At 64.5% G+C, this 115,343-nt stretch carries 97 protein-coding genes, 2 tRNA genes, 1 pseudogene and 1 riboswitch; of the genes and pseudogenes, 54 read left to right on the forward strand and 46 right to left on the reverse strand.

Annotated elements, in window-relative coordinates:
* Positions 1-147: pseudogene (locus tag BLR94_RS28040) on the reverse strand (channel protein TolC); the annotation flags it as partial.
* Positions 148-298: 151 nt separating this feature from the next.
* Positions 299-405: riboswitch (TPP riboswitch) on the forward strand.
* 216 nt (positions 406-621) lie between these two features.
* Here BLR94_RS28040 and thiC point away from each other — a divergent pair.
* On the forward strand, positions 622-2,505 hold the full coding sequence (gene thiC / locus BLR94_RS20650; RefSeq protein ID WP_084308905.1) for a phosphomethylpyrimidine synthase ThiC: 1,884 nt from the start codon (positions 622-624) through the stop codon (positions 2,503-2,505).
* A gap of 46 nt (positions 2,506-2,551) precedes the next feature.
* On the opposite strand, the gene BLR94_RS20655 is transcribed toward thiC, so the two are convergent.
* Positions 2,552-3,310: a DUF3298 and DUF4163 domain-containing protein gene (locus BLR94_RS20655; RefSeq protein ID WP_084308906.1), complete on the reverse strand. Its 759-nt coding sequence runs from the start codon at positions 3,308-3,310 to the stop codon at positions 2,552-2,554.
* Positions 3,311-3,479: 169 nt separating this feature from the next.
* Between BLR94_RS20655 and BLR94_RS20660 the strand changes: the two genes are divergently transcribed.
* From BLR94_RS20660 to BLR94_RS20700, 9 genes are all read left to right on the forward strand, one after another.
* Positions 3,480-4,097: an NUDIX domain-containing protein gene (locus BLR94_RS20660; RefSeq protein WP_084308904.1), complete on the forward strand. Its 618-nt coding sequence runs from the start codon at positions 3,480-3,482 to the stop codon at positions 4,095-4,097.
* Positions 4,088-4,540 (forward strand): DUF1249 domain-containing protein, encoded by a 453-nt coding sequence (locus tag BLR94_RS20665; RefSeq protein ID WP_084308903.1) that lies wholly within the window; start codon positions 4,088-4,090, stop codon positions 4,538-4,540. Before BLR94_RS20660 ends, BLR94_RS20665 begins: the two co-directional genes overlap by 10 nt.
* 114 nt (positions 4,541-4,654) lie before the next feature.
* Complete coding sequence (gene cpdA, locus BLR94_RS20670; protein WP_084308902.1) at positions 4,655-5,473, forward strand: 3',5'-cyclic-AMP phosphodiesterase; 819 nt, start codon at positions 4,655-4,657, stop codon at positions 5,471-5,473.
* Positions 5,474-5,556: 83 nt separating this feature from the next.
* Positions 5,557-6,138, forward strand: coding sequence for a YqiA/YcfP family alpha/beta fold hydrolase (locus BLR94_RS20675; RefSeq protein ID WP_084308901.1), 582 nt, complete (start codon positions 5,557-5,559; stop codon positions 6,136-6,138).
* Between the two features lie 45 nt (positions 6,139-6,183).
* Complete coding sequence (gene parE, locus BLR94_RS20680; RefSeq protein ID WP_084308900.1) at positions 6,184-8,082, forward strand: DNA topoisomerase IV subunit B; 1,899 nt, start codon at positions 6,184-6,186, stop codon at positions 8,080-8,082.
* On the forward strand, positions 8,082-9,065 hold the full coding sequence (locus BLR94_RS20685) for an esterase-like activity of phytase family protein (protein ID WP_084308899.1): 984 nt from the start codon (positions 8,082-8,084) through the stop codon (positions 9,063-9,065). The genes parE and BLR94_RS20685 overlap by 1 nt, the downstream gene beginning before the upstream one ends.
* The gene (locus BLR94_RS20690) at positions 9,062-9,586 is read left to right on the forward strand and encodes a retropepsin-like aspartic protease family protein (protein WP_084308898.1); all 525 of its coding nucleotides are present in this window, start codon (positions 9,062-9,064) and stop codon (positions 9,584-9,586) included. Before BLR94_RS20685 ends, BLR94_RS20690 begins: the two co-directional genes overlap by 4 nt.
* Positions 9,587-9,593: 7 nt before the next feature.
* Positions 9,594-11,849, forward strand: a complete 2,256-nt coding sequence (gene parC / locus BLR94_RS20695; RefSeq protein WP_084308897.1) for a DNA topoisomerase IV subunit A — start codon at positions 9,594-9,596, stop codon at positions 11,847-11,849.
* A gap of 259 nt (positions 11,850-12,108) precedes the next feature.
* A complete protein-coding gene (locus BLR94_RS20700) occupies positions 12,109-12,813 on the forward strand; it encodes a PqiC family protein (RefSeq protein ID WP_084308896.1) in 705 nt (234 codons plus the stop codon).
* Between the two features lie 27 nt (positions 12,814-12,840).
* Here the strand turns inward: BLR94_RS20700 and BLR94_RS20705 are convergent, their stop codons facing one another.
* Positions 12,841-13,776 carry a LysR family transcriptional regulator gene (locus BLR94_RS20705; protein WP_084308895.1) on the reverse strand — a complete coding sequence of 312 codons (936 nt, stop codon included), beginning with the start codon at positions 13,774-13,776 and terminating at the stop codon, positions 12,841-12,843.
* A 144-nt stretch (positions 13,777-13,920) separates the two neighbouring features.
* Between BLR94_RS20705 and BLR94_RS20710 the strand changes: the two genes are divergently transcribed.
* Together BLR94_RS20710 and sstT are read left to right on the forward strand one after the other, a co-directional pair.
* Positions 13,921-15,309: an L-serine ammonia-lyase gene (locus BLR94_RS20710; protein WP_084308894.1), complete on the forward strand. Its 1,389-nt coding sequence runs from the start codon at positions 13,921-13,923 to the stop codon at positions 15,307-15,309.
* A 249-nt stretch (positions 15,310-15,558) separates the two neighbouring features.
* On the forward strand, positions 15,559-16,821 hold the full coding sequence (gene sstT / locus BLR94_RS20715) for a serine/threonine transporter SstT (RefSeq protein ID WP_084308893.1): 1,263 nt from the start codon (positions 15,559-15,561) through the stop codon (positions 16,819-16,821).
* 65 nt (positions 16,822-16,886) lie between these two features.
* Here the strand turns inward: sstT and BLR94_RS20720 are convergent, their stop codons facing one another.
* The 8 genes from BLR94_RS20720 to BLR94_RS20755 form a co-directional block, all read right to left on the reverse strand.
* Positions 16,887-18,071 carry a BaiN/RdsA family NAD(P)/FAD-dependent oxidoreductase gene (locus tag BLR94_RS20720; protein ID WP_084308892.1) on the reverse strand — a complete coding sequence of 395 codons (1,185 nt, stop codon included), beginning with the start codon at positions 18,069-18,071 and terminating at the stop codon, positions 16,887-16,889.
* A gap of 97 nt (positions 18,072-18,168) precedes the next feature.
* Positions 18,169-19,401: a Zn-dependent hydrolase gene (locus BLR94_RS20725; protein ID WP_084308891.1), complete on the reverse strand. Its 1,233-nt coding sequence runs from the start codon at positions 19,399-19,401 to the stop codon at positions 18,169-18,171.
* The gene (locus tag BLR94_RS20730) at positions 19,394-19,885 is read right to left on the reverse strand and encodes an L-2-amino-thiazoline-4-carboxylic acid hydrolase (protein ID WP_084308890.1); all 492 of its coding nucleotides are present in this window, start codon (positions 19,883-19,885) and stop codon (positions 19,394-19,396) included. Before BLR94_RS20730 ends, BLR94_RS20725 begins: the two co-directional genes overlap by 8 nt.
* A gap of 36 nt (positions 19,886-19,921) precedes the next feature.
* Positions 19,922-21,076, reverse strand: coding sequence for a branched-chain amino acid ABC transporter substrate-binding protein (locus BLR94_RS20735; protein WP_084308889.1), 1,155 nt, complete (start codon positions 21,074-21,076; stop codon positions 19,922-19,924).
* Between the two features lie 22 nt (positions 21,077-21,098).
* Positions 21,099-21,815 carry an ABC transporter ATP-binding protein gene (locus tag BLR94_RS20740; protein WP_084308888.1) on the reverse strand — a complete coding sequence of 239 codons (717 nt, stop codon included), beginning with the start codon at positions 21,813-21,815 and terminating at the stop codon, positions 21,099-21,101.
* Positions 21,808-22,581 (reverse strand): ABC transporter ATP-binding protein, encoded by a 774-nt coding sequence (locus BLR94_RS20745; protein ID WP_084308887.1) that lies wholly within the window; start codon positions 22,579-22,581, stop codon positions 21,808-21,810. Before BLR94_RS20745 ends, BLR94_RS20740 begins: the two co-directional genes overlap by 8 nt.
* Positions 22,578-23,684 (reverse strand): branched-chain amino acid ABC transporter permease, encoded by a 1,107-nt coding sequence (locus BLR94_RS20750; protein ID WP_084308886.1) that lies wholly within the window; start codon positions 23,682-23,684, stop codon positions 22,578-22,580. Before BLR94_RS20750 ends, BLR94_RS20745 begins: the two co-directional genes overlap by 4 nt.
* Positions 23,681-24,613, reverse strand: coding sequence for a branched-chain amino acid ABC transporter permease (locus BLR94_RS20755; protein WP_084308885.1), 933 nt, complete (start codon positions 24,611-24,613; stop codon positions 23,681-23,683). Before BLR94_RS20755 ends, BLR94_RS20750 begins: the two co-directional genes overlap by 4 nt.
* Before the next feature lie 169 nt (positions 24,614-24,782).
* Here BLR94_RS20755 and BLR94_RS20760 point away from each other — a divergent pair, with 169 nt between their 5' ends.
* Positions 24,783-25,679 (forward strand): LysR substrate-binding domain-containing protein, encoded by an 897-nt coding sequence (locus BLR94_RS20760; protein ID WP_084308884.1) that lies wholly within the window; start codon positions 24,783-24,785, stop codon positions 25,677-25,679.
* 16 nt (positions 25,680-25,695) lie between these two features.
* Here BLR94_RS20760 and BLR94_RS20765 read toward each other — a convergent pair whose 3' ends face one another.
* From BLR94_RS20765 to mdtD, 3 genes are all read right to left on the reverse strand, one after another.
* Complete coding sequence (locus tag BLR94_RS20765) at positions 25,696-26,928, reverse strand: diguanylate cyclase domain-containing protein (protein WP_084308883.1); 1,233 nt, start codon at positions 26,926-26,928, stop codon at positions 25,696-25,698.
* Between the two features lie 20 nt (positions 26,929-26,948).
* Positions 26,949-28,328, reverse strand: coding sequence for an ATP-dependent RNA helicase DbpA (dbpA, locus tag BLR94_RS20770; RefSeq protein WP_084308882.1), 1,380 nt, complete (start codon positions 28,326-28,328; stop codon positions 26,949-26,951).
* A gap of 140 nt (positions 28,329-28,468) precedes the next feature.
* Entirely contained in the window at positions 28,469-29,896 is a 1,428-nt protein-coding gene (gene mdtD / locus BLR94_RS20775; RefSeq protein ID WP_084308881.1) for a multidrug transporter subunit MdtD, read from the reverse strand.
* Positions 29,897-30,026: 130 nt separating this feature from the next.
* On the opposite strand from mdtD, the gene BLR94_RS20780 reads away from it, so the two are divergent.
* Positions 30,027-30,491 (forward strand): REP-associated tyrosine transposase, encoded by a 465-nt coding sequence (locus BLR94_RS20780; protein WP_084308880.1) that lies wholly within the window; start codon positions 30,027-30,029, stop codon positions 30,489-30,491.
* A 183-nt stretch (positions 30,492-30,674) separates the two neighbouring features.
* Here the strand turns inward: BLR94_RS20780 and betA are convergent, their stop codons facing one another.
* From betA to BLR94_RS20805, 5 genes are all read right to left on the reverse strand, one after another.
* Entirely contained in the window at positions 30,675-32,384 is a 1,710-nt protein-coding gene (gene betA, locus BLR94_RS20785; RefSeq protein WP_090423752.1) for a choline dehydrogenase, read from the reverse strand.
* Between the two features lie 119 nt (positions 32,385-32,503).
* Entirely contained in the window at positions 32,504-33,976 is a 1,473-nt protein-coding gene (gene betB, locus BLR94_RS20790; RefSeq protein ID WP_084308426.1) for a betaine-aldehyde dehydrogenase, read from the reverse strand.
* Positions 33,977-34,271: 295 nt separating this feature from the next.
* Entirely contained in the window at positions 34,272-34,874 is a 603-nt protein-coding gene (betI, locus tag BLR94_RS20795) for a transcriptional regulator BetI (RefSeq protein WP_084308425.1), read from the reverse strand.
* Between the two features lie 59 nt (positions 34,875-34,933).
* On the reverse strand, positions 34,934-35,626 hold the full coding sequence (locus BLR94_RS20800; protein ID WP_084308424.1) for a response regulator: 693 nt from the start codon (positions 35,624-35,626) through the stop codon (positions 34,934-34,936).
* The gene (locus tag BLR94_RS20805) at positions 35,619-37,577 is read right to left on the reverse strand and encodes an ATP-binding protein (RefSeq protein WP_244158241.1); all 1,959 of its coding nucleotides are present in this window, start codon (positions 37,575-37,577) and stop codon (positions 35,619-35,621) included. Before BLR94_RS20805 ends, BLR94_RS20800 begins: the two co-directional genes overlap by 8 nt.
* A 134-nt stretch (positions 37,578-37,711) precedes the next feature.
* On the opposite strand from BLR94_RS20805, the gene BLR94_RS20810 reads away from it, so the two are divergent.
* Positions 37,712-39,589: a potassium transporter Kup gene (locus BLR94_RS20810; protein WP_167359790.1), complete on the forward strand. Its 1,878-nt coding sequence runs from the start codon at positions 37,712-37,714 to the stop codon at positions 39,587-39,589.
* 249 nt (positions 39,590-39,838) lie between these two features.
* Here BLR94_RS20810 and BLR94_RS20815 read toward each other — a convergent pair whose 3' ends face one another.
* Positions 39,839-40,471, reverse strand: a complete 633-nt coding sequence (locus BLR94_RS20815; RefSeq protein WP_084308422.1) for a class I SAM-dependent methyltransferase — start codon at positions 40,469-40,471, stop codon at positions 39,839-39,841.
* 114 nt (positions 40,472-40,585) lie between these two features.
* On the opposite strand from BLR94_RS20815, the gene BLR94_RS20820 reads away from it, so the two are divergent.
* The 11 genes from BLR94_RS20820 (at position 40,586) to BLR94_RS20870 (ending at position 51,673) form a co-directional block, all read left to right on the forward strand.
* Positions 40,586-42,943: a DNA polymerase II gene (locus BLR94_RS20820; protein WP_084308421.1), complete on the forward strand. Its 2,358-nt coding sequence runs from the start codon at positions 40,586-40,588 to the stop codon at positions 42,941-42,943.
* Between the two features lie 255 nt (positions 42,944-43,198).
* Entirely contained in the window at positions 43,199-44,518 is a 1,320-nt protein-coding gene (locus BLR94_RS20825; protein ID WP_084308420.1) for an OprD family porin, read from the forward strand.
* Between the two features lie 287 nt (positions 44,519-44,805).
* On the forward strand, positions 44,806-45,450 hold the full coding sequence (locus BLR94_RS20830) for a DMP19 family protein (protein WP_167359791.1): 645 nt from the start codon (positions 44,806-44,808) through the stop codon (positions 45,448-45,450).
* 65 nt (positions 45,451-45,515) lie between these two features.
* Positions 45,516-46,067 carry a sugar O-acetyltransferase gene (locus tag BLR94_RS20835; protein ID WP_084308418.1) on the forward strand — a complete coding sequence of 184 codons (552 nt, stop codon included), beginning with the start codon at positions 45,516-45,518 and terminating at the stop codon, positions 46,065-46,067.
* A 153-nt stretch (positions 46,068-46,220) separates the two neighbouring features.
* Positions 46,221-46,859 (forward strand): peroxiredoxin, encoded by a 639-nt coding sequence (locus tag BLR94_RS20840; protein ID WP_084308417.1) that lies wholly within the window; start codon positions 46,221-46,223, stop codon positions 46,857-46,859.
* A gap of 9 nt (positions 46,860-46,868) precedes the next feature.
* Entirely contained in the window at positions 46,869-47,456 is a 588-nt protein-coding gene (ssuE, locus tag BLR94_RS20845) for an NADPH-dependent FMN reductase (RefSeq protein ID WP_084308416.1), read from the forward strand.
* 107 nt (positions 47,457-47,563) lie between these two features.
* On the forward strand, positions 47,564-48,553 hold the full coding sequence (locus tag BLR94_RS20850) for a sulfonate ABC transporter substrate-binding protein (RefSeq protein WP_084308415.1): 990 nt from the start codon (positions 47,564-47,566) through the stop codon (positions 48,551-48,553).
* 58 nt (positions 48,554-48,611) lie between these two features.
* Positions 48,612-49,760 carry an FMNH2-dependent alkanesulfonate monooxygenase gene (ssuD, locus tag BLR94_RS20855; RefSeq protein ID WP_084308414.1) on the forward strand — a complete coding sequence of 383 codons (1,149 nt, stop codon included), beginning with the start codon at positions 48,612-48,614 and terminating at the stop codon, positions 49,758-49,760.
* Between the two features lie 54 nt (positions 49,761-49,814).
* The gene (gene ssuC / locus BLR94_RS20860) at positions 49,815-50,609 is read left to right on the forward strand and encodes an aliphatic sulfonate ABC transporter permease SsuC (protein ID WP_084308413.1); all 795 of its coding nucleotides are present in this window, start codon (positions 49,815-49,817) and stop codon (positions 50,607-50,609) included.
* The gene (gene ssuB / locus BLR94_RS20865) at positions 50,606-51,406 is read left to right on the forward strand and encodes an aliphatic sulfonates ABC transporter ATP-binding protein (RefSeq protein ID WP_084308412.1); all 801 of its coding nucleotides are present in this window, start codon (positions 50,606-50,608) and stop codon (positions 51,404-51,406) included. The genes ssuC and ssuB overlap by 4 nt, the downstream gene beginning before the upstream one ends.
* A gap of 51 nt (positions 51,407-51,457) precedes the next feature.
* Positions 51,458-51,673 (forward strand): TOBE domain-containing protein, encoded by a 216-nt coding sequence (locus BLR94_RS20870; protein WP_013793202.1) that lies wholly within the window; start codon positions 51,458-51,460, stop codon positions 51,671-51,673.
* A 263-nt stretch (positions 51,674-51,936) separates the two neighbouring features.
* Here the strand turns inward: BLR94_RS20870 and BLR94_RS20875 are convergent, their stop codons facing one another.
* Complete coding sequence (locus BLR94_RS20875; RefSeq protein ID WP_084308411.1) at positions 51,937-53,463, reverse strand: AhpA/YtjB family protein; 1,527 nt, start codon at positions 53,461-53,463, stop codon at positions 51,937-51,939.
* Positions 53,464-53,642: 179 nt separating this feature from the next.
* Here BLR94_RS20875 and serB point away from each other — a divergent pair, with 179 nt between their 5' ends.
* A complete protein-coding gene (gene serB, locus BLR94_RS20880; RefSeq protein ID WP_084308410.1) occupies positions 53,643-54,854 on the forward strand; it encodes a phosphoserine phosphatase SerB in 1,212 nt (403 codons plus the stop codon).
* A 36-nt stretch (positions 54,855-54,890) separates the two neighbouring features.
* Here serB and BLR94_RS20885 read toward each other — a convergent pair whose 3' ends face one another.
* From BLR94_RS20885 to BLR94_RS20905, 5 genes are all read right to left on the reverse strand, one after another.
* The gene (locus tag BLR94_RS20885) at positions 54,891-56,954 is read right to left on the reverse strand and encodes an EAL domain-containing response regulator (RefSeq protein WP_084308409.1); all 2,064 of its coding nucleotides are present in this window, start codon (positions 56,952-56,954) and stop codon (positions 54,891-54,893) included.
* A gap of 57 nt (positions 56,955-57,011) precedes the next feature.
* Positions 57,012-58,814, reverse strand: a complete 1,803-nt coding sequence (locus tag BLR94_RS20890) for a molecular chaperone (RefSeq protein WP_084308408.1) — start codon at positions 58,812-58,814, stop codon at positions 57,012-57,014.
* Between the two features lie 130 nt (positions 58,815-58,944).
* Positions 58,945-59,796, reverse strand: coding sequence for an archaetidylserine decarboxylase (asd, locus tag BLR94_RS20895; protein ID WP_084308407.1), 852 nt, complete (start codon positions 59,794-59,796; stop codon positions 58,945-58,947).
* 64 nt (positions 59,797-59,860) lie between these two features.
* Complete coding sequence (locus BLR94_RS20900) at positions 59,861-60,676, reverse strand: rhodanese-like domain-containing protein (RefSeq protein WP_084308406.1); 816 nt, start codon at positions 60,674-60,676, stop codon at positions 59,861-59,863.
* Positions 60,677-60,743: 67 nt separating this feature from the next.
* Positions 60,744-62,255, reverse strand: a complete 1,512-nt coding sequence (locus tag BLR94_RS20905; protein WP_084308405.1) for an HDOD domain-containing protein — start codon at positions 62,253-62,255, stop codon at positions 60,744-60,746.
* Positions 62,256-62,377: 122 nt separating this feature from the next.
* Between BLR94_RS20905 and motA the strand changes: the two genes are divergently transcribed.
* Both motA and motB read left to right on the forward strand, forming a co-directional pair.
* Entirely contained in the window at positions 62,378-63,229 is an 852-nt protein-coding gene (gene motA, locus BLR94_RS20910; protein ID WP_084308404.1) for a flagellar motor stator protein MotA, read from the forward strand.
* Positions 63,230-63,234: 5 nt separating this feature from the next.
* Positions 63,235-64,260: a flagellar motor protein MotB gene (motB, locus tag BLR94_RS20915; protein WP_084308403.1), complete on the forward strand. Its 1,026-nt coding sequence runs from the start codon at positions 63,235-63,237 to the stop codon at positions 64,258-64,260.
* An 82-nt stretch (positions 64,261-64,342) separates the two neighbouring features.
* Here motB and rsgA read toward each other — a convergent pair whose 3' ends face one another.
* On the reverse strand, positions 64,343-65,374 hold the full coding sequence (gene rsgA, locus BLR94_RS20920; RefSeq protein WP_084308402.1) for a small ribosomal subunit biogenesis GTPase RsgA: 1,032 nt from the start codon (positions 65,372-65,374) through the stop codon (positions 64,343-64,345).
* Between the two features lie 120 nt (positions 65,375-65,494).
* Here rsgA and BLR94_RS20925 point away from each other — a divergent pair, with 120 nt between their 5' ends.
* Positions 65,495-66,310: a class I SAM-dependent methyltransferase gene (locus tag BLR94_RS20925; RefSeq protein ID WP_084308430.1), complete on the forward strand. Its 816-nt coding sequence runs from the start codon at positions 65,495-65,497 to the stop codon at positions 66,308-66,310.
* Positions 66,311-66,408: 98 nt separating this feature from the next.
* Complete coding sequence (gene orn / locus BLR94_RS20930; protein WP_084308401.1) at positions 66,409-66,951, forward strand: oligoribonuclease; 543 nt, start codon at positions 66,409-66,411, stop codon at positions 66,949-66,951.
* A gap of 111 nt (positions 66,952-67,062) precedes the next feature.
* Here orn and queG read toward each other — a convergent pair whose 3' ends face one another.
* Positions 67,063-68,130, reverse strand: a complete 1,068-nt coding sequence (gene queG / locus BLR94_RS20935; RefSeq protein WP_084308400.1) for a tRNA epoxyqueuosine(34) reductase QueG — start codon at positions 68,128-68,130, stop codon at positions 67,063-67,065.
* A gap of 58 nt (positions 68,131-68,188) precedes the next feature.
* On the opposite strand from queG, the gene BLR94_RS20940 reads away from it, so the two are divergent.
* From BLR94_RS20940 to BLR94_RS20995, 12 genes are all read left to right on the forward strand, one after another.
* Positions 68,189-69,688 carry an NAD(P)H-hydrate dehydratase gene (locus tag BLR94_RS20940; RefSeq protein ID WP_084308399.1) on the forward strand — a complete coding sequence of 500 codons (1,500 nt, stop codon included), beginning with the start codon at positions 68,189-68,191 and terminating at the stop codon, positions 69,686-69,688.
* A complete protein-coding gene (gene tsaE / locus BLR94_RS20945; RefSeq protein ID WP_084308398.1) occupies positions 69,676-70,143 on the forward strand; it encodes a tRNA (adenosine(37)-N6)-threonylcarbamoyltransferase complex ATPase subunit type 1 TsaE in 468 nt (155 codons plus the stop codon). The genes BLR94_RS20940 and tsaE overlap by 13 nt, the downstream gene beginning before the upstream one ends.
* A gap of 8 nt (positions 70,144-70,151) precedes the next feature.
* Positions 70,152-71,582, forward strand: a complete 1,431-nt coding sequence (locus tag BLR94_RS20950; protein WP_208601358.1) for an N-acetylmuramoyl-L-alanine amidase — start codon at positions 70,152-70,154, stop codon at positions 71,580-71,582.
* The gene (gene mutL, locus BLR94_RS20955) at positions 71,579-73,453 is read left to right on the forward strand and encodes a DNA mismatch repair endonuclease MutL (protein ID WP_084308396.1); all 1,875 of its coding nucleotides are present in this window, start codon (positions 71,579-71,581) and stop codon (positions 73,451-73,453) included. Before BLR94_RS20950 ends, mutL begins: the two co-directional genes overlap by 4 nt.
* 70 nt (positions 73,454-73,523) lie before the next feature.
* Complete coding sequence (miaA, locus tag BLR94_RS20960; protein ID WP_084308395.1) at positions 73,524-74,480, forward strand: tRNA (adenosine(37)-N6)-dimethylallyltransferase MiaA; 957 nt, start codon at positions 73,524-73,526, stop codon at positions 74,478-74,480.
* A gap of 123 nt (positions 74,481-74,603) precedes the next feature.
* Entirely contained in the window at positions 74,604-74,864 is a 261-nt protein-coding gene (gene hfq / locus BLR94_RS20965) for an RNA chaperone Hfq (RefSeq protein WP_042554464.1), read from the forward strand.
* A gap of 14 nt (positions 74,865-74,878) precedes the next feature.
* Positions 74,879-76,180 (forward strand): ribosome rescue GTPase HflX, encoded by a 1,302-nt coding sequence (hflX, locus tag BLR94_RS20970; protein ID WP_084308394.1) that lies wholly within the window; start codon positions 74,879-74,881, stop codon positions 76,178-76,180.
* A gap of 97 nt (positions 76,181-76,277) precedes the next feature.
* A complete protein-coding gene (hflK, locus tag BLR94_RS20975) occupies positions 76,278-77,462 on the forward strand; it encodes an FtsH protease activity modulator HflK (RefSeq protein WP_084308393.1) in 1,185 nt (394 codons plus the stop codon).
* Positions 77,462-78,331: a protease modulator HflC gene (hflC, locus tag BLR94_RS20980; RefSeq protein WP_084308392.1), complete on the forward strand. Its 870-nt coding sequence runs from the start codon at positions 77,462-77,464 to the stop codon at positions 78,329-78,331. Before hflK ends, hflC begins: the two co-directional genes overlap by 1 nt.
* 346 nt (positions 78,332-78,677) lie before the next feature.
* Positions 78,678-79,862 carry an ATP phosphoribosyltransferase regulatory subunit gene (locus tag BLR94_RS20985; RefSeq protein WP_084308391.1) on the forward strand — a complete coding sequence of 395 codons (1,185 nt, stop codon included), beginning with the start codon at positions 78,678-78,680 and terminating at the stop codon, positions 79,860-79,862.
* A 79-nt stretch (positions 79,863-79,941) separates the two neighbouring features.
* Complete coding sequence (locus BLR94_RS20990) at positions 79,942-81,234, forward strand: adenylosuccinate synthase (protein ID WP_084308390.1); 1,293 nt, start codon at positions 79,942-79,944, stop codon at positions 81,232-81,234.
* A 187-nt stretch (positions 81,235-81,421) separates the two neighbouring features.
* Entirely contained in the window at positions 81,422-83,356 is a 1,935-nt protein-coding gene (locus BLR94_RS20995; RefSeq protein WP_084308389.1) for a methyl-accepting chemotaxis protein, read from the forward strand.
* A gap of 357 nt (positions 83,357-83,713) precedes the next feature.
* On the opposite strand, the gene BLR94_RS21000 is transcribed toward BLR94_RS20995, so the two are convergent.
* Together BLR94_RS21000 and BLR94_RS21005 are read right to left on the reverse strand one after the other, a co-directional pair.
* A tRNA-Leu gene (locus BLR94_RS21000) sits at positions 83,714-83,800 on the reverse strand.
* 83 nt (positions 83,801-83,883) lie between these two features.
* Positions 83,884-83,970: transfer RNA gene (locus BLR94_RS21005), tRNA-Leu, on the reverse strand.
* A gap of 202 nt (positions 83,971-84,172) precedes the next feature.
* Here BLR94_RS21005 and rnr point away from each other — a divergent pair.
* The 7 genes from rnr (at position 84,173) to dnaB (ending at position 91,192) form a co-directional block, all read left to right on the forward strand.
* Positions 84,173-86,653 (forward strand): ribonuclease R, encoded by a 2,481-nt coding sequence (gene rnr, locus BLR94_RS21010; protein WP_084308388.1) that lies wholly within the window; start codon positions 84,173-84,175, stop codon positions 86,651-86,653.
* Positions 86,650-87,399, forward strand: a complete 750-nt coding sequence (gene rlmB / locus BLR94_RS21015) for a 23S rRNA (guanosine(2251)-2'-O)-methyltransferase RlmB (protein WP_084308387.1) — start codon at positions 86,650-86,652, stop codon at positions 87,397-87,399. The genes rnr and rlmB overlap by 4 nt, the downstream gene beginning before the upstream one ends.
* Positions 87,400-87,602: 203 nt before the next feature.
* Positions 87,603-88,025: a 30S ribosomal protein S6 gene (gene rpsF / locus BLR94_RS21020; protein ID WP_042553836.1), complete on the forward strand. Its 423-nt coding sequence runs from the start codon at positions 87,603-87,605 to the stop codon at positions 88,023-88,025.
* A gap of 28 nt (positions 88,026-88,053) precedes the next feature.
* Positions 88,054-88,284 carry a 30S ribosomal protein S18 gene (gene rpsR / locus BLR94_RS21025; RefSeq protein WP_003246847.1) on the forward strand — a complete coding sequence of 77 codons (231 nt, stop codon included), beginning with the start codon at positions 88,054-88,056 and terminating at the stop codon, positions 88,282-88,284.
* Between the two features lie 36 nt (positions 88,285-88,320).
* Positions 88,321-89,214, forward strand: a complete 894-nt coding sequence (locus BLR94_RS21030; RefSeq protein WP_084308386.1) for a YybS family protein — start codon at positions 88,321-88,323, stop codon at positions 89,212-89,214.
* Between the two features lie 21 nt (positions 89,215-89,235).
* Positions 89,236-89,682 carry a 50S ribosomal protein L9 gene (rplI, locus tag BLR94_RS21035; RefSeq protein WP_084308385.1) on the forward strand — a complete coding sequence of 149 codons (447 nt, stop codon included), beginning with the start codon at positions 89,236-89,238 and terminating at the stop codon, positions 89,680-89,682.
* A 115-nt stretch (positions 89,683-89,797) separates the two neighbouring features.
* On the forward strand, positions 89,798-91,192 hold the full coding sequence (gene dnaB, locus BLR94_RS21040; protein ID WP_084308384.1) for a replicative DNA helicase: 1,395 nt from the start codon (positions 89,798-89,800) through the stop codon (positions 91,190-91,192).
* A 5-nt stretch (positions 91,193-91,197) separates the two neighbouring features.
* On the opposite strand, the gene BLR94_RS21045 is transcribed toward dnaB, so the two are convergent.
* Positions 91,198-93,015, reverse strand: a complete 1,818-nt coding sequence (locus BLR94_RS21045) for a diguanylate cyclase (RefSeq protein ID WP_084308429.1) — start codon at positions 93,013-93,015, stop codon at positions 91,198-91,200.
* Positions 93,016-93,263: 248 nt separating this feature from the next.
* On the opposite strand from BLR94_RS21045, the gene BLR94_RS21050 reads away from it, so the two are divergent.
* On the forward strand, positions 93,264-95,591 hold the full coding sequence (locus BLR94_RS21050; protein WP_084308383.1) for a YgiQ family radical SAM protein: 2,328 nt from the start codon (positions 93,264-93,266) through the stop codon (positions 95,589-95,591).
* 141 nt (positions 95,592-95,732) lie between these two features.
* Here BLR94_RS21050 and BLR94_RS21055 read toward each other — a convergent pair whose 3' ends face one another.
* The 5 genes from BLR94_RS21055 to BLR94_RS21075 form a co-directional block, all read right to left on the reverse strand.
* Positions 95,733-96,458, reverse strand: a complete 726-nt coding sequence (locus BLR94_RS21055) for a class I SAM-dependent methyltransferase (protein WP_084308382.1) — start codon at positions 96,456-96,458, stop codon at positions 95,733-95,735.
* Between the two features lie 70 nt (positions 96,459-96,528).
* Entirely contained in the window at positions 96,529-97,794 is a 1,266-nt protein-coding gene (locus tag BLR94_RS21060; RefSeq protein WP_084308381.1) for an Hsp70 family protein, read from the reverse strand.
* 67 nt (positions 97,795-97,861) lie between these two features.
* The gene (locus BLR94_RS21065) at positions 97,862-98,815 is read right to left on the reverse strand and encodes a lysylphosphatidylglycerol synthase transmembrane domain-containing protein (RefSeq protein ID WP_084308380.1); all 954 of its coding nucleotides are present in this window, start codon (positions 98,813-98,815) and stop codon (positions 97,862-97,864) included.
* 213 nt (positions 98,816-99,028) lie between these two features.
* Positions 99,029-99,469 carry a YqaA family protein gene (locus BLR94_RS21070; protein ID WP_084308379.1) on the reverse strand — a complete coding sequence of 147 codons (441 nt, stop codon included), beginning with the start codon at positions 99,467-99,469 and terminating at the stop codon, positions 99,029-99,031.
* A gap of 12 nt (positions 99,470-99,481) precedes the next feature.
* Complete coding sequence (locus tag BLR94_RS21075; protein WP_084308378.1) at positions 99,482-100,210, reverse strand: VC0807 family protein; 729 nt, start codon at positions 100,208-100,210, stop codon at positions 99,482-99,484.
* Between the two features lie 362 nt (positions 100,211-100,572).
* Between BLR94_RS21075 and BLR94_RS21080 the strand changes: the two genes are divergently transcribed.
* The 3 genes from BLR94_RS21080 (at position 100,573) to BLR94_RS21090 (ending at position 103,052) form a co-directional block, all read left to right on the forward strand.
* Entirely contained in the window at positions 100,573-101,442 is an 870-nt protein-coding gene (locus tag BLR94_RS21080) for a substrate-binding periplasmic protein (protein WP_244158242.1), read from the forward strand.
* A gap of 190 nt (positions 101,443-101,632) precedes the next feature.
* Entirely contained in the window at positions 101,633-102,496 is an 864-nt protein-coding gene (locus BLR94_RS21085; protein ID WP_084308427.1) for an isocitrate lyase/PEP mutase family protein, read from the forward strand.
* A 289-nt stretch (positions 102,497-102,785) separates the two neighbouring features.
* Positions 102,786-103,052, forward strand: a complete 267-nt coding sequence (locus BLR94_RS21090; RefSeq protein ID WP_084308377.1) for a DksA/TraR family C4-type zinc finger protein — start codon at positions 102,786-102,788, stop codon at positions 103,050-103,052.
* Here BLR94_RS21090 and BLR94_RS21095 read toward each other — a convergent pair.
* The 10 genes from BLR94_RS21095 to uca all read right to left on the reverse strand — a co-directional run bounded on the left by BLR94_RS21095 (position 103,015) and on the right by uca (position 115,298).
* Positions 103,015-103,569: a GNAT family N-acetyltransferase gene (locus tag BLR94_RS21095; protein ID WP_084308376.1), complete on the reverse strand. Its 555-nt coding sequence runs from the start codon at positions 103,567-103,569 to the stop codon at positions 103,015-103,017. The genes BLR94_RS21090 and BLR94_RS21095 overlap by 38 nt on opposite strands.
* Positions 103,566-104,084 carry a GNAT family N-acetyltransferase gene (locus BLR94_RS21100; RefSeq protein ID WP_084308375.1) on the reverse strand — a complete coding sequence of 173 codons (519 nt, stop codon included), beginning with the start codon at positions 104,082-104,084 and terminating at the stop codon, positions 103,566-103,568. The genes BLR94_RS21095 and BLR94_RS21100 overlap by 4 nt, the downstream gene beginning before the upstream one ends.
* Positions 104,085-104,131: 47 nt before the next feature.
* Complete coding sequence (locus BLR94_RS21105) at positions 104,132-104,893, reverse strand: SDR family NAD(P)-dependent oxidoreductase (RefSeq protein ID WP_084308374.1); 762 nt, start codon at positions 104,891-104,893, stop codon at positions 104,132-104,134.
* A 216-nt stretch (positions 104,894-105,109) separates the two neighbouring features.
* Entirely contained in the window at positions 105,110-105,808 is a 699-nt protein-coding gene (gene urtE, locus BLR94_RS21110) for an urea ABC transporter ATP-binding subunit UrtE (protein ID WP_084308373.1), read from the reverse strand.
* Between the two features lie 123 nt (positions 105,809-105,931).
* Positions 105,932-106,771, reverse strand: a complete 840-nt coding sequence (urtD, locus tag BLR94_RS21115) for an urea ABC transporter ATP-binding protein UrtD (protein WP_084308372.1) — start codon at positions 106,769-106,771, stop codon at positions 105,932-105,934.
* Entirely contained in the window at positions 106,768-107,856 is a 1,089-nt protein-coding gene (gene urtC, locus BLR94_RS21120; protein ID WP_084308371.1) for an urea ABC transporter permease subunit UrtC, read from the reverse strand. The genes urtD and urtC overlap by 4 nt, the downstream gene beginning before the upstream one ends.
* Positions 107,857-107,983: 127 nt before the next feature.
* Positions 107,984-109,555, reverse strand: a complete 1,572-nt coding sequence (gene urtB, locus BLR94_RS21125; protein ID WP_084308370.1) for an urea ABC transporter permease subunit UrtB — start codon at positions 109,553-109,555, stop codon at positions 107,984-107,986.
* Between the two features lie 68 nt (positions 109,556-109,623).
* The gene (gene urtA, locus BLR94_RS21130) at positions 109,624-110,889 is read right to left on the reverse strand and encodes an urea ABC transporter substrate-binding protein (RefSeq protein ID WP_084308369.1); all 1,266 of its coding nucleotides are present in this window, start codon (positions 110,887-110,889) and stop codon (positions 109,624-109,626) included.
* A 58-nt stretch (positions 110,890-110,947) separates the two neighbouring features.
* A complete protein-coding gene (locus BLR94_RS21135; protein ID WP_084308368.1) occupies positions 110,948-111,670 on the reverse strand; it encodes a GntR family transcriptional regulator in 723 nt (240 codons plus the stop codon).
* Position 111,671: 1 nt separating this feature from the next.
* Positions 111,672-115,298, reverse strand: coding sequence for an urea carboxylase (gene uca, locus BLR94_RS21140; protein ID WP_084308367.1), 3,627 nt, complete (start codon positions 115,296-115,298; stop codon positions 111,672-111,674).
* Between the last annotated feature and the right edge of the window lie 45 nt (positions 115,299-115,343).

Consider the following 115,343-nt stretch of genomic DNA (forward strand, 5'->3'; position numbering starts at 1 on the left):
GGCGGCGGCCAGGTCGGCATTGTTGGCAGCGGCCTGCTGATACACCGACATCAGGTCGGTGCGTACCGACAGCGGGGCCGGATCTGCCCAGGCCGTGGCGGTTGAGGCAGCGGTCACGGCAACGGCCAGGGAGAGTCTGCGCAGCATGTCAGCGAATCCTAGAGTGGGCAGTAGTCGGCGAGACTAAGCCCGGCCATCGGGGTGGTCAAGGCGCGCGGTGATGGGCAGGCAGGCGTCACTATCCGACCTGCGGGTCCTGCCGGCGTTGCTGCGGCGGGCAGCTGTCAGTAGACTGGCCGAGTTCTTGTCGGGGTGCCTCGAATCGGAGGCTGAGATCGGATAGTTCCGGATCCCGTTGAACCTGATCAGGTTAAGGCCTGCGTAGGGAACAAGAGGTATCCACCTCTACAGATCGTTTGAAAACGTGTGCGATGGCACGCGGATAGTTTTCAGCGACCTGCATGGTGGAAACCCCCGCACCGCGTTCGCGGTGCGCCCGCGCCCTGGCTGTTCGAGCATGCCGGCGCTCTCACGAATCCTGCATGTTCAAACAGCTTTGGCGTGGTGTTGCTTCATCACGTCCATCAGGTTCGCTCCGACATCAAGCCGAGGAGCCAACCGATGAGCGTCAAACAACAACAGAACCTCAGTGAGTCCGCCCAGGTCGACCAGCAGTCGATCCAGCCCTTTCCCCGTTCGCAGAAAATCTACGTCCAGGGCACGCGAGCGGACATTCGCGTGCCGATGCGCGAAATCAGCCTGGATGTCACACCCACTGACTTCGGTGGCGAGATCAATGCCCCGGTCACCGTCTACGACACCTCCGGCCCCTATACCGACCCGAGCGTCACCATTGACGTGCGCAAGGGCCTTGCCGACGTGCGCAGCGCCTGGATCGAGGATCGTGGCGATACCGAGCGCCTCGATGGCCTGTCCTCGGAGTTCGGCCAGCGCCGTCTGGCCGATGCCGAGCTGACCAAGATGCGCTTCGCCCATGTGCGCAACCCGCGCCGCGCCAAGCCCGGCAAGAACGTCAGCCAGATGCATTACGCGCGACAGGGCATCATCACGCCGGAGATGGAATACATCGCCATCCGCGAGAATATGAAGCTCGCCGAGCACCGCGCGGCCGGGCTGCTCAAGGAGCAGCATGCCGGCAACAGTTTCGGCGCCAGCATTCCCAGGGAAATCACCGCCGAGTTCGTTCGTGACGAAGTGGCCCGTGGCCGCGCCATCATTCCCGCGAACATCAACCACACCGAACTGGAACCGATGATCATCGGTCGCAACTTCCTGGTGAAGATCAACGGCAACATCGGCAACTCGGCGCTGGGATCGAGCATCGAGGAAGAAGTCGCCAAGCTGACCTGGGGCATTCGCTGGGGGTCGGATACGGTGATGGATCTGTCCACCGGCAAGCATATCCACGAAACCCGCGAATGGATCATCCGCAACTCGCCGGTGCCGATCGGTACCGTGCCGATCTACCAGGCGCTGGAGAAGGTGGGCGGCGTGGCCGAAGACCTGACCTGGGAGCTGTTCCGCGACACCCTGATCGAACAGGCCGAGCAGGGCGTCGACTACTTCACCATTCACGCCGGTGTGCTGTTGCGCTATGTGCCGCTGACCGCCAAGCGGGTTACCGGCATCGTCAGTCGCGGCGGTTCGATCATGGCCAAGTGGTGCCTGGCCCACCACAAGGAGAATTTCCTCTACACCCACTTCGAGGACATCTGCGAAATCATGAAGGCCTACGACGTGTCCTTCTCCCTGGGTGACGGCCTGCGCCCGGGCTCCATCGCCGATGCCAATGACGCCGCGCAATTCGGCGAGCTGGAAACCCTTGGCGAGCTGACCAAGATTGCCTGGAAGCACGATGTGCAGTGCATGATCGAAGGCCCGGGCCACGTGCCGATGCAACTGATCAAGGAGAACATGGACAAGCAGCTCGAATGCTGCGACGAGGCGCCGTTCTATACCCTGGGTCCGCTGACCACCGATATCGCGCCAGGCTACGACCACATCACCAGTGGCATCGGTGCGGCGATGATCGGCTGGTTCGGCTGCGCCATGCTCTGCTACGTCACCCCCAAGGAGCATCTGGGGCTGCCCAACAAGGATGACGTGAAGACCGGCATCATCACCTACAAGATCGCCGCCCATGCGGCCGACCTGGCGAAGGGGCACCCGGGGGCGCAGATCCGCGACAACGCGCTGAGCAAGGCGCGCTTCGAATTCCGCTGGGAAGATCAGTTCAATCTCGGCCTGGACCCGGATACCGCGCGCGCGTTCCACGACGAGACCCTGCCGAAGGACTCGGCCAAGGTCGCTCACTTCTGCTCCATGTGCGGGCCGAAGTTCTGCTCGATGAAAATCACGCAGGAAGTGCGCGAGTACGCCAAGGTCAACGGTCTGTCCGACGACAGCAAGGCGGTCGAGGCCGGCTTCAAGGAACAGGCCGAGCGCTTCAAGGAAGAGGGTTCGGTGATCTACCGGCAGGTGTGACGCTCAGCCGGGTGATCGGCAAGGTTGCCGCTCACCCGGCCTTCTCTCAGCGTGCTGCGGCGCCGGGCATGTAGGCCGGGCGCAGGATGCCCTGCAGTTGGCTGTAGGGAATCTTGATCTCCGGGTGGCCGTCGGCGTAGGGCGCCAGGCGGGCGACATCGTACTTGAGCATCAGCGCATCGGGGTTGAGGGCGATGTTCGGCGTGCGCTCGAAGGGCCAGCTCTGGCGGTACTCGGCGTCGTCGCCATGCCCCTGGGCGATCAGCCAGGCCTGGTGGGCACGCTGGGCGATCTGCCAGAACGCCGCTTCCTCGCCGGGGACGATGAAGTCCTGCAGGCTCAGCACCTTGTCCAGCTCACGGTCATAGTTCAGGTAGGTGCGCCCTGGCACCCCATGGGCGCCACCGATGAAGTGGTAGCTCGACAGTTCGATGACCACCAGACGGTCATGCTGACTGATTACCTTGTCCTGCAGATAGCTGACCCAGCCAGGCTTCCCATTGGCGAGAAACTCACGCTCATGATCGGCCAGCGAGTGCGGTCGATTGCCGGTGGCGGCGTTCACCAGGTCAAGCAGGGTCGACTCGATGCGCGCGTTGAGCTGGGGCCGGTCGCTCAGGCGCTGCAGGTCGATATTGACCAGCGGACAGTCCTGGGCTGCGCAGCCGGGTGTCTTGTGTTCCCAGCGCGTTTGGCTGCTGGCGAGAGCTGCAGGGGTTTGCGGGCCGGACAGGCTCTGGCAGGCAGCGAGCAGCAGGCCCAGGCTGAGGAGGGCGCCGAGGCGGGCAGGGATGGATGGTTTCATGCAGGAAAAGCCATTGGCGAAGGACGGGCGTTCGACTGCCTGGTGGCAGGGGAGTTCGCGATTATTCGCCAATCCGGGTGGATCGGCCAGGCTTTCGATGCGTCGCTTGCGGGAGAGGCGCAACAGCCCCTAGGATGGGTTCAATACGCACGCAACCAGAGAACAGCAGATGACCGAGACCTTTACCCCCGGCCCGGATGCGGTGGAAATCATCGAACGTGAGGAGTGCTTCCGCGGTTTCTACCGTCTGGATCGCTTTCACCTGCGCCACCAGCAGTTTTCCGGCGAGATGGGGCCAGTGCTCCGCCGTGAACTGTTCATCCGGCACGATGCCGTGTGCGTGCTGCCCTACGATGCGGTGACCGACAGCGTGGTGCTGGTCGAACAGTTCCGGGTCGGCGCCATGCACAAGGCGGCCAACCCCTGGTTGGTCGAGCTGGTGGCCGGGTTGATCGACAAGAACGAGGAGCCCGACGAGGTGGCGCTGCGCGAGGCCGAGGAAGAAGCCGGGCTGACGCTGACCTCGCTCTGGCCGATAACCCGCTATTTCCCGTCGCCGGGCGGCTCCGACGAATTCGTCCACCTGTTCCTCGGTCGCTGCGACAGCGCCGGTGTGGGCGGCATACACGGCCTCGAAGAAGAGGGCGAAGACATTCGCGTGCAGGTCTGGCCCGTCGAGGATGCCTTGCAGGCGGTCAGGGATGGGCAGATCAACAACGCGGCGAGCATTATCGCCTTGCAGTGGCTGGCGCTGAACCGCGCCGAGGTAAGGGGCCTATGGGGGTAAATCTGCTGCGCGAGCGCTACCGGGTCGATCTGATCGAACTGCAGGCTGCTTGCGAGGCCAATTACGCGCGGCTGATGCGCCTGCTGCCCGGCATGCGTGATGCGCAGGGCGCGCGACGTGTGGCGCTCAGTCAAGGTGAGCGGCAACTTGGCGTGCTGGCGCTGGAAGTGGTGGAGACCTGTCCGTATACCTCTACGGTACAGGTGCGCCAGGAGCACAGTCTGCCCTGGCTGCCGGTGCCACAGCTGGAAGTGCGCGTCTATCACGACGCGCGCATGGCCGAGGTCACCGGTGCGCAGAGTGCGCGACGCTTTCGCGGCATCTATCCTTATCCCAATGCCGCCATGCACCAGCCGGACGAGAAAACCCAGCTCAATGTGTTTCTCGGGGAATGGCTGAGCCATTGCCTGGCATGCGGGCATGAAACCGAGCCGATGCTCTAGGCTGGCTATTTGCCACGATAATGCTTCGGATTCTGTGAACCAGTCCCCGTTCGCAGGTTTACCCGGCTACATCGCGATTCCATAATTTACGGATCCCATTCAAGGAGAAGCACCTTGTCGAGTGCGTCCGTATCCATCCCCGCCGATTCGTCGGTCCTGCTGGTGCAACTCACCGACAGCCACCTGTTCGCCGATGCAGGGGGCAGGCTGTTGGGCATGGAGACCGCCGACAGCCTGCGTCGGGTGGTCGACCTGGTGCGCCGGGAGCAGCCGGCCGTCGACATGATCCTGGCGACCGGCGACCTGTCCCAGGACGGCAGCCCGGCATCCTACGCGCGCTTTCTCGAACTGAGTGCCGCGCTGAATGCATCGGCCCGCTGGATTCCCGGCAACCATGACGACGTGCTGGCGATGAAAGCGGCTTGCGTGGGCACCGATCTGCTCGAGCCCGTGGTGGATTTCGGCCACTGGCGGCTGATCATGCTCGACTCGTCGATCCCGGGCGCGGTGCCCGGTTACCTCCAGGAACCGCAACTGGCGCTACTCGAGCGGGCCTTGAGCGAGGCGCCTGATCGTCATCATCTGATCTGTCTGCACCATCATCCGGTGGACATCGGTTGCCAGTGGATGGCGCCGATCGGCTTGCGCAATCCCGAGGCGCTGTTCACCGTGCTGGATCGTTTTCCACAGACACGAGCGATTCTCTGGGGTCACGTCCATCAAGCCATCGACGAGACGCGCGGCACGCTGCGGCTGCTCGCTTCGCCGTCGACCTGTGTGCAGTTCGCCCCCGGCAGCGAGGACTTCCAGGTTGACCGCACCGCTCCCGGCTACCGCTGGCTGCGCCTGCATGACGACGGACGCCTGGAAACCGGCGTGTCGCGGGTCAGTGGCATGGTTTTCGAGCCCGACTACAGCGTGGGCGGCTACTAGCGTCAGTGGCCCCCGGTACCCGCCGTGCGCAGACCCTGCACGAGTGCTTGCGGCGGGTAGGTCGGCACTAGTAGCCTCGCGTCATGACTACCAGCATTCTTTATATCCACGGGCTCAACAGCGCGCCGGCCTCCACCAAGGCCAGCCAGTTGAGCGCTGCGATGACCGCCATGGGGCGGCAGGCGCAACTGCGCGTTCCGGCCTTGCACCACCATCCACGCCAGGCCATCGCCCAGCTCGAGGCGCTGATTGCCGAGCTTGGTCGCCCCGTGCTGGTCGGCAGCTCCCTGGGCGGCTACTATGCGACCCACCTGGCCGAACGGCATGGCCTCAAGGCGCTGTTGATCAACCCGGCGGTGTGCCCACACCGGCTGTTCGACGGCTACCTCGGCCCGCAGCGCAACCATTACAGTGGCGAAACCTGGGACCTGACTGCCGATCACGTGGCGGCATTGGCGGAACTCGAGACACCGCTGCCAACGGACGCCGCCCGCTATCAGGTATGGCTGCAGACTGGCGATGAAACCCTCGATTACCGGCATGCCCAGGCGTTCTACCGGCATTGCGCGCTGCGCATCGACGCCGGCGGCGACCATGGTTTCCAGGGATTCGCCGAGCGCCTGCCCAGGCTGTTCGCTTTCGCCGGCGTAGCGCCCGTGTCCTGACCGGTCGCGCCCGCCCCCCGTTCAATCAGAGCATTTCAGAGACCTATGGCCCAGCAAAACGCCTACAACGCAGATGCCATCGAAGTCCTTTCCGGCCTTGATCCGGTGCGCAAGCGACCGGGGATGTACACCGATACCAGCCGCCCCAACCACCTGGCTCAGGAAGTCATCGACAACAGTGTCGACGAAGCCCTGGCAGGCCACGCCACTGCCATCCAGGTGATCCTCCACGAGGACAACTCCCTGGAAGTGAGCGACGACGGCCGCGGCATGCCGGTGGACATTCACCCGGAAGAGGGCGTGCCTGGCGTCGAGCTGATCCTTACCAAGCTGCACGCCGGCGGCAAGTTCTCCAACAAGAACTACCAGTTCTCCGGCGGCCTGCATGGTGTGGGCATCTCGGTGGTCAACGCCTTGTCCACCCGGGTCGAGGTGCGGGTCAAGCGCGATGGCAACGAGTATTCCATGGCGTTCGCCGACGGCTTCAAGTCCAGCGACCTGGAAGTGATCGGTACGGTTGGCAAGCGCAACACCGGCACCAGCGTGCATTTCTGGCCGGATGGCAAGTATTTCGATTCGCACAAGTTTTCGGTCAGTCGCCTCAAGCACGTGCTCAAGGCCAAGGCCGTACTGTGCCCAGGCCTGGCGGTGAGCTTCCATGACAAGGCCAGCGGTGAGCGGGTCGAATGGCTCTTCCAGGATGGCCTGCGCTCCTACCTGGTCGACGCGGTCAGCGAGTACGAACGGCTGCCCAACGAACCCTTCTGCGGTAGCCTGGCCGGCAACAAGGAAGCGGTGGACTGGGCCTTGTTGTGGCTGCCGGAAGGCGGTGACTCGGTGCAGGAAAGCTACGTCAACCTGATCCCCACCGCCCAGGGCGGAACTCACGTCAACGGGTTGCGCCAGGGCCTGCTGGACGCCATGCGCGAATTCTGCGAGTTCCGCAACCTGCTGCCCCGCGGGGTCAAGCTGGCCCCTGAGGATATCTGGGAGCGGATCGCTTTCGTCCTGTCGATGAAAATGCAGGACGCCCAGTTCTCCGGGCAGACCAAGGAGCGCCTGTCTTCCCGCGAGGCGGCTGCGTTCGTCTCCGGTGTGGTCAAGGATGCTTTCAGCCTGTGGCTCAACGCTCATCCGGAGTTAGGCCAGCAGTTGGCCGAACTGGCCATCAGCAATGCCAGTCGCCGCCTCAAGGCGGGCAAGAGGGTCGAGCGCAAGAAGATCACCCAGGGCCCGGCGCTGCCCGGCAAGCTGGCCGATTGCGCTGGCCAGAATCCGCTGCGTTGCGAGCTGTTCCTGGTCGAGGGGGATTCTGCCGGCGGCTCCGCCAAACAGGCGCGGGACAAGGAGTTCCAGGCGATCCTGCCGCTGCGCGGCAAGATCCTCAATACCTGGGAAGTGGATGGTGGCGAGGTGCTGGCCAGCCAGGAAGTGCACAACATCGCCGTGGCGGTCGGCCTCGATCCCGGCTCCAGCGATCTGAGCCAGTTGCGTTACGGCAAGATCTGCATCCTCGCCGACGCCGACTCCGACGGCCTGCACATCGCCACGCTGCTCTGCGCGCTGTTCGTGCAGCATTTCCGGCCTTTGGTGGACGCGGGGCATGTGTACGTGGCCATGCCGCCTCTTTACCGCATCGACCTCGGCAAGGAAATCTACTACGCCCTGGATGAGCCCGAGCGCGACGGCATTCTCGACCGCCTGGTGGCCGAGAAGAAACGCGGTAAACCGCAGGTCACCCGCTTCAAGGGCCTTGGCGAAATGAACCCGCCGCAACTGCGCGAGACCACCATGGACCCCAACACCCGGCGCCTGGTGCAGCTCACCCTCGAGGACTACGACGGGACTCGCGAGGTGATGGACATGCTGCTGGCGAAGAAGCGTGCCGGCGACCGCAAATCCTGGCTGGAGTCCAAGGGTAACCTGGCGGAGGTGCTGCTCTGATGCGGCGACTGCTCGGCGCCGTGCTGTTTTCGGCTCTGACGCCGGTGCTGGCCGATACCCCACTCGAGGAACTCACGCTGCTCAGCGAACACCCGGTCGCCGGCATGGAATCGGGCAATCTGTCCGGCCTGGCCTGGTGCGGCGACGCGCTGTGGGCGGTATCCGACCGTGACGACGATCGCCTCTACCGCCTCGACTCGTCCGCGCGCATCTGGCAGGCCGAGGCCGAACGTTTCGTGGCGCCGCCAGCGCCAGTGATGCCGCTGCCCTGGGGCCTGCGCATGCGTGCCTGGGTGTCCGGGCTGGTGCGCGGTGGCCATCTGGACTTCGAGGGTATCGCCTGCGACGCCAAGGGCAATCGCTACCTGATCAGCGAAAGCCATGCTGCGGTACTGCAGGTGCCACCCGCCGCCGATGCGCAGTGGCTGGCATTGCCCGAGGGCATGGTGCGCCAGGCACGGGCCAGCGGCATGCTGCTGCATTTCAACTCGCAGTTCGAGGGTATCGCCGTCGATCCGGCTGGCGAGCGCCTGTGGCTGGCCGCCGAGAAAGAGCGGCGTGGGCTGGTGGTGGTGCATCACCGTCGTGCCACCTGGCGCTGCGAAGGCGGCTGCGTGTTGCTCAGCGAGGGCGGCGAGGAGGCCTCGCCCAACGCGCTGGGCGGCGTGTCCGCGCCGGTGGATTTCTCCGCCCTGGCCTTTCACCAGGAGAAGCTCTTCACCCTGGAGCGTCAGGCCCATCGCATCTGCCGCCGCGCCGCAGACACCGGTGACGTCGAGCGGTGCTGGTCGTTCGCCGCGCAGGCACTCACCGCTGAGCGTCGCTATCCGGTGAACTATGGGGTGGCCGAGGCGCTGTCGGTGGACGCGCAGGGCGCCTGGATCGGTGTCGACAATGGTGGCCACGCCCGTGCGGACGGCGAGCGCCGCCCGCTGGTCTGGCGTTTCGCGGCGCCTGCCGGTGGCTGGGAGGCGGCGCGGTGAGCGAGCAGGCTGTCGGCCGTCGTGCCGGCCGGGTGATGCTGGTGCTGGCCTGGGGCGCCGGGCTGCTGCTGGCCACGCATTTCTTCGGCAAATGGGAAGATGGCAAGAGCCATCCCAACCGCCAGCCGCAGTCGGTTCATGGCAGCGACTATGTCGAGGTGCGCCTGGCCAGCAGCCAGGGTGGGCATTATCTGGTCGATGGACTGATCAACGATGACCCGGTGACCTTTCTGCTCGATACCGGTGCTACCCAGGTCGCGATACCCAGCCAGGTGGCCCGCCGCCTGGGCCTGCAATCTGGCGCGCCGGTGCAGATCAGCACCGCCAATGGCCGTGCCACGGCGCATCGCACGCGTCTGGCGCGTTTGCAGCTTGGCGATATCGTCCTGCAAGACGTGTCCGCGCTCATCGCCCCGGGCATGGATGGCGACGAAATCCTGCTGGGCATGAGCGCCTTGAAACAACTTGAATTCAGTCAGCGCGACGGCACCCTGATGCTGCGCCAATCAACCTTGCAATGAGGCACGCATGAGCGAAACCCTCGATCTGAGCCTGGACGGTGTCGAACGCCGCTCCCTTGCCGACTTTACCGAGCAGGCTTATCTCAACTATTCGATGTACGTGATCATGGATCGCGCGCTGCCGCACATCGGCGACGGCCTCAAGCCCGTGCAGCGTCGTATCGTCTATGCCATGAGCGAACTGGGCCTGGATGCCGATTCCAAGCACAAGAAATCCGCGCGTACCGTCGGCGACGTGCTCGGCAAGTTCCACCCCCACGGCGACTCGGCCTGCTACGAGGCCATGGTGCTGATGGCGCAGCCGTTCAGCTACCGCTACACCCTGGTCGATGGCCAGGGCAACTGGGGTGCGCCGGACGATCCCAAGTCGTTCGCCGCCATGCGCTACACCGAGGCGCGGCTGTCCCGCTATTCCGAAGTGCTGCTGAGCGAACTCGGCCAGGGCACGGTGGACTGGGTGCCGAATTTCGACGGCACGCTGAACGAGCCGGCGACCCTGCCGGCACGCTTGCCCAACCTGTTGCTCAACGGCACCACCGGTATCGCCGTGGGCATGGCCACCGATGTGCCGCCGCACAACCTGCGTGAGGTCGCGGCCGCCTGCGTGCGCCTGCTCGACGAGCCCAAGGCAACGGTGGAGCAACTCTGCGAGCACGTGCTCGGCCCGGATTACCCGACCGAGGCAGAGGTCATCACCCCGCGAGCCGATCTGCTGAAGATCTACCAGACCGGTCGTGGCTCGATACGCATGCGCGCGGTGTACAGCGTCGAGGACGGTGACATCGTGATCACCTCGCTGCCCCATCAGGTGTCTGGCGCCAAGGTGCTGGAGCAGATCGCCGCGATGATGCAGGCCAAGCCATCGAAGGCGCCGCAGATCGCCGATTTGCGCGACGAGTCCGACCACGAGAACCCCTGCCGCATCGTGATCATCCCCACCGGCAGCCGGGTCGATCACGACGCGCTGATGCAGCACCTGTTCGCCAGCACCGATCTGGAGTCCAGCTACCGGGTCAACACCAACGTCATCGGCCTCGACGGCAAGCCGCAGGTCAAGGATCTGCGCACCCTGTTGGTCGAGTGGCTGCAGTACCGCGTCGGTACCGTGCGCCGTCGCCTGCAGTTTCGCCTGGACAAGGTCGAACATCGCATGCACCTGCTGGAGGGCCGCTTGATCGCCTTCCTCAACCTCGATGAAGTGATTCACATCATTCGTACCGAGGATCAGCCCAAACCGGTGCTGATGGAGCGCTTCGGCCTCACCGAGATACAGGCCGAATACATCCTCGAAACTCGCCTGCGGCAACTCGCCCGCCTGGAAGAGATGCAGATCCGCGGCGAGCAGGACGCGCTGAGCAAGGAACGCGACAAGCTGCTGGCGCTGCTGGGCAGCGAGACCAAGCTGAAGAAGCTGGTGCGCAAGGAAATCATCGAAGACGCCGAGAAGTACGGCGATGATCGCCGTTCGCCGATCGTCGAGCGTGCCGAGGCCAAAGCGTTGTCCGAGCACGATCTGCTGCCGAACGAGAAGATCACCGTGGTGCTCTCGGAAAAAGGCTGGGTGCGCTCGGCCAAGGGGCACGAAATCGATGCCACCGGCCTCTCCTACAAGGCGGGCGATGGCTTCAAGAGCGCAGCGCCGGGACGCTCCAACCAGTACGCGGTGTTCATCGACTCCACGGGACGTAGCTATTCGCTTGCCGCTCACACCTTGCCGTCGGCCCGTGGCCAGGGTGAACCGCTGACCGGTCGCCTGACGCCGCCGCCGGGTGCCAGCTTCGAATGCGTGCTGTTGCCCGATGATGAGGCGTTGTACGTGATCGCCTCGGACGCCGGCTACGGTTTCGTGGTCAAGGGTGAAGACCTGCAGGCCAAGAACAAGGCTGGCAAGGCCCTGCTCAGCCTGCCCAACGGCGCGCGGGTGGTGGCGCCGAGGCCGTTGGCCAACCGCCAGGAGGACTGGCTGGCGGCCGTCACCACCGAGGGGCGCCTGCTGCTGTTCAAGGTCGTCGACCTGCCGCAACTGGGCAAGGGCAAAGGTAACAAGATCATCGGCATCCCGGGTGAGCGTGTCGCCAGTCGCGAAGAATACCTCACCGGCCTGGCCGTGCTGCCCCAGGGCGCTACCCTTGTATTGCAGGCTGGCAAGCGTACGCTGTCCCTCAAGGCCGACGACCTCGAGCATTACAAGGGCGAACGTGGCCGACGCGGCAATAAATTGCCACGCGGATTTCAGCGTGTCGATGCGTTGCTGGTCGAATAGGGCATGCTGGCCAATGGCCTGCCACTGGAGTTGCGGGCCGGTTTGACGGATGATACGGCCTTTCATGGGCCTGCCTGGCGGCGGGCTCTATGCCATTTTTTCGGGTCAAGGCGTTCGATGGCAGGCGCATTGCATAGGGACAGGGATTATTGGGTACCCCGCCGGGCGTTTGCCGACGTGGTGATTTACCTATTTTTTGTTTTTTGACCCTTTACCTGTAGCCACGGTCGCTGGCGATACTGCCAGCTGGAATACATTGATGATTGTTAAGCGGCTTCCTCTCACGCTTCTCCTGGCTGGTCTGCTGACGCTGACCGGCTGTTCGCATTTCATGCCGGTCTCGCTCTATCAGCTCGATGGCGGTCAGAGTGCCGCCAAAACCGCCGACAAGAACGGGATGAGCGTATTGCTGGGCCCCATTACCGTGGCGGATTACCTGCAGCGCGAAGCGCTCCTGCAGCGCCAGGCCGATGGCAGCCTGAGTCCCGCTGGCGGTGCCCGCTGGGCGGGCAGCCTGGCCACCGATCTGGACCGTCAGGTATTGCGCCAGCTGTCCAGCCGGATCAACAGCCAGCGCCTGGTGCTCGCCTCCGACAACCCGGGGTTCAAGGCTCAGGTGCAGGTGCTGTTGTCCGTGACCCGCCTGGACTCCGGCCCGCGTCAGCCGGCCGTGCTCGAGGCGCAATGGCGGCTGGTGGGGCGCGATGGGCAGTTGCTCGATACCCGGCTTGTGCATCTGGAAGAGCGGCACAAGGGGCCTGTCGCCGATCAGGTGCGGGCCCAGAGCGCCGTGGTGCAGAAACTGGTCGAGCAATTGGCGAGCGCGGTGAAGAGCCACGGCAATGCCCCGATCGCTGCCGAGGAACCACGCAAGAAAGCCCCGGTTCCGGCCGCGCGCCAGCAACCACCGAAAATGCCGGTGGCCGAGCCGATCCGTATCGATGCGGAAGTGTTCCGCTTCTGACCCTGGCTAGCCAGGCTGCGCCCGGTGCTATCGCGGCACCGCGTCCTGCCCTGACGCAGGGGCAGCCCCCAGCAGTTGCGCCGTGCGTATCGCCTCATCGAGGAATACGGTGACAGCGGGATGCTTGCGTTCACCCTTGCGGTAGGCGAGCAGTATCTTGCGCTGGATGGCCGGTGCGAGTCTTACGGCCGTGACGTTTTCCAGCGGGCGCACCAGGCGCAGACCCGAGACCACCGAAATCGAGTTGCCCGACGCGACCATCGCCGCGACCATCTCGAACCCGGCGCAATGCGCGTTGATACGCGGCGCGAAGCCGGAGCGGCGACACAGATTGCCGATGAACTCGCCGAACGAGCTGTTGGTGGAGTCCAGTGCCCAGGCCTCCTCCTGCAGGTCGGCGATGGTCAGGGTGCTGCGCGATGCCAGCGTGTGGCTCGTCGGCAGCAGCACGTGCAGGCGATCTTCGGTCAGTGGAATCAGCTCGTAGTGTTCCTGGCGCGACTTTGCCGCGCCGGCCAGGTCGTCGATCACGGCGACATCGATCTGCCAGGCACTCAGGGCGCTGAGGCTCTCCTGCGGTTCCAGATCCGCCACCACCACGTCCAGGCGCGGATAGGCCTGGCGCAGGTTGCGTACGATGGGCGCGACCAGCGCCACCGCGATCGAAGGAAAGGCTGCCACGCGCAGCTCTCCGGCAATTTCGCTGCGCATCTGCGCCAGTTCCGAGCGGGCCTCGTCGAGAATCACCAGAATCCGTTCGACGTGCGCCACCAGTCGACTACCTGCCGGCGTCAGCACCACGCCGCGGCCACGCCGCTCGATCAATGCCACATCGGCCTCGCGTTCCAGCTGGGTGATCTGCTGGGAAACCGCCGAGGGCGTCAGGTGCAGAAACTCGGCGGTGGCCGCCATGGTGCCGCAGCGGGCGAGCTCGCGAAGGGTGCGTAAGCGGATGAGATCCATGAGCGGAATTCTATAGGTAAGATTTTCTAATCAATGGGGTAAGAATAAATCAGTATACATAATGAAAGTGGGGTCTTAGATTTTTCTCACCGACGGGTGCATGACCGGGCGCCTGTCTCCACCTCATAAAAGAAAAATACCGCCATGGCCGTTAGCGTATTCGATCTGTTCAAGGTGGGCATCGGCCCATCGAGCTCGCACACCGTCGGGCCGATGCGTGCCGCGGCGCTGTTCACCCACGCCCTGGAAAACCAGGGGCATATGCCCAGTGTCGTGCGGGTGGTGGCCGAGCTGTATGGCTCGCTGGGTGCTACCGGCAAAGGCCATGGCAGCGACAAGGCGGTATTGCTCGGCTTGAGTGGGTATGAGCCGGATACTGTCGATGTCGAGCAGGTTGCAAGCTATATCGAGGCCATTCGTAGCGAGAAGCGTATCGTTTTGCCTGGTGGGCATTCGGTCGCATTCAACGAAAAGACCGATCTGAAGATGATTCGCAAGGCGCTGCCGCTGCATGCCAACGGCCTGCGCTTCGCAGCGTTCGACGCGGCCGGGCTGCAGGTGCACGAGGCTACCTATTACTCGGTGGGTGGTGGCTTCGTGGTCAGCGAGGCGATCCTCGCCGACGGCTCCAAGCACAAGGTCATCGCCCCGGATGCCACCGCATTGCCATTGCCGTTTCGCAGCGGCGCCGACCTGCTGCGCCTGACCCGCGAATACGGGATCGGCATTGCCGAAGTGATGCGCCGCAATGAGCGCCACTGGCGCAGTGATGAAGAGATCGACAGCGGTCTGCTGTCGATCTGGCGCGTGATGCAAGCCTGTGTCGAACGCGGCTGTCGCACCGAAGGCATCCTGCCTGGCGGGTTCAAGGTACGCCGCCGCGCCGCCATCCTGGCGCGCAAGCTGGGTGGCTTTCAGCGAAGCTACACGGAAGATCCGCTGCGCATGCTCGACTGGGTCAACCTCTGGGCCCTGGCGGTGAACGAGGAGAATGCGGCCGGTGGCCGCGTCGTCACCGCACCCACCAATGGCGCGGCGGGCATCATCCCCGCGGTACTGCATTACTACGCCAACGCCATTTCCGGCGCCAGTGAGCGCGGCATCATCGATTTTCTGCTGACCGCCGGTGCGATCGGCATCCTGTACAAGGAAAACGCCTCGATCAGCGGCGCCGAAGTGGGCTGTCAGGGGGAGGTCGGCGTGGCCTGCTCGATGGCTTCCGGCGCGTTGTGTGCGGTACTCGGTGGCACGCCGGAGCAGGTCGAGAACGCCGCCGAGATCGGCATGGAGCATCATCTGGGCCTGACCTGCGACCCGGTCGGCGGCCTGGTGCAGATTCCCTGCATCGAGCGCAACGCCATTGCCTCGGTGAAGGCCATCAATGCCGCGCGTATGGCGCTGTACGGCGATGGTTCGCACCATGTGAGCCTGGACAAGGTGATCAAGACCATGCGCGAAACCGGTGCCGACATGCTGACCAAATACAAGGAAACCGCACGCGGCGGCCTGGCCGTGAACATTATCGAGTGCTGAGCCGCTCACCTGCCGAACCCGCGTGATGCGTGGCCTCTAGGGCTGCCATCACGCATCGATCGTCCATAACAATAACAACTGAGACCTCCCTGCATGTCCCCGCAAAGCATCTAGATGGCGCTGATCCCATTCCCCTCCCTTATAATCGCGTGATGTCTTGGGGTGACCTGCCCGGTTGGCGTGGCTCGTGCCCCTGCTGACCTGTCCCCCAATGCCATCAAGCCTAGAATTCTGGACAGCGTCTATTACATGAATACTCTAAAACGCATCGCCTCCGCCTATTCCAATACCAGCCTGGTGCTACGCATCTTCATCGGTCTGGTGCTGGGCATTCTGCTCGCTTATTTCTCGCCAGATGCCGCGCTCAAGGTCGGCTTGCTGGGTGAACTGTTCATCCTCGCCCTCAAGGCGGTCGCGCCGGTACTGGTGCTGGTACTGGTGATTTCCTCCCTGGCAGCCCATCAGAGTGGCCAGCCCACGCACATTCGTCCGGTGCTGATGATGTACCTGATCAGTACCTTCAGCGCAGCGGCCCTGGCGGTGTGCGCCAGCTTTCTGTTTCCCACCCTGCTGTCGCTGGACATCAGCTCGGCCGAGGGCAATCCGCCCGGCAGCATCATCGATGTCTTGCACAACCTGCTGACCAGCATCTTCGTCGGCCCGGTGCAGGCGCTGAACACCTCCAACTACATCGCCATCCTGGCCTGGGCCGTGGCGCTGGGCATCTTCCTGCGGCATACCGCGCCGAGCACGCGCACCATGCTGCATGACGTTTCCAACGCCTTCACCCAGGTGGTGCGGTTCGTCATCAATCAGGCGCCGATCGGTATCTTCGGTCTGGTCGCCAGCACCCTGGCCGACTCCGGCTTCGAGGCGCTGTATGGCTATGCCCGCCTGCTGATGGTGATGGTCGGCTGCATGCTGATCGTGACCCTGGTGATCAACCCGCTGCTCGCCTACATCAAGATGCGCCGCAACCCCTATCCGCTGCTGTTCACGGTACTGCGCGAGAGCGCTGTGACGGCCTTCTTCACGCGCAGCTCGGCGGCCAACATTCCGGTCAACCTGCGTCTGTGCGAGAAGCTCAAGCTGGACAAGGACACCTACTCGATCACCATCCCGCTGGGTGCCACCATCAACATGGCCGGTGCGGCGATCACCATTTCCGTGATGGCCCTGGCGACCACCCATACCCTGGGCATCAACGTCGATCTGCCCACGGCGCTGCTGCTCTGCGTGGTGTCGTCCCTGGCAGCGGCGGGCGTTTCCGGGGTGGCTGGCGGCTCGCTGCTGCTGATTCCGATGGCCACCAGCCTGTTCGGCATCGACACCGAAATCGCCATGCAGGTGGTGGCGATCGGCTTCGTCATCGGCGTGGTGCAGGACTCCTTCGAGACCGCCCTGAACTCGCACACCGACGTGGTCTTCACCGCAGCCGTATCCTATGCCGGTGAAGAGCGCGGTGTTGCCGAACAGGCCACCCGCATCGATGCCCAGGCATCCCGTAGCTGATTGGCCGTGGGATGAAAGACGCGCCTCAGGGCGCGTGTTTTCCGGGCCGAAGGTGGGTTGCGCGGCTACACGTACTGCGCCGCCGCATAGCCCGACGCCCAGGCCCACTGGAAGTTGAAGCCGCCCAGGTGCCCGGTGACATCCAGCACCTCGCCGACGAAATACAGCCCCGGTGACTTCAGCGACTCCATGGTCTTGGACGACACCTCCTTGGTGTCGATGCCGCCAAGCGTGACCTCCGCCGTGCGGTAGCCCTCGGTGCCCGCCGGCACCAGTTGCCAGTCCGCCAGGCGCTCGGCGATGGCCTTGAGCTCGGCCGGGGTGTACTGCTTCAGCGGTTTGGAAGCGAACCAGTGCTCCGCCAGCAGGCCGGCCATTTTCTTGGTGAAGCGTTCGCTCAGCAGGGTTTTCAGCTCGCTGTTGGGACGCTCGCGCTGTTGTGCCTGCAACCACTCCGGCAGGTCGACGTGCGGCAGCAGGTCGATGCTCAGGGTGTCGCCGGGTTGCCAGTAGGAGGAAATCTGCAGGATCGCCGGGCCGCTGAGGCCGCGGTGGGTGAAGAGGATGTTTTCCACGAAGCTCTGGCCGTTGCAACTGACCCGGCAATCCTCCACCGAGGTGCCGGACAGCTCGCTGCACAGCAGCTTGAGCTGCGGATCGGTCAGGGTGAAGGGCACCAGGCCTGCCCGGGTCGGCAGCAGCGCATGGCCGAACTGGCGGGCCACCTGGTAACCGAAGCCGCTGGCGCCGAGGGTAGGGATCGACAGCCCGCCGGTGGCGATCACCAGCGACTCGCAGCTCACGGGGCCGAGGCTGGTGCTCAGGCGATAGCCGTTTTCGCCGCGCTCGATGGCGTTCACCGAGGTATCCAGGCGCAGGTCGACGCCAGCCTGCTCGCATTCTTCCAGCAGCATGCCGAGGATGTCGCTGGACTTGTGGTCGCAGAACAGCTGGCCGAGTTTCTTCTCGTGGTAGGGCACGCCGTGCTTGGCCACCAGGGCGATGAAATCCCACTGGGTGAAGCGTGCCAGCGCGGACTTGCAGAAATGCGGGTTGTGCGACAGGAAGTTGGCCGGCTCGCAGTACAGGTTGGTGAAATTGCAGCGTCCGCCGCCGGACATCAGGATCTTCTTGCCGGCCTTGTTGGCGTGGTCGAGCAACAGTACGCGGCGCCCGCGGGCGGCGGCGGTCATGGCGCACATCAGCCCGGCGGCGCCGGCACCGATGATGATGACGTGGGGTGTGAGCACGGGGCGATCCTGTTGGCTGCGGGCGGAGCGCGGAGATTCTACCCCAGGGGTTGTCGAGGTTTCACCGTGCCTGGCGCGCTGCAACCTCGACGGCTCCTCAGTCGGCCTTGGCGAGCATGGCGTGCAGCAGCACGTTGGCGCCGGCCTCGGCCCAGTGCGGGTGGATGTGCTCGGCTTCGTTGTGGCTGAGCCCGTCGACGCAGGGCACGAAGACCATCGCGGTGGGCGCCACGCGGCTGAGGTAGCAGGCGTCGTGGCCGGCACCGGAGATCATCTCGCGCTGGCTGTAGCCGAGTGCCATGGCAGCCTGGCGCACGCTGTCGGCACAGGTTTCGTCGAAGGCGATCGGCGCGTACTGGAAGATGCGCTCCAGGCGGTGGCCGAGCCCTGTGGCCTCGGCGACCCGCGCCACCTCGAGGTGCAGGCGCTGTTCCAGCTCTCCCAGCACCCGTTCCTCGGGATGGCGGAACTCGACGCTGAAGAACACCCGCCCCGGCACCACGTTGCGCGAATTGGGCTGGATCTGCGCCATGCCGACGGTGGCGCGCCCCTCGGCCCCCTGGGCATGGCCCAGGGCGTTGACCGCCTCGACCACCCGGGCGAAGCCGAGCAGGGCATCGCGGCGCAGGTGCATCGGTGTGGTGCCGGCGTGGGCGCTGCGCCCGGTCAGTTCGACCTCGTACCAGCGCTGGCCCTGGGCGCCGCTGACCACGCCGATGTCGATACCCTCGGCCTCGAGGATCGGCCCCTGCTCGATGTGCAGTTCGAAGGCCGCATGGATCGCCTGGCCACCCACCGCCTCGCGACCGGCATAGCCGATGGCCTGCAGCGCCTGGCCGATACTGATGCCTGAGGCGTCCTCGCGGGAGAGGCCGTAGTCGAGGTCGAACACCCCGGCATGCACACCCGAGGCGATCATCGCCGGGGCGAAGCGCGAGCCTTCCTCGTTGGTCCAGTTGACCACCTCGAACGGCCGCCGGGTGCGGATGCCGTGGTCGTCCAGGGTGCGCAGCACTTCCAGGCCGGCGAGCACGCCGTAGATGCCGTCGAACTTGCCGCCCAGGGGCTGGGAATCGCCATGGGAGCCGGTGAGCACCGGGGCCAGGCTGTCGTCCAGGCCGGCGCGGCGGGCGAAGATATTGCCCATGGCATCGATGCGGATGCTGCAGCCGGCCGCCCGTGCCCAGTGCACGAACAGGTCGCGTCCCTGGCGATCCTCCTCGCTGAGGGCCAGGCGGCTGACACCGCCGCCGGCGGTCGCGCCGATGCGCGCCATCTGCATCAGCGAATCCCACAGGCGCTGGCCGTCGATACGCAGGGCTTCACTCATGGTCCGGCTCCCCCTGCCTGCGGTAGCGGAAGTCGCAGTGCGAGGCGCCGCCCATGATGGTCTGGCTGCGCCGCAGTTCGACCTCGGGCGCGTAACCCTGGATGAACACTTCGTCGCGGTTGCAGGAAAGCAGATGGCCGATCTCGCCCAGGCCCATCTCCTGGTACATTTCGGCGTAGCGACAGCGCGTGACGTCATAGTCGTAGCGCTGCGCGTCGCTGGCGATCACCTGTACCTGCAGCGCGTCGTCCTTCTCCCAGAGCGCCTGCAGGGCGACGAAGCTCTGCAGGTCGGCGCCGCCCGGCTCGCGTGCGGCGAATTCGCGCGCGGCCTGCAACGCCGCGCCGCTTACCGCTTCGCCAATCACCGCGGCGGCCTTGGCGCTGCCGAAATCGCGCCGCAGTATCTGGTAGATGGGTTTGATGATTTCCGCTTCGATCCGCCGTCGGGCGAGGATGCCCAGTTCACCGTCATGCTTGCTCATCTTCACCTCCTGCAGGCCGGCAGCCGCCGGCACGGGTCATGGTTGCGCGCCGCCGACCACGTTGACCGGCTGCCACTGGTTGGCCTTCACCTGGTAGACGGTGAACGACGGGTTGCGCAGGTTGCCCTCGGCGTCGAAGGCGATGCGGCCGGTGACGCCTTGGTAATCGATGTCGCGCAGCGCCGGCAGGTATTTCGCCGGGTCCGCCGAGCCCGCTTTCTCGATGGCCGCGACCAGCACCCCGACACCGTCGTAGGCGAACGGCGCGTGCAGTTCGATGGGGGTCTTGTAGCGTGCCTGGTAGGCCTGTTCGAACGCGGCGCCACCGGGCATCTGCGCCACCGGCAGGCCGGGCTCCAGAGCGGTGACGCCCTCGCCATCGCGCTGCGCCAGTTTCAGGAAGGTCTGGCTGACGAAGCCACCGGCGCCCATCAGCGGCGCCTTGATGCCAAGTTGTTTGATGCGCCGCGCCAGCGGTGCGGCTTGAGCATCCACGCCACCGAAGAAGATCAGGTCGGCGTTCTTGCCGCGGATGTTGGTGAGTACCGCGCTGAAGTCGACGGTCTTGTCGTCGACATATTCGCGGGCGACGATCTGCCCGCCGCCGGCCTCGATGCGCTTGGCGAACTGCTCGGCCAGGCCCTGGCCGAAGGCGGTGCGGTCGTCGATCACGGCAATGCGCCGGGCTTTCAGGTCGTCCAGGGCGTACTGTCCGGCGTAGCGGCCGCCGTCGTCGTCATGGCCCATCACCCGGAAGCTGGTAGCGAAGCCTTGCTGGGTATACGCGTGGCCGGTGGCGACCGGCGCCACCTGGGCGATGCCGGCATCGTGGTAGACACGGGCGGCGGGGATGCTGGTACCGGTGTTCCAGTGGCCGACCACGCCAGCCACGCCCTCGTCGACCAGGCGCTGGGCGACGGCCACGGCAGTGCGTGGGTCGGACTGGTCGTCCTCGGACACCAGCTTGAAGGTAACGGTCTCGCCGTCGAACTGGATCTTTCGGGCGTTGGCGTCGGCGATCGCCAGTTGCGCGCCGTTCTCCAGGTCCTTGCCGATGCGTGCGGAAGGCCCGGTGAGCGGACCGGCGAGGCCGATCAGCACGGTTTGCTCGGCCTGGGCAAGGCCGGCGGCGAGGCTGCCCAGGGCGGTGACGATAAGGGTGACGCGTTTCAGGACTGGCGGTCTGGACATGCTGGCAGGTCTCTGTGGGGGGTTATTCGCCCAGGTACGCGGCGCGTACCTGGGGGTTGTCGAGCAGCGCCGGGGCGGTGCCCTCGAGGCTGATCAGGCCGCTGTCGAGCACGTAGCCGCGGTCGCTGGCGAGCAGCGCCAGACGCGCGTTCTGCTCCACCAGCAGCAGGGTCATGCCATCGCGGCAGACGTCGTCGATGAGCTGGAAGATGCGCTCCACCATCAGCGGCGCCAGGCCCATGGAGGGCTCGTCGAGCAACAGCAGGCGCGGTCGCGAGAGCAGGGCGCGGGCCAGGGCGAGCATCTGCTGCTCGCCGCCGGAGAGCAGTCCGGCCGGTTGCTGCAGGCGTTCGCGCAGGCGCGGGAAGTGCGCCAGCAATTGTTCGATCTCGTCGCTCACCCGGGCCCTGTCGCGGCGCAGGTAGGCGCCGGCCTGCAGGTTGTCGAGCACGCTCATGCGGGCGAAGATGCCGCGGCCCTCCGGGACCATGGCGATGCCCAGGCGCAACAGCTGGTGCGCCGGCATGCCGAGGATGGACTGGCCAGCGAAGCGCAGCTCGCCGGCGCTGGCCGGCAGCAGGCCGGTAATGGCCTTGAGGCTGGTGGTCTTGCCAGCGCCGTTGGCGCCGATCAGCGTGACCCGCTCGCCCTCGGCGACGTTCAGGTCGATGCCCTTGACCGCCTGGATCGCGCCATAGCGAACCTCCAGGCCTCGGATACTCAGCAAGGCTTCAGGCATCGGCATGGGCTCCCAGGTAGGCCTGGACGACGGCCGGGTGCCGGCGCACCTGTTCGGGCGATCCCTCGGCGATGATCCGACCGTAGTCGAGCACGCTGAGTTGGTCGCACACGCCCATCACCAGCTTCACGTCGTGTTCGATCAGCAGCAGGGTGTGGCCGTCGTCGCGAATCTTTTCCAGCAGCCCGCGCAGTTGCAGCTTCTCGCTGGCGTTCATGCCGGCGGCCGGCTCGTCCAGCGCCAGCAGCCGCGGTTCGCTGGCCAGTGCGCGGGCGATCTCCAGGCGTCGCTGGTGGCCGTAGGAGAGCGAGTCGGCACGCTGCCCGGCGATGGCGCCGATGCCCACGTAGTCGAGCAGGGCCCGGGCGCGCTCGCGGGTCTCGCGCTCCTCGTCGCGAGCCCGCCGGTGGCGACTCAGGGCCGCCCACAGGCCGTTGTGGGTGCGGGCGTGGCGGCCGACCATGACGTTCTCCAACGCGCTCATGGCATTGAACAGGCGGATGTTCTGGAAGGTGCGGGCGATACCGGCCTGGGCCACGCGGTGCACGGCGCTGGGCGAATAGGCCGCGCCATCGAGGCTGAAGCGGCCGGCATCGGGGCGGTACAGGCCGGTCATGACATTGAACAGGGTGGTCTTGCCGGCGCCGTTCGGGCCGATCAGGCCATGCACGTGGCCGGGCTGGATGCTCAGGCTGACGTTGTCCAGCGCCATCACCCCGCCGAAGCGCTTGGCGACGCCACTGAGGTGCAGCAGCGGCTGGTTCATCGGCCACCTCGCGGCGCCGGCCACAGGCCTGCGGGGCGGTACAGCATGGCGAGGATCAGGGCCAGGCCGTAGAGCAGTTGGCGGACGATTTCCGGATCGGCGAGGACCGCGCCGAACAGCTGCTGTTGCAGCGGGCCAAGGCTGCTGCGCAACAGTTCCGGCAGCGCCGCCAGCAGCACGCAGCCGAGGATCACGCCGGGCACATGGCCCATGCCGCCGAGCACCACCATCGCCAGGACCACGATGGACTCGTTGAGGGTGAAGGATTCCGGCGAGACGAAGCCCTGGAACGAGGCGAACAGGGCGCCGCCCAGGCCACCGCAGGCGGCGCCGATGGCGAACGCCAGCAGTTTCAGGCGGCGCGTGTCGATGCCCATGGCCCGGGCGGCATCCTCGTCTTCGCGGATCGCCACCCAGGCGCGGCCGATGCGTGAATGCTGCAGGCGGATGCAGGCCAGCAGGATCAGCACCACCAGGGCCGCGAACAGGTAGTAGTAGAGGTACACCGAGGGTATCCGCAGGCCGAGGATCTCCTGGCTGCGGGCGAGGTTCAGGCCCAGCAGCTGCACCGGCTCGATGGAGGAAATGCCCTTGGCGCCATTGGTGATGTTCAGCGGCTGGTCGAGGTTGCGCATGAAGATGCGGATGATCTCGCCGAACCCCAGGGTGACGATCGCCAGGTAGTCGCCGCGCAGGCGCAGGGTGGGTGCCCCGAGCAGGATGCCGAAGCCGGCGGCGAGCAGCGCGGCCAGTGGCAGGACCAGCCAGAACGGCGTGTGCAGGCCGCCGGGCAGCAGCGCCGCGAGGGCCGGGAAATGGCTGGTCAGGTGCGGCGAGGAGAGCAGCGCGGCCAGGTAGGCGCCCACCGCGTAGAAGGCGATGAAGCCCAGGTCGAGCAGGCCGGCGTAGCCGACCACGATGTTCAGGCCCAGCGCCAGCATGATGTACAGCAGGGCGAAGTCCAGCACCCTGACCCAGTAGTTGCCGCCGGCCTGGCCGACCAGCCAGGGCGCCAGCAGCAGGGCTACGGCGAACAGCACCAGGCCCAGGCGTGCGCGGCGGGCATCGGCCAGTGACGAGAGGTTGGCGGACGAGGCGTTCATGCGCGTGTGGCCAGGCGTTCGCCGAGCAGCCCGGAGGGGCGTAGCACCAGCACCGCGATGAGGACGATGAAGGCGAACACGTCCTGATAGTTGCTGCCGAATGTGCCGCCGCTCAGGGCGCCCAGGTAGCCGGTGCCGAGGGCTTCGATCAGGCCCAGCAGGAGGCCGCCGAGCATGGCCCCCTTGAGGTTGCCGATACCGCCCAGTACCGCTGCGGTGAAGGCCTTGATGCCCGGCAGGAAGCCCATGTAGAAGTTGGCGCTGCCCACGTTGCTGGCCAGCATGATGCCCGCCAGCGCGGCCAGGGCGCCGCCGATGGCGAAGGTCAGTACGATGACCCGGTTGGGGTCGATGCCCATCAGGCTGGCGACCTGCGGATTCTCCGCGACCGCACGCATGGCGCGGCCCAGGCGGGTGCGTTCGATCAGTAGCAGGAGGCCGAGCATCAGCGCCAGGGCGATGGCGATGGTGCTCAGTGCGGTGACATGGGTGATGGCGCCATGGGCCAGTTCGATGGGCTCCAGGGGCAGGAGCTGGGGAAACATCTGCGGATTGCGCGACCAGATCAACATGGCCAGCGTCTGCAGCAGCAACGACACGCCGATGCCGCTGATCAGCGGTGCCAGGCGCGGGGCGCTGCGCAGACGCCGGTAGGCCAGGCGTTCGACCAGGATGCCGAGCACGGCGCACAGGCCCATGGCGATGAGTGTGGCGATCGCCAGGGTCAGCAGCGGGGCCAGGCCGGGCAGGCTCGCCTGCAGCAGCGAGATGGTCGACAGACCGACCAGTGCGCCGACCATCAACAGGTCGCCGTGGGCGAAGTTGATGATGCGCAGGATGCCGTAGACCATGGTGTAACCTAGGGCGATCAGGGCATACAGGCTGCCGAGCAGGAGCCCGTTGAGCAGTTGTTGGAGCAGGGTATCCATGGGCGATCGGCCAGCCTCGGACAGCGGTGGGTCAGGGCGGTGATGGTGTTCATTTATTCTATTTTTATCAAATATCCTTATTTCATAACCTTATTACCGTGCCGGATTCGGCTTTTTAGCCAGTATTTAGGCAATTTTTCTCAAAATTACGTGTGAATTTATTCAATACATGAAAAATATAGAATTATTGGAGGTCGATCCGCCCCTGCGCGCCGTGCGTACCTTCGAGGCCTTCGCCCGGCAAGGTGGGGTAACGGCGGCGGCGCGTGAGCTGGCGATCTCACCCTCGGCGGTGAGCCACCAGCTGCGCATCCTCGAAGATTTCCTGCAGCAGCCGCTGACCCTGCGCCAGGGGCGCAACCTGATCCTCAGCGAGCAGGGCCGCGAGTACTACCGGTCGATCCGTTCGGCGTTCGCGGTGCTGCGCAGCGCCACCGAGCACGTGCGCGAGCAGTCGGCGCTGCGCCAGGTGACCATCAGCCTGATCCCGCTGTTCGGCGTCGGCCTGTTCATTCCGCGCCTGCCGGCGTTTCTCGACGAGCACCCGGGAGTCGAGGTGAACGTCACCTACGCCAACCACCGCAGTTACCCGAGCGACGCCGCCGACCTGTCGATCCGCTTCGGCACCGGGCACTGGCCGGGCTACCGCAGCGAACGCCTGCTGTCCGGGGCGATGGCGGCCTATTGCAGCCGCGACTATCTCGCCCGCCACGGCCCGCTCTCGACCGCCGAGGATTTGAGCGGGCTGCAGTTGTTGCATGACGAAGAGCGGGGAGGCTGGGGGCAATGGCTGCAGGCAGCCGGCGTGCGCCAGGCGGCGCGCCATGACGGGCTGCTCTTCGAGGACGGCCTGCTGACCCTGCATGCGGCCCTGGCCGGCCTCGGGGTGGCCCTGCTGCGTGAGCCCCTGGTGCGTGCGCATGTTGCCAGTGGCCAATTGGTACGTCTGTTCGAGCAGGCCCTGGACGACGGTCGCGACTACTACCTGTGCTGCCGCACCGATGGCGAGCTGTCGCGCGAATGCCTCGGCCTGTATGCCTGGCTCAAGGGGCACATGGGCGGATGACGGGGACCGCTGGCGATCACCGGCAGGTTCGTCCCCGCCCCTGGCGCTTGGCCTGATAAAGCTGCTGGTCGGCCTGGTGCAGGAAGCTTTCCAGGTCATCCGCTGCGCCATGGCAGACGCCCGCGCTGAATGACAGCGGCGGTGCGCCAGCGGCGTACTTGAGGTGTCCGCACCGCTCACGCAATTGGTCGAGGGCCAGGCTCAGGGATTCGGCGTCCTGTTGGCTGACCAAGGCGAACTCCTCGCCGCCCAGGCGACCAAGCAGGGCATCCGGGAACGCAGCGCCCAAGGCGCGGGTGAAGGCGATCAATGCGGCATCGCCACTGGCGTGCCCATGGTTGTCGTTGATCTGCTTGAAGAAGTCCATGTCGAGCATCGCCACGCTCAGCCCCTGGCCGCGGCGCTGGGCCTGCTGAAACAACTGGCTGCCCTGTTCGTAGAACGCCCGGCGGTTGTTCAGCCCGGTCAGCGCGTCGAATTGCGCCGCCTGCTTCAGCGCGCGCATCAAGTCCCGGCGTTCCAGGCTGGATATCACCCGGCAGTTCAGTTCTTCCGGGCAAAAGGGTTTGCGCAGGAAGTCGTCGGCACCGTGCTTGATGAACATGGCGCTGAGCGATCCCTTGGTGTCGGCGGACAGGCCGAGGATGATCAGCTCGTGGCGTTTCATCTTCTGGCGCAGCAGCTTGACCAGCTCGAAGCCACTGATACCGGGCATGCTGTGGTCGACCACCAGCAGGTCGATATCCGCTCGCTCCTGGAGGATGCGCAGGGCCTCTTCGCCGTCGCGGGCGTCGATGATCTGGTAGCGATGCGGCGCCAGCACGTGGCGGATGAAGTGACGCGTGGCCTCGGAGTCTTCGGCGACGAGAATATTCACCTGGCTATTGCGCTCCAGGCGGTGCAACAGGCGGAAGGCGTACTCGTAGGAATGCTGACTTTCCTTGAGCACGTAATCGACCACGCCCTTGAGCAACAGCTCGTCGCGGCGTTTTTCGTTGTACGAACCGCTGAGCACGATGCACGGCAAGGCGTAGCGCATGACCAGGTCGACGCTTTCGCCATCCGGCGCGTCCGGCAGGTGCAGATCGACGATGGCAGCGAAGAACAGCTCCGCCGAGGTCTCCAGCATCACCTCGGCTTCAGCCAGAGAGGCGCAGAACAGCGGTTGCAGATCTGTTTCCTGGCGGAACAGGTGGTCGAGGATTTTCAGCACCAGCGGGCTGTCCTCGATGACCAGAATCGTGCGCACGGAACCCCCTGTAGCCGCCCTTACAGTGTACGTATACGCAACGAGCGGCCCTTGATCTTGCCTTCGCTGAGGCGTTTGAGCGCCTGCCTGGCGACATCTCGCTGCACGGCGACATAGGCCTGGAAGTCGAAGATGGCGATCTTGCCAACCTGGGCGCCAGGGATCCCGGCCTCGCCGGTGAGGGCGCCGAGGATGTCGCCGGGGCGCAGCTTGTCCTTGCGCCCTGCACCGATGCACAGGGTGATCATCGGCGGTTGCAGTGGCTCGCCGGCGCGGGCCTTGAGGCTGCCGAGCGGGTGCCAGGTCAGCGGGCTTTTCTGCAGGGCCTCGATGGCCTGGGCGCGATGGGCCTCTGGGGGGGCGACCAGGCTGACGGCGATGCCTTTCTCGCCGGCGCGGCCGGTACGGCCGACACGGTGGATGTGGATCTCGGCATCACGTGCCAGTTCGACGTTGATCACCATGTCCAGGGCATCGATGTCCAGGCCGCGGGCGGCCACATCGGTAGCCACCAGCACCGACAGACTGCGGTTGGCGAACATCGCCAGCACCTGGTCGCGGTCGCGCTGCTCCAGGTCACCGTGCAGGGCCGCGGCGGAGATGCCTGCTGTGCGCAGGTGGTCGACCACCTCCTGGCACTGCTGCTTGGTGAAGCAAAAGGCCACGCTCGATTGCGGGCGGAAACTGGCCAGAACATCGACCACGGCCTGCATGCGCTGCTCCGGGGCGATTTCGTAGAAGCGCTGTTCGATCTGGCTGTCGTCGTGCAAGGCCTCGGCCTTGACCTGTTGCGGGTTGCGCATGAAGGCCGCGGACAACTGCTTGATACCGGCCGGGTAGGTGGCCGAGAACAGCAGGGTCTGGCGGCGCTCCGGGGTCTGCCCGATGATCTCGGCGATGCTGTCGTAGAAGCCCATGTCGAGCATGCGGTCGGCTTCGTCGAGCACCAGGGTATTGAGGCCGTCCAGCTTCAGGGTGCCCTTGGCCAGGTGCTGCTGCACCCGGCCCGGGGTGCCGACGATGATCTGTGCGCCGTGCTCCAGCGATCCGATCTGCGGGCCGAAAGGTACGCCACCGCAGAGGGTGAGGATCTTGATGTTGTCTTCGCCCCGCGCCAGACGGCGCAGTTCCTTGGCGACCTGGTCGGCCAGCTCGCGGGTCGGGCACAGCACCAGTGCCTGGCAGCCGAAGTAGCGTGGGTTGAGCGGCGCCAGCAGGCCGATGCCGAAGGCCGCGGTCTTGCCACTGCCGGTCTTGGCCTGGGCGATCAGATCCAGGCCCTTGAGCATGACGGGCAGGCTCTGCGCCTGGATCGGCGTCATTTGCGCGTAACCGAGGGAGTCGAGGTTGGCCAGCATGGCGGGCGACAGGGCAAGCGAGGAAAAAGCGGTGGCGGTCACGGTTCGGGCCTGGCAGGAGCATTCGGTTAGGCCGGGCAGTGTAACAGGACGGCGGTGAACCGCTTGCAACGATGAGCGACAAGCCCCCCGCTCGGGCGGCGCCTGGTTATCACTGCGCTCACCCGAGCCACTGTCGGGCCCTAGTCGTCCACCTCGACCTTGACGTGCCGGGCGCTGCGTCCGCTTTCGCGGGACAGCTGCAGAAAGATCGCCGCCGCCAGCATCGACAGCAGACCGACGCACAGGTAGGTGGCCTGGAAAGCGCCGAGCACGCCATCGGCCGCGTCCTGGTTGTCCAGGCTGAAACCTCCGAGCAGAGCGGCGGCGGCAGCGATACCCATGCTCATCGACAGTTGCACCACTACCGATAGCAGGCCGTTGCCGCTGCTGGCGTCACTGTCGTGGAGATCGATCAGGGTCACGGTATTCATGGCGGTGAACTGCAGGGAGTTGATGGCACCGATCAGGCTCAACTGGATGGCCAGTTGCACGTGGGAGGTCTGGCCGTCGACCAGGGCCATGCTGGCGATCAGCAGGCCGAGCAGCAGGGTGTTACTGGTCAGGATGCGACGGTAGCCAAGGCGATCGATCAGCGGTTTGGCCAGGGGTTTCATGGCCATGGCGGCCAGGGCCAGGGGGATCATGCTCATGCCGGCCTGGGCCGGCGAGTAACCCAGTCCCAGTTGCAGCAGCAGCGGGGTGAGGAACGGCAGGGCACCACTGCCCAGGCGGGCGAAGATATTACCGAGAATGCCCACGGCAAAACTGCGGGTATGGAACAGGCTGGGCGGGAACAGGGCGTTGGCCGTGCGCCCGGCGCGCAACCAGTAGGCGGCCAGGCAGGCCAGGCCGCCCAGCAACAGCAGCATCACCCGCACATGGGGCAGGTGCAGTTCGCCGAGGCCTTCGAGCGACAGGGTGATCAGCAGCATGGCGGCGCCGAAGAGCAGGAAGCCGGCGAGGTCGAAACGGCTGTGGCCGGGGCCGCGCAAGTCCGGCATGAAGCGCAACGCGGCCCAGCAGCCAAGGGCACCGACCGGCAGGTTGAGCAGGAAGATCCAGTGCCAGCTGGTGTACTCCACCAGCCAGCCGCCGAGGGTCGGGCCGATCAGCGGGCCGAGCAGGCCGGGCAGGGTGATGAAACTCATGATCCGCACCAGCTCGCTGCGCGGGTAGGCGCGCAGCACCACCAGGCGGCCCACGGGCATCATCAGCGCGCCACCGAGGCCCTGGATGATGCGCGCGAGCACCAGCATGTTCAGCGACTGCGAGACCGCGCAGAGCAGCGAGCCGAGGCTGAACAGCAGGATGGCGCCGAAGAAGATGTGCCGCGTGCCGAAACGATCCGCCAGCCAGCCCGAGGCCGGGATCAGCAGGGCCACGGTGAGCATGTAGGCGATGACCACCGACTGCATGCGCAGGGGGTCTTCGGCCAGGTCGGCGGCCATGCTCGGCAGGGCGGTATTGAGGATGGTGCCGTCCAGCGTCTGCATGAAGAAGGCGATGGCGACGATCCAGGGCAACAGGCGGGCGGTACGGGCGTCGAGTCGTGGGGGCGTAGTCTGCATCGTGCGTCCTGCAACGGTCGGTGTGAGGAAGAGTGCGCATTATCGCCGCAGTTGCGTCTTCGACGTCTTTATCGCGAATTTATTCGCGATGATCTAGGGTTGATAATTCGTCAAACAAGGAGGCAATGGAATGCCTGAAGATCTTTATCCCCATGCCCGGAATTTGCGTATCGGGCGCTTTTCCGAGGTTGGGCGCAGTTATCTGATAACCCTGGTGACCTACCATCGTCGCCCGATCTTTCTGGATTTCACCACGTCACGTCTGCTGATCCGGCAGATGCGTCATTGCACCGCTGACGGGCTGGCCAGTTCGCTGGCCTGGGTGATCATGCCGGATCATCTGCATTGGCTGGTCACGCTGCAACATGGTGGCCTGGCGCGCCTGGTCAAGCGTCTGAAGGCGCGCAGCGCTCTGCTCATCAATCGGCATCACACCCTGCGAGGACGCGTTTGGCAGCCGGGGTATCACGATCGGGCAGTTAGCCGTGAAGACGATGCGCGCGCGATGGCGAGATACATCGTGGCCAATCCCCTCAGGGCTGGACTGGTGAAGCGGATCGCAGACTACCCGCATTGGGACGCCGCGTGGCTGTAGGTCGTACGATAGCACCGGTTTTTACCAGTCCTGCAAGAGCGGATTCATCCGCGAAATTTCTGCGATGCCATCGCGGATGCATCCGCTCGTACGTGGGCCCAGTCGCGGCGTGAGGGATCATGCAGCCAATCAATTCGCTTGCGTGTCGTTCTGAAACCAGGCGAATCCATTTGACTGCAACGCTTACCCGGCCGAGCGCATCTGCTCGATGCCGCGTGCCGGTACGCCGCGCACCGGCGCGCCATTGGCCACGTAGTAGGGGGCCGTGCTGCGTGGCAGTGCCTCGTGGCCGCGAATGCGGTCGGCGATCTTCTCGGCGATCATGATGGTGGTGGCGTTGAGGTTGCCGGTGATGATCTCCGGCATGATCGACGCGTCCACCACGCGCAACCCCTGTACGCCATGCACGCGGCCCTGACCATCGACAACCGCCATGGGGTCTTCGCCCATCCTGCACGAGCAGGACGGATGGAAGGCCGTTTCCGCGTGTTCGCGGATGAAGGCATCCAGCTCGGCATCGCTCTGCACCTGGGCACCGGGGCTCAGTTCACGGCCGCGGTACGCATCGAGGGCCGGCTGGTTGATGATTTCCCGGGTCAGGCGAATGCCGTCGCGGAACTCCTGCCAATCCTGCTCATGGGACATGTAGTTGAACAGGATGCTGGGGTGTTGGCGCGGATCCTTCGACTTCAACTGCACGCGACCACGGCTTGGCGAGCGCATCGAGCCCACATGGGCCTGGAAGCCGTGCTCTTTCACTGCATTGCTGCCGTTGTAATTGATCGCCACCGGCAGGAAGTGGTACTGCAGGTTCGGCCACTCGAACGCTTCCCGCGAGCGGATGAAACCGCCGGCCTCGAACTGGTTGCTGGCACCGATGCCATCGCCGGCCAGCAGCCATTTTGCGCCGATCCCGGGCTGGTTGAGCATCTTCAGGGCCGGGTACAACGACACCGGCTGGGTGCAGGCGTACTGCACGTACACCTCCAGGTGATCCTGCAGGTTGGCGCCCACGCCCGGTAGTTCGTGTACCACCTCGATGTCCAGGCTGCGCAGCAACTCGCCGGGGCCGACGCCGGAGCGTTGCAGGATCTGCGGCGAGGCGATCGCGCCTGCGCACAGCATTACCTCGCGGCGCGCCGTGGCGATGATCGGCGTATTGCCGTTGCCCTGCAGGTAGGCAACGCCATTGGCGCGCTTGCCGTCGAACAGGATGCGGTCGGTGGTCGCGTGGGTGACGATGGTCAGGTTGTCGCGCTCGCGGGCCTGGTCCAGGTAACCCCGGGCCGTGCTGGCCCGGCGGCCCTCCGGCGTCACCGTGCGATCCATCGGGCCGAAGCCTTCCTGCTGGTAACCGTTGAGGTCATCGGTACGCGGGTAGCCGGCTTGCACACCGGCCTCGACCAGGGCGTGGAACAGCTCGTTGTTGCCGGCCTTGGGTGTGGTGACGCTGACCGGCCCGCTGTCGCCGTGATAATCGTTGGCACCGCTGTCACGGGTTTCCGCCTTGCGGAAATACGGCAGGCAGTCCAGATAGCTCCAGTCTTCGAGACCGGGCTGCTTGGCCCAGTTGTCGAAATCCATGGCGTTGCCGCGGATGTAGCACATGCCGTTGATCAGCGACGAACCGCCCAGGCCCTTGCCACGCCCGCATTCCATACGACGGTTGTCCATGTACGGCTCGGGGTCGGTTTCGTAGGCCCAGTTGTAGCGCCGGCCCTGCAGCGGAAAGGCCAGGGCGGCAGGCATCTGGGTACGGAAGTCGAGACGATAATCCGGACCGCCGGCTTCCAGCAGCAGGACGCTGACGCTGGCGTCTTCGCTCAGCCGGGTCGCCAGCACGTTGCCGGCCGAGCCGGCTCCGATGATGATGTAATCGAATTCTTGGGACATGGTGGCCTCCTGGTAGGTGGCTGAGCCTTGGGCCAAGCGGATCGCAGGCCCGTGTCCGGCTCATGCAACAGGTTTGCAGCGCTGCCGGGACGCCGGTTGGCGCCGCCTGGCAAACGCAGTCAGAACACCGAGGCGTAATCGCCCAGCTCGACCTGCACGGATTTGATTCGGGTGTAATGGGCCAGGGTGGTCAGGCCGTTCTCGCGGCCGACGCCGGATTGCTTGTAGCCGCCCACCGGCATTTCTGCGGCGGATTCGCCCCAGGTGTTGATCCAGCAGATGCCCGCTTCCAGCTGGTGGATGACCCGGTGCGCGCGATTCAGGTCGCGGGTGACGATGCCGGCGGCCAGGCCGTAGTCGGTGTCGTTGGCGCGGCGGATGACTTCCTCTTCGCTGTCGTAGACGAGGATGCTCATCACCGGGCCGAAGATTTCCTCGCGCACGATGGTCATGTCGTCACGGCAATCGGTGAACACGGTCGGTGCCACGTAGGCACCATTGGCATATTCACCCGTGGTCACCCGCTCGCCGCCGATCAGCAGACGGGCACCTTGCTGGCGGCCCGACTCGATGTAGCCGAGCACGCGCTCCATGTGGGCGAAGCTGACCAGCGGGCCGAAGTTGGTGCTGTCATCCTGCGGGCTGCCGAGACGAATGCGCTTGACCCGTTCCAGCACCTTGCTCTCGAAACGTGCCTGCAGCGCGCGCGGTACGAACACCCGGGTACCGTTGGTGCACACCTGGCCGGAACTGTAGAAGTTGGCCATCAGCGCAATGTCGGCGGCACGGTCCAGATCCGCGTCTTCGAAAATGATCAGTGGCGACTTGCCGCCCAGCTCCATGGTCACTTCCTTGAGCGAGGAGCTGGAGGCACTGGCCATGACCTTTTTGCCGGTGACCGTACCGCCGGTGAAGGAAATCTTCTCGATCCGCGGATGCTCGGTGAGCCACTGGCCCACTTCACTGCCGCTGCCGGTCAGCACGTTGAACACGCCATCGGGGAGGCCCGCCTCGCTGTAGATTTCGGCCAGCTTGAGGGTGGTCAGCGAAGTGACTTCGCTGGGCTTGAAGATCATCGCGTTGCCAGCGGCGAGGGCTGGAGCGGATTTCCACAGGGCGATCTGGATCGGGTAGTTCCAGGCACCGATACCGGCGACCACGCCCAGGGGTTCACGGCGGGTGTAGACGAAGCTGGTGTCGCGCAGCGGGATCTGCTCGCCTTCGATGGCCGGGATCAGGCCCGCGTAGTACTCGAGCACATCGGCGCCGGTGACGATATCCACGAAGCGGGTCTCGCTCAGCGGTTTGCCGGTGTCGAGGGTTTCCAGCTCGGCCAGCGCATCGTTGCGCTCGCGCAGGATATCCACCGCGCGGCGCAGGATGCGTGAACGCTGCATGGCGGTCATCGCGGCCCAGACTTTCTGGCCCTGCTCGGCGCTGACCACGGCGCGTTCGACATCGTCCTGGCTGGCGCGCTGGATAGTCGCCAGCACCTCGCCGTTGGCGGGGTTGATGCTTTGCAAGGTAGCGCCGCTGCTTGAGTCGACGTACTGGCCACCTATGTAGAGCTTCTGGTCTGCGAATCGAGCCATGGGGGCGTTCTCCTGATCGGGCCAGGCACGGTGCATGGCCTGGCGGATGGATCGGCGTGATCGAGGTGAAAAGACATGTCCGCCGATTTGGTTAAAAAACAGCCTACTTTATTTTTATTGATCGTTCAATCAATAAAAATCCGGGGCGAGGAGGCGTAAGCCAGATCCGACCAGTCGGTGCTTTTTCAGGAGGAATCATTCGGTGCGTCGCCGACGCGCAGGAAGCAGCATGTGCCGCTATCGAGCGCCTTGGTAGGAGTCGGCTTGCCTGCCAGGCAGGTGGTTGTTGGGGCGATCAGGCAGGCGTGGTGTCGGCCTTGGCCAGTTGCAGGTCGAGGTAGTCATAGGCGATCTGCGCCGCCTGGCGGGTATCGAAGTTTTCTCCGGACAGCGCGCCGCGCAGCCACAGACCGTCGATCAGTGCGGCCATGCCCCGGGCGGCAGCGCGTGCCTGTGGCTGTGGCAGGGCGCGGCGGAACTGCCCGCACAGGTTGGAATACAGGCGCTGGTCGTTGACCCGTTGCAGGCGGCGCAGCGAGGGGTGATGCATGCTGCTGGCCCAGAACGCCAGCCAGGTTTTCATCGCCGGCCCGCTGACCTGCGTCTCGTCGAAGTTGCCGTCGATGATCGCGCGCAGGCGAGCCTGCGGGGTGTCCTCGCGCAGCAGTCGGTAGCGCGCGTGGACGGCTTCGCTGAGCGCCTGCATGAGGTGGCGCATGGTCGCTTCGAGCAAGCCGTTCTTGTCGCGGAAATAATGGCTGATGATGCCGTTCGAGACGCCGGCGAGGCGGGCGATATAGGCGATGCTGGCATCGCTCATGCCCACCTGGTCGACCGCTTCGAGGGTCGCTGCGATCAGTTGCGAACGGCGGATCGGCTGCATTCCGACCTTGGGCATCGTGTTCTCCGCTGGGGGCTGTGGCGGCAGTCTACCAGAGGCGTCCCCGCGCCGGCCGTTCAGCCATCCTGTTCCACCAGGCGGTAGCCGACCCCGGCTTCAGTGGCGATCAGCCGCGGCGCGGCCGGGTCGTCGCCGAGTTTCTGCCGCAGGTGGGCGATGACGATGCGCAGGTAATGACTGTGCGCGACATGGCTCGGCCCCCAGATATCGCGAAGCAGCTGTTGCTGGGTGACGACCATGCCAGGGTGCCGGGCGAGCGTCTCCAGCACCGCGTACTCCTTGCGCGTCAGGCCGACGTCCTGGTCGTCCAGGGTGACCCGGCGAAAGGCGAAGTCGACCCGCAGCGGACCACTGACCAATGCTGCCGATGGCCTTTCGGCCGAGGGACGATTGCGCAGCAGGGCGCGCACACGGGCAAGAAACTCCTGCACGCCGAAGGGTTTGCTGACGTAGTCGTTGGCGCCCTGGTCGAGCGCCATGACCTTGTCCTTTTCCCCGGCGCGGACCGAAAGCACCAGCACTGGCACGCTCGACCACTCGCGCAGTCGAGCCAGCACCTGCTGGCCGTCCAGATCGGGCAGGCCGAGGTCGAGCACCACCAGGTCCGGTTGCTCCAGCGCCGCCAGGCGCAGGGCCGCTTCGCCGCTGTCGGCTTCGATGACCCGGTAGTTCTGCGCCTGCAGGCCGATGCGCAAGAACTTGCGGATCGCCGCCTCGTCGTCGACCAGCAGGATGCTCGCTTCACTCATGGGTGCTGGCCTCGGGGTCGGATGGTTCGTCGTCGGGTGCCTGCGACAGCGGCAGATGCAGGGTCAGCGTACTGCCGTGGCCGACGACCGAGGCAACGCTCGCCTTGCCGCCGTGAGCCGTGAGCATGCCCTGGCAGATCGCCAGGCCCAGGCCGGTACCGCCACCACCACGATCACCCCGGGCAGCGGTGTAGAACATGTCGAAGATGTGCGTTTGCTCGTCCTCGGGAATTCCCGGGCCCTGGTCGCTCACGGCGATGCTCAGCCAGTCGCCGTCGCTGCGCACGCGAATGGTGATAGCGCCGCCAGGCGGCGAGAAACGCGCGGCGTTTTCCAGCACGTTGATCAGCGCCTGCTCGATCAGCGCGCCCTGGATCCACAGCAGCGGCGTGTCGGCGGGTATGTCGTGGCTGACCTGCAGGGGCTGCAGCACCGGCTGCAAGCGTTGCAGGGCGGCGGCGACCAGGTCGTCGGCGCTCACCCAGTCGCGTTCCAGGCGCAGGGCACCATGGCCAAGGCGCGTCATGTCCAGCAGGTTCTGGATATAGCGATCCAGGCGCGCGGCCTCGGTGCCGGTGTCCTGCAGCAATTCGTCGCGAACCCCCGTATCCAGGCTGTCGGCGAACAGTTGCAGGGTTTCGATATTGCCGCGCATGGCGGTTAACGGCGTCCGCAAGTCGTGGGATACCGAGGCCAGCAGGGCATTGCGCAACCGCTCCGTCTCATGGTGCAGGCGTGAGCGGGCCAGTGCTTCGGCGATTTTCACCCGGGCCAGGGCGTTGCTCAGAAGCGGCAGCAGCGCGTTGATCAGGCGTCGCTGATCAAGGGGCGGCGCGTCGCCCTGCCCGGTACGCACGCCCAGCAGCGCCAGGGGCTGGTCGATCTCCAGCAGCGGCCACCACCACCAGTGCGGGCGCGCCAGGCTATGGCTGTCGTAACCGCGGGGCTGGCCGGTTCGCCAGGCGTGTTCGGCACTGATTCGCTCCAGTTCGCTGAGGTCGACCGGGCTGCCGTCCAGTGCCTGCCAGCGCCCCCGTTCGTCCAGGCTCAGCAGGCACAGTTGCCCGGGGGCACTGTCCAGTTGGCGGGCCATGGCCTGCAGCAGATCGCCGTGATCCCGGGCGTTGCTCAGGCGCTCGGCGAACAGCAGCAATTGTCGGGTCTGTTTCTGTGCCTGCTGCAGGTCCCGGTACTGCCCGCGCTGACGAGCGGCGAGGTTGCCGGTGAGCAGGGCCATCAGCATGAAGAACCCGAGGGTCAGAATGTCCTGCTCGCGGTGAATCATCACCGACCAGGTCGGCGGCAGGAAATAGAAACCGTAGGCCACGAACGACAGCACCGCGCACAGCAGTGCCGGTCCGGTGCTGCTGCGCACCGCCACCAGCAGCACGGCGGCGAGAAATATCAGGGAAATGTTCGGCAGGTCGAGCCAGCGCGAGGCGCCCAGGGCCAGCAACGCGCCGACCAGTGCAGCGCTGATCGCCAGCAGGTAGTCGGACAGCGGCGCGTCTGGCCTGGGTGCACGGGCATCGGTGGGCCTGCCGGGCAGGTTGAGGACGCCAATTTCGAAGCCGTCGCCCTTGCGCAGCAACGACCTGGCCAACGAGCGCCGCGCGGCGCCGCTGCACCACAGGCCCGCTGCCTGCCGGGCGTGGGCGAAGTCGATGAGCAGGGCGGCGCGATCATCGCCGGGCAGTTGTACGTAGTGCCCACCCAGTTGTTCACATAGGTGCTCCGGCGTGCGCAGCCGTTGATGGCGTGCGCTGTCGCCCACTGCCACGGCGATCCATGGCCGGCCACGCTGACGTGCCAGCTCGGCAACGTGGACGAGCAGGGCGTCCTCGTTCGCCTGGCCATTCAGGCAGGCCAGCAGCGGTCCCTGTGGATAACGCAACGTGGAAGGTGCAGCGGTAGGCATGGTTATTTCCAGGTCCTCGGCTATGGTGATCATGGCCCGCTGCAAGGTTGGCGTAAAGAACGGCGAGCGGGCGTAAAAATGCCGTAAAAATTCGTCAGGCGGCGCTGCCGGCCGACGCGTGGCGGCGTATATCTGAGGCCGTCTGCAGTCTCCAGAGAAAATCGAACGTGAGTACCACCACTACCCGCACGTCACCCATCGCGTTGCTGATCGGCGCGGTCGGTATCGTTTATGGCGATATCGGCACCAGTCCGTTGTACAGCCTGAAGGAAATCTTCTCGCCGCATTATGGGGTCGGTCTGTCCCAGGCCAGCGTGCTGGGCATCCTGTCGCTGATCTTCTGGTCACTGACCCTGGTGGTCACGGTCAAGTACGTGATGTTCATCCTGCGCGCCGACAACGGCGGCGAGGGCGGCATCATGGCGCTGACCGCCCTGGCTCAGCGCGCCGCGGCCAGCCACCCGCGGCTGCGCACGGTGCTGATCATGCTCGGCCTGTTCGGTGCCGCCTTGTTCTATGGCGACAGCATGCTCACGCCAGCGGTCTCGGTGCTGTCTGCCGTGGAGGGCGTCGGCCTGGTGGTCGACGGCATCGATCACTGGGTGGTGCCGGTGGCGCTGCTGATCCTGGTGCCGCTGTTCCTGCTGCAGCGGCATGGCACGGCGCGTATCGGCTACCTGTTCGGCCCGGTGATGGTGATCTGGTTCGTGGTGCTCGGTGCGCTGGGCGTACATGGCATCGTGCAGCGGCCGGAAGTGCTGCTGTCGCTCAATCCCTACTGGGCCTTGCAGTTCTTCATCGCCAACCCGCTGCTCGGGGTCACGGTCATGGGCGCGGTGGTGCTGACCATCACCGGCGCGGAGGCCCTGTATGCCGATCTCGGCCACTTCGGCCGTCGGCCCATCGTGCATGCCTGGCTGTTCCTCGCCTTCCCCGGTCTGATGCTCAACTACCTCGGGCAGGGCGCGGTGCTGCTCAGCGACCCCGAGGCGGTGCGCAACCCCTTCTACCTGCTGGCGCCGTCCTGGGCACTGATTCCGTTGATCGGGTTGTCGACCCTGGCCACCATCATCGCCTCCCAGGCGGTGATCACCGGCGCCTTCTCGGTAACCCGCCAGGCGATCCAGCTCGGCTACGTGCCGCGCATGCAGATCCTGCACACCTCCAGTGCCGAACAGGGGCAAATCTACATCCCGCTGATCAACGGCTGCCTGCTGATCGGTGTGGTGCTGCTGGTGCTCGGCTTCCAGTCGTCCAGCGGCCTGGCTGGCGCCTATGGCGTGGCGGTGACGGGCACCATGCTGTGCACCACGCTGCTGGTGTCGGCGGTGATCCTGCTGCTGTGGCGCTGGCCGAAAGTCCTCGCCGTACCGCTGCTGGCGCTGTTCCTGCTGGTCGACGGGCTGTTCTTCGCCGCCAACGTGCCGAAGATCCTGGGCGGCGGCGCGGTGCCGATGATCGTCGGCATCCTGCTGTTCGGCCTGATGACCACCTGGAAGCGCGGTCGCCAGCTGGTGCTCGAACGCCTCGACGAACACGCCCTGGTGTTGCGCGACTTCATCGCCAGCATCGCCCTGCAGCCGCCGCACCGGGTCGCCGGCACCGCAGTGTTCCTGACCAGCCGGGTCGACGTGGTGCCCCACGCGCTGCTGCACAACCTGTTGCACAACCAGGTGTTGCACGAGCGGGTGATGATGCTCACCGTGCTTTACGAGGACCGTCCGCGGGTACCCTTGGCGGAGCGCTTCGAGCTCGATGCCTACGAGCAGGGTTTCTACCGTGTGCGCCTGCGCTTCGGCTTCCTCGAGGCGCCGGACATTCCCCGAGCACTGGCGCAACTGAGCGAGCGAGGGCTGGATTGCCCGCCAATGCGCACTACCTATTTCCTCAGCCGGGAGACGGTGATTCCTTCCGAGCGCATCGGCATGGCGATGTGGCGTGAGCGACTGTTCGCCGTGCTGCAGAAGAACGCCGGCAGCTCCCTGAGCTTCTTCCGCCTGCCGGTGAACCGGGTGATCGAGCTGGGCACGCAGGTGGAGATCTAGACCGTGAAAAGGCGGAAGCAGACGTAGGGTGGATCGGGGCGCGTAGCTGACGCTCTTTTCATCCACCATCGCGATCGTAGAGCGGTGGACGGATCGGGCCGCGTAGGTGAAGCGTCGGCTACGCGCCCCGGTCCATCCTACACATGACCGCTATCGCCTTTTTGCAGCTGTAGGGTGGGCCGGGCGGCGATCCGCTTCAGCCCACCAGACTACGAACGGCGGCTTTCGCCCCTTTTAGCAGTCACCGAGTCAGGCATCGCCGCGACGCCATACGCTGGCCAACCAAGGCTGCTGGTCGCGTGGCAGGCCAGCCGGGCGGTAGTAATGCTCCAGCTCGTCGAAGCCGGCGGCCGTGAGCAGCTGGCGCCAGCTTTCCAGGTCATGCCAGGCGCCGTAGCGTTCGCCGCTCCAGCCTTCCCGGTTGTCGCCCCTCGGGTTGGAGCTGAACAGCACGCCGCCCGGTTTCAGGCAGGCATGCAGTTCCCTGAGCACCCGGGGCAGCTCCTGGCTCGGAATATGGAAGAGCACGGCGTTGGCGAAGATGCCGTCGAAGCGTGCGGGCGGCAGATCCAGGGCCAGGAAGTCCTGCTGCCAGACCTCGCAGCCGCTGTCGGCGCGAGCCATGGCGACGAACTGCGGGCAGCCGTCCAGCCCGACCGGGCGGTGGCCGAGGGCCGCGAAGCTGCGCAGGTCGCGGCCGGGGCCACAGCCGAAGTCGAGGATGCTCAGGGGCGCGGTCGTGTCGATGTGGCGCAGCAGTGCGTCGATGTTCTGGCTGACGTCATGGTCGCGGGTGCCTTCGCGAAACCCTGCGGCGCTGGCCTGGTAATGGGCCAGTGTGCGCGTGGTGATGTGTCGCAGCTGATCGGGGTCGAGTGGCATGAGACGCCTCCGCAGAACGTGGGTGCCCATTTAACCGCATTGTGCAGGTTTGGCGCGGGCGGGCCGTGACGAGGCGCGATAACATCGCACCCTGAACGGCATTCGAGGTGACAGGTGGATCTACAGCAGGGCTTCGTCCTGACCCGGCACTGGCGCGACACGCCGGCCGGCACCCTGGTGGAATTCTGGCTGTCCACCGAGGGTGGCCCGCGTCTCGTGCGCCTGCCGCCGCAGACCTCGGTGGCCTTCATTCCCGTCGCGCAGCGTGCGCGTGCCGAGGCCGTGCTGGGCACGGAAACGGACATCGAACTGCGTCCGCTGCAACTGCGCGATTTCCGGCAGCGGCCGGTGCTCGGCCTTTACTGCCGCCAGCAGCGCCCGTTGATCCAGCTCGAACAGACCCTGCGCCAGGCCGGTGTGGATGTCTACGAGGCCGATGTTCGCCCGCCCGAGCGCTACCTGATGGAACGTTTCATCACCGCCCCCGTGCTGTTCGGCGGTACGCCGACGGACGAAGGCGTGCTGGTCGATGTGCAGTTGAAGCCGGCACCGGACTATCGCCCGCAGCTCAAACTGGTTTCCCTGGATATCGAAACCACTGCGCGCGGCGAACTGTACTCCATCGCCCTGGAAGGCTGTGGCCAGCGCCAGGTGTACATGCTCGGGCCGCCGAACCGTGACGGCGAAGTCGATTTCGACCTCGCCTACTTGGACAGCCGCGCCGCCTTGCTGGAGGCGCTCAATGGCTGGCTGGAACGCTTCGATCCGGACGCCATCATCGGCTGGAACGTGGTGCAGTTCGACCTGCGCGTGCTGCACGAGCACGCCCAGCGCCTGCACGTACCGCTGCGCCTCGGCCGTGGCGGCGAAGTGCTGAACTGGCGTGAGCATGGTTCCAAGCAGCATTTCTTCGCCAGTGCGCCGGGCCGGCTGATCATCGATGGCATCGAGGCGCTGCGCTCGGCCACCTGGAGCTTTCCGTCCTTCAGCCTGGAAAGCGTCGCCCAGCAATTGCTTGGCGAGGGCAAGGCGATCGACAACCCTTACCAGCGCATGGACGAGATCAACCGCCTGTTCGCCGAGGACAAGCCGGCCCTGGCCCGCTACAACCTCAAGGACTGCGAGCTGGTGACGCGCATCTTCGCCAAGACCGAGCTGCTCACCTTCCTCCTCGAGCGGGCCACGGTCACCGGCCTGCCGGTGGACCGCAGCGGTGGTTCGGTGGCCGCTTTCAGCCACCTGTACATGCCGCTGATGCATCGCCAGGGCTTCGTGGCGCCCAACCAGGGCGAGCGTCCGCCCGAAGCCAGCCCGGGCGGCTTCGTCATGGATTCGCGGCCAGGGCTGTACGAGTCGGTGCTGGTGCTGGATTACAAGAGCCTCTATCCGTCGCTGATCCGCACCTTTCTGATCGACCCGGTGGGCTTGGTCGAGGGTCTGCGGCAGCCAGACGACGAGCACTCGATTCCCGGTTTCCGTGGCGCGCGTTTTTCGCGCACCCGGCATTGCCTGCCGGCGATCGTCGAACGCGTGTGGCAGGGGCGGGAGGCGGCGAAGCGGGCTGGCAACGCGCCGTTGTCCCAGGCGCTGAAAATCATCATGAACGCCTTCTACGGCGTGCTGGGCTCCAGTGGTTGTCGCTTCTTCGACACGCGCCTGGCCTCCTCCATCACCCTGCGCGGCCATGACGTGATGCGCCGCACCCGCGAGTTGATCGAGGCCGAGGGGCACGCGGTGATCTATGGCGATACCGACTCCACCTTCGTCTGGTTGCGCAGCGCCCATGCCGAGGAGGACGCCGAGCGCATCGGTCGCAGCCTGGTGCAGCGGGTCAATGCCTGGTGGAGCGAGCACCTGCAGGCCGAGTTCGGCTTGCAGAGTGCCCTGGAACTGCAATTCGAAACCCACTTCAGCCGCTTCCTGATGCCGACCATCCGCGGTATGGAGGAGGGCAGCAAGAAGCGCTATGCCGGGCTGATCCGCCGGGCCGATGGCCGCGAGGAAATGGTCTTCAAGGGGCTGGAAACCGTGCGCAGCGATTGGTCGCCGCTGGCCCGGCAATTCCAGCAGGAGCTGTACCTGCGCATCTTCAAGCGTCAGCCCTACCAGGATTACGTGCGCGACTACGTGCGCGGCACTCTGGCCGGCGAGTTCGATGAGCGGCTGGTGTACCGCAAGCGTCTGCGCCGCAGGCTCGATGACTATCAGCGCAACGTGCCACCCCACGTGCGCGCTGCGCGCCTGGCCGATGCCCACAACGATGAGCAGGGGCGCCCGCGGCAGTACCAGAGTGGCGGCTGGATCAGTTACGTGATGAGCGTGGCCGGACCCGAGCCTCTCGAGCTACGCCGTGCTCCCATCGACTACGGCCATTATCTGACCCGGCAGTTGCAGCCGGTGGCCGATGCCATCCTGCCCTTCGTGGATGACGACTTCAGTGCATTGATCGGTGGCCAACTGGAACTGTTCTGAGCGCCCCTCGATGGCCGCTCTTTCTGCAGGCTTTCTGCTTGCGCCACGTGACCCGTGCCAGAGCCGTGCGTCGAACAAAGCGCATCGCCGACGGAAACATCGTCACACCAGGTGCATATTCGAAAAAGTAATTTATTAGTAATTATTGATTCTTTTTTGTTTTATCTGCCTTGGCTTAGCCTTGCATCTGCCAATAACTAGCGCTTATCGAGCCTGGCCCTGCCAGCTCGCGATCCATGCCCCGGAGCATCACCCATGAGAAAATCCACCCTGGCCCTGGCCGTCACCCTCGCCACACTGGCGCAACAGGCCGGTGCCGCCGGTTTTATCGAAGACAGCACGGCCAAACTCGACCTGCGCAATTTCTACATCGACCGTAATACCAAGAACACCGCCAACAACAACGGAGAGGCGAGCGAGTGGGGCCAGGGCTTCATCTTCAATTACCAGTCCGGCTTCACCCAGGGCACCGTGGGCGTTGGCGTCGACGTGATCGGCCTGTACGGCCTGCGCCTGGATTCGGGCGGCAGCAACACCAAAGCCGGCCGTGATCGCACCCCGGGCCAGCTGTTCCCACTGGAAACCGACGGCAGCGCTGTTGACGATTACAGCAAGGCTGGCGCCACCGCCAAGTTCCGCCTCTCCAAAACCGAGCTGCGTGTTGGCACCTTGCAGCCCAAGCTGCCAGTCGTGACCTTCAACGACGGGCGCCTGCTGCCGCAACTGTTCGATGGCGGGCAGATCACCTCCAAGGAAATCGACGGCCTAACCCTGACCGCGGGCCAGCTGGAACACAGCAAGACCCGTTCTTCCACCGATGATGTCGGTCTGAAGATCGGCGGTGCCGGGGCAGCTGCCGATACCAACAAGTTCTACTTCGCCGGCGGTGACTACCAGATCAGCAAAGATCTCACCGCCCAGTACTACTACGGCAACCTCGAAGACTTCTACAAGCAGCACTTCCTCGGCCTGGTGCACAACCTGGCGCTGCCGGCCGGCAACCTGAAGACCGACCTGCGTTATTTCGACAGCAGTTCAGACGGCAAGAACGGCAGCGCCGCCGGCCGGGCCGATGGTTACGTCAGCAGCGGTTACTGGAATGCCGCCGATACCAAGAATGGTGAGGTCGACAATCGTGTCTGGAGCGCGCTGTTCACCTACAGCCTGAGCGGCCACTCGCTGAGCGCGGGCTACCAGCAAGTGTCGGGCAATAGCGATTTTCCATTTCTCAACCAGGGCGATGGCTCCTCCTCCTACCTGATCACCGACCGGCAGATCGGCAAGTTCGCCAGCGCTGGCGAGCGCACCTGGCTGGCCGAGTACGGCTACGACTTCGGCACCCTGGGCGTGCCGGGCCTGAAGGCGCTGGTCACCTACCTCAAGGGCGACAACATCGACGCGGCGGATGGCGATCACAAGGAATGGGAGCGTGATTTCCGCCTGGACTACACCGTCCAGCAGGGCTCCCTCAAGGGGCTGGGCTTCTCCTGGCGTAATGCTTCTCAGCGTGGCAATGACACGACCGATCTGGACGAGAACCGCTTGATCGTCAGCTACAGCCTGCCACTGCTGTAACCCTTTCTGGCGGGGCCAAGCATGGCTTGCCCCGTCCTTTTTATTCCTCGTGGTGGAATCATTGCCGGGCGTCAGCCCGGTTTTTTTTGCCTGCCGTCCCGGCGGCCACCCGGCAGGCCGTCGGCGCGGGCGATGCCATAAATGGCTCCTGGCCATTTTTCGTCTCTGCCAGCCAAGCGGCGGCCCTCGCCAGCGATATCGACGATCGCCTTCTCGAGTTTTTCCGGTGTTCAGCGGCGCCGAGCTCTGGCATGGTCGGTACCGACCCTCACTTCCAGGCTTGGCTCATGCCCTATCACCGTTATCCCGAACTCGCCTTTCTGAAGATCGACCACTTGAGTTTCGATGAGCAGAATGTGTTCTTTCACCTGCGCAATGGCCAGGCGTTCTCCCTGACCCAGGGTGGCTATCTACGACTCGACAGCCTGTCACCCGCGCAGCGCCAGGACTATCGCCTGGAAAACCTTGGCTTCACCGCCAGCTGGCGCCATCTGGGGGGCAGTTGCTGGGACTCCCCGGAGCTGGTCTGGGGCGATTTGCAGGACCAGGCATTGCGCCGCCTGGACGAAGCCGCTTGGGATCTCGAGGCGATCGATCTGCGCAATCGCCATCTGGTGGCGCTGTGGCGTCTGCAGGCCGACTACTACAATGGTGGCCTGCTGCAGGTTTTCGCCAACTGGGGCGTGCCGACCTTCGAGTACGCCCAGGCGGCGCTCGCCTTGCTCGGCCTGCAGCCGGCCCGCCAATTGTTGCAGGATTTCTACGGGGTATTCGCTCACCTGCAGGATGAGCCGACGCAAATCGAGCTGTGGGATATACCGCAATGGCTCAACGAGGCGCAGAACGCCCGGCTCGGCGAGATCGACGAGCAACTGGGCGAGGCGATCGAGGAACTGCAGTGGGCCGCACTCCGGCATTTCCTCTCGGCCTGATTGGCGGAACCCCGGGGGTGACTTCAGGTTCCCTTACTGCATATCCCCCGAAGGAAGCATCCGCCATGGCACTCAGTGAAAAACACAAAATGCTCATCGGTGAGCGCTATCTGGCCAGCGATCCCGAGCTGCAGGCCGAAAGCGCGGCAACCATCGCCTGGCTGGCGCGCTACAACGGCAACCTTGGCCTGTCGCCCGCCGAGCGTACCCAGGTACTGGCCGAACGCCTGGCGACGATTGGCAGGGGGGTGGTGGTGCGTTCGCCGTTCCACTGCGATTACGGCTTCAATCTCAGCCTGGGTGATGACGTATTCATCAACTTCAACTGCGTGATCCTCGACGTGGTGGCCGTGAGCATCGGTGACAAGACCCAGATCGGCCCCGGTGTGCAGATCCTCGCCGCCGATCACCCGCGCGACCCCGCCGAGCGAGAATCCGGCCTGGAATTCGGCCGGCCGGTGAACATCGGTCGCAACGTCTGGATCGGTGCCGGGGCGCTGATCCTGCCGGGGGTAACGGTCGGTGACGACGCGTTGATCGGCGCTGGCAGCGTGGTCACCCGCGATGTACCGGCCGGAGCGAAAGTGGCGGGCAACCCGGCGCGGGTGCTTGGCTGATCGCTGCACAGGCCCGCGCTTGACGAGGCGGCGCAAGGTCTCGCGCCGTGAATGTTTTTTGGTTATAAATAAATCGTTATTTATTCTTTTTAATATGCTGTGTTCCTCAGCATAGTGAGCGCCACGCAACGACTCACTGAAGGAGCACACAGCATGAGCATCCGCCTTGGCGACATCGCCCCTGACTTCGAACAGGACTCCAGCGAAGGCCGTATCCGCTTCCACGAGTGGCTGGGCAGCCAGTGGGGCATCCTGTTTTCCCACCCGGCCGACTTCACGCCGGTGTGCACCACCGAGCTGGGCTTCACCGCCAAGCTGAAAGACGAGTTCGCCAAGCGCAACCTCAAGGCCATCGCCCTGTCCGTGGACCCGGTGGACTCCCACGTGAAGTGGATCGACGACATCAACGAAACACAGAACACGGCGGTCAACTTCCCGATTCTGGCCGATGCCGACCGCAAGGTGTCCGAGCTCTACGACCTCATCCACCCGAATGCCAACGACACCCTCACCGTGCGTTCGCTGTTCGTCATCGACCCGAACAAGAAGGTTCGCCTGACCATCACCTATCCGGCGAGCACGGGGCGCAATTTCAACGAGATCCTCCGTGTGGTCGATTCGTTGCAACTCACCGACAGCCACAAGGTGGCCACTCCGGCCAACTGGCAGGACGGTGACGACGTGGTGATCGTGCCTTCGCTCAAAGACGAAGACGAGATCAGGCAGCGCTTCCCCAAGGGCTACCGCGCCGTCAAGCCGTACCTGCGCCTCACCCCGCAACCTAACAAGTAAGGACGTCCCATGTTGGTGGTTTTGCTGGGCGGCAGTCCGAGCCAGAGGTCGCGTTCCAACGTGCTGCTCGACAGGGCGCGGCAGTGGCTGCAGTCCCATGGCGTCGAGGTGGTGACCTATCAGGTTCGCGACTTCGAGGCCGAGGACCTGCTCTTCGCCCGTTTCGACAGTCCGCGCATCCAGGGCCTGCAGGCCCACGTGGCTGCAGCCGACGGTGTGATCGTGGCGACGCCGGTGTACAAGGCGTCGTTTTCCGGGGCCTTGAAAACCCTGCTTGACGTGCTGCCCGAGCGCGCCCTGCACCACAAGGTGGTGCTGCCAATCGCCACGGGCGGCAGCAGCGCCCACATGCTGGCCGTGGATTACGCGCTGAAGCCAGTGCTGTCGGCGCTCAAAGCCCAGGAAGTGCTGCACGGCGTTTTCGCCGATGACAGCCAGATCGCCTACACCGACAGCGGTGCCGATCTGCTGCCGGTACTTGAGCAGCGTTTGGATGACGCCTTGCAGCATCTGATTCAGGCGCTCAACCGCCGGCCGCAACCGATCGAGCCGGGGCTGTTGAATGATCGCCTGATCAGTGGGCGCTGGAGCGCCTGAAGAAGGATTCACCCACGTTCCCATGGGCGACCGTCGCCCATCAACCACCTTACTGGCCCGATAACGAGGCAGCAGGTGGCCAAACACTCAATGCAGGGGAGAGCGTCATGCGCACCATCACGTTGCGTCGGAGTCTGGTCGCCTTGTTTGCCGCGGCCATTTCCTTCGGCGCCATTACCGCCGCACAGGCCGAGACCTTGCGGATCGGTTACCAGAAGTACGGCACCCTGGTGCTGCTCAAGGCCAAGGGCACGCTGGAGAAGCGCCTGGCCGACAAGGGCGTGGACGTCAAATGGACCGAGTTTCCCGGTGGCCCGCAATTGCTCGAAGGGCTCAACGTCGGTTCCGTCGACTTCGGGGTGACCGGTGAAACGCCGCCGGTGTTCGCCCAGGCGGCCGGTGCCGATCTGCTCTATGTCGCCTACGAGCCGCCAGCGCCGCACAGCGAGGCGATTCTGGTGCCCAAGGACTCGCCGCTCAAGTCGGTGGCCGAGCTGAAGGGCAAGAAGGTCGCCTTGAACAAGGGCTCCAACGTGCACTACCTGCTGGTGCGTGCCCTGGAGGATGCCGGTCTCAAATACAGCGATATCCAGCCCGTCTACCTGCCGCCGGCCGATGCCCGTGCGGCGTTCGAGCGTGGCAGCGTCGACGCCTGGGTCATCTGGGATCCCTTCCAGGCGGCCGCCGAACAGCAGTTGCAGGCACGTACCCTGCGTGATGGCGAAGGCCTGGTCGACAACCACCAGTTCTACCTCGCCACCAGATCCTATGCCGAGAAGAATCCGCAAGTCCTCCAGGCGCTGATCGAAGAAGTGCGTGCCGTGGGCGAAGACTCCAAGGCCGACCCGGAAAAGGTCACCGACCAGGTCGCCCCTCTGCTCGGCTTGCCGCGGGACATCACCGCCATTGCCGTCAAGCGTCAGGGCTACGGTGCCGCGCTTCTGACCCCGGAGGTGGTGGCGGCGCAGCAGAAGATCGCCGACACCTTCACCGAGCTGAAGCTGATCCCCAGGAAACTGAGCATCAAGGATGTGATCTGGGCTCGGCCAGATGGGCCGCCGGCTTCCCACGCGGCCGCTCAGAAAGCCCAGCAGTAAGGCATTCAGCTGCGTGGCCACGGGCCGCGCAGCGATCCCATCCCAAGGAGACCACTCCATGAGTCTGAACATCTTCTGGTTTCTGCCGACCCACGGCGACGGCCATTATCTCGGTACCTCGCAAGGGGCCCGTGCCGTCGACCACGGTTATCTGCAGCAAATCGCCCAGGCTGCCGACCGCCTCGGTTTCGGCGGCGTACTGATTCCCACTGGCCGTTCCTGCGAGGATTCCTGGCTGGTCGCCGCGTCGCTGATCCCGGTGACCCAGCGCCTGAAGTTCCTCGTCGCGCTGCGTCCGGGCATCATTTCCCCGACCGTGGCCGCCCGCCAGGCGGCGACCCTGGATCGCCTGTCCGGCGGCCGTGCACTGTTCAACCTGGTCACCGGCGGTGATCCGGACGAACTGGCGGGCGACGGCCTGAACCTGTCCCACGCCGAGCGTTACGAGGCATCCGTCGAATTCACCCGCATCTGGCGTCGCGTGCTGGAAGGCGAAGTGGTCGATTACGACGGCAAACACATCCAGGTGAAGGGCGCCAAGCTGCTTTACCCGCCAGTCCAGCAACCGCGTCCGCCGCTGTACTTCGGTGGCTCCTCGGAAGCCGCGCAGGATCTCGCCGCCGAACAGGTCGAGCTGTACCTGACCTGGGGCGAACCACCCGCTGCGGTGGCCGAGAAGATTGCCGCAGTGCGCGAGAAAGCCGCCGCCCAGGGGCGCGAAGTGCGCTTCGGCATCCGCCTGCACGTGATCGTCCGGGAAACCGTTGATGAGGCCTGGAAAGCCGCCGACAAGCTGATCGCCCACGTCGACGACGACACCATCGCCCGTGCCCAGGCGTCCCTGGCGCGTTTCGACTCGGTCGGCCAGCGACGCATGGCCGCCCTGCATGGTGGCAGCAAGGACAATCTGGAAGTGTCCGCCAATCTGTGGGCCGGCGTCGGCCTGGTGCGCGGCGGTGCCGGTACGGCGCTGGTCGGCGACGGCCCGACGGTCGCCGAGCGGGTCAAGGAATACGCCGCCCTGGGCATCGATACCTTCATTTTCTCCGGTTACCCGCACCTCGAAGAGTCCTATCGGGTCGCCGAACTGTTGTTCCCGCACCTGGATGTGAACCGTCCGGCGCTATCGGAAGGTGCGGGCTACGTGAGCCCGTTCGGTGAAATGGTCGCCAACGACATCCTGCCCAAGGCGGCGTCGGCCAGTTGAAACACGGCCGGGCGTGGATGCCCGGCCATCCCGTGATGATTGTTGAGGTATGAAATGAGCGACACGTCTTTCCATCGCCTGGCCCTGCGCCTGGCGCCCTGGGCACTGCCCGTGGCGCTGCTGGTCGCCTGGCAGGGCTCGGTCGCCCTGGGGCTGCTGTCCACGCGCATTCTGCCGGCGCCCAGCGCGGTGTTCGAGGCAGGCTGGCAGCTGCTGTCCAGCGGCGAGATCTGGACCCACCTGGCGATCAGCGGCTGGCGCGCAGGGGTTGGTTTCGCCATCGGCGGCGGCATCGGCCTGGCCCTGGGTTTCATCACCGGCCTGTCGAAATGGGGCGAGCGCCTGATCGACAGCTCGGTGCAGATGATCCGAAACGTGCCGCACCTGGCGCTGATTCCGCTGGTGATCCTGTGGTTCGGCATCGACGAGAGTGCGAAGATCTTTCTGGTCGCCCTCGGCACCCTGTTCCCGATCTACCTGAACACCTACCACGGCATCCGCAACGTCGACCCGGCACTGGTGGAAATGTCGCGCAGCTATGGTCTATCCGGCTTCGCGCTGTTCCGCCAGGTGATCCTGCCCGGTGCGCTGCCATCGATCCTGGTCGGTGTGCGCTTCGCCCTCGGCCTGATGTGGCTGACCCTGATCGTCGCCGAAACCATTTCCGCCAGCAGCGGCATCGGTTACCTGGCGATGAACGCCCGTGAATTCCTGCAGACCGACGTGGTGGTGCTGGCGATCCTGCTGTACGCAGTGCTGGGCAAGCTGGCCGATGTCGCTGCCCGGGGGCTGGAACGTATCTGGTTACGCTGGCATCCGGCCTACCAGGCCAAGGCAGGTGCAAGATGACGGCCTTGCACAGCCTCCAGCGGGGCACGCCGCTGACCATTCGCGGCATTCAGAAATCCTTCGGCGAGCGTCAGGTGCTCAAGGACATCGACCTGCGCATTCCTTCGGGCCAGTTCGTCGCCGTGGTCGGGCGCAGTGGCTGCGGCAAGAGCACGCTGCTGCGGCTGCTCGCTGGCCTCGACCAGCCCAGCGGTGGCGAGCTGCTGGCCGGCAATGGCCCGTTGGCGGCGACCCGCGAGGACACCCGCCTGATGTTCCAGGAAGCGCGGCTGCTGCCCTGGAAGCGGGTGATCGACAACGTCGGTCTCGGCCTTACCGGAGACTGGCGACCCAAGGCCCAGCAGGTGCTGGAAGCGGTCGGTCTCGGCGAGCGTGCCGACGAGTGGCCGGCGGCATTGTCCGGCGGCCAGAAGCAACGCGTGGCCCTGGCCCGTGCCCTGATCCATGAGCCCCGCCTGCTGCTGCTCGATGAGCCATTGGGTGCCCTGGATGCCCTGACCCGAATCGAAATGCAGCAACTGATCGAGAGCCTGTGGCAGAAGCACGGCTTCACCGTGCTGCTGGTCACCCACGATGTCAGCGAAGCCGTGGCGACCGCCGACCGGGTCATCCTGATCGAAGACGGACAGGTTGGCCTGGATCTGCAGGTGAACCTGCCGCGCCCTCGCAACAAGGGCTCGGCACGCCTCGCTTCGCTGGAGGCCGAGGTGCTCAACCGTGTTCTGCAACTGCCCGCGCTGCCACCGCAGCCGGATCCCGTTTCACCCCTCCCGACGCAATTGCGCTGGGCACTCTAACCCTGACTTCATGCCCCTGCCGGGGCCAATTGCTACCCTAGGAGACTCACCATGACCATCAAAGCCATCAACGTCCGTAACCAATTCAAAGGCACCATCAAGGAAATCGTCGAAGGTGACGTGCTGTCGGAGATCGACGTACAGACCGCCGCCGGCATCGTCACCTCGGTGATCACCACCCGTTCCGTGCGCGAGCTGGAACTGGGCGTGGGCAGCGAAGTGATCGCGTTCGTCAAGTCCACTGAGGTGTCCATCGCCAAGCTCTGATCGCTTCGCGCGGGAAAACGGCCGGCCTTGCGCCGGCCTTTTCACAGGTGCCCGATGGTGCCTGACAGAACCCTGGGAGATAGGGCGGACGCGACCACTGGTGTGTTCAACGGTGGTAACGGGTATTCGTAGGATGGACGACGCTTCGGCTACGCGGCCCGACCTCTCCACCGCTTAGTTATCGCGATGGTGGATGAAAAGAGCGTCATCCACCCTGCGGGATGACGTCTGCAGGGGGCATGTAGCAGATCGTGGACGGGTGCCTAGCGTTCTTCGCGCAGCTTGGCCATCTGCCGTTCGAGCAGCGCCGGATACGGATCGAGCAGGCGCTCCACGCAGCTGGCGCCCTCGGGGCTGGCGATGGCGCGGATGCGGGCGCGTTGGCGCAGGGTGGCATCCTCGCCGACGCGGCGTTCGACCAGCAGCAGGTTACGGCTGTGCTGGGACAGGGCCAGGGCATCCTGCGCGGTTTCGCTCAGCAGCAGGTCGCCCTGGCTCAGCCCCCGCAGTCCCTCGCCCAGGGTCAGACCGAGCTGCAGGTGCAGGGTGATGCCACTGTCGGCAACCTCGATCTGCAGGGCGTGGCCCAGGGCGCGTAGCAGTTCCCCACAGCAGATGGCGTGGGTCAGGTAGTCGTCCTGGCTGTCCTGATGATGGAACAGCATCAGGCTGCTGCCATCGTTGAGGGTATACAGCTGTGCCTTGTACAGCGTCGCGGCCTTGTCCAGGCAATTGCGGTAACTCTGCAGCAGCTCCATCAGGCGCGTGCGCGGCAATCGCCGCAATTGTTCCTGTGCGCCCAGTTGGACGGCCAGCACGGCGCTTTTCTGCGGCGCAGCAGGTGCTGCCGGAGTGCCGTGGGCGGGCGTCTCGTCGTGCTCATAGAGATCGGCGAAGGCATCGTCGTCATCGTCAGGCCCGCGGCTTGGTGGGTCGTAGTCGTCGGCATCGAAACGGCTGTCGCGCAGGTTACGGACCTGGAATGGCGGGTCGTCGCGACGATCCGGTTCTTCGTCGTCCTCGTCGTGCCGGAACTGCTCGTCCAGATCGTCGAGGTCGTCGAATTCAGGCTCCACTTCCGCTTTCGGCTCTGGCTTTACCGGCGCCAGGCGGGCTTGCATGTGGCGCGCCAGATCGCCGATTTCGTCCTGGCGATTGGCGCCTGGGGCGTAGTCATCTGGATCACGCAACCAGACACGCATCTGCATCAGCGGCGTGGAGATTTGCCGGCCAAGGCGCAGGCTCAATGACAGGGTCAGCGCCAGCAGAATCAGGCTGAGGATCCCCATGCTTTGCAGGCTGATGGTCATCGGCTGCTGGAATTGCTGCATGTCCAGGCTGATGCGCAACTGCCCGGCCATCACCTCCTGGAAGGTGATGGGCGTGGAGTACAGGCCTTCGGTTTCGCCGAGCATGCTCTTGCTCGGGCGCGTGCCGGCTTCCGCGAGAATACGGTTGTCGACGCTGTAGATGGCGGCGTGGGCCACCAGCGGGTTCTTCACCAGGTTGCCCAGCAGCACGTTGAGGCTGAGGATGTCGTTGGACACCAGCAACTCGGTCGCCGAGGCTGCCGTCTGCGTGATCAGGCTGCTGCCCAGGGCTTCTGCCTGCTGTTGCATGGCCTGCTTGAACTGCATGCCGATCACCCAGGCATAGATCACCAGCGCCATGGCCACCAGCAGCAAGCTGTGACTGACGATGCGCAATGCCAGCGGCACGCGACGTTGGCGCAATGCACGGAACAGCAGAAGGAAGAAGTTATCGGGCTTTACGGGGGCGGGCCGGTTCACAGAGCTCGGCTCTTGTCGACTGGAGATGCGGCGCAGTATAGCGAGCGACCTGCGCAGGGCAAAGCGCCGCGCGTGTTCGGGAAGCCTTGAAAGTGGTTAGAATGCGGGTTTTTCACCGGCCCTGCTGCACATCGCCGTTCGGCAGACCGTTCATAGTCCTGCGAGCTCCGGAGTACGCTTTGCGCGAAATCGTTCTGATCAACATGACCGGTGAGGATCGGCCCGGCCTCACGGCGGCCATCACCGGCGTATTGGCCCGAGGTGGCGTGAATGTCCTCGACATCGGCCAGGCGGTCATCCACGGCACCTTGTCATTCGGCATTCTGGTGGAAATTGCCGATGGCGGGCACGCCGCTTCGTTGCGCGAGGAGATTCTTGGCACCGCCCAGGGGCTCGACCAGCAGGTGCGCTTCACGACGCTGTCGGAGGACGACTATCAAGGCTGGGCGGCCGGCGGCCCTGCGCGCCACATCGTGACCCTGCTGAGCCGCCAGGTCACCGCCGAGCAGTTGCAGCGCGTCAGTGCGATCACTGCCAGGTACGGGTTGAACATCGAGCATATCGACCGCTTGTCTCGGCGTGTGCCACTGGGCGTGCCGGCCTCGCAGGGCAAGGGCTGCATCGAGTTTTCGGTTCGTGGCGACCCCAGCGATCCGGCTGCCCTGCGTGACGAATTTCTCCGCGTGGCCCAGGAGCTGAACGTCGATATCGCCTTCCAGGCCGATTCCCTGTTCCGCCGCCACCGTCGCCTGGCCGTGTTCGATATGGATTCCACGCTGATCGAAGCGGAAGTGATCGACGAACTGGCCAAGGCTGCCGGTGTCGGTGAGCAGGTAGCGGCAATTACCGAGCGGGCGATGCGTGGGGAACTGGATTTCCGTGCCAGCTTCAAGGAGCGCCTGGCGCTGCTGAAGGGACTGGATGTCGGCGTGCTGGACGAAATCGGCGCCTCGCTGCGCCTGACCGAAGGTGCCGAGAACCTGTTCGCCGAACTCAAGCGCCTGGGCTACAAGACCGCCATCCTGTCCGGCGGCTTCACCTACTTCGCCAGGCAGCTGCAGGCCAGGCTGGGCATTGACTACGTGTTCGCCAACGAGCTGGAAGTGCTCGATGGCAAGGTTACCGGTGTCGCCATCGAACCCGTCGTTGATGCGCAGCGCAAGGCTGACCTGCTGCGTGAGCTGGCGCATAAGGAAGGCTTGCGCCTGGAACAGACCATTGCCGTCGGTGATGGCGCCAATGACCTGCCGATGCTGGCCATCGCGGGGCTGGGGGTGGCATTCCGTGCCAAGCCGCTGGTCAAGCAGTCTGCCAGGCAGGCGATTTCCACCCTGGGCCTGGATGGTCTTCTCTACCTGCTGGGCATGCGCGACCGCGACGCTCGGCAGTAAGTGGGCTGCCGCGGGGTGGCCTGGCTACCCGCGGCTTCATTCGTCTGACGAGAAGTTGTAGTCCATCGCCTGGCTCGGGCCCTGCAGGTAGTAACCCTGGATGTAGCTCGTGCCGGCCTGCCACAGCGTGGCGAGCACGCTGGCGGATTCCACGAACGGCACGATGGTCAGTTTCGCCTGGCCGTGCAGGCTGGCCAGCATGGTCTTCAGCGCTTCCTGATTGCTCGGGTCGTTCAGGTCCTTGGCGAAGGAGCCATCTACCTTGACGAAGTCGACGGGCAGGTGCCGAAGCGTATTGAACGGATTCAGCGCGCAGCCGAACTGGCTCAGGGCGATGTGGCAGTGCAGATCCTTGAGGCCCAGCGCCAGCGTCTTCACCTGTTTCAGGTAGGTGATGGCATCCGGCTCGCTGAACTGGAACACCAAGGCATCGGACGGCAGACGCGCGGCTTTCAGGGCGACGCTGAGCCAGGGCAGCAGTGTCTGATCCTGCAGGCTGGCATTGGACAAGTGCACGAACAGACGTGTCGCGTGCCCTTTTGAGCGGTGGTCGGCGAGCAGCTTGATCGAACTGAGGATGACCCAGCGGTCGATCCTTTCACCCAGCCCCGTTTCCCTGGCCACGGCGAGGAATTCTCCCGGCGGGACTTCCTGGCCGGAGGGACTGAGCAGGCGCAGCAGCACCTCGTAGTGCTCGTGTTCATCGCCACGCAGGCTGATCACCGGCTGGAACAACAGGCGGAAGCTGTTCTGTTCCAGCGCCTGCTGCACCATGGCCACCACGCTGCCGCGGCTGGCTGCCGCGGCCAGTTCCTCGGCCGGGTCGAACAGCTTGAGGGTACCCGGCTCGTCGATCTGATCGGCGCAGCGTTGCGCGCGATCGATCACTTCCCCTGCCTTGGGCGTTGTCTCGTTGAGGCCGGCGACGCCGATCGACAGGGTGGTCTGCGCGGTGCGCCCGTTGATGTCGAACAGGTGCGTCTCGGCCTTGCGCAGCAGGGCCTCGAGTTGCGGGCGCTGCTGCTGCGGTGTCATACCCGCTTGCAGAACGGCGAACACATCGTCGCCGAAGCGCGCCAGATGGGCATCCTGCGGGAAATGCGTGCGCAGCATGCCGGCGAGATCGGTCAGCAGCAGATCGATGGCGCCAAGGCCCATTTCGGCAAGCAGGGCGGCATAGCGATCGACGCGAATGTAGGCCAGGCTCGCCGGCTGTTCGTCGTTGACCGCGCGGTGCGCTGCGGTATCCATCAGCTCGATGAAGTGGGCGCGGTTATATAGGCCGGTGACCAGATCCAGGCTGCTGATCTCTCGCAGCTTCTCTTCCAGTTCGGCATTGCCACTCTCGGCGCGGATCACTGCCTGGATGCAGGGTTCGCCGTCGTAGGCTGCAGGAGAGAGGGTGACGCGCGCCGAGAACGTGCTTTCGTCGGTGCGCACACCTGCACAGGACAACTCGTGATCGTCCAGATGCTGATAGTTTTTCAGGAAGTCCTTGAAGGCACCCTGGTCGGCGCTGCCGATCAGGTCGATCATCGGCAGGCCTTCCAGTTCTTCGGCGTCGTCGAAGCCGAACAGCTCGAGGTAGGCGCGGTTGGCATAGATGTGCATGCCGTCGTGCACATAGGCGATGGCATCCACCGAGCTGTCCAGCAGCAGCTGGCAGCGCTTCTCCGCTTCGCGCAGGGCCACTTCGGCGGCGCGGCGGGCGCGGCGTTCCTCGAGGTTGACCAGCTCGCGACGGGCCACCAGCACCAGGCGCTCGTCTTCGCCCTGAGGCAACGCATCCTGAGCGCCCAGCATCAGCGCCTCGGTGACGCTGTCGGGCTCGTTGTCGGCCAGCAGCAGGATGACCGGAATGTCCTTGCCCTGACGACGAATGCAGGAGAGCGCCTCGCGGGGCTCCAGGCATTCGCTGACGGGTGCGCAGATCAGCAGATCCCAATTGTGCTTGAGGGTCTCCAGCAGGTCCTGGATGGAGATCAGGCGGTGTACGCGGGTTGCATTGCCGGCATTGCGGAACAGGCTGACGAGGCGCTCGGCCTCGTTCTGCGAATCTTCGAGAATCAGCAGGCGGATGGTTTTCTTTTCGATGGCCATTAGCGAGATCGAGTCTGCGATGAGGCAGCAGAATAAGGCAGGGGATTTTTTCGCAATCTACAGCGACTTCCAGAGTGAGTCAAAATCTTCCTCCCCGGCCGGCCGGTGGCTTCCGGTGGCTGTGACGGCGGTCGCGTGATCCGCGATTTTCTGCTCCAGATCGTGATATTCGAACTGGCTGAAACTGCCGGTGCTGGTCTGTTTCTGGCTCAGCACCGCGCGACGTTCCTTACCGTTGATGTTGATCAGCACCTTGCTGCCTTCCTGGAATGGTAGCCGGGGGGTGATCAGCGTCGCCGGCCGGGAGATGGCGGCTATTTCCGGGAGCAGCAGGGCGCGCAGGTACTGGCTGTTCTGCTCGGCCTTGCGCACCAGTTGCAGGCCACAGGACTGTGCGTGCGGGGCGATCAGTTCGATGCCCATCTGCGTGCCGCCACCGCGCACCTGGCGGATCCAGCGCACCACGGCAACGCTCCAGCCCTGCTGGGGGGTGTCGCGAATGCCGAGCAGTTCGCCGGCCTGCAACTGGTTGGGCACTTCCTTGGGCCATGACAGGCAGTAGCCCCCCGGGCTGTGGTTGACGATCGCCAGGGTATGGCTCGGGTAGTTTTCGCCTGCGGCGGACGGCGACGGCTCCTGCTCATCGACCGGCTTGCGGTATTCGATTTCCTCGAACGGCAGGCCGTGCTCCCACTCGGAGCTGCGTTGGGCGTCCGGGGCACTGGACCAGATATCCGGTTCGCCGCTGACGGGTTTGAACGACGCGGTGGTGTCCACCGGCTGCTTGAGCAGCTCGCTGAATACCTTGCCGTTGGCCAGGTAGTAGTTCAACGCGCTCATGCCGATACACAGGGTCATGCTCCCGTTACCCTGGGTGCGCTGGAAGGTACGCTCGGAAATGTCGCCCCAGGCGGCCGCCGCGTGCTGCAGCATGTCGAGGGTGAAACCTTCCGGCACCTGCAGGCGGGACTGGCGTCGTTCCTCGGGCAGCCGTTGCAGATGATCCTTGATGGCGTCGACCAGCGGTGTAGGATCGATACCCAGGGCATTCTGCAGCTCGCTCGGCTGGAACAGCGAGGTATAGCGTGGCGGGCCGTCGAGCTGTGGCGCCACGGCGAAGATGCTCGACGGATCCGCTCCTGCCTGCAGATTGACCAGCGGGCTCCACGCCTCCAGCGCCTCGGCCAGGCGGGCAATGGCGCCCTGGCGCATCTGGTTGCAGCGCGAACAGCCGATCAGCAGCGCCACGATGTAGTTCTGCTCGACACTCAATCCCTGCGTATGGCGGGCCAGCGGGTCGCGGATCACCAGCTTGTGCAGGTTCTGCTGGCGCGCGATCAGGTAGAGCTGGTGCAGCTCCAGCCACAACCCCTCGGGAACCGGGCAATACAACTGGCTGGTACGGATCAATGGCCCATTGAGGCTGTGAACGGCACGCTGCAGCGCAGTGCCGAGCAGTGGGTTGCGCTCGCGGCTGGGCTGCGGTGCGAGGCGCGAAATGATCAGTTTGTAGCCAATCGCCAGGTGATTCTGCAGGGCCTGGCACAGGTTGGCCACTTTGCGTGGGCGTTCGTCGAGGACGATCGCCTGGTTGAGGAAGTGACGCTCCAGGTGCTGGCAGACGAAATACACCTCGGGTCGCAGCAACTCCAACAGTTGCAAGCGGTTTTCCGAAGCGGTCAGCAACTGGTTGAGTTCGATCAACGCCTGGTACAGCTGGCGTGCGGTCTCGCCGATATTGGCCTTGGGCAGGCCGGCGATCCAGCGCTTCAGGTCACGTGGCGTGGCGTCGCAGAAAGTCAGGCCCTGCTTGGTCGGCGTCGGGACGCGGAGCAAAAGGTGGGGGCTCTGTTTATCCATCAAACTTTCTTACTCCGGCGCCAGCATGCGAGCGAATCGTTCGTTAATCGTGAAGCGACTCTAGCAGCATCTGGCCATCGTCGCAGCCTTTGCGCCACTGATGGCAAAGGCTGCAGGCCAGGCTGCGGGTTCACTGGCCGAGCAATTGGCCCATGCGCACCGGGCTGTTGGCACCCAGTTCCGCGGCCCATTTCACCTGTTCCGGGCCGAACAGCACGATGGCGGTGGAGCCGAGCTTGAAGCGGCCCAGCTCCGCACCTTTCTCGAGGCTGATCGGTGCCCGGGCGGCCTCGTCGTAGCGCACGCTCTTCAATTCCCGCTTGGGCGGCGTGATCAGGCCGGCCCAGACGGTTTCGATCGAGGCGACGATCATCGCGCCAACCAGTACCACGGCCATTGGGCCGCGCTCGGTATCGAACAGGCAGACCACCCGCTCGTTGCGTGCGAACAGCTCGGGAACGTTTTCGGCGGTGGTCTGGTTCACCGAGAACAGGCGGCCAGGCACGTAGATCATTTCCTTCAGGGTGCCGGCCAGCGGCATATGGACGCGGTGGTAGTCCTTGGGAGACAGGTAGACGGTCGCGAAGTCGCCACCCATGAAGGGCGCGGCGCGCTCGCTGTCGCCGCCCAGCAGCTCGGTCACGCTGTAGCTGTGGCCCTTGGCCTGGAACACCCGGCCATGTTCGATGCGGCCGAGCTGGCTGACGGCGCCGTCGGCAGGGCAGAGCACCGCGCCTGGCAGGTTGTCCAGCGGGCGGGCGCCTTCCTTCAGGGCGCGGGTGAAGAATGCGTTGAAGTGCTCGAAGGCGGTCGGGTCCTCGATCTGCGCCTCGCTCATGTCGACCTGGTACTGCCTGGCGAACCAGGTGATCAGGCGGTTCTTGAACCAGGGCGCCCGGCATTCGGCTGCCTGGCCGATCAGGCGCGACAGCAGGTGGTGCGGGGTCAGGTACTGGCTGAGGATAAACAGGCGTTGTTTCATCTATATTCCTTGGCAGCCCGGCGTTCAGCGCCGGGCGCATGACAGGTGGACAGTCGGGTCGCACTCACTGTTCGACGGGTGTATCGGGAAGGTTGCCCCATTCGCTCCAGGATCCGGCATAGGCCTTGACCCGCGGATAGCCCAGGGCCTTGGCCACCAGATAGGTGAAGCCGGAGCGGCGGTGGCTCTGGCAGTGGGTGATGATTTCCTTGTCGGCGCTCAGGCCCAGCCGGTTCAACTGCTGGTCGATATCCTCGCGGATGCGCAGGCCGCGCGCGGGGTCCATGCCGGCTGTCCACTCGAAGTGAATGGCACCGGGAATATGACCACCCCGGGCTGCCTGGACCTTCTCGCCGCGGTATTCCTCCAGCGAGCGTGCGTCCCAGATGGCCAGGTCATCGGCACCCAGGCGCGCCTTCAGGTAGTCCAGGCTGGCGGTTGGCTCGTCACTCAGCGACAGTTGCACCGGCGTGCTTTTCGGCTCGGGGACATCCTGGCTGAGTGGGCGCTGTTCCGCTTCCCAGGCGGTCAGTCCGCCGTTGAGGAAGTGGTAGCGCGAGTGGCCGATCACATCCAGCAGCCAGATGAAGCGCCCGGCCCAGCCGCCACCTTCATCGTCATACACCACGTAGGTGGCGTCCGGGTGATGACCAAGCTCGCCGAACAACTGCTCCAGCGCCGCCCGCTCGGGCAGCAGGCCGGGGGCCGGGGGCCTGCCCCGTTGCGTACGTTTGCTGTCGACAAGGCGGGCGCCGGGAATATGCCCGGCCTGATAACGAGCGCTGCTACTCAAGTCGACCAGAATAAGGCTGGGTTCTTGCAGTCGCGTAGCCAGATCCGCCGGCTCGATGACCAGCGGCAGTTCATCGAAGGCTGTCATATGGGCCTCGTTGGCAAAAGTGGGAACGCGATTGTAGCGCAGCCGGGGCCGGGAATAATGCCGATACTCAGCGGCTGCGCTTGCTGAACGTGTCCAGAGCGCGCTCGATGCATTGTGCAGTCTTGGCGAAGGCATGCAGGGTGGTATCGCTGATCGGCTTGCCGTGCAGATCGGCGAGCAGGATCATCACCACCCGATCATTGCTCGCCAGGGAGCGGATCAGCAGGTGCTCGCTGGGCATCAGGGCTTTAAGGTCGCCGGGCAGCAGCGCGGAAAACTGAGCGATATTGGCGGGCGTCAGGCGCAGTTGTGCCGGGGCCTGCAACAGGCGGCGCAACACCTGGCTTGGTGCCGGGTCGATGGCCAGGCCGCTGGCACTCGCATCGACGCCCGCGTGCTGCTGCAGTTGCAGGCGACTGTGGTTGCGGTCGGCGAGCAGCATGAGCAGGCGTGACAGGCCGGTCGCCTGCAGCGCCTGGCGTGCACAGGTGGTGAGCTGTTGCACGTTGCTGAATGCGCTGGGCTGGGCGAGCAGTTGCGTACAGCATTGTCGCCACTCGTCGGGCTGGGTAGCCGGCCCTGGCTTGGCGACCTCGAAGTGCCGCACGTTCCAGGGCCACAGCAGCGCCTCGGCAGGATGCCAGAGGCCGGAAATGTCCAGTTGCCGCGCGCTCTGCACGGCATTCTGGTGAATATGCTGATGCAGCTGCGGCAAGGGCATCTGCAGGTACAGGCTGTTGAGCCGTTGCCAGCGTCGGGTATGGCCGCCGCTCCAGGCATTGTGCGCCGACACGGCCAGCACATTGGCCAGCAGGATGCTGTTGGCCGGCTGGGTAAGCCAGCGCTGCAGGGTTGGATCGGCATCCAGTTCCTGCTGCTGGCGCAGCGGATCATCGTGCTGGCGGGCGAGGCGCAGTGCCTTGGCGAGCAGGCGCCGGTCGCTGACCAGCAACCGATAGCCCTGAATGATCCAGGCCGGCAGACGCCACTGCTCGGCCAGTGCCAGGCACAGCTCGAACAGCGGGATGCCCAGCAGCTCGCGCTCGACGCGAACAGGCGGCTCGCCCTTGATCAGCACGCGCTGCTCCCAGGCGTCGAAGAGCTGGGGGTAGGCCGCCAGCAGCACCCACACGGGAGAAAGGAACAGCAGGCTGCCCCAGTGGATTTCCTGCCACAGCCTGGCAAGGCGCGCGGCGAACAGACCATTGGCCTGCTGCGCGGCGTGCTGGCTGATCAGCTGGATCTGACGCAACGGCTGGGGAATGTCGGCGACCGCCTTGGCGGGGATCCGTATCAGCAGCTCCTCGGCGCGCTTGAGGCCCAGGCGATTGAGCGCCGTCTCCAGGCTTTCCGCCGCCTCCCCCAAGTTATCGCCCTTGCGATTGGCTTCACGCAGTACGCACAGCACCAGCGCCGGACTATCCTGCATCAGGTCGGCGATCTCGCGCAGCGAGCGGCGGCTGTCCGCCAGTGCGCGGCGCACCTGCTGGTGATGCCGGGTCGCAATGGGCAGTACCTGGCCGTCCAACTGCTTGAGCCAGGCCTCGAGGGTGCGCGGTAACGGCGTGCTTGCGACCATGGGGATATGCCAAAATGGCTTTTTTTAGACTTAACTGACTATAGTCTCGCGCATCTCTTCCGATAAGGAGAAGGGTTGTTTCGCGCGCCCACCCTTTCTTTTCACTTTCGTAAGTTTTTTCTATGGCCAAAATCATCGGCATCATCGTTGTCTTCGCCTGCGTCTTCGGCGGTTTTGTCGCGTCTGGCGGCCATCTCATGGCCCTGGTGCATCCTTTCGAAGTGCTGATCATCGGCGGTGCCGCGCTGGGGGCGTTCCTGCAGGCCAACCCGGGCAGCATGTTCATGACCGTCTTCAAAAAGTCGTTGAAGATGTTCAAGTCGCGCTTCACCCATGATTACTACCTGGAAGTGCTGCGCCTGCTCCACGAGATTCTCAACAAGGCCCGTCGCGAGGGCATGATGGCCATCGAAGCCGATCTCGAGGATCCCGCCGCCAGCCCGATCTTCAGCAAATACCCCGCGGTGCTGGGCGACGAGCGGATGGTCGCGTTCATCTGCGATTACCTGCGCATCATGTCCTCGGGCAACATGGCGCCCCACGAGCTCGAAGGGCTGTTCGACATGGAGCTGGTTGGCCTCAAGGAGGAACTCGAGCATCCCGCCCATGCCGTGGCCAAGATCGCCGACGGTATGCCGGCGATGGGGATCGTCGCCGCAGTACTGGGTATCGTGATCACCATGTCGATCCTCGCCGAAGCGGATAACGCGCAGATCGGCGAGAAGGTCGGCACCGCGCTGGTCGGTACATTCCTTGGCATTCTCGCCTCCTATGGCTTCTTCGGGCCACTCTCCTCTGCGCTCGAGCACGACGCCAAGGAAGAGCTGAACGTCTACGAAGCCATCAAGGCGGGCCTGGTCGCTTCTGCTTCCGGGATGCCGCCGTCGCTGGCGGTTGAGTTCTCGCGCAAGACCCTCTACCCGGCGCACCGCCCAAGCTTCAGTGAGCTTGAACAGGCAATGCGCGGGAACTAAGCACCATGGAAAACAACCAGCCGATCATCGTCAAGCGGGTCAAGAAGGTCGCTGGGGGCCACCACGGTGGTGCCTGGAAGATCGCCTTCGCCGACTTCGCCACGGCCATGATGGCCTTCTTCATGGTGATGTGGCTGATGTCCTCGGCAACCCCGGAGCAGAAGAAACTGATCTCCGGCTATTTCAAGGATCCCATCGGTTTTTCCGAGAGTGCCAGCCCCTATGTGATCGACCTGGGTGGCTCACCGACACCGTCGCCGGATCGCACCCTCAACGACCAGCCCAAGGATTCGCCGGGCGAACAGGCCGATACCGACCCCAAGGATCCGGCCGAGCTGGATGCCGAGCAGGCCGAAGCCAAGGCCGAGGAGGTCGAGCGCGAGCGTCTTGAACTGTTGCTCGAGGAATTGCAGAACAAGGTCGAGCAGGATCCGCAGTTGCAGCGCTTCAAGGATCAGATCCTCTTCGAAATCACCCAGGATGGTTTGCGCATTCAGATCGTCGATGCCGAGAACAGGCCGATGTTCGCCCTGGGCAGCGCTCAGTTGCAGCCCTATTTCGAAGACATCCTGTTCACGCTGACCGACACCATCAAGGCGGTACCGAACAAGATCAGCATCAGCGGCCACACCGACGCCAAGCCCTTCGCCGGCGCCGGCGGTTTCGGCAACTGGGAGCTGTCGGCCAATCGTGCCAACGCCGCGCGCCGGGTGCTGATCGGCGCTGGCTACGACGATGCCCAGGTAGCGCGGGTGGTCGGTTATGCATCCTCGGCGTTGTTCGACCGTGATGACCCGTTGAACCCGGTCAATCGCCGCATTGATATCGTGGTGCTGACCAAGAAGGCCCAGCGCAACATCGAAGGTGAGCAGGGCGGCGGTGAGCTGGCGCCCGATCCGGCAGCGGACGCGCCAGCGGGAAGCGCTGCACCGGCCTCGCCGGCTGGCGCACCGTTATCCAGCGATCAGGTGCGCGAGCGGCTGAACATCTTCGAGGATGGCACGCTGAAGACGGACCAGCCCAAGGAGTGACCCGCTTGGCGGGCCGATGTCTCGGGGGTGGCGAGCGCCTGGCCGCTGCCCCGTCTTCCTTCTCAGGGCGCTGCAGCCTCGCTCAGTACTCCGGCTCCGGCAGGCTGGCCAGAATATGCCGGTAGCTGTTCATCCTCTGCGGCTGGATGCGCCCGTCCTGCAGGGCAGCGAGCAGCGCGCACCCCGGCTCGCGGTCGTGCTTGCAGTCGCGGAAGCGGCAATGCCCGAGCAGTTCGGCGAACTCGATGAAGCCCGCCTCCACGTCATCACGGCTGACATGCACCAGGCCGAATTCACGGATGCCCGGTGAGTCGATCAACTGGCCGCCGCCGGGAAAATGGAACAGCCGTGCCGTGGTGGTGGTATGGGTGCCCTTGCCGGTCAGCTCGGACAATGCCCCAACCCGTGTCTCGACGCCCGGCAGCAGGCTGTTGACCAGCGAGGACTTGCCCACGCCGGACTGGCCGACGAATACGCTGATATTGCCATCGAGCTGCTGCTTGAGCTGTTCCATGCCGTCACCCTCCAGGGCGGACACTTCCAGCACCGGGTAACCCAGCTGGCGGTAAACGCCGAGCAGGACGTTCAGCGCCGGTTCGTTCTGCGCATCGATCAGGTCGGCCTTGTTGAGCAGCAGCAGCGGGCGGATGCCGGCATGCTCGGCCGCGACCAGATAGCGATCGATCAGGTTGGCATGGGGTTCCGGTAGCGGCGCGAAGACGATGACGATCAGGTCGACGTTGGCTGCCACCGGTTTCAACTGGCCGCGGGTATCCGGGCGGCACAGCTCGGTATCGCGCGGCAGTTGCGCGACGATCACGCCGATTCCCTGATTGCCGGGGCGCCATACCACGCGGTCGCCGGTGACCAGGGTCGGCAGGTTGGCGCGCAGGTGGCAGCGGAATACCTGGCCCGACAGCTCGCCGTCCGTGGCTTCGACTTCCACCTGCACACCGAAGTGAGCGATCACCAGGCCGGTCTGTTCCGAGCCCAGGTCGCCGCCTTCCAGGGTTTCCACCACGCGGGATTCGCGTTTGGCCGCACGGGCGGCACGTTCACCCTGGATCTTTTCGATGCGCCAGTTTTGCCGGCGGTTGAGTTGGCGTTTGGCCATGGGGCTTCCGAGTTTGTGATGCGCTGAAAACGATGGCGAGTCTAGCATGTCTGTAGGGGCGGAAATTTCTTCATGGCAGCGCTAGACTGGCCGTCCGCCCCACCATAGAGCCTCATGGGCATGGCTGTCTCCTACCACGCGCTGCACCGGCTGGGTGAGCGTTACCCGGCGTTGCTGGCTTTGCTGATCCAGCTTGTCGTGACCCTGTGCATGGGGCTGGCAGTCGTCGCTTTCGCGCACTTCTCCAATTGGCGCCCGAGCCTGCTGGCGGCTGGTCTGCTGCATGGCCTGCTGTCAGCCGGCCTGGCCCGCTGGCTCGGGTTGTCGCGCTGGTGGTGGTGGCTGAACCTGGCATTCGTGCCCGGCCTGTTGCTGGCCAGCGGGGCGCCGTTGCCGTCCTGGCTGTTTCTGCTCGGTTTCCTGCTGTTATTGCTGCTCAACTGGAACAGTTTCGGCGAGCGGGTGCCGCTGTATCTCACGGGTGCAGGCAGCCGCCGCGAACTGGCACGGTTGCTCGAGGAGCGTGGCGAGCGCTTCGCTTTCGTCGACCTCGGCTGTGGTCCGGCGGGTACCCTGCTGTGGCTGGCGCGACGTTTTCCCCATGCACGCTTCACTGGCGTGGAGACCGCGCCACTCTCCTATGCCATCGCGCGCCTGCGCAGTCTCGCCCAGCCCAATTGCCGGATTCGTTACCAGAACCTCTGGCACAGCGACCTGGCCACGGTGGATGTCGCCTACTGCTTCCTGTCTCCTGCGCCCATGCCGGCGTTGTGGAGAAAGGCCAGTGCCGAACTGCCGGCAGGAGCCTGGCTGATCAGCAACACCTTCGACATTCCCGGGGTGGCGGCGCAGCGTGTGGTGGCGCTGAAGGACTGGCGTGATTCGCGCCTGCTGCTCTGGGAGATGGACGACGAGCAGGGCGCGCCGATTGCGTAGGGTCTGTTGACCGTCCCGCGCGAGCCGAAGGGCTCCGGCGCAGCCGTGCGTGAAACGTCAACAGGCCCTAGAATGGCGGCTCTATAGAGGAGCGCAGCATGCAGAATCCACAGAACCTGATCTGGATCGACCTGGAAATGACCGGTCTCGACCCCGAGACGGACGTGATCATCGAAATGGCCACCATCGTCACCGACACCGAGCTGAACGTGCTGGCCGAGGGCCCGGTGATCGCCGTGCACCAGAGCGATGAACGCTTGGCCGCCATGGACGAGTGGAACACCCGTACCCATGGTGACAGCGGTCTCACCCAGCGGGTTCGCGAGAGCCGTATCCGCCAGGCCGAAGCCGAGGCGCAGACCATCGCCTTCCTGGAAAAGTGGGTGCCGAAAGGCAAGTCGCCGATCTGCGGCAACAGCATCGGTCAGGACCGCCGCTTCCTCTACCGCTACATGCCGGCCCTGGAAGCCTACTTCCATTATCGCTACCTGGATGTCTCGACCCTGAAGATCCTTGCCGAGCGCTGGGCGCCCGGAGTCAAGGACGGCTTCCTGAAAAAGGGCAGCCATCAGGCGCTGGACGATATCCGCGAGTCGATCGCCGAGCTCAAGTACTACCGTCAGCACCTGCTCAAGGTTTGACGGCCTCGGCTGCAGGCATCAGCTGCCGTGGCCAGCTCGTAGCCGGGTTAGCCGAAGGCGTGACCCGGGAATGTTGGACGCCTGTAATGCCCTGGGTATGGGATGACGGTGCTAGGCGCGTCTGGCATGTTGTTCCAGCGCCCACTGCACGTGTTCGCGCACCAGCTCCGACGGATACTCGCGGCGGGCTTGCAGTGCCTCCAGCACGGGAATGCTCGACGGTGCGTTGCCCAGGCCGACGGCCAGGTTACGCAGCCAGCGTTCGTAGCCGGCGCGGCGCAGCGGTGAGCCTTCGGTACGGCTGAGAAATTCCTCCTCGCTCCAGCGAAACAGCTCGGCCAGCTCGGCGTTGTCGAGGCTATGCCGTGGCTGGAAGTCACCCTGCTCGGTGGCTTTGGCGAAGCGGTTCCAGGGGCAGACCATCTGGCAGTCGTCGCAGCCGAACACGCGGTTGCCGATGGGCGCGCGCAGATCCTCCGGGATCGGGCCTTTCAGTTCGATGGTCAGGTAGGAAATGCAGCGCCGTGCATCGAGCACGTAGGGGCCGACGAAGGCGGCTGTCGGGCAGACGTCCAGGCAGGCGCTGCAGCGTCCGCAGTGTTCGCTGCCGTGTGGGGCGTCCTCGGGTAGCGGGATGTCGACGAACAGTTCGCCGAGAAAGAAGTAGCTGCCGGCCTTGCGATTGAGCACCAGGGTGTTCTTGCCGATCCAGCCAAGGCCCGATTGTTCGGCAATGGCCTTTTCCAGCACGGGTGCGCTGTCGACGAACGCGCGGTAGCCGAATGGCCCGATGGTCTGCTGGATGCGTTCGGCCAATTGTTGCAGGCGTTTGCGAATCAGCTTGTGATAGTCGCGGCCCAGGGCGTAGCGGGAAACGTAGGCTTTTTCAGGCTCCTGCAGTCGCTGCGCCATCTGCGTGTCGCTGGGCAGGTAATCCATGCGCAGCGAGACCACCCGCAGGGTGCCGGGCACCAGCTCATCCGGATGGGAACGTTTGCGGCCATGTGCGGCCATATAGTCCATCTCGCCCTGGTAGCCGGCCTCCAGCCAGCGCTGCAGGTGCGCCTCGTGTTCGCCCAGCTCCAGGCCGCTGATGCCAACCTGCTGGAAGCCCAGTTCGCGCCCCCAGTCCTTGATGGACTGGGCGAGGCTGGTGAGGTCAAGGGGGGCGTCGGTCATGCTGGGCGGGAATCTGGAATAGTCGACGTATAATTCTGCCAGACATCGGAGCACAGGCATGCGGCATTCATCAGACGATCTTCCCGTTGCGCTCTACAGCGCCGCCCAGGTACGTGCGCTGGATGCCGAGCTGATCGCTGCCGGTACGCCTGGTTTCGTGCTCATGCAGCGTGCCGCACACGCCATCTGGCGGGCCCTGCGCCGCAGTTGGCCGGATGCCGGTGCGGTCACCGTGCTGGCCGGGCATGGTAATAATGCCGGTGATGGTTATCTGCTGGCGGCACTGGCAGTGCGTGCCGGGTGGCAGGTTCGCGTGCTGGCAGTGGCCGACTCGCAGCCCCTGCAGGGCGACGCGGCGCTGGCGCGCGATGAGGCCCTGGCCACCGGTGTCGAGGTGCTTGCCTGGGCGCCAGAGCGCGAGGCGCAGGGCGTGCTGGTCGATGCGCTGCTCGGCACCGGGCTGGCAGGTGCCGTGCGCGAGCCTTACGCGGCAGCCATCGAATGGATGAATCGCAGTGGCTGTCCCGTACTGGCGGTGGATATCCCTTCGGGTATCTGCGCCGATACCGGCCAGGTACTCGGCGTCGCGGTAACCGCCCAGCTCACCGTGACCCTGATCGGTTTGAAAGTCGGCCTGTTCCTTGGCCAGGCGCTCGACCATGTCGGCCGTTTGCTGTTCGACGACCTGCAGGCCGACGCGCAGATCGTCGCCAATCAGCCAGGCGTTGCGCAGCGGCTGGTCGGCGCGGCCCTGCCGCAGTTGCCAGCACGGCAGCCCACCACCCACAAGGGCCGGCTTGGCCATGTGCTGGTGGTCGGCGGCGATCACGGTACCGGCGGCGCTGCGCTGCTGTCGGCGCAGAGTGCCCTGCGCAGCGGTGCCGGTATGGTTTCCCTGGCGACTCGCAGCGAGCATATCGGTGCTGCACAAAGCCGGCTGCCGGAAGTGATGAGCCTGGCGGTCGCCTCGGCCAATCAGTTGCATGCGCTTGGCGGCCGAGTCACCGTGTGGGTCGTCGGCCCCGGCCTCGGCCAGAATGCCTGGGCGCGCAGCCTGCTGTCGGCTGCAGCGGCGTCGCAGGCTGCACAGGTGTGGGACGCCGATGCCCTCAATCTGCTTGCCTCTGGCGCCGTGAGCATCTCGCCGGGCATGGTGATCACCCCGCATCCCGGAGAGGCCGCGCGTCTGCTCGGTATCTCGACGCAGGCCTTGCAGGCTGATCGTCCGGCTGCGGCCAGGGACCTGGCCCAGCGCTTCCGGGCTATCTGCGTATTGAAAGGCGCCGGCACGCTGATCGCCGACCCGACGGGGCGCTTGCTGGTCTGCGACCGAGGCGACCCGGTGATGGCCGGTGCTGGCCTGGGGGATGTGCTGGCCGGGCTGATCGGTGCGCTGATCGCTCAGGGGGGCACGGCATGGCAAGCCGCCTGCCTGGGTGTCTGGCTGCATGCCGGGGCAGGAGAATACCTGGCAGAAAAAGGAAATGGCCTGGCGGCCAGCGATCTGTGCGACGCTATCCGCCATTTGTTACAGGAGCGAGCCGCTTGTCGGAAATAGAACTGTTCGCCGCCGATGAGGACGCCATGCTGGCGCTCGGCGCGCGCATCGCCAAGGTCACCGAAGGACGTGGGGTGATCCACCTCGAAGGCGACCTCGGCGCGGGCAAGACCACGCTCTCGCGCGGCATGTTGCAGGGGCTGGGCCACCATGGCGCGGTCAAGAGCCCGACGTTCACCCTGGTCGAGCCCTACCAGATCGGTTCCTTCCGTGCCTTTCATTTCGACTTGTACCGGCTGGTCGATCCCGAGGAGCTGGAGTTCCTCGGAATCCGCGACTACTTCGACGGCGACGCCCTGTGCCTGATCGAGTGGCCGCAGCGGGGTGTGGGCATTTTGCCAAAGGCCGACCTGGACATTACCATTACCCCGCGAGCGGGTGGCCGCTCGCTGCTACTTCGCGGCCATGGCGCGATGGGTGATAGCTGGTGTGCCGAATTGGCTGCCAGAGCATGAACAAGAAAGTGGGGGCTGGTATGCGCATAGGCGCGCGATTGATCGCGGTCTGGCTGATGGTGGCGGTCATGGCAGCCGACGTGTGGGCCGCGTCGGATGTGCGCAGCGTTCGCCTGTGGCGCGCGCCGGACAACACGCGCCTGGTGTTCGACCTGTCGGGGCCGGTGCAGCACAGTGTGTTCACTCTGTCTGCCCCGGATCGGATCGTCATCGACATCAGCGGCGCCAAGCTGGTGACCCCGCTGGACAAACTCGCCCTCAGCAATACCCCGATCACGGCCGTGCGCTCGGCGCAGCGCACCCCCGACGACCTGCGCGTGGTCATCGACCTGTCATCCCAGGTCACCCCGAAGAGTTTCACGCTGGCGCCGAACCAGCAATACGGCCATCGCCTGGTGGTCGATCTGTTCGACCAGGCTTCGGATGCCGCACCAAGCCTGCCATCGACCACCACGGCCAGTGCACCGCCGGTGCCGGTCACGCCGACCCAGGCGCCGCCCAAGCTGGCGCCGGTGCCGGGTGGCAAGCGCGATATCGTGATCGCCATCGATGCCGGGCACGGTGGCGAGGACCCTGGGGCGCTGGGGCCGCTCAAGGGCCAGCTGGAAAAGCACGTGACCCTGTCCATCGCCAAGGAATTGCAGCGCCAGATCAACGCCCAGAGAGGCTTCCGTGCCGAACTGGTGCGCACTGGTGATTATTTCATCCCGCTGCGCAAGCGCACCGAAATCGCCCGCAAGAAGGGCGCCGACCTGTTCGTTTCCATCCACGCCGACGCGGCGCCCCGTGCTGCTGCATTCGGCGCCTCGGTGTATGCCCTGTCGGATCGGGGGGCTACTTCCGAAACCGCTCGCTGGCTGGCCGACGCGGAAAACCAGTCCGACCTGATCGGTGGGGCGGGCAACCTCAGCCTCGAGGACAAGGATCGGATGCTCGCCGGCGTGCTGCTCGACCTGTCGATGACCGCCTCGCTGTCGTCCAGCCTGAACGTCGGCCAGAAGGTCCTCGGGCAGATGGGCCAGGTCACGCCGTTGCACAAGCGCCGTGTCGAGCAGGCGGGCTTCATGGTGCTGAAGTCGCCGGACATTCCGTCGATCCTGGTGGAGACCGGCTTCATCTCCAACCCCAGCGAGGCACGCAAGCTGCATTCCGCCAGTCACCAGCAGAGCCTGTCGCGCTCGATCGTCACCGGCGTGAAGCAGTTCTTCGAGCAGAACCCACCGCCTGGTACCTACATCGCCTGGCTGCGTGACAATGGCAAGATCGTCCAGGGGCCGCGCGAGCACGTGGTCGCCTCTGGCGAAAGCCTGGCATTGATCGCCCAGCGCTACCAGGTCGGCCTGGCCACGCTGCGGACAGCCAACTCCCTGAGGTCCGATGTCATCAAGGTCGGTCAGACGCTGCAGATCCCGGCCACTTCGCTAGCTGCCCAGCCATGAGTGAAACGATGCGCATCCAGTTGCTGAGCCCGCGGCTGGCGAACCAGATCGCCGCCGGCGAAGTGGTCGAGCGTCCTGCCTCGGTCGTCAAGGAGCTGCTGGAAAACAGCCTGGACTCCGGCGCCAGGCGGATCGAGGTGGATGTCGAGCAAGGTGGCGTCAAGCTGCTGCGGGTGCGTGACGATGGACGAGGCATTACGGCAGACGATCTGCCGCTTGCCCTGGCACGCCACGCCACCAGCAAGATTCGTGAGCTGGAGGACCTCGAACAGGTGATGAGCATGGGCTTTCGTGGTGAAGCCCTGGCATCGATCAGCTCGGTCGCGCGCCTTACCCTCACCTCGCGGACTGCCGATGCCGAGCAAGCCTGGCAGGTGGAGACCGAGGGCCGCGACATGCAGCCGCGCGTGCAGCCCGCCGCACACCCGGTCGGTACCTCGGTGGAAGTGCGCGACCTGTTCTTCAATACGCCCGCGCGCCGCAAGTTCCTGAAGGCCGAAAAGACCGAGTTCGATCACCTGCAGGAAGTGATCAAGCGCCTGGCGCTGGCGCGTTTCGACGTGGCCTTCCACCTGCGCCATAACGGCAAGAACATCCTCTCGCTGCACGAGGCCAACGACGACGTCAGCCGTGCCCGGCGGGTGGCGGCGGTGTGCAGTTCAGGCTTCCTGGAGCAGGCGCTGCCCATCGATATCGAGCGCAACGGCTTGCACCTGTGGGGCTGGGTTGGCTTGCCGACGTTTTCCCGCAGCCAGGCCGACTTGCAGTACTTCTACGTCAATGGCCGCATGGTGCGCGACAAACTGGTCGCCCATGCCGTGCGTCAGGCCTATCGCGACGTACTGTTCAATGGTCGTCACCCGACCTTCGTGCTGTTTCTGGAGATCGACCCGACGGCGGTGGATGTGAACGTGCATCCCACCAAACACGAAGTGCGCTTCCGTGAGGGGCGTACGGTTCATGATTTCCTCTACGGCACCCTGCATCGCGCATTGGGCGAAGTGCGGCCCGAGGACCAGTTGGCCACGCCGGCCGCTGTCGAAACCCTGTTGCGCCCCACTGGCCAGGCGGCGGGTGAGTTCGGCCCCCAGGGCGAGATGGGCCTGGCCGCCAGCGTGCTGGAACGGCCTGTCGAGTCGGTCTGGCGCTCCCCGGGCGCCGGCTATCAGGGGCAGCGCGGCGAGTCGGCGCTGCCGGCGGCGGAAGCCCAGGGCGTGTACAGGGAATTCTTTGCGCCGATGCCCGCAGGCAGCACAGCTGTTTCGTTGCCGGAGGCCCAGGGCGACATTCCGCCCCTGGGCTATGCCATCGCTCAGCTCAAGGGCATCTACATTCTCGCCGAAAGCGCCCATGGCCTGGTGGTCGTGGACATGCACGCGGCCCATGAGCGCATCACCTACGAGCGCCTCAAGGTGGCGATGGCCAGTGAGGGTCTGCGTGGCCAGCCATTGCTGGTGCCCGAATCGATTGCGGTGAGTCAGCGCGAGGCCGATTGTGCCGAAGAGCATGGCCAGTGGTTCCAGAAACTCGGCTTCGAATTGCAGCGTCTGGGTCCGGAAACCCTGGCGATTCGGCAGATCCCGGCGCTGCTCAAGCAGGCCGAGGCGACCCGACTGGTCGCCGATGTGCTCTCCGACCTGCTCGAATATGGCACCAGCGACCGCATCCAGGCCCACCTCAACGAGCTGCTCGGCACCATGGCCTGTCATGGGTCGGTGCGCGCCAATCGCCGCCTCACCCTGCCGGAAATGAATGGCCTGCTGCGCGACATGGAGCAGACCGAACGCAGCGGCCAATGCAACCACGGTCGGCCGACCTGGACGCAGATGAGCATGGATCAGCTGGACAAATTGTTCATGCGCGGCCAGTAACCCGCGGGCCACGCTTGCGAGTGGCCGCCCATGCCCTGAAAATGGGCCGCCGTTCAACCGAGTCGTGCCGATGTCCTGCCTCCCTCCCGCCATCTTCCTGATGGGCCCGACCGCTGCCGGCAAGACCGATCTGGCGCTGGCGCTGGCGCATGCGTTGCCCTGTGAGCTGGTCAGCGTGGATTCCGCGCTGGTCTATCGGGGCATGGATATCGGCACCGCCAAGCCGGACAGGGCCACGCTGGAAGCGTTTCCTCATCATCTGGTGGACATCCGTGATCCGGCCGAAGCGTATTCGGCTGCCGAGTTCCGCTGCGATGCACTGGCTGCCATGGCCGAGATCACCTCGCGTGGGCGCATTCCGCTGCTGGTGGGCGGCACCATGCTGTACTTCAAGACCCTGCTCGAGGGCCTGGCCGACATGCCGGGAGCCGACGCCGAAGTGCGCGCCGTGCTCGAAGCGCGTGGGCAGCGTGAGGGTTGGAGTGTGTTGCACGAGGAGCTGCATGCGGTGGATCCGCAATCGGCGCTGCGCATCCACCGCAATGATCCCCAGCGTCTGGTACGTGCTCTGGAGGTATTCAAGGTCAGTGGCACGACCATGAGCGAATTGCGCCTGCGGCAAAGCGAAGAGCGCTCAGGAGCGGGGTGTTTCCCCTATACTGTGGCGCAACTGGCGATCGCGCCGGCGCAGCGGCAGATGCTGCACGAACGAATCGCGCAACGATTTGATCGGATGCTGGAACAGGGCTTCGTCGCCGAGGTCGAACGCCTGCATCGGCGAGGTGACCTGCACGCTGAATTGCCGTCCATAAGGGCGGTCGGCTATCGGCAGGTATGGGAACATCTGGAGGGGCGCCTGAGTGCGGCGTCGATGCGAGAGCGGGGTATCATCGCCACGCGGCAATTGGCCAAACGGCAGTTCACCTGGCTGCGTGGTTGGGAAAATGTGCACTGGCTGGACAGTCTCGATTGCGACAATCTGCCACGTGCCTTGAAATACCTGGCGACGGTCTCCATATTGGCCTGAGACCTTGCCGCGGGCCGTCTATCCTTGGGGGAAGACGTGCCAAAGCCGTTTTGTTGGTTCAAGCAAACCGTTCAACAGTCATTCTCAATTACTCAATTATCGATCCATTAAGGAGTGCGGCACATGTCAAAAGGGCATTCGCTACAAGACCCTTACCTCAACACCCTGCGTAAGGAGCGCGTCCCGGTTTCCATCTATCTGGTCAACGGTATCAAGCTGCAGGGCCAGATCGAGTCGTTCGATCAGTTCGTCATCCTGCTGAAGAACACCGTCAGCCAGATGGTTTACAAGCACGCTATTTCCACTGTGGTGCCGAGCCGCCCGGTTCGTCTGCCAAGTGCGTCCGAGTCCGAACAGGCCGAGTCCGAGCCAGGCAACGCTTAATCCAGGGGGCTGCATTGTTCTTCGAGCGCCATGAAGGGGGTGAACGGGCCATCCTGGTTCATCTGGATAGCCAGAACACCGAGGCGAGCGAGGATCCCCAGGAGTTTCAAGAGCTGGCGCTTTCCGCAGGTGCCGATGCCGTAGCGTTTTTCAGCGTGCCGAACAGTCGGCCCACGGCGAAATTCCTTATCGGCAGCGGCAAGGTGGAAGAGCTGCGTGATCAGGTCAAGGCCCGCGAGGCCGACCTGGTCATTTTCAATCATGTCCTTACGCCCAGTCAGGAGCGTAATCTCGAGCGAGTGTTCGAGTGTCGCGTGCTTGACCGTACCGGGTTGATTCTCGATATTTTCGCCCAGCGCGCGCGCACCCATGAGGGCAAGCTGCAGGTCGAACTGGCCCAGCTCGACCACATGAGCACGCGGCTGGTGCGTGGCTGGACTCACCTCGAGCGACAGAAAGGCGGTATCGGCCTGCGCGGTCCGGGTGAAACCCAGCTGGAAACCGACCGGCGCCTGCTGCGCGTGCGCATTCGCCAGATCAAGCAGAGGCTGGAGAAGGTGCGCAGCCAGCGCGAGCAGGCTCGCCGCGGGCGCAAGCGCGCGGACATCCCTTCCGTGTCCCTGGTCGGTTACACCAACGCCGGCAAGTCCACGCTGTTCAATGCGCTGACCGAGTCGCAGGTCTACGCCGCCGACCAGTTGTTCGCCACCCTCGACCCAACCCTGCGTCGCCTGCAGCTCGACGACCTCGGGCCGGTGGTGCTGGCGGACACCGTGGGGTTCATCCGCCACCTTCCGCACAAACTGGTCGAGGCCTTTCGCGCTACGCTCGAGGAATCGAGCAACTCCGATCTGCTGTTGCATGTGATTGACGCTCATGAGCCAGAGCGTACGGCGCAGATCGAGCAGGTGCTGGCGGTGCTCGGGGAAATCGGTGCGCAGGATCTGCCGGTGCTCGAGGTTTACAACAAGCTCGATCTGCTGGAAGGTGTCGAGCCCCAGATCCAGCGCAATGCCGATGGCCGACCGGAGCGGGTGTGGTTGTCTGCCCGTGACGGGCGTGGTTTGCCACTGCTCGAGCAGGCCGTGGCCGAGCTGCTGGGTGATGACTTGTTCGTCGCTACCTTGCAACTGCCGCAGCAATTGGCACGCCTGCGCGCGCAGTTCTTCGAGCTGGGTGCGGTGCAGCAGGAGTCTTACGCCGATGATGGCAGCAGTCTTCTGCAGGTGCGCATTCCTCGCGTCGAATTGAACCGATTGGTCAGCCGCGAAGGCTTGCAGCCGCTAGAATTCATCGAGCAACACACTTTGCAATAAAGCCCGCAGCGGTGATTTTGCCGCTGGAAGCGGGCATTCTGTAGCATTGGCGGGCGCGCCGTTGGCGCGTCTTTGCTTTATCAGTATGGAGAGCGCTATGGCTTGGAATGAGCCGGGTGGCAATTCGAATAATCAGGATCCCTGGGGTGGCGGCGGTCGTCGTGGTAATGGCGGCGGCGGTGACCGCAAGGGACCACCGGATCTCGACGAAGCCTTCCGCAAGCTGCAGGACAGCCTGAATGGCCTGTTCGGTGGCGGCAAGAAACGCGGCAGTGACAACAATGGGTCCAGAAACAAGGGTGGCGGTTTCGGCCTGCTGTTCGTCGTACTGGCCGTCGTGGGCGCCTTTTGGCTGTACAACGCTATTTATGTGGTCGACGAGCAGGAACAGGCCGTGGTGCTGCGTTTCGGTAAGTACCATGAGACGGTCGGCCCGGGTTTGAACATCTATTTCCCGCCGATCGATCGCAAGTTTCAGGAAAACGTCACCCGTGAGCGTGCTTACAGCAAGCAGGGGCAGATGTTGACCGAAGACGAGAACATCATCGAAGTGCCGCTGACGGTGCAGTACAAGATCAGCAACCTGCAGGATTTCGTGCTCAACGTCGACATGCCGGAAACCAGCCTGCAGCATGCCACCGACAGTGCCGTGCGCCACGTGGTGGGGTCGACCGAGATGGATCAGGTACTGACCGAAGGCCGTGAGCAGATGGCCGGTGACGTGCGTGAGCGCCTGCAGCGTTTCCTCGACACCTATCGCACCGGCATCACGGTGACTCAGGTGAATCTGCAGAGCGCTGCGGCGCCGCGTGAAGTGCAGGAAGCCTTCGATGACGTGATCCGGGCCCGTGAAGACGAGCAGCGCGAGAAGAACCAGGCCGAAACCTACGCCAATGGCGTGGTGCCGGAAGCCCGCGGCCAGGCCCAGCGGCTGATCGAGGATGCCAGCGGTTACCGCGACGAAGTGATCTCCCGCGCCCAGGGTGAGGCAGAGCGTTTCACCGCGCTGGTGGCCGAGTACCGCAAGGCGCCCGAGGTCACTCGCGAACGTCTGTACCTGGACACCATGCAACAGATGATGAGCAATACCAGCAAGGTGCTGGTGACCGGCGACAAGGGGCAGAACAACCTGCTTTATCTGCCGCTGGACAAGATGATCGACAGCCGTGGCGGCGGTGCGTCGAGCAGTGCTGCCGGTGCTGGCGCTGGTGCGGCCGATCTCGGCGCACGCGTAGGCAATAACGTTGGGCAGGCCGACTTGCGCACAAGGGAGGGCCGTTGATGAGCAATAAATCACTGGTGACTCTGATCGTAGGCGTGGTGCTGGCACTGGTCGCCTGGAGCAGCTTCTACATCGTCGCGCAAACCGAGCGTGCGGTGTTGCTGCAGTTCGGTCGGATCGTCGAGGCGGACGTGCAGCCTGGTCTGCACGTGAAGATTCCTTACGTCAATCAGGTCCGCAAGTTCGACGCGCGCCTGCTCACCCTGGATACCGTCAACTCGCGCTTCCTGACGCTCGAGAAGAAAGCGCTGATGGTCGATGCCTATGCCAAATGGCGCGTGCTGGATGCCGAGCGTTACTACACCGCCACGTCGGGCATGAAGCAGATCGCCGACGAGCGTCTGTCGCGTCGTCTCGAAGCGTCGCTGCGCGATCAGTTCGGTAAGCGCACCCTGCACGAGTCGGTATCCGGCGAGCGTGATGCGTTGATGGCCGATGTCACGGCGTCGCTCAATCGGGCGGCTCAGCGCGAGCTGGGTATCGAGGTGGTGGACGTTCGCGTCAAGGCCATCGACCTGCCCAAGGAGGTCAACCGCAGCGTATTCGACCGTATGAGCTCGGAACGTGAGCGGGAGGCCCGCGAGCATCGCGCCAAGGGTAAGGAACTGGCCGAGGGTATTCGTGCCGACGCCGATCGTCAGCAACGCGTACTGCTCGCTGAAGCCTACCGCCAGGCCGAGGAGCTGCGTGGTGAGGGTGATGCCCAGGCCGCTGCCATCTACTCCAAGGCGTATGGTCAGGATCAGGAGTTCTACTCCTTCTACCGCAGCTTGAACGCTTACCGCGAGAGCTTCTCCGACAAGCGTGACGTGCTGGTGCTGGATCCGAGCAGCGATTTCTTCCGTTATCTGGAAAAGTCCAAGCCTTGATGAAGCGGTAAGTCGCGGGCTGCAAGCTGCAGGTCGATGCCAAGTGCTCACCTGTCGCTTGAAGCTTGTGGCTTCAGGCTTTTCGCGTGGTATGATGCGGCAGCCGGGAAAATCCCGGCTTTTTTACGCCTGTGGGAATCATGCGGCACGAACCGAGCGTTGCGTTCTGTCTTTCAAGGTCGATGACCTTGCCTCCTTCCGCGCCCCTGGCGTGGGGGCTTCGTGCAATCAATTCACTGATCGTCTCGATGCCCGTTCCTGGAGCCGACCGGCCTGTTGCCGGCTTTGGCTTTCCATCCGCTTCACTGAAGGCTTGTGCCGCCCGAATCAAGAGGGAAATGGCGAAATGGCGACGGTAGACCGCTGGCTGCTGCCAGATGGGATCGAAGAAGTATTGCCCCCGGAAGCGGCGCGCATTGAAGTCGCGCGCCGTCAGGTGCTGGATCTGTTCCAGCGCTGGGGCTATGAATTCGTGGTGACCCCTCATATCGAGTACCTTGAGTCGCTGCTGACCGGCGCCGGTCAGGACCTGGATCTGCGCACCTTCAAGGTGACCGATCCACTGTCCGGCCGGCAGATGGGTTTTCGTGCCGACATCACGCCGCAAGTGGCACGCATCGATGCGCATACGCTGCGCCGTGAAGGCCCGAGCAGGCTGTGCTATGCCGGCAGCGTGCTGCATGCTCAGCCACGTGCACTGACCACATCGCGCAGCCCGATCCAATTGGGTGCCGAGTTGTATGGCGACGCCAGCCCGGCCAGCGACGTCGAGGTGATCAGCCTGCTGGTCGACACCCTCGAACTGGCCGAAGTGCCCGACCTGCACATGGACCTCGGCCATGTCGGTATCTACCGTGGGCTGGCGCGCGCCGCCGAGCTGTCCGGGGAGGTCGAGCAGCAGTTGTTCGACGCCCTGCAGCGCAAGGCCATGGACGAGATCGATGCACTGACCGATTCGCTGCCGGACGCCCTGCGCCGCATGCTGCGCGCGCTCGGCGAACTGTGTGGCGGTCGTGAAGTGCTGGATCTGGCCCAGGCCTGCCTGGTCGAAGCGCCGCACGACGTGCATGAGGCGCTGGATGACCTGCTGGCCATCGCCGATGCGCTGAGCGTGCGTTATCCAGAACTGCCGCTGTACTTCGATCTCGGAGAGTTGCGTGGTTATCACTACCACACCGGTGTGGTGTTCGCCGCATTCGTGCCGGCCGTTGGCCAGGCGATCGCCCAGGGCGGCCGTTACGACGACATCGGTGCCGACTTCGGGCGTGCTCGTCCGGCCACGGGGTTCTCCACCGACCTGAAGACCCTGGTCAGTCTCGGCCGTATGCCGCTCGGCGAAGAGCCGGCCGGCATCTGGGCGCCGGACAGCCACGACGTTTACCTGTGGCAGGCGGTTCGCCGTCTGCGTGCCGAAGGTGAGCGGGTGGTGCAGGCGCTGCCGGGGCAGGCGTTAGGGGATGCCGCAGAGGCTCGCTGTGATCGCCAACTGTTGCTGCGTGACGGTCGCTGGCAGGTGCTGGCACTGGACTGAGCGACCACGGTGGTCGTCTATTCTGAATTACTTTCGCCGGCCGTGACCGGCTCAAGCTTGCGCGAAGAGGACAAGTGTTATGGGTAAGAATGTCGTCGTCCTGGGCACCCAGTGGGGTGATGAGGGCAAAGGCAAGATCGTCGATCTGCTGACCGAGCATGCGGCCGCCGTCGTGCGTTACCAGGGTGGTCACAACGCCGGTCACACCCTGGTGATCGACGGTGAGAAGACCGTGCTGCACCTGATCCCGTCGGGCGTGCTGCGTGAAGGTGTGCAATGCCTCATCGGCAATGGCGTAGTGGTGGCGCCCGATGCCCTGCTGCGCGAGATCAACAAGCTGGAAGAGAAGGGCGTACCGGTGCGCGAGCGCCTGCGCATCAGCCCGTCCTGCCCGCTGATCCTGTCCTACCACGTCGCCCTGGATCAGGCGCGCGAGAAAGCCCGTGGCGAGCTGAAGATCGGCACCACCGGTCGTGGTATCGGCCCGGCCTATGAAGACAAGGTCGCTCGCCGCGGCCTGCGCATCGGCGACCTGTTCCACCGCGAGCGCTTCGCCGCCAAGTTGGGCGAACTGTTGGATTACCACAACTTCCAGCTGGTGAATTACTACAAAGAACCGGCCATCGACTTCCAGACCACTCTCGACGAGTGCATGGAATACGCCGAGCTGCTCAAGCCGATGATGCTCGACGTCACTGCCGAGCTGCACAATCTGCGTCGTGCCGGCAAGGACATCATGTTCGAAGGCGCCCAGGGGTCGCTGCTGGACATCGACCACGGTACCTACCCTTACGTCACCAGCTCGAACACCACGGCGGGCGGCATCGCCACCGGTTCCGGCGTTGGCCCGATGTATCTGGATTACATCCTGGGCATCACCAAGGCCTACACCACGCGCGTCGGTTCCGGTCCGTTCCCTACCGAGCTGTTCGACGACATCGGTGCGTTCCTGGCCAAGCGTGGCCATGAGTTCGGCGCCACCACCGGCCGTGCCCGTCGCTGCGGCTGGTTCGATGCGGTGATCCTGCGTCGTGCCATCGACGTCAACAGCATTTCCGGCCTGTGCCTGACCAAGCTGGACGTGCTCGACGGGCTGGAAACCATCCGTATCTGCGTGGGCTACAAGAACGAGCACGGTGCGGTCATCGATGCGCCGACCGACGCCGACAGCTACATCGGCCTGGAGCCGGTGTACGAGGAAATGCCGGGCTGGAGCGAATCGACCCTGGGTGCCAAGACCCTGGAAGAACTGCCGGCCAACGCGCGTGCCTACATCAAGCGTGTGGAAGAGCTGGTCGGTGCCCCGATCGACATCATCTCCACCGGGCCGGATCGCAACGAGACCATCGTGCTGCGTCATCCTTTCGCCTGAGTGCTGACGGCTGCTTTGCCGTCACGGGCATGAAAAAAACGGGCCGCCCTTGTGCGGCCCGTTTTCATTTGACGGGCACTGGTGCTCGGGCGCAATCTGGCAATGTGCCGCCATGCGGCACGCGCCTTGCTTGATGTTGATCCTACCTTGCTGTTGTCGCCAGTGCTGGCGGTCGGAGGATTTGCCCGTGGTCGCTGTTCTGTCGCTGTTTCGCAGCCGTCTGTTGCTGCCGGTATTCATCGCGCTGGGTGTTGCGCTATTCGTTCAGGTAGTGCTGGTGCTGGCCTTGACCCGTACGACGGTCGACGGCCTGGTGACCGACCTGGAGCATCGGCTGGGCAGTGATGCCGGGCGTCTTTCTGCTGAGCTTGAACAGGCCAGCCAGGAGGTTTCCGCCAGCCTGGGAGGCCTCTCCGTACGCACCCGCGAAAGCCTTTCCGCCGGCCTGTCGAGCCGCCTGGGCGAAGAGCGGGTGCAGATGCGTGCCAGCCTGGAAAAGAACCTGAAAGATTCCGCCAACGACCTGGCGCAGTTGCTCGCTGCGGTGGCTCCGCGGGCCATGTGGGATTCCGATATTCCGGCCCTGTCCGAATTCGCCCGGCGTGCACAGCGTAACCCCAATGTGCTGTTCGTGATTTACGACGATGCAGAAGGTAACCATCTGACCCGCTACCTCAATCGCCAGAACGAACAGATCAAGACCTTGCTCGAGAAGGGCGCAGGGGAGCGTGCGCTGGACAAGGTCATCGATGCTGCCAAGAGCGATTCCACGGTGTACTTCGTCGAGGCCGGCATCAGCCCCAATGGGGTGGAGATCGGCAAGGTGCTGATGGGGGTGTCCACTGCGGCCATCGATGCCGATCTGGCGGCTATCGACGCCCGTTTCGAAGCGTTGCTGGCCAGTGCCGGCCAGTTGGTGGCCGACAGCCTGGCGGGTGCCTCCACCGAAAGTGCCAGCGCATTGTCGGCGCGCCTGGCAGCGGCACAGCAGGCCGCTCAGAGCATGTCGGCCAATACCAGCGCGGCGGTCGACGCGGCGGCCGCGAACTTGCGCTGGCGTATCGGGCTGGGGCTGGCGGTGGTCGGTCTGGGTGTGCTGCTGGCCCTGGCGATCGTGCTTGGTCGCCGCGTGGTGGTGCGTCTGCGGACCCTGATCGCCGCCCTCGACGACCTGGCGGCGGGTGAGGGGGACTTGACCCGGCGCATCGCGATCGACAGCCGTGACGAAGTCGGCGAGATGGCATCGGCGGTCAATCGTTTCGTCGCCAAGCTGCAGCCCATCGTGCGTGAAGCCGGTGAGGTGGCGGTGCGTACCGGGCAGGAAATCAGCGCGCTGAGCGCGCGTAGCGCGGCGGCCGAATCGGCAGCGGAAAGGCAGCGTGACGAAGTGGCGGCCAGCCTGCAGGCGCTGGCCTCGATGGCTGACGAGGCGCAGGCCGAGAGCCGCGCCATGCAGGAGGCGCTGCAGCGCGTCGAAACCATCCGCCAGGCGACCCAGGAAAACGCCACCATCGGCGATCGGGTCGGCAGCTCCATCGAGGAGCTGGTGCAGCGGGTCGATGCCGGTTCGGCGGTGATCGAGCGGCTGGCCAAGCAGAGCGAGCAGATCGAGGTGGTGCTGACCGTCATCCGCTCCATCGCCGAGCAGACCAACCTGCTGGCGCTCAATGCCGCCATCGAGGCAGCGCGGGCGGGGGAGAGTGGGCGTGGATTCGCGGTGGTCGCCGACGAGGTACGGGCGTTGGCCAGCAAGACCCAGCAATCGACCGGCGATATCCAGTCGCACATCGTTGCCCTGCAGCAGGGCGCTCGCGAGGCGGTTGGCGCGATTGGTCAGGCGGGCGAGCAGGCCGATCAGGGCTTGGCGGCACTGCGTGAGAGCGCGCGCATCCAGCAAGCGGTGCAGCGTTCGGTGGAGGATGTGCACGGCGCCATCAATGCCGCGACGCAGGCGGCCGCCCACCAGGCTGAAGGCGCCGATGCAGTGCGTGGGCGCGTCGAAGTGATTCATTCCGAGGCTCAGCGCGCCGCCGAGGCGGTAGCTGCGACCGCCAATAGCGGGCGCGTGCTCGATGGCCTGGCGGGACAGTTGAAGGCCAGCCTGGGGCAGTTCAAGGTCTGAAAGGACGGCGGCAAGCTGCAAGCCATAAGCTTCAAGTGAAGGCAGGGGCTTGGCCGTGGGCTGCAAGGGGCGCTGTACAGACTGTGTGAAAACTACTGCGCTCGGTCATGCGGCGTTGAAAATCGGCTGGAATGCCAGCCCAGTCAAAATGCTCATTTACAACGCGTAAACTGCGCTTTTGACTTACTTCGTTCGCCCTGCGGGCCTGCCTTCGGCTGTTACTCCGCTGCGCTACGTTTCGCCATTTTTTGCCTTGCCTGACCTTCGCTCGCTAGGTTTTCACACGGCCTGTGTATGCCGTTTGCCGCCTTTCTGCAGGCAATAAAAAACCGAGCCATTGGCTCGGTTTTTTGAATTTGGTGCCCAGGAGAAGACTCGAACTTCCACGACCTTGCGGTCACTGATACCTGAAACCAGCGCGTCTACCAATTCCGCCACCTGGGCACTGCAGTAATGTTCACCGTCACCGGTACGGATCATCACGTCCGTTATTTGCAAGGCAGGTTATCAAGCTGCTTCACGAAATTTGGTGCCCAGGAGAAGACTCGAACTTCCACGACCTTGCGGTCACTGATACCTGAAACCAGCGCGTCTACCAATTCCGCCACCTGGGCACTGAAACGGATGATTGCTCATCTGTTCCGTGTTACAACGTCTGCTCGACGCTGTGGGCGCGAACTATACGGTCGTGCTTTTACCTTGTAAACCCCTGGCGTCGAAAAATTATTCTCGTCGAAAGCTGACCCGAAGGGCGCTTTCGCGCTTCAATAGACACATGGCAAAACCGACTCCAATAGATAAGGTGAACAGGTTCTAATGGCCGATTGGCAATCCCTCGATCCCGAGGCCGCTCGTGAAGCGGAAAAGTATGACAACCCTATTCCCAGCCGCGAGCTGATTCTTCAGCATCTGGCTGAGCGCGGCTCGCCCGCCAACCGCGAAGAACTGCTCGACGAGTTCGGGCTGAGCACAGAAGATCAGGCCGAGGCGCTGCGGCGCCGGTTGCGCGCGATGGAGCGCGACGGCCAGCTGATCTATACCCGTCGCGGCACCTACGCCCCGGTGGACAAGCTGGACCTGATCCTCGGTCGCGTCAGCGGTCACCGTGATGGCTTCGGCTTTCTGGTGCCGGATGACGGCAGCGACGATCTGTTTCTCAGCCCTGCGCAAATGCGCCTGGTATTCGATGGCGACCGTGCATTGGCACGGGTTTCCGGTCTCGACCGTCGTGGCCGCCGCGAAGGTGCCATCGTCGAAGTGATCTCCCGTGGCCACGAGACCATCGTTGGCCGCTACTACGAAGAGAGCGGCATCGGCTTCGTGATTCCCGACAACCCGAAGATCCAGCAGGAAGTGCTGGTGACGGCGGGGCGTAACGGTGGCGCCAAACAGGGACAGTTCGTCGAGGTGGCGATCACCCATTGGCCGACTCCGCGCTTCCAGCCCCAGGGCGACGTGACCGAAGTGGTCGGCAACTACATGGCGCCGGGCATGGAGATCGACGTGGCGCTGCGCAGCTACGACATTCCCCATGTCTGGCCCGAGGCGGTGATCAAGGAAGCGCGCAAGCTCAAGCCGGAAGTCGAAGAGAAGGACAAGGAAAACCGTGTCGACATGCGGCACATCCCCTTCGTGACCATTGACGGTGAAGATGCGCGGGACTTCGACGATGCGGTGTTCTGCGAGAAGAACGGCAGCAACTGGCGGCTGTTCTCCGGCGGCTGGAAACTGTATGTCGCCATCGCCGACGTTTCCCATTACGTGAAGGTCGGCTCGGCGCTGGATGCCGAGGCCCAGGTGCGTGGCAACTCGGTGTATTTTCCGGAGCGGGTCATTCCGATGCTGCCGGAAGAGCTCTCCAACGGCCTGTGCTCGTTGAACCCGAAGGTCGACCGTCTGGCCATGGTCTGCGAGATCACCATCTCCAAGACCGGCAAGATGACCGACTACCAGTTCTACGAGGCGGTGATCCACTCCCATGCGCGCCTGACCTACAACAAGGTCAGCGCCATGCTCGAGCAGCCCAAGAGCAGCGAAGGCAAGGCGCTGCGCAGCGAATACAAGGACGTGCTGCCGCACCTCAATCAACTGTATTCGCTGTACCAGGTGCTGCTCGCGGCGCGTCATGAGCGTGGCGCGATCGATTTCGAAACCCAGGAAACCCGCATCATCTTCGGTTCCGGCCGCAAGATCGCGGAGATCCGCCCGACCCAGCGCAACGATGCCCACAAGCTGATCGAGGAATGCATGCTGGCGGCCAACGTGGCCACCGCGGCGTTCATGCAGAAGCATGGCATTCCTGCGCTGTATCGCGTGCACGATGGCCCGCCGCCGGAGCGTCTGGAAAAGCTCAAGGCCTTTCTCACCGAGCTGGGCCTGTCCCTGCACCGTGGCAAGCCGAAGGACGGCCCGTCGCCCAAGGACTACCAGGCGTTGCTGGAAAGCATTCGTGGTCGTGATGACTACCACCTGATCCAGACCGTGATGCTGCGCTCGCTCAGTCAGGCGGTGTACAGCGCCGACAACCAGGGCCACTTCGGTCTGAACTACGACGCTTACGCGCACTTCACCTCGCCGATCCGCCGTTATCCGGACCTGTTGATCCACCGCGCGATTCGCAGCGTGATCCGCTCCAAGCAGGACACCCCGCACGTTCAGCGTGCCGGTGCGGTCAGCATGCCCAAGGCGCGTATCTACCCGTACGACGAGCCGACACTCGAGCAGCTCGGCGAGCAGTGCTCGATGTCCGAGCGGCGTGCCGACGAAGCCACCCGTGACGTGGTCAATTGGCTCAAGTGCGAGTTCATGAAGGATCGCGTCGGCGAGACCTTCCCGGGCGTGATCACGGCGGTGACCGGCTTCGGTCTGTTCGTCGAGCTCAAGGACATCTACGTCGAAGGCCTGGTGCACGTCACTGCGCTGCCGGGCGACTACTACCACTTCGATCCCGTGCATCACCGTCTCGCCGGCGAGCGCAGCGGCCGCAGCTTCCGCCTGGGTGACAGCGTTTCGGTCAAGGTCATGCGCGTCGATCTGGACGAGCGCAAGATCGATTTCGAGATGGCGCAGGGTACCGACCAGGCTCCGGCAACACGCAAGCGCCGTGACTCCGCCAGCGACAGTCGGGGCGCCAAGGGGACTCGTGGTGCGCCGAGCGGCAGCACCGACGTACAGAAGAGCCGTGACGTGAAGAAGGCGCTGCTCGCCGAGTCCAAGTCGTCGGGCAAGACGGCGGACAAGAGTGGCAAGCCGAGCCGGCATCGCAAGGGGCCGTCGAAGAGCAAGGCCAAGTCATGAGTCAGCTGGAAAAGATCTACGGCGTGCATGCCGTGGAGGCGCTGTTGCGTCATCACCCCAAGCGGGTGAAGCAGATCTGGCTGGCCGACGGGCGCAGCGATCCTCGCGTTCAACCGTTGCTCGAGTTGGCCGGGCAGGCGCGTGTCGCCGTCGGCCAGTGCGAGCGCCGCGAGATGGATGCCTGGGTCGAGGGTGTGCACCAGGGGGTGGTTGCCGAGGTCAGTCCCAGCCAGGTGTGGGGCGAAGCGATGCTCGAGGAATTGCTCGACCGTTGCGAAGGCCCGCCGCTGTTGCTGGTGCTCGACGGCGTGACCGATCCGCACAACCTCGGTGCCTGCCTGCGTACCGCCGATGCGGCGGGCGCGCTGGCGGTCATCGTGCCCAAGGACAAGTCCGCGACCCTGACCCCGGTGGTGCGCAAGGTGGCCTGTGGGGCCGCCGAAGTGATCCCGCTGGTGGCGGTGACCAACCTGGCGCGCAGCCTGGAAAAGCTCCAGCAGCGTGGCCTGTGGATCGTCGGCACGGCGGGTGAGGCCGAGCAGGAACTGTTCCAGCAGGACATGACCGGCCCGACCGTGCTGATCATGGGTGCCGAGGGCAAGGGTATGCGGCGCCTGACCCGCGAGCACTGCGATTACCTGGTCAAGTTGCCCATGGCGGGCAGCGTCAGCAGTCTCAACGTGTCGGTGGCCACTGGTATCTGTCTGTTCGAAGCGTTGCGTCAGCGTCGCTCGACCAAACGCTGAAACAATCGCCGGCCCCGGGCTGGCGACAGGCTGTTCAAAATATCACCAGTTCACCTTGCGTGCGGTCGGGGGCTTCTCTAGAATGTCGCCCCTTGCCGTCATGGCAGGCGTTTGCGCGCCTCTCCGTTTCAGCAGGTCAACAGTGTCATTCACTCCTTGCCTGACCGCATTTCGCGGCAGGCTACAACCCGTAAGGAGCATTCATGCGTCATTACGAAATCATCTTTCTGGTTCACCCGGACCAGAGCGAGCAAGTCGGCGGCATGGTCGAGCGTTACACCAAGCTGATCGAAGAAGACGGCGGCAAAATCCACCGTCTGGAAGATTGGGGTCGTCGTCAACTGGCCTACGCCATCAACAACGTTCACAAGGCTCACTACGTGATGCTGAACGTCGAGTGCAGCGGCAAGGCCCTGGCCGAGCTGGAAGACAACTTCCGCTACAACGATGCCGTGATCCGTAACCTGGTCATCCGTCGCGAAGAAGCCGTTACCGGCCAATCCGAGATGCTCAAGGCCGAAGAAAACCGCAGTGAGCGCCGTGAGCGTCGTGAACGTCCTGAAAACGCCGAGTCCAACGACGGCGATGACAGCGACAACAACGACAGCGACAACGCTGACGAGTAATCACCGGATCTATTGAGGAGCCAATCCCATGGCACGTTTCTTCCGTCGTCGTAAATTCTGCCGTTTCACCGCTGAAGACGTGAAAGAGATCGATTTCAAAGATCTCAACACCCTGAAGGCCTATATCTCGGAAACCGGCAAAATCGTTCCTAGCCGTATTACCGGTACCAAGGCTCGTTATCAGCGTCAGCTGGCTACCGCAATCAAGCGCGCCCGCTTCCTGGCCCTGCTGCCCTACACCGACAGCCACGGCCGATAAGATCGGACGTTCGACAAGTAGTAAGGGATAAATCGCATGCGCGCCTTGGCAGAATTCATAATGCGCGGCCGTATGCAGGCCACCTTGGTGGTGGTCGGTTCTGCGGCATTGCCGCTGCTGTTCTGGTTGAGTGCTGCCGCAGGGTGCCTGGTGCTTCTGCGGCGTGGTCTGAGCGATGCCGTGGGCATCCTCGCCTGGGCGTTGCTGCCGGCCATTGGCTGGTGGTACTTCGGCGAACCGCGCACCTTGTTGGTGTTGCTGGGCGCGCTGGGGCTGGCGTGTGTATTGCGCGCCAATCAGTCCTGGAGGCGGGTGCTGTTGTTCAGCATCGCGCTGGGCCTGGTGTATGGACTGGTATTGGGGGCGACGTTCCGCGAGCCCATCGAGGCCATGGCGCAGGAGCTGAGCAAGCTGCTGCCGCAGATGTTCGATGGCGTTCACCAACAGATGTCGGTGGATGATCAGGCGCGTCTTCAGAGTCTCATTGCACCGGTCTTGACCGGATTGCTGGCAGCGTTGCTGCAGGTGGTCAGCTTGCTTAGCCTGATGCTTGGGCGGTTCTGGCAGGCGGCGTTGTACAACCCTGGAGGTTTCGGTTGCGAATTTCGCGAACTGAGATTTCCGCCGATGCTGGCGATGTCACTGCTGGTCGGCATGCTGCTCGGGCCCAATCTGGGTGTCGAGATGGCCATGCTCACACCGTTGTGCAGTGTTCCGCTGGCGTTCGCGGCCATCGCCCTGTTGCACGGGCTGGTGGCCAAGGGGCGACTGTCCAAGTTCTGGCTGGTCGGGCTGTACATCACGCTGCTGCTGTTCATGCAACTGATCTTTCCCTTGCTGGTGGTTTTGGCCATCGTCGACAGTCTGTTTGATTTTCGTGGTCGTCTGGCGGACAAGCCCGGTTCGGGTTCCGCCAACGGTGAAGGTTAAAAGTTAAGAGGTAACACCCAAATGGAAGTCATCCTGCTGGAAAAAATCGCCAACCTGGGCAACCTGGGCGATAAAGTGAACGTTAAAGCCGGTTACGGCCGTAACTTCCTGCTGCCGCAAGGCAAAGCCACCGCTGCCACCGAAGCCAACGTCGCCGCTTTCGAAGCGCGTCGCGCCGAGCTGGAAAAAGCCGCTGCCGACAGGAAAGCGTCGGCTGAGTCGCGCGCTGCTCAGCTGGCCGAGCTGGAAGTCACCATCACCGCTACCGCGGGCGATGAAGGCAAGCTGTTCGGTTCCATCGGTACCCACGACATCGCTGACGCACTGACCGCCTCCGGCGTTGAAGTGGCCAAGGCTGAAGTTCGTCTGCCGAACGGTACCATTCGCCAGGTTGGCGAATACGACGTAGCCGTGCACCTGCACAGCGATGTCGTAGCTACCGTAAAGGTAATCGTAGTAGCCGCTTAATTGCGCTGCTCGGCGGGCTTGCACTCAGGTGCGTTCCCGCTAACATCGGGCACGGCATTGCGAAAGCGATGCCGTGCCTTTTGTTTTTCAACGCAAGCATTCTCTCCAGGCTCCCATGAACGACATTAGCATCACCGAACAGTACGACCTGCAAACCTCTGCGCTGAAGGTGCCGCCGCACTCGATCGAGGCCGAGCAGGCGGTATTGGGTGGCTTGATGCTCGATAACAACGCGTGGGAGCGGGTACTCGACCAGGTGTCCGATGGCGACTTCTATCGCCACGATCACCGCCTGGTATTTCGCGCCATCCACAAGCTGGCCGAGCGCAACCAGCCATTCGACGTGGTGACCCTGTCCGAACAGCTGGACAAGGAGGGGCAACTGCCCCAGGTCGGCGGCCTGGCGTACCTGGGTGAGTTGGCGAAGAACACGCCGTCGGTCGCCAACATCAAGGCCTATGCGCAGATCATTCGCGAGCGCGCCACGCTGCGCAAGCTGATCGGCATCAGCAACGAGATCGCCGACAGTGCCTATGCGCCCGAAGGTCGTACGGGCGAGGAAATTCTCGATGAAGCCGAGCGCCTGATCTTCCAGATCGCCGAAGCCCGGCCAAAGACCGGTGGCCCGGTGGGCATCAACGATATCCTGGTCAAGGCGATCGACCGTATCGACGAGCTGTTCAACAACGGCGATGCGATCACCGGGCTGTCCACAGGCTTCTCCGACCTGGACGATCTGACCAGTGGGTTGCAGCCGGCCGACCTGATCATCGTCGCCGGGCGTCCGTCCATGGGCAAGACCACGTTCGCCATGAACCTGGTGGAAAATGCCCTGATGCGCAGCGACAAATCGATCCTGGTGTATTCCCTGGAGATGCCATCGGAGTCCATCGTGATTCGTATGCTGGCGTCCCTCGGCCGCATCGACCAGACCAAGGTGCGTGCCGGTCGCCTGGACGATGACGATTGGCCGCGGTTGACCTCGGCGGTCAACCTGCTCAACGACCGCAAGCTGTTCATCGACGATACCGCCGGTATTTCGCCTTCGGAGATGCGTGCGCGTTCTCGCCGCCTGGCGCGTGAGCACGGCGAGATCGGCCTGATCATGGTCGATTACCTGCAGCTCATGCAGATTCCCGGTTCCAGCGGCGACAGCCGGGTGAACGAGATTTCCGAGATATCCCGCTCGCTCAAGGCGCTGGCCAAGGAGTTCAACTGCCCGGTGATCGCCCTGTCGCAGCTCAACCGTGGCCTGGAGCAGCGCCCGAACAAGCGCCCGATCAACTCCGACTTGCGCGAGTCCGGTGCGATCGAGCAGGACGCCGATATCATCATGTTCGTGTACCGGGACGAGGTTTATCACCCCGAGACCGAGTACAAGGGCGTGGCGGAAATCATCATCGGCAAGCAGCGTAACGGCCCGTTGGGTACGGCGCGCCTGGCATTTCTCGGCAAGTACTCGCGCTTCGAGAACCTGGCCCCGGGCAGCTACCAGTTCGAAGACGAGTAACGGTTCTACGCCTGGGCAGTGCCGTACACCGCGGCACTCGAGCGCCCGGCCGCCTTGGCTTGGTAGAGCGCCTGGTCCGCAGCCTTGTAGAGGCTGGCGAATTGCTCGGCGTGCAGGGGATGAAAGGCCACGCCGATACTGATGCTCACGGTCAGTGCCTGGCCGGCGTAGTCCACCGGCCTGGCCAGCTCGGCGAGCAGGCGAGCGGCGACATCCTGTGCGTGGCTTTGTGCATCCGCTCCTTCTATCAGTACGGCGAATTCGTCGCCTCCTAGCCGGGCTACCGTGTCACTCGCCCGCATGTGTTCCCGAATCCGCTTGCCGACGTGCTGCAACATCAGGTCGCCGGCATCATGGCCATAACGGTCGTTGATCGGCTTGAAGTGGTCGAGATCGATCAGTAGCAACGCCAGCGTTTCGCCTGATTGCAGGGCCCTTCCCAGCGCCTGCTCGCATCGCTCGATCAGGTAGCGGCGGTTCGGCAGTTCGGTGAGCGGGTCATGGAATGCCGCGTGGCGCAGTTCCTGCTCACGTTGCGATAACTGTTGGTTGGTGGCCTTGAGTTCCGCCGTGCGGTGCTCCACGGCCAGCTGCAGTTCGTCGGCGCTGGCCTGCACCTGAGACAGGCGCGCACTCTTTTCCCGGCTGGCCTGCAGCAAGGCTTCGGCGCGCTGGCTCTTCAGCAGCTGGATGCGATAGACCAGGGCGAAGGAGAACAGTATCGATTCGGCAGCTACCGCGATGGGAAACACATAGGTGCTCCAGGAGGCCGGCTGGATCACCCCGGTGGCCCGTAGCAGCAGCAGGTTAACGCTGGCCAGGATCATGCCGTAGCCACAGAAGTACAGGCAGGCCGGAAAGTAGCCCTGGCGCCAGCGCACCAGTGAGGCCCAGAGCGCTGCAGGGATGGCCGTGAACGACAGCAGCACGAAGATCCAGGCACCCACTGCGCGGTGACCGAAGCCGTCGGCTATCACCGCGACGACGTACAGTGCGCAGCCTAGGCTCAACAGCTGGTGGGTCCGGGGCACGTGGCGGCGGGTTTGCAGCAGCTTCTGGGTAAAGCGGCAGGCGCCAAAGCCCCACAGAGCCGGCAAGCTGATGCGGTCGAGCCAGAAGGGCACCGCCGCGTTCGGCCACAGGTACTGGAAGCCGTGGCCGGTCATGCTGACGATCATCAGCAGGGCGCCGCTGGTGGTGACCACGTACCAGAAATAGGCCGAATCGCGCAGGCTGAGAAAGATGAACAGGTTGTACAGCAGCAGGGCGGTGATCACGCCGTAGATGACCCCGAGCCAGAGGTTCTCGTCGGCGGCCGTGACGTTCAGGTCATCGAGTCGCCAGATCTTCAGCGGAAAGGAGTTGCCTGCGGGGTCGAAGCTGCGCAGGTACAGGGTCATTGGTTGCTCGCCCGGGGGCGGCAGCTGGAACAGCAGGCGCCGATGGGCATGATCACGACCCGCGTCGAAGCTCACGGTTTCCCCCGATTGGCGCCGTTGCCAGCCGTGCTCGCCGACGGGCAGGAAGACTTGCAGGTCGAGCAGGTTGACCGCTGCGACCTCCAGCCACCACTGGCCGGGCCGCGCTTCGCCAGCTTGCAGGGTGACCTTGATCCACCAGGGGTTGGGGCTCTGGCCGACGCTCGCCTTGCCCTGAGCGGGGACGAAGCGTCGTTGTACGACGGGGTCGGTCATGTCGTCGATGCCCAGGCGGGCGCCGGGATCCTCGAGCAACTCGATGTGCTGGTTGAGCGAAACGCCACTGCTGCCGGCATCGAGCGTGATGACCTCGGCCCGGGCACCCAGGCTGAGGCCCGATAGCATCAGTAGCGAAATCAGGAAAATGACTACCCGCTGCAAGCGGAGGCTCCTTGGTGGCCTGTGCACGACCGTTGTTTTTCTGTGTCGAGAGTATACCGAGGCGGTAGTTTTCTGATGACCTCCGCGCTCACATTGCGTGCCGTTCGATAGACCGCCAATCGGCGTTTTACCCCAGCGTGCCCGTCGGGTTTGGTTAAAATTTGTGCTATATTCCGCGCCCCGTGAAATTCCTGAATAAATCGGTCTCCGCCATGCAAGCCGCCAAGCCGCTGTTCGACTATCCCAAATACTGGGCCGAGTGCTTCGGCCCGGCGCCTTTCCTGCCGATGAGCCGGTCGGAGATGGATCAACTCGGCTGGGATTCCTGCGACATCATCATCGTCACCGGTGACGCCTACGTCGACCATCCCTCGTTCGGCATGGCGATCATTGGCCGGTTGCTGGAGTCCCAGGGCTTCCGGGTGGGCATCATCGCCCAGCCGAACTGGCAGTCGAAAGACGACTTCATGAAGCTCGGCGAACCGAACCTGTTCTTCGGCGTCGCGGCCGGCAACATGGATTCGATGATCAACCGCTACACCGCAGACAAGAAGATCCGTTCCGACGACGCCTACACGCCTGGCGGCCTGGCCGGCAGGCGCCCGGATCGCGCCAGCCTGGTCTACAGCCAGCGCTGCAAGGAAGCCTACAAGCACGTGCCGATCGTGCTCGGCGGCATCGAGGCCTCCTTGCGCCGCATCGCCCACTACGACTACTGGCAGGATCGGGTGCGCAACTCGATCCTGATCGATGCCAGCGCCGACATCCTGCTCTACGGCAACGCCGAGCGCGCCATCGTCGAGGTTGCCCAGCGCCTGTCCTACGGGCAGAAAGTCGAAGACATCACCGACGTGCGCGGCACCGCGTTCATTCGCCGCGATACGCCGAAAGACTGGTACGAGGTCGATTCCACGCGTATCGACCGTCCGGGCAAGGTCGACAAGATCATCAACCCGTACGTCAACACCCAGGACACCCAGGCCTGCGCCATCGAGCAGGAAAAGGGTGCTGCCGGCTCAGGCAATGTCGAAGATCCCAACGAAGCCAAGGTCGTGCAGATCCTCGCCAGCCCGAAGATGACCCGCGACAAGACGGTGATTCGTCTGCCATCCATGGAGAAGGTGCGTAACGACCCTGTGCTTTATGCGCACGCCAACCGCGTGCTGCACCTGGAAACCAACCCGGGCAACGCTCGGGCGCTGGTGCAGAAGCATGGAGAAATCGACGTCTGGTTCAACCCGCCACCCATTCCGATGACCACCGAGGAAATGGACTACGTGTTCGGCATGCCCTATGCGCGCGTTCCGCATCCTGCGTACGGCAAGGAGAAGATTCCGGCCTACGAGATGATCCGCTTCTCGGTGAACATCATGCGCGGCTGCTTCGGTGGCTGTACCTTCTGCTCGATCACCGAGCACGAGGGGCGCATCATCCAGAACCGCTCGGAAGAATCGATCATTCGCGAGATCGAGGAAATCCGCGACAAGGTGCCTGGCTTCACCGGCGTCATTTCCGATCTCGGCGGCCCGACCGCGAACATGTACCGCATCGCCTGCAAGAGCCCGGAAATCGAATCCGCGTGCCGCAAGCCGTCCTGCGTGTTCCCCGGCATCTGCCCGAACCTGAACACCGATCACTCGTCGCTGATCCAGCTGTATCGCAGCGCCCGCGCGTTGCCGGGGGTGAAGAAGATCCTCATCGCTTCGGGCCTGCGTTACGACCTGGCCGTCGAGTCGCCGGAGTACGTCAAGGAACTGGTCACCCACCACGTCGGCGGTTACTTGAAGATCGCCCCGGAGCATACCGAGGAAGGTCCGCTCAACCAGATGATGAAGCCGGGCATCGGCAGCTATGACAAGTTCAAGCGCCTGTTCGAGAAATACTCCAGGGAAGCGGGCAAGGAGCAGTACCTGATTCCTTACTTCATCGCGGCCCACCCCGGCACCACCGATGAAGACATGATGAACCTGGCCCTGTGGCTCAAGGAGCACGGTTTCCGTGCCGATCAGGTGCAGGCGTTCTACCCGTCGCCGATGGCCACTGCCACGGCCATGTACCACTCGGGCAAGAACCCGCTGCGCAAGGTCACCTACAAGAGCGACGGCGTGACCATCGTCAAGAGTGAGGAGCAGCGGCGCCTGCACAAGGCGTTCCTGCGTTACCACGATCCGAAGGGCTGGCCGATGCTGCGTGAGGCGCTGCAGCGCATGGGCCGTGCCGACCTGATCGGTGACGGCAAGCACCAGTTGATCCCGAGTGGCCAGCCCAAGGCCGACGAGTACCAGAGTGCGCGCCGCAAGAACTCCACGCCAGCCGGCAGCAAGAAGGTCGCCGGCAATGGCGGCGGCAAGCCTGGCGGTGGGCGCATCCTCACCCAGCACACCGGCCTGCCACCGCGTGGCAGCGACGGCAGTAAACCCTGGGACAAGCGCGAGCAGGCCAAGGCGGCCGCCGAGGCACGCAACCAGCAGGCCGCCCGCGAGCGTGCTGGCGCAGGCAAGGGTAAGAAACCGGTCAAGAAGCCTGCGGTTCCGCGTTAAGCGGGGGCTTCAAAGCGGTAGCCGCGGTTCAGCAATCCATTGTGGGAGCGCGCCATGCGCGCGAAATCACGGGCATGGCCCGTTCCCACAAGTGGCAGGCGAGCGTCCGCTTTCGTCACTTACCGCCGTGTTCGGCCCTGACTAGTCAGCACTGAAACGGCAGGTCAGATAGCGGTTGCTGGCGCCATAGCGCAGGATCGAGAACAGCCGCTTGAACAGGTACAGCGGGTGGCTGCGGTAGTAAGCCAGTACGGCGTTGCCGACGCCTTCCGAGCGGTGCTGGCGGGCGGCTTTCTTGGGCTTCTTGAACAATCCGGAAAACTCCCAGCGCTGGATCTGCTCGAAACGTTCCCGGGGGTTCAGGCCATGGCGCTGGAACAGCGCGAAAAAGCTGCGTGGGCTGAAATCGTGGAGGTGGTGGGGGTTGCCATCCAGGGTCGGCGTGGTCGGTACCGAGGCGATGATGCGGCCGCCCTTGGCCAGCAGGCTGGCATAATTGTCCACCAGGCGAATCGGGTCGGGCAGGTGCTCGATGGTTTCCAGGCTGACGATGCTGTCGAAGCCCTCGCTGTCGGCGAAGGTTTCCGCGTTCGCGCACAGGTAGCGCAGATTGGCTTTCTGGTAGTTGGCCTGGGCATAGGCGATCGCTTCGGGATCGATGTCTATGCCGATGATCTGCTTGTCCGGGTGTTGTTCGGCCAGCAGTGCGCTGCCGTAGCCGCAGCCACAGGCCATGTCGAGTACGCGCTGGCCATGCAGCGAGCGGCTGGCGAACTGGTAACGCTGCATGTGCAGGTCCAGGGTCGCCTGGTCGGCCGCCAGCCGTTCATCCATTTTCAGCGGGTAGATGCGTTCCAGGGTATGCATGGTGACCGTCCATGGAGTGAGATCGCGAGACTATAAAGTAGTCGCGATCCCTTGTCCCATCCGCTCGGTATCAGCCGTAGCGTTTCTTCGCTTCGATGGCCAGCCCGCTGCCGATACTGCCGAAGGTATTGCCTTCCACGTGGCGGGCGTTGGGCAGCAGTGCGGCCACGCTCTGACGCAATGCCGGTACACCGCTGGAACCACCAGTGAAGAACACCGTATCGACCTGTTCCAGGCCTATGCCGGCATCGGCGAGTAGCCCGGTTACGCTGCTGCGGATGCGTTCGAGCAGCGGGGCGATGCTGTCCTCGAACAGTTCACGGGTCAGTTCGGCGATCAGGCCGGCCTCGATCCGCTGCAGGTCGATAGGGTGCTGAAGCTCTCCGGTGAGGGCAATCTTGCTGTCTTCCACCTGCATGGCCAGCCAGTGGCCGGCGCGCTGTTCGATCAGGCGGAACAGACGATCGATACCGGTCGGGTCGACGATGTCGTAGCGCATGTTCTGCAGCGCCCGTTGCGAGGCGGCCGAATAGACCACGTTGATGGTGTGCCAGGTCGCCAGGTTGAGGTGGAAGCTGGTGGGCATCAGCGCATCGCTCTTCATCCGGCTGCCGTAGCCGAACAGCGGCATCACGCCCTGCAGGCTGAGCTGCTTGTCGAAATCGGTCCCGCCGATATGCACACCTCCGGTTGCCAGGATGTCGTCCTGGCGTTCGGCCTGTTGACGGCGCTCGGGTGCCAGTCGCACCAGAGAGAAGTCCGAGGTGCCGCCGCCGATATCGACGATCAGCACCAGTTCTTCACGCTCGATGGTCGACTCGTAATCGAAGGCTGCGGCGATCGGTTCGTACTGGAAGGATACGTCCTTGAAGCCCAGCTTCCGGGCCACGGCGATCAGGGTGTTCTCGGCTTCCTGGTCGGCCAGCGGGTCGTCATCCACGAAGAATACCGGCCGGCCCAGCACCACCGCGTCGAACGGACGCTCGGCAACCGCTTCGGCACGTTTCTTCAGCTCGCCGATGAAGAACCCGAGCAGGTCCTTGAAGGGCAGAGCGCTGCCCATCACTGCGGTTTCGCTCTTCAGCAGCTTGGAGCCGAGCAGGCTCTTCAGCGAGCGCATCAGGCGACCTTCATAGCCTTCCAGGTATTCGTGCAGGGCCAGACGGCCATACACCGGGCGGCGCTCTTCGAGGTTGAAGAAGACCACCGAGGGCAGGGTGATCTTGCCGTCTTCCAGAGGGATCAGGGTTTCGCCATCCGGGCGCAGCCAGCCAACCGTGGAGTTGGAGGTGCCGAAGTCGATACCGCAGGCGCGGGCAGGTGTTGAAAAGGACATGACGCGCGGCTCCTGGAAAAACGGCCGCGCATTCTAGGCGAAAAGACGCTGCCGTGCTGCCGCTTCGTCAGGGCAATGGAGGATTTCGCAGTTCGCCACGCTTGAGTCGCCATTGACCCCATTCGAAGCCCAGCACCACGATCAGCGACAGGGCGAAGGGCAGCAGCAGGTAGAACGCGCGGAACACGATCAGGGCGGCCAGCACGTCCGAGGCGGGAATTTCCGGCAGTGCGGCGAGGAAGCTCACCTCCAGCACGCCCAGCCCGCCGGGCGCATGGGACAGCAGGGCCAGCGAAAAGGATGCCAGGAACACGCCGAGCACCACCGCATAGCCAGGGTTGTAGGCCTCGGGTAGCGCGAAGTAGATGATCGCTGCGGCACAGGCCAGCTCCAGTGGGCCGGCCAGCAATTGGCGGGCCACGATACGCAGGCGCGGGTACTCGATGTGCAGCTTGCCGAAATTCCAGGGCTTGAACTGCAGCCACGAGCCCAACACGTAGAGGCCGACCAGCAACAGCAGGAGGGAACCGACGGCGATGGAAACCAGTGGCGTCACGTCCAGCACGCGGTGGATCAGCTGCGGCTGCAGAACCAGCACACAGCCGCTGGCCAGCAGGGTGCCGAGGGCGAAGGTGAAGGAGCAGAATACGATCAGAATGCCGATTTCATGGGGGGTCAGGCCCTTGGTGCGATAGGCGCGGTAGCGCACCACGGCACCGGAAAATACCGATGCCCCGATATTATGGGCCAGGGCATAGGTGGTGAAGGAGCACAGGGTGATGAACCGCCAGGAGATCTTCTTGCCCAGGTGGGCGACGGCTATGCGGTCGTACCAGGCCAGTGCCGAATAGGCGCCGAGGGTGGCGATGGCAGCGAGAATCCAGTTCTGGTGTGGAATCGCCTTGAGGCTGCCGGCAATTTCGTCGAGGGAAATATTGCGTACTTCACGATAGAGCAGGAAGCAGGACGCGAGCACGGCGCACAACCCGATCAGCGTCCAGATCAGGTCGCTGCGTTTCATCGTGGGTTTGGTACCTTGCAACGGCAATCCCCTGTTTCACGTCTCTATGGACAGTCGGCTCTCTGCATTCGATGAGCTGTCGCACCCATTGTTCAGAACCTTTCCCCTGGGGATGTCCCGGTAGTATGTGGGTGTACAGGGTGCGCAGTATCCCGGAGGCGGGCCGGTTGCTCAACTGGCACCGTTTTGCAGGCCGTTACCGAGTGTGTCCTTTCAATCGCTCAAACCCAGTGTCAGCGCGGCCAGCGCGGCATAACGGCCCGTTTTCGCGAGGGCCACGACAAGCACGAAACGCCACAGCGGTTCACGCATGATGCCCGCCACCAGGGTCAGCGGGTCACCGACCAGCGGAAGCCAACTGAACAGCAGCGACCAGCGACCATGGCGCCCGTACCAGCTCTGCGCCTGCTGCAGGCGCTGGTCGCTGACCGGGAACCAGCGGCGACCGCGGAAATGTTCGAGGTGGCGGCCAAGCCACCAGTTGACCAGCGAACCGAGCACATTGCCGGTGCTCGCCACCAAGAGCAGTGCCCAGGTGGGCTGAGCGGCGCCGAGCAATAGCGCCACCAGCAGCGCCTCGGACTGCAAGGGGAGCAGCGTCGCCGCGCCGAACGCGGCAGCGAACAGCCCCAGGTAGGCGTAGATGTCCGGCAAGGCGGGGCAGCGTCAGGACTTCTCGTCCGGCTCGGCATTGGCCATGATCTCTTCCAGCTTGAGGCCGGTGAGACCATGGATGGTGCGCCACAGGTAGTAGAAGATGGCCATCAGCATGATCATCGAGGGAATGGCGATCATCGGATAGCTGAGCAGCGTCATGCGCCCCAGTTCGTCATTGAAGGCTTCGCTGCCGGCCGGGCTGGTGACGATCCACTTGGCCAGTATGTAGTTCATCGCCGAGGAGAAGAAGAACGTGCCGCTGAGCCAGTAGGTGGCGCGCATCAGGCGCGATTCGAAGCGCTCGGTGTGACCACCCTGCTCCAGGCGGGCATGAATCTTGTCGACATTGAGGATGCTCTTGTTGAACAGCAGCGTGCGGATCAGCGGGTAGCGGGTACGCGTCGACACCAGCACGGCGATGCCGATCAGGCCGGGGATGGCCGCTTCCTTGATCGCCAGCCAGCGATTATCCAGGTGCAGCAGGCCGATGCCGCCGGTGAGTATCACGCTGACCAGGCCGAGCAGGGCGACGAAGTTGAATTTGCGGTATTTGACCAGCTCGAACGCACCCCAGCCCAGGGGAAAGGCGAGGGCCAGCAGCAGTGCGCCATCCGGGCCCAGGCGTGCTTCGCCGCTGAGCTTCATGAGAATCAGCGAAGGGATCAGGATACTGATCAGCAGGTCGATGAACGGACGGGGTTTGTGTGTCGCAGGGGACGTCTGAAGAGTATCGGTCATGTCATTGCGCGCAGATGGACGAGCGTCGATGATCGCCTGCCTGAGGACTGGGCGCCAGCCCGATTGTCGGCGCAATCGCCACAAAGTCCTTCGGTCCTGCCTGCCGTGCATGGCAATTCGTGCGTTAGCACGGCCCAATGGTGAGCCGCTGGCTGAAATTAGCCAGGCACTGCGGTAAAATTGACGATCAGCACTGTCAGGTTTGCGTCGACAAACCTCAGGTATCGATCCCGGTGCCCGGCTCACTGATCTCGTTCAAGCACGTATGGGGATGGCCAATGGGCCTGTTGCGGGCACCTCTGAAAACTACCTCGATTCTGGCGTCCTGCGTCGCTCCACCTCCTGCGTGCAGGCCGCCGCGCTTGCCCTGCTCGTACACCGCTCGCAAGGTCGGACGCGCCCCTGGCCGCTACTTCGCCCGTTCCTGCCGGGCCGCCGTCGGCCTGGCGCGGAGCGCCCTGCCGGCGTTTTCAGCGCTGCACGGGCGTCGCCACGGTATGGTGTTCGTCGCCTTGCTGCTCGTCTGCGCACGGGTAGACGCCGAACTGCGCATCCTGACCGAGCCTGGCCCTCCCACTGCCTTCATGCAGGACGGCAAGCTGCGCGGCTTCGGTGTGGATGTGGTGCAGCAACTGATCGCCCGTACCGGTTCCCGCGCGCAGATCGAGATGATGCCCTGGACGCGCGCCTACACCATCGCCCAGCGTGAGCCTGATGTCGCGCTGTTCGCCATGGTGCGTACGCCAGAAAGGGAAAAGCGCTTCCAGTGGGTCGGCCCGATCCTGCACGGCAAGGCGCGTTTCTACTCGTTGAAGGCGCGCGACCTGCAGGTGGACAGCCTCGAAGACGTCGCGGCGAGTGGTCCGTTGGCGGTGCCCAAACAGTGGTACAGCTATGAGGTGTTGAAAGGCCGGGGCCTGGACAACCTCTATGGCGTGCCGACGCCGGAAACCATGGTCACCATATTTGCCCATGGGCGGGTCAACCTGATCCTGCTGGAAGACATCCTGTTGCGTGACATGCTGGCCCCGGCAGGCCTGGCGCCCGCGGATGTACAACCGCAGATGGTGTTCATGGAGTCGTCGTATTACATCGCCTTCTCCCTGGATACCGACCCGGCGGTGGTCGCCGCCTGGCGGCAGGCGCTGGCGGAAATGCGCCGTGACGGCAGCTTTTCGGCGGTTTTCCGCCAGTGGCTGCCCGACATAGAGCTGCCCGACGTCCTGCGCTGAGTTGGCGGGATAATTGCTGCTGGTGGCGGGATCCGCCAATGGCCCGTGGCAGCGCATCCCGCGTGGCACCCAGGCCGCCCGGCGTTCGTGCAGGCAGCCGCAGGACACGAGAATTCGCTCAATGTGGCCGGGAACAAGGTCGCTGGGCACCCGATTCATCTGACGTTTTGGACAATGCCTTATGTCGAACATGCAACGTGCTTCCCATCATCAACTGCGGCGCGCCTTCCGTGCCCTGCTGGCTTCGAGCTCCTGCTACCACACCGCGTCGGTCTTCGACCCGATGTCCGCTCGGATCGCCGGCGACCTCGGTTTCGAGGTCGGCATCCTCGGTGGCTCGGTAGCCTCGCTGCAGGTGCTTGCCGCTCCCGATTTCGCGTTGATCACCCTCAGCGAGTTCGTCGAGCAGGCCACCCGTATCGGCCGTGTCGCGAATCTGCCGGTAATCGCCGATGCCGACCACGGCTATGGCAATGCCTTGAACGTGATGCGCACCGTGGTCGAACTGGAACGTGCCGGCCTCTCCGCGCTGACCATCGAGGACACCCTGCTGCCGGCGCAATTCAACCGCAAGTCGACCGACCTGATCAGCATCGCCGAGGGCGTCGGCAAGGTACGCGCGGCCCTCGAAGCGCGGGTCGACCCCGAACTGGCGATCATCGCCCGTACCAACGCTGGCGTGCTCGGCGTCGAGGAGGTGATCAAGCGCACTGCCGCCTACCAGAAGGCCGGTGCCGATGCCATCTGCATGGTTGGCGTGGAGGACTTCGAGCACCTGGAGAAGATAGCCGAGCACCTCAGCGTGCCGCTGATGCTGGTCACCTACGGCAACCCGCAGCTGCGTGACAACGCGCGCCTGGCCAGCCTTGGCGTGCGCATCGTGGTCAATGGTCATGCCGCCTACTTCGCCGCCATCAAGGCCACCTACGATTGCCTGCGCGAGCAGCGCAACGCCATCGCCAGCGACCTCAGTGCGTCCGAGCTGTCGCACAAGTACACCCTGCCCGATGACTACAAGGCCTGGGCCGACGAGTTCATGAACGTCAAGGAATAGCACCCGCGCCACCCGCCACGCCGGACAGCGGCCGCGCAACGCGTGCCGATTCGTCCGCCGTCGGCTGCCGCTTGCCAAGCGTGCCCGAGTGCTCCTATCTTCCAGTCAGCACCACTATCAGGTTGTTGAAAACTACCTACGTTGCTGCTGTTTCGTTGAAAACAGACTCGAAATGCTCATTTACGATGTGTAAATTCCGCTTTTTCGCCTGTTTTTGCGGGGCCGCCTTCGGTATCGCATCGGCTGCCTCGCCTACGCTTTCAACAGCCCGCTAACTTGGGAGAGCGATATGGCCACCGGTTGGGCGCAAGACGGCGCCGTGCAGGAACAGATCGACAGCACCATCGAAGACGCCGTGCAGCGCGCGCGCAGTCAGTTACCCAAAGGTGAAAGCCTGAGCCACTGCGAAGCATGCGATGCGCCGATTCCCGAAGCGCGACGCAAGGCCGTTCCCGGCGTGCGGCTGTGCGTCAACTGCCAGGCCCTGGAAGACAAGGAACAGGCCAAGGCCGCTGGCTTCAATCGGCGTGGCAGCAAGGACAGCCAACTGCGCTAGACAGGGTCTTGTAGTAGATGGCATTGGCACGGTACTGGCCGTCCGGACCGCAGGCATAATCCGGCAGGCCACCGATGCCGGTATAGCCGAGGCTGCGATAGAGGTGTTCGGCGTCACTGCCCGCTTCGGTGTCGAGGTAAAGCAGGCCACGCTGCAAGGCCTTCGCGTGTGCCTCGAGGTGCTGCATCAGCAGGCGGGCGATGCCTCGGCGCCGGGCGCTGCTCAGCACCAGCAGCTTCTGCACTTCGCCGCGATTGAGCCCATTGGGCTTCAGGCACAGGCCGAGCTGCACCGAACCCAGCAATTGCCCCTCATCCTCGGCTACCCAGATCGCCGAGGCGCCGCTGCCCAGGTTGTGGCGAACCTCGTTGAAGTAGCGATCGGCTTCCTGCGTATCGATATCGGCGAGAAAACCTACCGATGCACCGTTGGCCACGGCATCCAGCAGCAAGGCGATCAGGCCTTGTCGGCGGGCATCGAACTCGTTCTGCTCGAGCTGGCGGATCTGTAAGGTCATGGCGTGCTTCTCTGCGGCGTCAGGATCAGTTGCATGAAGGTCAGATCCAGCCAGCGGCCGAACTTGCAGCCAACCTGGGGCATCTGCCCGGTCACCACGAAACCCAGGCGCTCGTGGAGGCGAACCGAGGCGCCGTTGCCGCTCTCGATGGCAGCGACCATCACGTGCTTGCCGACCTCTCGCGCCCGCTCGATCAGCGCCTGCATCAGCAGCGGGCCGAGGCCCTGGCCTCGGGTGTCGTCGCGCACGTACACGGAATGCTCGACCGTATTGCAGAAACCCTCGAATGGCCGCCAGTCGCCGAACGAGGCATAACCGAGCACGCTCTGCGTCTCGTCGACTGCCACCAGGATCGGATAGCCCTGGATGGCACGGCCCTCGAACCAGGCCTGGCGGTTGGCCAGATCCACCGGGCGTTCGTTCCAGATGGCGGTGGTACCCCGCACGGCATCGTTGTAGATGGCGAGGATCGCGGGCAGGTCGCCGGCAACGGCATCACGTATCACGGCAGGCATGGTGCGCCTCTTGTGGTTCAGGGCCAGTGGGCTGGCCCCGGATCAGGTCATTTGTCGCGGTCGACGGCGAACGGGCCCCAGGCCTGACGGCTGGGCATGATTTCCAGGCGGTTGATGTTGATGTGCGCGGGCAGGGTGGCGACATAGAAGATCTGCTCGGCGATATCTTCCGCGCTCAATGGCGTGGTGGTGCTGTACAGCGCGTCGGAGGCGGCCTGGTTGCCCTTGGTGCGTACCAGGGTGAACTCGGTTTCCGCCATGCCCGGGGCGATGTCGGTGACGCGTACGCCGGTGGACACCAGGTCGCAGCGCAGGTTGAAACTGAACTGTTTGACGAACGCCTTGCTGGCGCCATACACGTGGCCACCCGGGTAAGGCCATTCGCCGGCCACCGAGCCGATGTTGATGATGCTGGCGCCCTTGCCGGTTTCCAGCAGCTTGGGCAGCACCGCATGGGTGACGTTGACCAGGCCGGTGATGTTGGTGTCGATCATGGTGTGCCAGTCTTGCAGGGCAACCTTCTGCGCGGCCTCCGGTGCCAGGGCCAGGCCGGCGTTGTTGATCAGCGCACGGATCTTGTCGAACGGCGCCGGCAGGCTGTCGACCAGGGCTTGCACGGCAGTGGCGTCACGCACGTCGAGGGTGGCGATATGCACCGGCACCTTGTCTTGCAGCTCGGTCTTGAGTTCCTCCAGGCGCTCCAGGCGACGGCCGCTGAGCACCAGTGCCCACCCCGCTTCGGCGAAGCGGCGAGCGGTGGCGCGGCCGAAACCGGAGGTGGCACCGGTGATGAAAACTACCTGGGTCATGTTCTGCCTCTTGTCTGTCGTCAGTGAACATCGCTCGGCCATTGGCCGTTGCGAATCGTGCTGATCGACTGCCGGAGTGGGCTCGTCGACGCGGATCTTCGCCACCGGAATGCCTGCGGGTTGGCCTGCAGGTGAAGGCAGGGTGGCGCACGGCAAGGATAACCGCCTTGGGCGGTCACCGCGTAGGTACAGTGAGCGTCTTTTGCCTGTTGCCGTTCAGATGGCGACCAGGCCGCGCACGCCATCCGTCTCCATGGTTTCGCCACGGCCCTGCTGGACGATCTCGCCGCGGCTCATCACCAGGTACTGGTCGGCCAGCTCGGCGGCGAAGTCGTAGAACTGCTCGACCAGCAGGATGGCCATATCGCCACGCTCCGCCAGCTTCTTGATCACCACGCCGATTTCCTTGATCACCGAGGGCTGGATGCCTTCGGTGGGCTCGTCGAGGATCAGCAGCCGTGGCTGGCTGGCCAGCGCCCGGCCGATGGCCAGCTGTTGCTGCTGACCGCCGGACAGGTCGCCGCCGCGGCGCTGTTTCATTTCCAGCAGCACCGGGAACAGCTCGTAGATGAAGGCAGGAACCTCCTTGGCCTGGCTGCCGGGGAAGCGCGACAGGCCCATCAGCAGGTTTTCTTCCACGGTCAGCCGGCCGAATATTTCGCGACCCTGGGGCACGTAGGCGATGCCGGCGTGCACCCGCTGGTGCGGCTTGAAGCCGGTGATCGGCTTGCCCTCCCAGTTGACCTGGCCCTGCCTGGCCGGCAGCAGGCCCATCAGGCATTTGAGCAGGGTGGTCTTGCCCACGCCGTTGCGGCCAAGCAGGCAGGTGACCTCGCCGACCTTCACGTCGAACGACAGGCCGCGCAGGATATGGCTGCCGCCGTAATATTGGTGAAGCTGTTGGACTTGCAGCATGTCGATGTCCTTTGCGTAGGGTGGATGGGGGCGCGTAGCTCACGCTCTATCGATCCACCGTGCGATGCCATTGGTGGATGAAAAAAACGTCATCCACCCTACGTTTCGCTCTGGCTGTTGCGTTCAGCGGCCCAGATAAACCTCGATTACCCGTTCGTTGGCCTGCACGGCGTCCAGCGAGCCTTCGGCCAGCACGCGGCCCTGGTGCAGCACGGTGACGTGGTCGGCGATGCTGCCGACGAAGCCCATGTCGTGCTCGACCACCATCAGCGAGTGCTTGCGCGCCAGGGACCTGAACAGCTCGGCGGTGAATTCGGTTTCCGCGTCGGTCATGCCGGCCACAGGCTCGTCGAGCAGCAGGAGTTGCGGATCCTGCACCAGCAGCATGCCGATCTCGAGAAACTGCTTCTGGCCGTGGGACAGCAGGCCGGCCGGGCGCTGGCGCGAGGCGTCGAGGCGGATGGTGGCGAGCACCTCGTCGATGCGGTCGCGCTGTTCGCCGCTGAGCCTGGCGCGCAGACTGGCCCATACGGATTTGTCGGTCTTCTGCGCCAGTTCGAGGTTTTCGAACACGCTCAGCGCCTCGAACACCGTTGGCTTCTGGAACTTGCGGCCGATCCCGGCCTGGGCGATCTCGACTTCGCTCATCCGGGTCAGGTCGAAGGTCTCGCCGAAGTAGGCGACGCCGCTGTTGGGCCGGGTCTTGCCGGTGATCACGTCCATCAGGGTGGTCTTGCCGGCGCCGTTGGGGCCGATGATGCAGCGCAGCTCGCCGACGCCGATGTACAGGGTCAGGTCGGTCAGTGCCTTGAAGCCGTCGAAGGCGACGTTGATGTCCTCCAGGGTCAGCAGGGTGCCATGGCGCACGTTCAGGCCACTGCCCGCGCTCTGACCGAGGCCGATGGCATCACGGCTGCTGCCGGTCGGGTCGATCATCATCTCGGGAATCGGAGCCGCTCTCATGATTTTTCCCCTCGCTTGATAAGGCCGATGACGCCCTTGGGCAGGAACAGGGTGACCACGATGAACAGCGCACCGAGAGCGAACAGCCAGTACTCGGGGAAGGCCACGGTGAACCAGCTCTTCATGCCGTTGACCAGGCCGGCGCCGAGCAGCGGGCCGACCAGCGTGCCGCGCCCGCCGAGCGCCACCCACACGGCGGCTTCGATGGATTGGGTCGGGGCCATTTCGCTGGGGTTGATGATGCCGACCTGGGGCACGTACAGCGCACCGGCCAGGCCACAGAGCACGGCACTCAGTACCCAGATGAACAGCTTGTAGCCGCGCGGATCGTAGCCGCAGAACATCAGCCGGTTCTCGGCGTCGCGCAGGGCGGTCAGCACCCGGCCGAACTTGCTGCGCGCCAGGCGCCAGCCCAGGTAGAGGCTGCCGACCAGCAACAGCACGGTCAGCAGGAACAGGCTGGCGCGGGTGCTCGCTGCGGTGATCTCGAAACCGAGGATGCTGCGGAAGTTGGTGAAGCCGTTGTTGCCGCCGAAGCCGGTCTCGTTGCGAAAGAACAACAGCATGCCGGCGAAGGTCAGTGCCTGGGTCATGATCGAGAAATACACGCCCTTGATTCGCGAGCGGAAGGCGAAGAAGCCGAACACCAGGGCCAGCAGCCCGGGTGCCAGCACCACCAGGCACAGGGACCAGAGGAAGTTGTCGGTGCCGTACCAGTACCAGGGCAACTCGGTCCAGGCGAGGAAGCTCATGAACGCCGGCAGGCCGTCGCCAGCGGCTTCGCGCATCAGGTACATGCCCATGGCATAGCCGCCGAGGGCGAAGAACAGGCCATGGCCGAGGGACAGCAGGCCGGCGTAGCCCCAGACCAGATCGAGCGCCAGGGCGACGATGCAGTAGCAGAGGATCTTGCCGACCAGGGTCAGCGTGTAAGCCGACACGTGCAGGGCATGCTCACCGGGCAGCAGGTGCAGCAGCGGCATGGCGACCAGCGTGGCGAGCACCAGCAGGCCGATGAAGAGCGAGACCTGCGGGCCGAGTCTGGCGCTGGCACGGGCCAGCAGGGTTTGGTTGGCGGCGTTCATCGGTCGATCACCCGTGCGGTTGAGGCCGCTATGCCGGCCTGTGGGAGCGCGCCATAGGCGCGAGCGATTGCGCTGGTGCAGTCGCCGGCATGGCCGGCTCCCGCGGTGTCGCGGTCGAGGATCCGCTTCAATCGATCACCCTCCCTTTCAGGGCGAACAAGCCTTGCGGACGTTTCTGAATGAACAGGATGATCAGCGCGAGGATGAGGATCTTGCCGAGCACGGCGCCGATCTGTGGTTCGAGGATCTTGTTGGCGATCCCCAGGCCGAAGGCCGCCATGACGCTGCCGGCCAGTTGGCCGACGCCGCCGAGTACCACCACCAGGAACGAATCGATGATGTAGCTCTGGCCGAGATCCGGGCCGACGTTGCCGATCTGGCTGAGGGCCACGCCACCGAGGCCGGCGATGCCCGAGCCGAGCCCGAAGGCCAGCATGTCGACGCGGCCAGTGGGTACGCCGCAGCAGGCGGCCATGTTGCGGTTCTGGGTGACGGCACGCACGTTGAGCCCCAGGCGGGTCTTGTTCAGCAGCAGCCAGGTCAGCGCCACCACGGCCAGGGCGAAGCCGATGATCACGATACGGTTGTACGGCAGCACCAGGTTAGGCAGCACCTGGATGCCGCCGGACAGCCAGTAGGGGTTGGCCACCTCGACGTTCTGCGCACCGAACAGCACGCGCACCAGCTGGATCAGGATCAGGCTGATGCCCCAGGTGGCGAGCAGGGTTTCCAGCGGGCGGCCGTAGAGGTGACGAATCACCGTGCGCTCCAGCGCCATGCCGATGACGGCGGTCACGCAGAAAGCCACCGGCAGTGCCACCAGCGGGTAAAGCGCCAGGGCTTCGGGAGCGAAGCGCTGGAAGAGGATCTGCACCATGTAGGTGGAATAGGCACCGAGCATCAGCATCTCGCCGTGGGCCATGTTGATCACCCCGAGCAGGCCGAAGGTGATGGCCAGGCCAAGCGCGGCGAGCAGCAGGATCGAGCCCAGGCTCATGCCGCTGAATGCCTGGCCGAGCAGTTCGCCGATAAGCAGCTTGCGCTTGACCTGGGCGAGGCTGGTTTCTGCGGCGGTGCGCACGCCAGCGTCGCTTTCCACGCCGGGCTCCAGCAGATTTTCCAGGCGGGTACGTGCCAGCGGCTCGCCGGTTTCGCCGAGCAGGCGCACGGCAGCCAGGCGCACCGCCGGGTTGGCGTCGACCAGTTGCAGGTTGGCCAGGGCGAGGGTGAGGGCATCGCGCACGGCGTCGTCGTCTTCCTTGGCTTGCGCCTGGGCGAGCAGCGGCAGTTGCGCCGGCTGGGCGCTCTTCTGCAATTGCTGGGCGGCGCTCAGGCGCACGGTTGCCTCACTGGCGAGCAACTGATGGCTGGCCTGGGCGTTGGCGATCAGCCCGCGCAGGCGATTGTTCAGGCGCAGTTTGCGCGGGGTGCCTTGCGGCTCGGCATCGCCTTCGGCGGCGCGGTAGCCAGCGTCGGTTTCGATGAAGGCGCGTTTGTCGCCGTCAGCGGCCACACGGCCCTGTTGCAGCGCATCGAGTAGCGGCTGGCGTGCCGGGTTGGGCATGGCGGCCCAGCTTTCCAGCTGTCTGGCTTGCTGCGTGGCGCTGGCGGCGACGAAATCGTCGGCTTCGCCGGCTTGTGCGGCCAATGGCAGCAGGAGTAGCAGGCTGAAGAGAATTCGGGCAAAGGCATGAGGCATGGGCGTGTCCTTGGTGTCCCGTGGCACAGGCGCCGGAGAACGACTCGGCGCCTGTGCCACGGTGCGGATCAGTTCGACTTCACCGGGGTGTCGCCTTTCTTGTCGTTACCCTCGATGTACGGGCTCCACGGCTGGGCGCGGATCGGCCCTTCGGTTTCCCAGACCACCGAGAACTGGCCGTCTTCCTGGACCTCGCCGATCATCACCGGCTTGTGCAGGTGATGGTTCTTCTCGTCCATCTTCAGGGTGAATCCGCTCGGCGCCGCGAATTCCTGGCCGGCCATGGCCACGCGCACCTTGTCGACGTCCGTGGTGCCAGCCTTCTCGACGGCCTGGGCCCACATGTGGATGCCCACGTAGGTGGCTTCCATCGGGTCGTTGGTGACCACGGTGTCGGCGTTCGGCAGCTTCTTGGCCTTGGCGTAGGCCTTCCAGTCGGCGACGAACTTCTCGTTGACCGGGTTCTCCACGGACTGGAAGTAGTTCCAGGCCGCCAGGTGGCCGACCAGCGGCTTGGTGTCGATGCCGCGCAGTTCTTCCTCGCCGACCGAGAACGCCACCACCGGCACGTCGGTAGCTTCGATGCCCTGGTTGGCCAGTTCCTTGTAGAACGGCACGTTGGAGTCACCGTTGACGGTGGACACCACCGCGGTCTTGCCGCCGGCGGAGAACTTCTTGATGTTGGCGACGATGGTCTGGTAATCGCTGTGGCCGAACGGCGTGTAGACCTCTTCGATGTCCTTGTCCTGAACGCCCTTGCTGTGCAGGAAGGCGCGCAGGATCTTGTTGGTGGTGCGCGGGTAGACGTAGTCGGTGCCGAGCAGGAAGAAACGCTTGGCGGCGCCGCCGTCTTCGCTGAGCAGGTACTCCACCGCCGGGATCGCCTGCTGGTTTGGCGCGGCGCCGGTGTAGAACACGTTCGGCGACATTTCTTCGCCTTCGTACTGCACCGGGTAGAACAGCAGGCCGTTGAGTTCCTCAAAGACCGGCAGTACCGATTTGCGCGATACCGAGGTCCAACAGCCGAAGGTCACCGCGACCTTGTCCTGGGTCAGCAACTGGCGGCCACGTTCGGCGAACAGCGGCCAGTTGGAGGCCGGGTCGACCACCACCGGCTCGAGCTGCTTGCCGAGCACACCGCCCTTGGCGTTGATCTCGTCGATGGTCATCAGCGCCATGTCTTTGAGCGAGGTTTCCGAAATGGCCATGGTGCCGGACAGCGAGTGCAGGACGCCGACCTTGATGGTCTCGGCGGCCTGGATGCTCCAGCTCAGGCCCATGGCGGCGATGGACGCGGAGAGGGTGAAGGCCTTGATCAGGCTGCGACGTTGCATGGGGCGATCTCCATTCACTAACGGTTATGGTTGTTGGCAGTGGTTCAAGGACATCACGTCAGCCCTGCGCCGGTACGGCCCGTTGGCGGGCCTGGTGCAGCATGTGCAGGGTGATCTTGCGCACTTCCGCCTTGCTGACCTCTATGTGGGTCTTGAGCAACAGCTGTGCTTCTTCGCAACGGCGCGACAGGATCGCGCCGAGAATGCGTGCGTGCTCCTCAAAGGTGGCTTCCACCCGCGGCGTCTTGGTGAAGTCCAGACGACGGACGATACGAATCTTTTCGCTGATTTCGCGATGCAATCGGGCCATCTCGCGGTTGCCGGTGGCCTCAACCAACTGGCAATGGAAACGTTCATCCAGAAGCGCGGTTTCACGACCGTCCTGCAGGCGTTGTTCAGGCGCGACCATCCAGATGCCGCGCAGGCTCTCCAGCAATTCCGGCGTCTCGCCTGCCTCGCGGTCGCAGAGGCGCTTGACCGCCGCCATTTCGAGCACGATGCGAACGTCGTAGAGCTCTTCGAAATGATGGAAGTCGAACGGCTTGACCTGCCAGCCGCTGCGGAAATACACCTCCAGGTAACCCTCGCGCTCCAGGCGATAGAGCGCCTGGCGCACCGGTGTGCGGCTGGCCGCCATGCGCTCGGCCACCTCACCCTCGCTGAAACGGTCGCCCGGCAGCAGGCGGAACTCGGAAATGTCGTCCTTGAGCTGCCCGTAGATGCGCTCGGCGAGGTTCTCCGGGCGCTCCTTGCCGCGCCTGATCGGGTCGACCAGTTGCATGTCAGGCCGCCTCGCTCGGATCGAGGATCAGCAGCACGTCGCCCGGAGTGACCGACCTGCCCGGCTGGCAGCGCACGGCCTTGACCGTACCCGCTGCCGGCGCGAGCACGGCCAGCTCCATCTTCATCGCCTCGACCACCAGCAACGGCGTACCGGCTTCGACGTACTGGCCGGGTTCGACCAGCACCTTCCAGACGCTGCCGCACATGTCGGCGCTGACCACCTGGCCATCGACGGCTTCGTCCTCGTCGCTGCTGGCGACTGGCGCGGCGTGGCTGTCGGCGTCGTCGTCACGCCACAGCTGTACTTCGGTATCGAAGGCCTGCTTCTGCACCTGCTGGAAGCTGGCGATGCTGCTGGCGTTGTCCGCCAGGAAGCGCTGGTATTCGGAAAAATCGAAGGTGCTCTGCTCGATTCTGATTTGTGCGCGGCCTTCACGGAAGGCGTCGCGGAATTCGTCCAGCTCGGTCTCGCTGACCGGGTAGAAACGCACCTGATCGAAAAAGTGCAGCAGCCACGGCTGGCCGCCCTCGAACTGGGCGTTCTTCACGAACTTGTTCCAGATCGGCAGGGTACGGCCGACCAGTTGGTAGCCGCCGGGCGAGTCCATGCCGTAGATGCACATGTACATGCCGCCGATACCCACGGTGCCTTCGGCGGTGTAGGTACGTGCCGGGTTGTACTTGGAACTGAGCAGCCGGTGGCGCGGGTCGAGCGGCACGGCGCAGGGCGCGTCGAGGTAGACGTCGCCGAGGCCGAGGATCAGGTAGCTGGCCGCGAAGAGGATATCGCGCACGTCCTCGCGGCTGGCCAGGCCATTGGCGCGCTGGATGAAATCGACGTTGTTCGGCAGCCACGGCGCCTGGCTGCGCACGGTCTCGCTGTAGCGGCTGACGGCAGCGAGGGTGGCGCTGTCTTCGAAGGCCATGGGCAGGTGGACGATACGGGTCGGTACCTTGAGATCCGCCACGTCGCCCAGCTCGCGTTCGAGGCGTAGCAGGTGGTCGAGCAGCGCCTGCTGATGCAGTACACGGCTGTCGTAACGCAACTGCAGGGAGCGCACGCCCGGCGCCAGCTCTTCCAGACCGGCGAGCGGCGCTGCCTTGAGCGCTTCCATCAGCAGATGCACGCGTAGACGCAGCGCCAGGTCGAGCACGTTGTCGCCATATTCGAGCAGGATGTAGGCATCGCCAGCCTGCCGGTAGACCGCGCGCGGGCGGCTGCCATCGGCTGGCAGCTCGGCCAGCACGGTGGCTGACAGGGTGTCACCCGGCTGCAGGCTGGGCGCCGGCAACTGTACCGCGCTGACCGCGCTCAGCCGCTCGAGGCTGCCCAGTTGCGCCTGTTCCAGCGCCTGAGCCTGCTCGAAGCTGATCGGATGAAAGCGCAGGGTGTCGCCTGGCTTGACCTGGCCGACTTTCCACAGCTCGGCCTTGGCGATGGTCACCGGGCAGACGAAGCCGCCAAGGCTCGGGCCGTCCTTGGTGAGAATCACCGGGAAGTCACCGGTGAAGTTGATGGCGCCAATGGCGTATTCGCAGTCATGCACGTTGGACGGATGCAGGCCGGCTTCGCCGCCGTCGGCGCGGGTCCAGCTCGGCTTCGGCCCGGAGAGGCGCACACCCAGGCGGTTGGAGTTGTAGTGCACCTGCCAGTCGGCGGCGAAGAACTGCTCGATCGCTTCGGGTGTGAAGAAGTCCGGCGCACCGTGGGGGCCATAGAGCACACCGATGTTCCAGGTCGTGCCGTACTCGGGAATCAGGCTGGTATCCAGCGCCTGGGGCTCGCTGACCGGCGCCGGCGTGGTGCAGGCGGGCAGGTCCTGGGAGATGGCCAGCATGTCGGCGGTGCGCAGGGTGCGCCCGCCATGGCCGCCGAACTGGCCGAGGGCGAAGGTCGAGCGGCTGCCCAGGTACAGGGGCACATCGAAGCCGCCGCGCACGGCGAGGTAAGTACGGCAGCCGCTTTGCGCGCGGCCGAGCTTGAGCACTTGACCTGCCTTGATGGCGATTGGCGCCCAATAGGGCACGCTCTCACCATCCAGCTCGGCCGGGCAGTCAGCACCGGCGAGGGCGATCAGCGCATCGCTGTGGAAGCGCAGGCTTGGGCCCTGTAGGGTGAATTCCAGCCCGGCAGCGCTCTGGTGGTTGCCGACGATGCGGTTGGCCAGGCGGAACGCGTAGTCGTCCATCGGCCCGGACGGCGGCACGCCGATGTCCCAGTAGCCGAGACGGCCGGGGAAGTCCTGCACGCTGCTGTAAGTACCGGGCTCCAGCACCTCGACCACCTGCGCCGCGTAGCTGAAGGTGTCGAGCAAGCGGGTCCAGATCTGCGCGGCGTGGAAGCGCGGCTCGGCAACGACCTGGCGCAGGTAGTCGAGGTTGCTGGCGATACCGTGCAGACGGGTTTCGCCCAGCGCTTTGTGTAGCTTGGCAATGGCCTCGTCGCGCGTGGCGGCGTGGACGATCAGCTTGGCGATCATCGGGTCATAGAAGGCCGACACCTCGCTGCCGGTACTGACCCAGCCATCGACACGGACGTCGTCCGGGAAGTGCACGTCGGTCAGCACGCCCGGGCTGGGCTGGAAGTTCTTCAACGGGTCTTCGGCATAGATGCGCACTTCGATGGCCGCACCTTGCGGGGCGCGGCTCAGGGCGACCCAGTCCAGCGCGTCGCCTGCGGCCACGCGCAGCATGCACTCGATGAGATCCAGGCCGGTGACCATCTCGGTCACCGGGTGCTCGACCTGCAGGCGGGTGTTCACTTCGAGAAAGTAGAAGTCGTCGCGAGCGGCGTCGTAGATGAACTCCACGGTACCGGCACTGCGGTAGCTCACCGACTCGCCCAGCTCGACGGCGGCAGCATGCAGGCGCTCGCGGGTGGCTTGCGGCAGGTTCGGTGCCGGGGTTTCCTCGACCACCTTCTGGTTGCGACGCTGCAGCGAGCAGTCGCGTTCTCCCAGGGCGGCCACGCGGCCTTTGCCATCACCGAATATCTGCACCTCGACATGCCGCGCCTGGTCGACGAAGCGCTCGAGGAATACCCCCGAATCACTGAAGAACTGCTCGCCCATGCGCTTGACACCTTCATAGGCGCTGGCCAGGGCCACGGCGTCGGCGCAGCGGGTCAGGCCGATACCGCCACCGCCGGCAGTGGTCTTGAGCATCACCGGGTAGCCGATGCCTTCGGCGGCCGCCAGGGCTTCTTCGAGGCTTGGCAGCAGGCCGGTGCCGGGCGCCATCGGCACCTGCGCGTCGGCGGCCAGTTCGCGAGCCCGGTGCTTGAGGCCAAACTCGCGGATCTGCGTCGGCGTCGGGCCGACGAAGGCGATCCCTGCGCTTTCGCAGGCCTCGGCGAATTCGGCGCTTTCCGAGAGAAAGCCATAACCGGGATAGATCGCCTGGGCGCCAGTTTCCTTGGCGGCGGCGAGAATCTTGTCGATACGCAGGTAGCTGTCGGCAGCCTTGTCGCCGCCCAGCGCCACGGCCACGTCGGCATCACGTACATGCTGGGCATTGCGGTCGGCGTCCGAGTACACCGCCACGCTCTTCACGCCGAGACGCTTGAGGGTGCGGATGGCGCGGACGGCGATCTCGCCACGGTTGGCGATCAGGACTGTTTCAAACATGGTGGCTCTCCGTGGCGAGATCGCCGTGACGGGCTACGCCCGCCC

Source organism: Phytopseudomonas flavescens (genome assembly GCF_900100535.1).
Lineage (GTDB): Bacteria > Pseudomonadota > Gammaproteobacteria > Pseudomonadales > Pseudomonadaceae > Aquipseudomonas > Aquipseudomonas flavescens.

What these genes read in the sequence shown, in the direction of transcription:
- motB (WP_084308403.1), top strand. Translation starts at nt 63,235, where the DNA reads ATGGAAAACAACCAGCCGATCATCGTCAAGCGGGTCAAGAAGGTCGCT.
- BLR94_RS20900 (WP_084308406.1), bottom strand. Translation starts at nt 60,676, where the DNA reads ATGACAGCCTTCGATGAACTGCCGCTGGTCATCGAGCCGGCGGATCTG.
- BLR94_RS21075 (WP_084308378.1), bottom strand. Translation starts at nt 100,210, where the DNA reads ATGACCGATACTCTTCAGACGTCCCCTGCGACACACAAACCCCGTCCG.
- BLR94_RS20655 (WP_084308906.1), bottom strand. Translation starts at nt 3,310, where the DNA reads ATGAAACCATCCATCCCTGCCCGCCTCGGCGCCCTCCTCAGCCTGGGC.
- BLR94_RS20755 (WP_084308885.1), bottom strand. Translation starts at nt 24,613, where the DNA reads ATGGATACCCTGCTCCAACAACTGCTCAACGGGCTCCTGCTCGGCAGC.
- BLR94_RS20725 (WP_084308891.1), bottom strand. Translation starts at nt 19,401, where the DNA reads ATGAGTGAAGCCCTGCGTATCGACGGCCAGCGCCTGTGGGATTCGCTG.
- BLR94_RS21060 (WP_084308381.1), bottom strand. Translation starts at nt 97,794, where the DNA reads ATGTCCTTTTCAACACCTGCCCGCGCCTGCGGTATCGACTTCGGCACC.
- BLR94_RS21085 (WP_084308427.1), top strand. Translation starts at nt 101,633, where the DNA reads ATGCAACGTGCTTCCCATCATCAACTGCGGCGCGCCTTCCGTGCCCTG.
- BLR94_RS20705 (WP_084308895.1), bottom strand. Translation starts at nt 13,776, where the DNA reads ATGGATCTCATCCGCTTACGCACCCTTCGCGAGCTCGCCCGCTGCGGC.
- hflC (WP_084308392.1), top strand. Translation starts at nt 77,462, where the DNA reads ATGAGCAATAAATCACTGGTGACTCTGATCGTAGGCGTGGTGCTGGCA.
- BLR94_RS20710 (WP_084308894.1), top strand. Translation starts at nt 13,921, where the DNA reads ATGGCCGTTAGCGTATTCGATCTGTTCAAGGTGGGCATCGGCCCATCG.
- BLR94_RS20885 (WP_084308409.1), bottom strand. Translation starts at nt 56,954, where the DNA reads ATGGCCATCGAAAAGAAAACCATCCGCCTGCTGATTCTCGAAGATTCG.
- ssuB (WP_084308412.1), top strand. Translation starts at nt 50,606, where the DNA reads ATGACGGCCTTGCACAGCCTCCAGCGGGGCACGCCGCTGACCATTCGC.
- BLR94_RS20730 (WP_084308890.1), bottom strand. Translation starts at nt 19,885, where the DNA reads ATGAGCAAGCATGACGGTGAACTGGGCATCCTCGCCCGACGGCGGATC.
- BLR94_RS20835 (WP_084308418.1), top strand. Translation starts at nt 45,516, where the DNA reads ATGGCACTCAGTGAAAAACACAAAATGCTCATCGGTGAGCGCTATCTG.
- parE (WP_084308900.1), top strand. Translation starts at nt 6,184, where the DNA reads ATGGCCCAGCAAAACGCCTACAACGCAGATGCCATCGAAGTCCTTTCC.
- BLR94_RS20830 (WP_167359791.1), top strand. Translation starts at nt 44,806, where the DNA reads ATGCCCTATCACCGTTATCCCGAACTCGCCTTTCTGAAGATCGACCAC.
- hfq (WP_042554464.1), top strand. Translation starts at nt 74,604, where the DNA reads ATGTCAAAAGGGCATTCGCTACAAGACCCTTACCTCAACACCCTGCGT.
- queG (WP_084308400.1), bottom strand. Translation starts at nt 68,130, where the DNA reads ATGACCGACGCCCCCCTTGACCTCACCAGCCTCGCCCAGTCCATCAAG.
- BLR94_RS20805 (WP_244158241.1), bottom strand. Translation starts at nt 37,577, where the DNA reads ATGATCACCATAGCCGAGGACCTGGAAATAACCATGCCTACCGCTGCA.
- miaA (WP_084308395.1), top strand. Translation starts at nt 73,524, where the DNA reads ATGTCCTGCCTCCCTCCCGCCATCTTCCTGATGGGCCCGACCGCTGCC.
- BLR94_RS20685 (WP_084308899.1), top strand. Translation starts at nt 8,082, where the DNA reads ATGCGGCGACTGCTCGGCGCCGTGCTGTTTTCGGCTCTGACGCCGGTG.
- mdtD (WP_084308881.1), bottom strand. Translation starts at nt 29,896, where the DNA reads ATGCAGACTACGCCCCCACGACTCGACGCCCGTACCGCCCGCCTGTTG.
- BLR94_RS20990 (WP_084308390.1), top strand. Translation starts at nt 79,942, where the DNA reads ATGGGTAAGAATGTCGTCGTCCTGGGCACCCAGTGGGGTGATGAGGGC.
- BLR94_RS21065 (WP_084308380.1), bottom strand. Translation starts at nt 98,815, where the DNA reads ATGAAACGCAGCGACCTGATCTGGACGCTGATCGGGTTGTGCGCCGTG.
- motA (WP_084308404.1), top strand. Translation starts at nt 62,378, where the DNA reads ATGGCCAAAATCATCGGCATCATCGTTGTCTTCGCCTGCGTCTTCGGC.
- urtC (WP_084308371.1), bottom strand. Translation starts at nt 107,856, where the DNA reads ATGAACGCCGCCAACCAAACCCTGCTGGCCCGTGCCAGCGCCAGACTC.
- parC (WP_084308897.1), top strand. Translation starts at nt 9,594, where the DNA reads ATGAGCGAAACCCTCGATCTGAGCCTGGACGGTGTCGAACGCCGCTCC.
- uca (WP_084308367.1), bottom strand. Translation starts at nt 115,298, where the DNA reads ATGTTTGAAACAGTCCTGATCGCCAACCGTGGCGAGATCGCCGTCCGC.
- BLR94_RS20925 (WP_084308430.1), top strand. Translation starts at nt 65,495, where the DNA reads ATGGCTGTCTCCTACCACGCGCTGCACCGGCTGGGTGAGCGTTACCCG.
- BLR94_RS20750 (WP_084308886.1), bottom strand. Translation starts at nt 23,684, where the DNA reads ATGAACGCCTCGTCCGCCAACCTCTCGTCACTGGCCGATGCCCGCCGC.
- BLR94_RS20800 (WP_084308424.1), bottom strand. Translation starts at nt 35,626, where the DNA reads ATGAGTGAAGCGAGCATCCTGCTGGTCGACGACGAGGCGGCGATCCGC.
- BLR94_RS20745 (WP_084308887.1), bottom strand. Translation starts at nt 22,581, where the DNA reads ATGAACCAGCCGCTGCTGCACCTCAGTGGCGTCGCCAAGCGCTTCGGC.
- sstT (WP_084308893.1), top strand. Translation starts at nt 15,559, where the DNA reads ATGAATACTCTAAAACGCATCGCCTCCGCCTATTCCAATACCAGCCTG.
- BLR94_RS21045 (WP_084308429.1), bottom strand. Translation starts at nt 93,015, where the DNA reads ATGCTATCGGGCCTCAGCCTGGGTGCCCGGGCCGAGGTCATCACGCTC.
- rpsR (WP_003246847.1), top strand. Translation starts at nt 88,054, where the DNA reads ATGGCACGTTTCTTCCGTCGTCGTAAATTCTGCCGTTTCACCGCTGAA.
- thiC (WP_084308905.1), top strand. Translation starts at nt 622, where the DNA reads ATGAGCGTCAAACAACAACAGAACCTCAGTGAGTCCGCCCAGGTCGAC.
- rplI (WP_084308385.1), top strand. Translation starts at nt 89,236, where the DNA reads ATGGAAGTCATCCTGCTGGAAAAAATCGCCAACCTGGGCAACCTGGGC.
- BLR94_RS20760 (WP_084308884.1), top strand. Translation starts at nt 24,783, where the DNA reads ATGAAAAATATAGAATTATTGGAGGTCGATCCGCCCCTGCGCGCCGTG.
- BLR94_RS20700 (WP_084308896.1), top strand. Translation starts at nt 12,109, where the DNA reads ATGATTGTTAAGCGGCTTCCTCTCACGCTTCTCCTGGCTGGTCTGCTG.
- BLR94_RS21050 (WP_084308383.1), top strand. Translation starts at nt 93,264, where the DNA reads ATGCAAGCCGCCAAGCCGCTGTTCGACTATCCCAAATACTGGGCCGAG.
- ssuE (WP_084308416.1), top strand. Translation starts at nt 46,869, where the DNA reads ATGTTGGTGGTTTTGCTGGGCGGCAGTCCGAGCCAGAGGTCGCGTTCC.
- BLR94_RS20905 (WP_084308405.1), bottom strand. Translation starts at nt 62,255, where the DNA reads ATGGTCGCAAGCACGCCGTTACCGCGCACCCTCGAGGCCTGGCTCAAG.
- ssuC (WP_084308413.1), top strand. Translation starts at nt 49,815, where the DNA reads ATGAGCGACACGTCTTTCCATCGCCTGGCCCTGCGCCTGGCGCCCTGG.
- urtB (WP_084308370.1), bottom strand. Translation starts at nt 109,555, where the DNA reads ATGCCTCATGCCTTTGCCCGAATTCTCTTCAGCCTGCTACTCCTGCTG.
- betA (WP_090423752.1), bottom strand. Translation starts at nt 32,384, where the DNA reads ATGTCCCAAGAATTCGATTACATCATCATCGGAGCCGGCTCGGCCGGC.
- BLR94_RS21100 (WP_084308375.1), bottom strand. Translation starts at nt 104,084, where the DNA reads ATGCCTGCCGTGATACGTGATGCCGTTGCCGGCGACCTGCCCGCGATC.
- BLR94_RS20780 (WP_084308880.1), top strand. Translation starts at nt 30,027, where the DNA reads ATGCCTGAAGATCTTTATCCCCATGCCCGGAATTTGCGTATCGGGCGC.
- rnr (WP_084308388.1), top strand. Translation starts at nt 84,173, where the DNA reads ATGGCCGATTGGCAATCCCTCGATCCCGAGGCCGCTCGTGAAGCGGAA.
- BLR94_RS20870 (WP_013793202.1), top strand. Translation starts at nt 51,458, where the DNA reads ATGACCATCAAAGCCATCAACGTCCGTAACCAATTCAAAGGCACCATC.
- BLR94_RS20675 (WP_084308901.1), top strand. Translation starts at nt 5,557, where the DNA reads ATGACTACCAGCATTCTTTATATCCACGGGCTCAACAGCGCGCCGGCC.
- rsgA (WP_084308402.1), bottom strand. Translation starts at nt 65,374, where the DNA reads ATGGCCAAACGCCAACTCAACCGCCGGCAAAACTGGCGCATCGAAAAG.
- urtA (WP_084308369.1), bottom strand. Translation starts at nt 110,889, where the DNA reads ATGCAACGTCGCAGCCTGATCAAGGCCTTCACCCTCTCCGCGTCCATC.
- BLR94_RS20665 (WP_084308903.1), top strand. Translation starts at nt 4,088, where the DNA reads ATGGGGGTAAATCTGCTGCGCGAGCGCTACCGGGTCGATCTGATCGAA.
- BLR94_RS20840 (WP_084308417.1), top strand. Translation starts at nt 46,221, where the DNA reads ATGAGCATCCGCCTTGGCGACATCGCCCCTGACTTCGAACAGGACTCC.
- orn (WP_084308401.1), top strand. Translation starts at nt 66,409, where the DNA reads ATGCAGAATCCACAGAACCTGATCTGGATCGACCTGGAAATGACCGGT.
- ssuD (WP_084308414.1), top strand. Translation starts at nt 48,612, where the DNA reads ATGAGTCTGAACATCTTCTGGTTTCTGCCGACCCACGGCGACGGCCAT.
- BLR94_RS21135 (WP_084308368.1), bottom strand. Translation starts at nt 111,670, where the DNA reads ATGCAACTGGTCGACCCGATCAGGCGCGGCAAGGAGCGCCCGGAGAAC.
- rpsF (WP_042553836.1), top strand. Translation starts at nt 87,603, where the DNA reads ATGCGTCATTACGAAATCATCTTTCTGGTTCACCCGGACCAGAGCGAG.
- rlmB (WP_084308387.1), top strand. Translation starts at nt 86,650, where the DNA reads ATGAGTCAGCTGGAAAAGATCTACGGCGTGCATGCCGTGGAGGCGCTG.
- hflK (WP_084308393.1), top strand. Translation starts at nt 76,278, where the DNA reads ATGGCTTGGAATGAGCCGGGTGGCAATTCGAATAATCAGGATCCCTGG.
- BLR94_RS20825 (WP_084308420.1), top strand. Translation starts at nt 43,199, where the DNA reads ATGAGAAAATCCACCCTGGCCCTGGCCGTCACCCTCGCCACACTGGCG.
- urtE (WP_084308373.1), bottom strand. Translation starts at nt 105,808, where the DNA reads ATGCTGCAAGTCCAACAGCTTCACCAATATTACGGCGGCAGCCATATC.
- BLR94_RS20940 (WP_084308399.1), top strand. Translation starts at nt 68,189, where the DNA reads ATGCGGCATTCATCAGACGATCTTCCCGTTGCGCTCTACAGCGCCGCC.
- betB (WP_084308426.1), bottom strand. Translation starts at nt 33,976, where the DNA reads ATGGCTCGATTCGCAGACCAGAAGCTCTACATAGGTGGCCAGTACGTC.
- BLR94_RS20985 (WP_084308391.1), top strand. Translation starts at nt 78,678, where the DNA reads ATGGCGACGGTAGACCGCTGGCTGCTGCCAGATGGGATCGAAGAAGTA.
- asd (WP_084308407.1), bottom strand. Translation starts at nt 59,796, where the DNA reads ATGAAACAACGCCTGTTTATCCTCAGCCAGTACCTGACCCCGCACCAC.
- BLR94_RS21030 (WP_084308386.1), top strand. Translation starts at nt 88,321, where the DNA reads ATGCGCGCCTTGGCAGAATTCATAATGCGCGGCCGTATGCAGGCCACC.
- BLR94_RS21055 (WP_084308382.1), bottom strand. Translation starts at nt 96,458, where the DNA reads ATGCATACCCTGGAACGCATCTACCCGCTGAAAATGGATGAACGGCTG.
- urtD (WP_084308372.1), bottom strand. Translation starts at nt 106,771, where the DNA reads ATGAGAGCGGCTCCGATTCCCGAGATGATGATCGACCCGACCGGCAGC.
- BLR94_RS20850 (WP_084308415.1), top strand. Translation starts at nt 47,564, where the DNA reads ATGCGCACCATCACGTTGCGTCGGAGTCTGGTCGCCTTGTTTGCCGCG.
- BLR94_RS20890 (WP_084308408.1), bottom strand. Translation starts at nt 58,814, where the DNA reads ATGGATAAACAGAGCCCCCACCTTTTGCTCCGCGTCCCGACGCCGACC.
- betI (WP_084308425.1), bottom strand. Translation starts at nt 34,874, where the DNA reads ATGCCCAAGGTCGGAATGCAGCCGATCCGCCGTTCGCAACTGATCGCA.
- BLR94_RS20815 (WP_084308422.1), bottom strand. Translation starts at nt 40,471, where the DNA reads ATGCCACTCGACCCCGATCAGCTGCGACACATCACCACGCGCACACTG.
- mutL (WP_084308396.1), top strand. Translation starts at nt 71,579, where the DNA reads ATGAGTGAAACGATGCGCATCCAGTTGCTGAGCCCGCGGCTGGCGAAC.
- BLR94_RS21105 (WP_084308374.1), bottom strand. Translation starts at nt 104,893, where the DNA reads ATGACCCAGGTAGTTTTCATCACCGGTGCCACCTCCGGTTTCGGCCGC.
- BLR94_RS20660 (WP_084308904.1), top strand. Translation starts at nt 3,480, where the DNA reads ATGACCGAGACCTTTACCCCCGGCCCGGATGCGGTGGAAATCATCGAA.
- BLR94_RS21090 (WP_084308377.1), top strand. Translation starts at nt 102,786, where the DNA reads ATGGCCACCGGTTGGGCGCAAGACGGCGCCGTGCAGGAACAGATCGAC.
- BLR94_RS20740 (WP_084308888.1), bottom strand. Translation starts at nt 21,815, where the DNA reads ATGCCTGAAGCCTTGCTGAGTATCCGAGGCCTGGAGGTTCGCTATGGC.
- BLR94_RS21095 (WP_084308376.1), bottom strand. Translation starts at nt 103,569, where the DNA reads ATGACCTTACAGATCCGCCAGCTCGAGCAGAACGAGTTCGATGCCCGC.
- dnaB (WP_084308384.1), top strand. Translation starts at nt 89,798, where the DNA reads ATGAACGACATTAGCATCACCGAACAGTACGACCTGCAAACCTCTGCG.
- BLR94_RS20735 (WP_084308889.1), bottom strand. Translation starts at nt 21,076, where the DNA reads ATGTCCAGACCGCCAGTCCTGAAACGCGTCACCCTTATCGTCACCGCC.